The 111,291-nt window shown below is 70.4% G+C and carries 107 protein-coding genes and 1 pseudogene (1 of these 108 running past the window's edge); 58 read left to right on the top strand and 50 right to left on the bottom strand.

All coding sequences use genetic code 11. The annotated features are described in order from the left end of the window. Positions 1–3,139: the 3' portion of a helix-turn-helix transcriptional regulator gene (locus tag O2L52_RS15050; RefSeq protein ID WP_270116471.1), read on the top strand. The gene continues 17 nt to the left of window position 1, outside the view; the window shows 3,139 of its 3,156 coding nt (coding positions 18–3,156); its start codon lies off the left edge, out of view; its stop codon occupies positions 3,137–3,139. A gap of 475 nt (positions 3,140–3,614) precedes the next feature. Further along, entirely contained in the window at positions 3,615–5,153 is a 1,539-nt protein-coding gene (locus tag O2L52_RS15045; protein WP_270116470.1) for a multicopper oxidase family protein, read from the top strand. Between the two features lie 91 nt (positions 5,154–5,244). Here the strand turns inward: O2L52_RS15045 and O2L52_RS15040 are convergent, their stop codons facing one another. The 3 genes from O2L52_RS15040 to larB all read right to left on the bottom strand — a co-directional run bounded on the left by O2L52_RS15040 (position 5,245) and on the right by larB (position 8,213). Then, the gene (locus O2L52_RS15040) at positions 5,245–5,619 is read right to left on the bottom strand and encodes a PH domain-containing protein (RefSeq protein WP_270116468.1); all 375 of its coding nucleotides are present in this window, start codon (positions 5,617–5,619) and stop codon (positions 5,245–5,247) included. Next, positions 5,552–7,231 (bottom strand): nickel pincer cofactor biosynthesis protein LarC, encoded by a 1,680-nt coding sequence (gene larC, locus O2L52_RS15035; protein ID WP_270116467.1) that lies wholly within the window; start codon positions 7,229–7,231, stop codon positions 5,552–5,554. The genes O2L52_RS15040 and larC overlap by 68 nt, the downstream gene beginning before the upstream one ends. A 127-nt stretch (positions 7,232–7,358) precedes the next feature. Further along, on the bottom strand, positions 7,359–8,213 hold the full coding sequence (gene larB, locus O2L52_RS15030) for a nickel pincer cofactor biosynthesis protein LarB (RefSeq protein WP_270116465.1): 855 nt from the start codon (positions 8,211–8,213) through the stop codon (positions 7,359–7,361). 356 nt (positions 8,214–8,569) lie between these two features. Here larB and O2L52_RS15025 point away from each other — a divergent pair, with 356 nt between their 5' ends. From O2L52_RS15025 to O2L52_RS15015, 3 genes are all read left to right on the top strand, one after another. Continuing rightward, entirely contained in the window at positions 8,570–9,301 is a 732-nt protein-coding gene (locus O2L52_RS15025; RefSeq protein ID WP_270116463.1) for a glycerophosphodiester phosphodiesterase, read from the top strand. A 114-nt stretch (positions 9,302–9,415) separates the two neighbouring features. Then, the gene (locus O2L52_RS15020; RefSeq protein ID WP_270116462.1) at positions 9,416–9,817 is read left to right on the top strand and encodes an ATP-binding protein; all 402 of its coding nucleotides are present in this window, start codon (positions 9,416–9,418) and stop codon (positions 9,815–9,817) included. 67 nt (positions 9,818–9,884) lie between these two features. Next, positions 9,885–11,216, top strand: coding sequence for a glycosyltransferase 87 family protein (locus O2L52_RS15015; protein WP_270116461.1), 1,332 nt, complete (start codon positions 9,885–9,887; stop codon positions 11,214–11,216). Between the two features lie 172 nt (positions 11,217–11,388). On the opposite strand, the gene dnaB is transcribed toward O2L52_RS15015, so the two are convergent. Next, a complete protein-coding gene (gene dnaB, locus O2L52_RS15010) occupies positions 11,389–12,864 on the bottom strand; it encodes a replicative DNA helicase (protein ID WP_270116459.1) in 1,476 nt (491 codons plus the stop codon). A 300-nt stretch (positions 12,865–13,164) separates the two neighbouring features. Here dnaB and O2L52_RS15005 point away from each other — a divergent pair, with 300 nt between their 5' ends. Further along, entirely contained in the window at positions 13,165–13,554 is a 390-nt protein-coding gene (locus O2L52_RS15005; RefSeq protein ID WP_270116458.1) for a hypothetical protein, read from the top strand. Positions 13,555–13,839: 285 nt separating this feature from the next. Here O2L52_RS15005 and rplI read toward each other — a convergent pair whose 3' ends face one another. From rplI to rpsF, 4 genes are read right to left on the bottom strand one after another with little or no spacing between them, the layout of a single operon-like run. Then, the gene (rplI, locus tag O2L52_RS15000) at positions 13,840–14,301 is read right to left on the bottom strand and encodes a 50S ribosomal protein L9 (protein WP_270116457.1); all 462 of its coding nucleotides are present in this window, start codon (positions 14,299–14,301) and stop codon (positions 13,840–13,842) included. Positions 14,302–14,315: 14 nt separating this feature from the next. Next, on the bottom strand, positions 14,316–14,561 hold the full coding sequence (rpsR, locus tag O2L52_RS14995; RefSeq protein WP_270116456.1) for a 30S ribosomal protein S18: 246 nt from the start codon (positions 14,559–14,561) through the stop codon (positions 14,316–14,318). A 54-nt stretch (positions 14,562–14,615) separates the two neighbouring features. Next, complete coding sequence (locus tag O2L52_RS14990) at positions 14,616–15,125, bottom strand: single-stranded DNA-binding protein (RefSeq protein WP_270116454.1); 510 nt, start codon at positions 15,123–15,125, stop codon at positions 14,616–14,618. 39 nt (positions 15,126–15,164) lie between these two features. Beyond that, complete coding sequence (gene rpsF, locus O2L52_RS14985) at positions 15,165–15,455, bottom strand: 30S ribosomal protein S6 (protein ID WP_270116453.1); 291 nt, start codon at positions 15,453–15,455, stop codon at positions 15,165–15,167. Between the two features lie 284 nt (positions 15,456–15,739). On the opposite strand from rpsF, the gene O2L52_RS14980 reads away from it, so the two are divergent. From O2L52_RS14980 to O2L52_RS14965, 4 genes are all read left to right on the top strand, one after another. Then, complete coding sequence (locus O2L52_RS14980) at positions 15,740–17,401, top strand: fumarate hydratase (RefSeq protein ID WP_270116452.1); 1,662 nt, start codon at positions 15,740–15,742, stop codon at positions 17,399–17,401. A gap of 6 nt (positions 17,402–17,407) precedes the next feature. Continuing rightward, positions 17,408–18,358, top strand: a complete 951-nt coding sequence (locus O2L52_RS14975) for a hypothetical protein (protein ID WP_270116451.1) — start codon at positions 17,408–17,410, stop codon at positions 18,356–18,358. Between the two features lie 196 nt (positions 18,359–18,554). Next, positions 18,555–18,959, top strand: a complete 405-nt coding sequence (locus O2L52_RS14970; protein WP_270116450.1) for a hypothetical protein — start codon at positions 18,555–18,557, stop codon at positions 18,957–18,959. Positions 18,960–19,247: 288 nt separating this feature from the next. After that, positions 19,248–20,039, top strand: a complete 792-nt coding sequence (locus O2L52_RS14965; RefSeq protein ID WP_270116449.1) for an MHYT domain-containing protein — start codon at positions 19,248–19,250, stop codon at positions 20,037–20,039. 107 nt (positions 20,040–20,146) lie between these two features. Here the strand turns inward: O2L52_RS14965 and O2L52_RS14960 are convergent, their stop codons facing one another. The 4 genes from O2L52_RS14960 to O2L52_RS14945 all read right to left on the bottom strand — a co-directional run bounded on the left by O2L52_RS14960 (position 20,147) and on the right by O2L52_RS14945 (position 23,990). Beyond that, on the bottom strand, positions 20,147–21,322 hold the full coding sequence (locus O2L52_RS14960) for a glycosyl hydrolase family 18 protein (protein WP_270116447.1): 1,176 nt from the start codon (positions 21,320–21,322) through the stop codon (positions 20,147–20,149). A 192-nt stretch (positions 21,323–21,514) separates the two neighbouring features. Beyond that, a complete protein-coding gene (locus O2L52_RS14955) occupies positions 21,515–21,838 on the bottom strand; it encodes an ArsR/SmtB family transcription factor (RefSeq protein WP_373897038.1) in 324 nt (107 codons plus the stop codon). Between the two features lie 62 nt (positions 21,839–21,900). Further along, a complete protein-coding gene (locus O2L52_RS14950; protein WP_270116445.1) occupies positions 21,901–22,554 on the bottom strand; it encodes an SRPBCC family protein in 654 nt (217 codons plus the stop codon). A gap of 71 nt (positions 22,555–22,625) precedes the next feature. Beyond that, positions 22,626–23,990 carry a cystathionine beta-synthase gene (locus O2L52_RS14945; protein WP_270116444.1) on the bottom strand — a complete coding sequence of 455 codons (1,365 nt, stop codon included), beginning with the start codon at positions 23,988–23,990 and terminating at the stop codon, positions 22,626–22,628. Positions 23,991–24,167: 177 nt separating this feature from the next. Between O2L52_RS14945 and gndA the strand changes: the two genes are divergently transcribed. From gndA to O2L52_RS14930, 3 genes are all read left to right on the top strand, one after another. Next, complete coding sequence (gndA, locus tag O2L52_RS14940; protein WP_270116443.1) at positions 24,168–25,598, top strand: NADP-dependent phosphogluconate dehydrogenase; 1,431 nt, start codon at positions 24,168–24,170, stop codon at positions 25,596–25,598. Between the two features lie 196 nt (positions 25,599–25,794). Then, the gene (locus O2L52_RS14935; protein ID WP_270116442.1) at positions 25,795–26,589 is read left to right on the top strand and encodes an alpha/beta fold hydrolase; all 795 of its coding nucleotides are present in this window, start codon (positions 25,795–25,797) and stop codon (positions 26,587–26,589) included. 61 nt (positions 26,590–26,650) lie between these two features. Next, positions 26,651–27,283, top strand: coding sequence for a TetR/AcrR family transcriptional regulator (locus tag O2L52_RS14930; protein WP_270116440.1), 633 nt, complete (start codon positions 26,651–26,653; stop codon positions 27,281–27,283). Here O2L52_RS14930 and O2L52_RS14925 read toward each other — a convergent pair. The 3 genes from O2L52_RS14925 to O2L52_RS14915 are packed head-to-tail and all read right to left on the bottom strand — an operon-like array spanning position 27,280 to position 28,894. Continuing rightward, positions 27,280–27,798, bottom strand: coding sequence for an NUDIX domain-containing protein (locus tag O2L52_RS14925; protein WP_270116439.1), 519 nt, complete (start codon positions 27,796–27,798; stop codon positions 27,280–27,282). The genes O2L52_RS14930 and O2L52_RS14925 overlap by 4 nt on opposite strands. An 11-nt stretch (positions 27,799–27,809) precedes the next feature. Further along, positions 27,810–28,328, bottom strand: coding sequence for an NUDIX hydrolase (locus O2L52_RS14920; RefSeq protein ID WP_270116438.1), 519 nt, complete (start codon positions 28,326–28,328; stop codon positions 27,810–27,812). Continuing rightward, positions 28,325–28,894, bottom strand: a complete 570-nt coding sequence (locus O2L52_RS14915; RefSeq protein ID WP_270116437.1) for an NUDIX hydrolase — start codon at positions 28,892–28,894, stop codon at positions 28,325–28,327. The genes O2L52_RS14920 and O2L52_RS14915 overlap by 4 nt, the downstream gene beginning before the upstream one ends. Positions 28,895–29,057: 163 nt before the next feature. On the opposite strand from O2L52_RS14915, the gene O2L52_RS14910 reads away from it, so the two are divergent. Beyond that, complete coding sequence (locus tag O2L52_RS14910; RefSeq protein WP_270116436.1) at positions 29,058–29,417, top strand: YybH family protein; 360 nt, start codon at positions 29,058–29,060, stop codon at positions 29,415–29,417. Positions 29,418–29,476: 59 nt separating this feature from the next. Here the strand turns inward: O2L52_RS14910 and O2L52_RS14905 are convergent, their stop codons facing one another. Together O2L52_RS14905 and O2L52_RS14900 are read right to left on the bottom strand one after the other, a co-directional pair. Then, the gene (locus tag O2L52_RS14905) at positions 29,477–29,896 is read right to left on the bottom strand and encodes a DUF6220 domain-containing protein (RefSeq protein ID WP_270116435.1); all 420 of its coding nucleotides are present in this window, start codon (positions 29,894–29,896) and stop codon (positions 29,477–29,479) included. Next, on the bottom strand, positions 29,889–30,890 hold the full coding sequence (locus O2L52_RS14900; RefSeq protein ID WP_270116434.1) for a carboxymuconolactone decarboxylase family protein: 1,002 nt from the start codon (positions 30,888–30,890) through the stop codon (positions 29,889–29,891). The genes O2L52_RS14905 and O2L52_RS14900 overlap by 8 nt, the downstream gene beginning before the upstream one ends. A 220-nt stretch (positions 30,891–31,110) precedes the next feature. Here O2L52_RS14900 and O2L52_RS14895 point away from each other — a divergent pair, with 220 nt between their 5' ends. Further along, a complete protein-coding gene (locus tag O2L52_RS14895; protein WP_270116433.1) occupies positions 31,111–32,265 on the top strand; it encodes a sensor histidine kinase in 1,155 nt (384 codons plus the stop codon). Then, positions 32,262–32,924 carry a response regulator gene (locus O2L52_RS14890; RefSeq protein WP_270116432.1) on the top strand — a complete coding sequence of 221 codons (663 nt, stop codon included), beginning with the start codon at positions 32,262–32,264 and terminating at the stop codon, positions 32,922–32,924. The genes O2L52_RS14895 and O2L52_RS14890 overlap by 4 nt, the downstream gene beginning before the upstream one ends. Before the next feature lie 105 nt (positions 32,925–33,029). Here the strand turns inward: O2L52_RS14890 and O2L52_RS14885 are convergent, their stop codons facing one another. The 5 genes from O2L52_RS14885 to O2L52_RS14865 all read right to left on the bottom strand — a co-directional run bounded on the left by O2L52_RS14885 (position 33,030) and on the right by O2L52_RS14865 (position 36,539). Continuing rightward, positions 33,030–33,956 (bottom strand): YihY/virulence factor BrkB family protein, encoded by a 927-nt coding sequence (locus O2L52_RS14885; protein WP_270116431.1) that lies wholly within the window; start codon positions 33,954–33,956, stop codon positions 33,030–33,032. Positions 33,957–34,033: 77 nt separating this feature from the next. Continuing rightward, the gene (locus O2L52_RS14880) at positions 34,034–34,447 is read right to left on the bottom strand and encodes a DUF7144 family membrane protein (RefSeq protein ID WP_270116430.1); all 414 of its coding nucleotides are present in this window, start codon (positions 34,445–34,447) and stop codon (positions 34,034–34,036) included. Between the two features lie 144 nt (positions 34,448–34,591). Beyond that, complete coding sequence (locus O2L52_RS14875) at positions 34,592–35,191, bottom strand: anthranilate synthase component II (RefSeq protein ID WP_270116429.1); 600 nt, start codon at positions 35,189–35,191, stop codon at positions 34,592–34,594. A gap of 36 nt (positions 35,192–35,227) precedes the next feature. Further along, positions 35,228–35,455: a hypothetical protein gene (locus tag O2L52_RS14870; protein WP_270116427.1), complete on the bottom strand. Its 228-nt coding sequence runs from the start codon at positions 35,453–35,455 to the stop codon at positions 35,228–35,230. A gap of 61 nt (positions 35,456–35,516) precedes the next feature. Next, positions 35,517–36,539 carry a class E sortase gene (locus O2L52_RS14865; protein WP_270116425.1) on the bottom strand — a complete coding sequence of 341 codons (1,023 nt, stop codon included), beginning with the start codon at positions 36,537–36,539 and terminating at the stop codon, positions 35,517–35,519. Positions 36,540–36,828: 289 nt separating this feature from the next. Here O2L52_RS14865 and O2L52_RS14860 point away from each other — a divergent pair, with 289 nt between their 5' ends. Next, a complete protein-coding gene (locus tag O2L52_RS14860) occupies positions 36,829–37,092 on the top strand; it encodes a cell division protein CrgA (protein ID WP_270116424.1) in 264 nt (87 codons plus the stop codon). Positions 37,093–37,319: 227 nt separating this feature from the next. Here O2L52_RS14860 and O2L52_RS14855 read toward each other — a convergent pair whose 3' ends face one another. Both O2L52_RS14855 and O2L52_RS14850 read right to left on the bottom strand, forming a co-directional pair. Further along, positions 37,320–38,477 carry a thiolase family protein gene (locus O2L52_RS14855; protein ID WP_270116423.1) on the bottom strand — a complete coding sequence of 386 codons (1,158 nt, stop codon included), beginning with the start codon at positions 38,475–38,477 and terminating at the stop codon, positions 37,320–37,322. Further along, positions 38,470–38,988: a YbhB/YbcL family Raf kinase inhibitor-like protein gene (locus tag O2L52_RS14850; RefSeq protein ID WP_270116422.1), complete on the bottom strand. Its 519-nt coding sequence runs from the start codon at positions 38,986–38,988 to the stop codon at positions 38,470–38,472. Before O2L52_RS14850 ends, O2L52_RS14855 begins: the two co-directional genes overlap by 8 nt. Before the next feature lie 353 nt (positions 38,989–39,341). Here O2L52_RS14850 and O2L52_RS14845 point away from each other — a divergent pair, with 353 nt between their 5' ends. After that, on the top strand, positions 39,342–40,463 hold the full coding sequence (locus O2L52_RS14845; RefSeq protein WP_270116667.1) for an aminotransferase-like domain-containing protein: 1,122 nt from the start codon (positions 39,342–39,344) through the stop codon (positions 40,461–40,463). Between the two features lie 360 nt (positions 40,464–40,823). On the opposite strand, the gene O2L52_RS14840 is transcribed toward O2L52_RS14845, so the two are convergent. Continuing rightward, entirely contained in the window at positions 40,824–41,144 is a 321-nt protein-coding gene (locus O2L52_RS14840; protein ID WP_270116421.1) for a hypothetical protein, read from the bottom strand. 158 nt (positions 41,145–41,302) lie between these two features. On the opposite strand from O2L52_RS14840, the gene O2L52_RS14835 reads away from it, so the two are divergent. Both O2L52_RS14835 and O2L52_RS14830 read left to right on the top strand, forming a co-directional pair. Beyond that, a complete protein-coding gene (locus O2L52_RS14835) occupies positions 41,303–41,815 on the top strand; it encodes a peptidylprolyl isomerase (protein WP_270116419.1) in 513 nt (170 codons plus the stop codon). Positions 41,816–41,824: 9 nt separating this feature from the next. Next, positions 41,825–42,760 carry a rhomboid family intramembrane serine protease gene (locus O2L52_RS14830; RefSeq protein ID WP_270116418.1) on the top strand — a complete coding sequence of 312 codons (936 nt, stop codon included), beginning with the start codon at positions 41,825–41,827 and terminating at the stop codon, positions 42,758–42,760. 334 nt (positions 42,761–43,094) lie between these two features. On the opposite strand, the gene mobA is transcribed toward O2L52_RS14830, so the two are convergent. Together mobA and O2L52_RS14820 are read right to left on the bottom strand one after the other, a co-directional pair. Then, positions 43,095–43,724: a molybdenum cofactor guanylyltransferase gene (gene mobA / locus O2L52_RS14825; RefSeq protein ID WP_270116417.1), complete on the bottom strand. Its 630-nt coding sequence runs from the start codon at positions 43,722–43,724 to the stop codon at positions 43,095–43,097. 486 nt (positions 43,725–44,210) lie between these two features. Then, positions 44,211–45,218, bottom strand: a complete 1,008-nt coding sequence (locus tag O2L52_RS14820) for a DUF4192 domain-containing protein (RefSeq protein WP_270116416.1) — start codon at positions 45,216–45,218, stop codon at positions 44,211–44,213. A 302-nt stretch (positions 45,219–45,520) separates the two neighbouring features. On the opposite strand from O2L52_RS14820, the gene dnaE reads away from it, so the two are divergent. The 4 genes from dnaE to O2L52_RS14800 all read left to right on the top strand — a co-directional run bounded on the left by dnaE (position 45,521) and on the right by O2L52_RS14800 (position 52,542). Further along, entirely contained in the window at positions 45,521–49,063 is a 3,543-nt protein-coding gene (gene dnaE / locus O2L52_RS14815) for a DNA polymerase III subunit alpha (protein WP_270116415.1), read from the top strand. A gap of 101 nt (positions 49,064–49,164) precedes the next feature. After that, on the top strand, positions 49,165–50,838 hold the full coding sequence (locus O2L52_RS14810) for a DUF262 domain-containing protein (RefSeq protein WP_270116665.1): 1,674 nt from the start codon (positions 49,165–49,167) through the stop codon (positions 50,836–50,838). After that, on the top strand, positions 50,801–52,126 hold the full coding sequence (locus tag O2L52_RS14805; RefSeq protein WP_270116414.1) for a type II toxin-antitoxin system HipA family toxin: 1,326 nt from the start codon (positions 50,801–50,803) through the stop codon (positions 52,124–52,126). Before O2L52_RS14810 ends, O2L52_RS14805 begins: the two co-directional genes overlap by 38 nt. Next, the gene (locus O2L52_RS14800) at positions 52,123–52,542 is read left to right on the top strand and encodes a hypothetical protein (RefSeq protein WP_270116413.1); all 420 of its coding nucleotides are present in this window, start codon (positions 52,123–52,125) and stop codon (positions 52,540–52,542) included. Before O2L52_RS14805 ends, O2L52_RS14800 begins: the two co-directional genes overlap by 4 nt. Positions 52,543–52,570: 28 nt before the next feature. Here the strand turns inward: O2L52_RS14800 and O2L52_RS14795 are convergent, their stop codons facing one another. Further along, positions 52,571–53,428 carry an oxidoreductase gene (locus O2L52_RS14795; RefSeq protein WP_270116412.1) on the bottom strand — a complete coding sequence of 286 codons (858 nt, stop codon included), beginning with the start codon at positions 53,426–53,428 and terminating at the stop codon, positions 52,571–52,573. Positions 53,429–53,533: 105 nt separating this feature from the next. Between O2L52_RS14795 and O2L52_RS14790 the strand changes: the two genes are divergently transcribed. Next, on the top strand, positions 53,534–54,409 hold the full coding sequence (locus O2L52_RS14790) for a LysR family transcriptional regulator (protein ID WP_270116411.1): 876 nt from the start codon (positions 53,534–53,536) through the stop codon (positions 54,407–54,409). Between the two features lie 96 nt (positions 54,410–54,505). After that, a complete protein-coding gene (locus tag O2L52_RS14785; protein WP_270116409.1) occupies positions 54,506–54,976 on the top strand; it encodes a carboxymuconolactone decarboxylase family protein in 471 nt (156 codons plus the stop codon). A 155-nt stretch (positions 54,977–55,131) separates the two neighbouring features. On the opposite strand, the gene O2L52_RS14780 is transcribed toward O2L52_RS14785, so the two are convergent. After that, positions 55,132–55,479, bottom strand: coding sequence for a DoxX family protein (locus tag O2L52_RS14780; RefSeq protein WP_270116408.1), 348 nt, complete (start codon positions 55,477–55,479; stop codon positions 55,132–55,134). Positions 55,480–55,969: 490 nt separating this feature from the next. On the opposite strand from O2L52_RS14780, the gene O2L52_RS14775 reads away from it, so the two are divergent. Continuing rightward, the gene (locus tag O2L52_RS14775) at positions 55,970–56,824 is read left to right on the top strand and encodes a formylglycine-generating enzyme family protein (RefSeq protein ID WP_270116407.1); all 855 of its coding nucleotides are present in this window, start codon (positions 55,970–55,972) and stop codon (positions 56,822–56,824) included. A 325-nt stretch (positions 56,825–57,149) separates the two neighbouring features. Here the strand turns inward: O2L52_RS14775 and O2L52_RS14770 are convergent, their stop codons facing one another. Further along, positions 57,150–58,724: a carboxylesterase/lipase family protein gene (locus O2L52_RS14770; protein WP_270116406.1), complete on the bottom strand. Its 1,575-nt coding sequence runs from the start codon at positions 58,722–58,724 to the stop codon at positions 57,150–57,152. Positions 58,725–58,880: 156 nt separating this feature from the next. Here O2L52_RS14770 and O2L52_RS14765 point away from each other — a divergent pair, with 156 nt between their 5' ends. Next, positions 58,881–59,453 carry a TetR/AcrR family transcriptional regulator gene (locus O2L52_RS14765; RefSeq protein WP_270116404.1) on the top strand — a complete coding sequence of 191 codons (573 nt, stop codon included), beginning with the start codon at positions 58,881–58,883 and terminating at the stop codon, positions 59,451–59,453. A gap of 73 nt (positions 59,454–59,526) precedes the next feature. Here the strand turns inward: O2L52_RS14765 and O2L52_RS14760 are convergent, their stop codons facing one another. Continuing rightward, positions 59,527–60,192, bottom strand: coding sequence for a DUF998 domain-containing protein (locus tag O2L52_RS14760; RefSeq protein ID WP_270116403.1), 666 nt, complete (start codon positions 60,190–60,192; stop codon positions 59,527–59,529). 239 nt (positions 60,193–60,431) lie between these two features. Between O2L52_RS14760 and O2L52_RS14755 the strand changes: the two genes are divergently transcribed. Genes O2L52_RS14755 through O2L52_RS14735 form a run of 5 tightly spaced genes read left to right on the top strand, consistent with a single transcriptional unit; the run spans position 60,432 to position 62,673 of the window. Continuing rightward, complete coding sequence (locus tag O2L52_RS14755; RefSeq protein ID WP_270116402.1) at positions 60,432–60,860, top strand: YbaB/EbfC family nucleoid-associated protein; 429 nt, start codon at positions 60,432–60,434, stop codon at positions 60,858–60,860. Beyond that, a complete protein-coding gene (locus tag O2L52_RS14750; RefSeq protein ID WP_270116400.1) occupies positions 60,860–61,189 on the top strand; it encodes a hypothetical protein in 330 nt (109 codons plus the stop codon). Before O2L52_RS14755 ends, O2L52_RS14750 begins: the two co-directional genes overlap by 1 nt. Further along, the gene (locus tag O2L52_RS14745) at positions 61,189–61,683 is read left to right on the top strand and encodes a WXG100-like domain-containing protein (RefSeq protein ID WP_270116398.1); all 495 of its coding nucleotides are present in this window, start codon (positions 61,189–61,191) and stop codon (positions 61,681–61,683) included. The genes O2L52_RS14750 and O2L52_RS14745 overlap by 1 nt, the downstream gene beginning before the upstream one ends. A 13-nt stretch (positions 61,684–61,696) precedes the next feature. Continuing rightward, on the top strand, positions 61,697–62,224 hold the full coding sequence (locus O2L52_RS14740) for an EndoU domain-containing protein (protein WP_270116397.1): 528 nt from the start codon (positions 61,697–61,699) through the stop codon (positions 62,222–62,224). Beyond that, positions 62,221–62,673: a hypothetical protein gene (locus tag O2L52_RS14735; RefSeq protein ID WP_270116396.1), complete on the top strand. Its 453-nt coding sequence runs from the start codon at positions 62,221–62,223 to the stop codon at positions 62,671–62,673. The genes O2L52_RS14740 and O2L52_RS14735 overlap by 4 nt, the downstream gene beginning before the upstream one ends. Positions 62,674–62,752: 79 nt before the next feature. On the opposite strand, the gene O2L52_RS14730 is transcribed toward O2L52_RS14735, so the two are convergent. Continuing rightward, positions 62,753–63,046, bottom strand: coding sequence for a cupin domain-containing protein (locus tag O2L52_RS14730; protein ID WP_270116395.1), 294 nt, complete (start codon positions 63,044–63,046; stop codon positions 62,753–62,755). A gap of 152 nt (positions 63,047–63,198) precedes the next feature. On the opposite strand from O2L52_RS14730, the gene O2L52_RS14725 reads away from it, so the two are divergent. Then, complete coding sequence (locus O2L52_RS14725; protein WP_270116394.1) at positions 63,199–64,452, top strand: hypothetical protein; 1,254 nt, start codon at positions 63,199–63,201, stop codon at positions 64,450–64,452. Between the two features lie 14 nt (positions 64,453–64,466). Here the strand turns inward: O2L52_RS14725 and O2L52_RS14720 are convergent, their stop codons facing one another. Then, on the bottom strand, positions 64,467–65,042 hold the full coding sequence (locus O2L52_RS14720) for a TetR/AcrR family transcriptional regulator (protein ID WP_270116393.1): 576 nt from the start codon (positions 65,040–65,042) through the stop codon (positions 64,467–64,469). A gap of 104 nt (positions 65,043–65,146) precedes the next feature. Here O2L52_RS14720 and O2L52_RS14715 point away from each other — a divergent pair, with 104 nt between their 5' ends. The 3 genes from O2L52_RS14715 (at position 65,147) to O2L52_RS14705 (ending at position 67,231) form a co-directional block, all read left to right on the top strand. Beyond that, the gene (locus O2L52_RS14715) at positions 65,147–66,067 is read left to right on the top strand and encodes an SDR family oxidoreductase (RefSeq protein ID WP_270116391.1); all 921 of its coding nucleotides are present in this window, start codon (positions 65,147–65,149) and stop codon (positions 66,065–66,067) included. A gap of 379 nt (positions 66,068–66,446) precedes the next feature. Then, positions 66,447–66,806, top strand: coding sequence for an RNHCP domain-containing protein (locus O2L52_RS14710; RefSeq protein WP_270116390.1), 360 nt, complete (start codon positions 66,447–66,449; stop codon positions 66,804–66,806). 11 nt (positions 66,807–66,817) lie between these two features. Beyond that, on the top strand, positions 66,818–67,231 hold the full coding sequence (locus O2L52_RS14705; RefSeq protein ID WP_270116389.1) for an RNHCP domain-containing protein: 414 nt from the start codon (positions 66,818–66,820) through the stop codon (positions 67,229–67,231). Positions 67,232–67,302: 71 nt separating this feature from the next. Here the strand turns inward: O2L52_RS14705 and O2L52_RS14700 are convergent, their stop codons facing one another. The 5 genes from O2L52_RS14700 to O2L52_RS14680 all read right to left on the bottom strand — a co-directional run bounded on the left by O2L52_RS14700 (position 67,303) and on the right by O2L52_RS14680 (position 73,065). Beyond that, positions 67,303–68,007, bottom strand: coding sequence for an ECF transporter S component (locus O2L52_RS14700; protein ID WP_270116388.1), 705 nt, complete (start codon positions 68,005–68,007; stop codon positions 67,303–67,305). 181 nt (positions 68,008–68,188) lie between these two features. Further along, on the bottom strand, positions 68,189–69,871 hold the full coding sequence (locus O2L52_RS14695; protein WP_270116387.1) for an ABC transporter ATP-binding protein: 1,683 nt from the start codon (positions 69,869–69,871) through the stop codon (positions 68,189–68,191). Then, positions 69,868–70,992 carry a CbiQ family ECF transporter T component gene (locus tag O2L52_RS14690; protein ID WP_270116386.1) on the bottom strand — a complete coding sequence of 375 codons (1,125 nt, stop codon included), beginning with the start codon at positions 70,990–70,992 and terminating at the stop codon, positions 69,868–69,870. Before O2L52_RS14690 ends, O2L52_RS14695 begins: the two co-directional genes overlap by 4 nt. Positions 70,993–71,006: 14 nt before the next feature. Then, positions 71,007–71,483, bottom strand: coding sequence for a hypothetical protein (locus O2L52_RS14685; RefSeq protein WP_270116385.1), 477 nt, complete (start codon positions 71,481–71,483; stop codon positions 71,007–71,009). A gap of 262 nt (positions 71,484–71,745) precedes the next feature. Further along, positions 71,746–73,065 (bottom strand): prenyltransferase/squalene oxidase repeat-containing protein, encoded by a 1,320-nt coding sequence (locus tag O2L52_RS14680; RefSeq protein WP_270116384.1) that lies wholly within the window; start codon positions 73,063–73,065, stop codon positions 71,746–71,748. A 400-nt stretch (positions 73,066–73,465) separates the two neighbouring features. On the opposite strand from O2L52_RS14680, the gene O2L52_RS14675 reads away from it, so the two are divergent. Further along, positions 73,466–74,101, top strand: coding sequence for a TetR/AcrR family transcriptional regulator (locus O2L52_RS14675; protein WP_270116383.1), 636 nt, complete (start codon positions 73,466–73,468; stop codon positions 74,099–74,101). On the opposite strand, the pseudogene O2L52_RS14670 reads toward O2L52_RS14675, so the two are convergent. The 5 genes and pseudogenes from O2L52_RS14670 to O2L52_RS14650 all read right to left on the bottom strand — a co-directional run. Beyond that, positions 74,029–75,240, bottom strand: a pseudogene (locus O2L52_RS14670) (MinD/ParA family ATP-binding protein); the annotation flags it as partial. The gene O2L52_RS14675 and the pseudogene O2L52_RS14670 sit on opposite strands and share 73 nt — an antisense overlap. Before the next feature lie 590 nt (positions 75,241–75,830). Then, positions 75,831–77,030 carry a UvrD-helicase domain-containing protein gene (locus tag O2L52_RS14665; protein ID WP_270116381.1) on the bottom strand — a complete coding sequence of 400 codons (1,200 nt, stop codon included), beginning with the start codon at positions 77,028–77,030 and terminating at the stop codon, positions 75,831–75,833. Between the two features lie 365 nt (positions 77,031–77,395). After that, positions 77,396–77,641, bottom strand: a complete 246-nt coding sequence (locus O2L52_RS14660) for a MoaD/ThiS family protein (protein ID WP_270116380.1) — start codon at positions 77,639–77,641, stop codon at positions 77,396–77,398. After that, the gene (gene moaA / locus O2L52_RS14655; protein WP_270116379.1) at positions 77,638–78,678 is read right to left on the bottom strand and encodes a GTP 3',8-cyclase MoaA; all 1,041 of its coding nucleotides are present in this window, start codon (positions 78,676–78,678) and stop codon (positions 77,638–77,640) included. Before moaA ends, O2L52_RS14660 begins: the two co-directional genes overlap by 4 nt. 17 nt (positions 78,679–78,695) lie before the next feature. After that, positions 78,696–79,607, bottom strand: coding sequence for a fructosamine kinase family protein (locus O2L52_RS14650; RefSeq protein ID WP_270116378.1), 912 nt, complete (start codon positions 79,605–79,607; stop codon positions 78,696–78,698). An 81-nt stretch (positions 79,608–79,688) separates the two neighbouring features. Between O2L52_RS14650 and O2L52_RS14645 the strand changes: the two genes are divergently transcribed. Next, positions 79,689–80,882 carry a sulfotransferase family protein gene (locus tag O2L52_RS14645; RefSeq protein ID WP_270116377.1) on the top strand — a complete coding sequence of 398 codons (1,194 nt, stop codon included), beginning with the start codon at positions 79,689–79,691 and terminating at the stop codon, positions 80,880–80,882. Between the two features lie 207 nt (positions 80,883–81,089). Here the strand turns inward: O2L52_RS14645 and serC are convergent, their stop codons facing one another. Continuing rightward, positions 81,090–82,205, bottom strand: coding sequence for a phosphoserine transaminase (gene serC / locus O2L52_RS14640; RefSeq protein ID WP_270116376.1), 1,116 nt, complete (start codon positions 82,203–82,205; stop codon positions 81,090–81,092). Between the two features lie 635 nt (positions 82,206–82,840). On the opposite strand from serC, the gene O2L52_RS14635 reads away from it, so the two are divergent. Next, positions 82,841–83,377: a hypothetical protein gene (locus O2L52_RS14635; protein WP_270116375.1), complete on the top strand. Its 537-nt coding sequence runs from the start codon at positions 82,841–82,843 to the stop codon at positions 83,375–83,377. 166 nt (positions 83,378–83,543) lie between these two features. On the opposite strand, the gene O2L52_RS14630 is transcribed toward O2L52_RS14635, so the two are convergent. After that, on the bottom strand, positions 83,544–85,571 hold the full coding sequence (locus O2L52_RS14630) for a PIG-L family deacetylase (RefSeq protein ID WP_270116374.1): 2,028 nt from the start codon (positions 85,569–85,571) through the stop codon (positions 83,544–83,546). 174 nt (positions 85,572–85,745) lie between these two features. Continuing rightward, entirely contained in the window at positions 85,746–86,834 is a 1,089-nt protein-coding gene (locus O2L52_RS14625; protein WP_270116372.1) for a citrate synthase 2, read from the bottom strand. 356 nt (positions 86,835–87,190) lie between these two features. On the opposite strand from O2L52_RS14625, the gene O2L52_RS14620 reads away from it, so the two are divergent. The 9 genes from O2L52_RS14620 to ddaH all read left to right on the top strand — a co-directional run bounded on the left by O2L52_RS14620 (position 87,191) and on the right by ddaH (position 95,586). Continuing rightward, on the top strand, positions 87,191–88,087 hold the full coding sequence (locus O2L52_RS14620; RefSeq protein WP_270116371.1) for an aldose 1-epimerase family protein: 897 nt from the start codon (positions 87,191–87,193) through the stop codon (positions 88,085–88,087). 254 nt (positions 88,088–88,341) lie between these two features. Then, positions 88,342–89,487: a septum site-determining protein Ssd gene (gene ssd / locus O2L52_RS14615; protein WP_270116369.1), complete on the top strand. Its 1,146-nt coding sequence runs from the start codon at positions 88,342–88,344 to the stop codon at positions 89,485–89,487. After that, complete coding sequence (locus O2L52_RS14610) at positions 89,484–90,656, top strand: TadA family conjugal transfer-associated ATPase (RefSeq protein WP_270116368.1); 1,173 nt, start codon at positions 89,484–89,486, stop codon at positions 90,654–90,656. The genes ssd and O2L52_RS14610 overlap by 4 nt, the downstream gene beginning before the upstream one ends. Positions 90,657–91,319: 663 nt before the next feature. Next, positions 91,320–92,000, top strand: a complete 681-nt coding sequence (locus tag O2L52_RS14605) for a type II secretion system F family protein (RefSeq protein ID WP_270116367.1) — start codon at positions 91,320–91,322, stop codon at positions 91,998–92,000. Next, entirely contained in the window at positions 92,000–92,599 is a 600-nt protein-coding gene (locus O2L52_RS14600; protein ID WP_270116366.1) for a type II secretion system F family protein, read from the top strand. The genes O2L52_RS14605 and O2L52_RS14600 overlap by 1 nt, the downstream gene beginning before the upstream one ends. A gap of 640 nt (positions 92,600–93,239) precedes the next feature. Continuing rightward, positions 93,240–93,434 (top strand): DUF4244 domain-containing protein, encoded by a 195-nt coding sequence (locus O2L52_RS25485; RefSeq protein WP_270116364.1) that lies wholly within the window; start codon positions 93,240–93,242, stop codon positions 93,432–93,434. A gap of 47 nt (positions 93,435–93,481) precedes the next feature. Continuing rightward, on the top strand, positions 93,482–93,799 hold the full coding sequence (locus tag O2L52_RS14590) for a TadE family type IV pilus minor pilin (RefSeq protein WP_270116363.1): 318 nt from the start codon (positions 93,482–93,484) through the stop codon (positions 93,797–93,799). Continuing rightward, positions 93,796–94,728, top strand: a complete 933-nt coding sequence (locus O2L52_RS25480) for an Rv3654c family TadE-like protein (protein ID WP_344471506.1) — start codon at positions 93,796–93,798, stop codon at positions 94,726–94,728. Before O2L52_RS14590 ends, O2L52_RS25480 begins: the two co-directional genes overlap by 4 nt. A gap of 9 nt (positions 94,729–94,737) precedes the next feature. Beyond that, on the top strand, positions 94,738–95,586 hold the full coding sequence (gene ddaH / locus O2L52_RS14585; protein ID WP_270116361.1) for a dimethylargininase: 849 nt from the start codon (positions 94,738–94,740) through the stop codon (positions 95,584–95,586). Positions 95,587–95,750: 164 nt separating this feature from the next. On the opposite strand, the gene O2L52_RS14580 is transcribed toward ddaH, so the two are convergent. Both O2L52_RS14580 and O2L52_RS14575 read right to left on the bottom strand, forming a co-directional pair. Further along, the gene (locus tag O2L52_RS14580; protein WP_270116359.1) at positions 95,751–96,590 is read right to left on the bottom strand and encodes a hypothetical protein; all 840 of its coding nucleotides are present in this window, start codon (positions 96,588–96,590) and stop codon (positions 95,751–95,753) included. Between the two features lie 230 nt (positions 96,591–96,820). Then, complete coding sequence (locus tag O2L52_RS14575; RefSeq protein WP_270116358.1) at positions 96,821–97,447, bottom strand: hypothetical protein; 627 nt, start codon at positions 97,445–97,447, stop codon at positions 96,821–96,823. Positions 97,448–97,637: 190 nt separating this feature from the next. Here O2L52_RS14575 and O2L52_RS14570 point away from each other — a divergent pair, with 190 nt between their 5' ends. From O2L52_RS14570 to pstB, 8 genes are all read left to right on the top strand, one after another. Further along, positions 97,638–98,801 (top strand): thiamine pyrophosphate-dependent dehydrogenase E1 component subunit alpha, encoded by a 1,164-nt coding sequence (locus O2L52_RS14570; RefSeq protein WP_270116357.1) that lies wholly within the window; start codon positions 97,638–97,640, stop codon positions 98,799–98,801. Further along, positions 98,798–99,772 carry an alpha-ketoacid dehydrogenase subunit beta gene (locus tag O2L52_RS14565; RefSeq protein ID WP_270116356.1) on the top strand — a complete coding sequence of 325 codons (975 nt, stop codon included), beginning with the start codon at positions 98,798–98,800 and terminating at the stop codon, positions 99,770–99,772. The genes O2L52_RS14570 and O2L52_RS14565 overlap by 4 nt, the downstream gene beginning before the upstream one ends. Positions 99,773–99,782: 10 nt before the next feature. Beyond that, a complete protein-coding gene (locus tag O2L52_RS14560) occupies positions 99,783–101,105 on the top strand; it encodes a dihydrolipoamide acetyltransferase family protein (RefSeq protein ID WP_270116355.1) in 1,323 nt (440 codons plus the stop codon). 433 nt (positions 101,106–101,538) lie between these two features. Further along, entirely contained in the window at positions 101,539–103,050 is a 1,512-nt protein-coding gene (locus O2L52_RS14555) for a hypothetical protein (protein WP_270116353.1), read from the top strand. Between the two features lie 194 nt (positions 103,051–103,244). Beyond that, entirely contained in the window at positions 103,245–105,098 is a 1,854-nt protein-coding gene (locus tag O2L52_RS14550) for an NHL domain-containing thioredoxin family protein (protein WP_270116351.1), read from the top strand. A gap of 137 nt (positions 105,099–105,235) precedes the next feature. Next, entirely contained in the window at positions 105,236–105,424 is a 189-nt protein-coding gene (locus O2L52_RS14545) for a hypothetical protein (RefSeq protein ID WP_270116350.1), read from the top strand. 202 nt (positions 105,425–105,626) lie between these two features. Next, entirely contained in the window at positions 105,627–106,478 is an 852-nt protein-coding gene (locus O2L52_RS14540) for a DUF6042 family protein (protein ID WP_270116349.1), read from the top strand. 175 nt (positions 106,479–106,653) lie between these two features. Then, a complete protein-coding gene (pstB, locus tag O2L52_RS14535; protein WP_373897005.1) occupies positions 106,654–107,514 on the top strand; it encodes a phosphate ABC transporter ATP-binding protein PstB in 861 nt (286 codons plus the stop codon). A 146-nt stretch (positions 107,515–107,660) separates the two neighbouring features. Here the strand turns inward: pstB and O2L52_RS14530 are convergent, their stop codons facing one another. Continuing rightward, a complete protein-coding gene (locus O2L52_RS14530; RefSeq protein WP_270116347.1) occupies positions 107,661–108,650 on the bottom strand; it encodes a hypothetical protein in 990 nt (329 codons plus the stop codon). Between the two features lie 188 nt (positions 108,651–108,838). Beyond that, positions 108,839–110,284, bottom strand: a complete 1,446-nt coding sequence (locus O2L52_RS14525) for an aldehyde dehydrogenase family protein (RefSeq protein WP_344471491.1) — start codon at positions 110,282–110,284, stop codon at positions 108,839–108,841. A 191-nt stretch (positions 110,285–110,475) separates the two neighbouring features. On the opposite strand from O2L52_RS14525, the gene O2L52_RS14520 reads away from it, so the two are divergent. Continuing rightward, a complete protein-coding gene (locus O2L52_RS14520; protein WP_270116345.1) occupies positions 110,476–111,189 on the top strand; it encodes a superantigen-like protein SSL4 in 714 nt (237 codons plus the stop codon). Positions 111,190–111,291: the final 102 nt, after the last annotated feature.

The following is a 111,291-nucleotide window of genomic DNA, read 5'->3' as shown; positions in this document are numbered from 1 at the left end:
CGACCTCCCCCTGTTCGCCCGCGACGCCGAACTCGCCTCGCTCCGCGAGACGCTCGACGCCGCCCGCGGCGGGCGCCCGGCGACGGTCCTCGTCTCAGGCGACGCGGGGGTCGGGAAGACCCGGCTCCTCCACGAATTCACCGACAACGCCGGTGACGGTGTCCTCACCGTCACCGGCCACTGCCTCGACACCGCCGACTCCGCCCTCCCCTACCTCCCCTTCGCCGAGATCGTCGGCGCCCTCGCGCGCGACAACCCCGACCTCGCCAAGAACCACCCCGGCCTCAGCCCCCTCCTCCCCGGCCACCCCACCCCCGCCGAAGGCGACCTCGGCCGCCTCGGCCTCTTCGAGGCCTTCCACGCCGCCCTCGCCGACCTCTCCGCCGCGCAGCCGCTCGTCCTCACCCTCGAAGACCTCCACTGGGCCGACCGTTCCAGCCGCGACCTCCTCGCCTTCCTCACCTCCCGCCTCACCGGGCAGCGCGTCCTCATCCTCGGCACCTACCGGGCCGACGCCGTCCACCGCGGCCACCCCCTCCGGCCCCTCCTCGCCGAACTCGTGCGCCTCCCCGCCGTGCAGCGCCTCCACCTCGACCCGTTCGACGCCCAGCACGCCGCCGACTTCGTGCGCGAACTCAACACCGGGCTCGACGAAGAGACCGTCTCCAAGATCGCCGCCGCCTCCGAGGGCAACGCGTTCCTCGCCGAAGAGCTGGCCGCCGCCGAGACCCACACCGTCACCTTCGAACTCGCCGAAGTACTCCTCGCGCGCCTCGAACGCCTCCCCGAGGCGGCCAAGCAGGTCGTCCAGCTTGCCTCCGTCATGGGCCGCCGCTTCACCTACCGGCGCCTGAACGCCGCCGCCTGGTCGATGCTCGACGAGAACGGCCTCCGCCACGAACGCGAACTCGACCAGGCCCTGCGCGCCGCGATCTCCCACGGCATCATCGTCCAGAAGAGCCCGGACACGTACGCCTTCCGCCACGCCCTCCTCGGTGAGGCCGTCTACACCGACCTCCTTCCGGGCGAACGCATCCGCTACCACCAGAAGATCGCCGAATCCCTCGCCGAGGACCACGGCAAGGGCGCCGAGGCCGAGCTCGCCCACCACGCCCACGAATCCGGCGACCTCCCCTGCGCCCTCGCCGCCTCCGTGCGCGCCGCAGACGAAGCCGTCGAACTCGCCGCCCCCGCCGAAGCCCTCCTCCACCTCGAGCGCGCGCTCACCCTCTTCGGCAAGGTCCCCGCCGAGAAGCGCCCCGAAGGCCTCACCGAACTGCGCCTCACCGTCCGCGCCGCCTCCAACGCCGAGGCCTCGGGCGAGATCAAACGTGCCCAGTCGTACTCGGCCGCCGCAGTGCGCCTCGCCGACGCCTCCGGCGACCGCCTCCAAGGCGCCTACACCCGCCGCAAGTACGCCAAGCACCTCCTCTCCATCGAGGGCGGCGAGCAGGAGGCCCACCGGGTCGCCTGGGAGGCATGGCAACTGGTCAAGGACGACGAGCCGCACACCATCAAGGCCTGGGCCCAGGCCGTCGTCGCGCGCACCGTCTACCACAGCCGCAAGTACGACGAGGCCGCCGAATGGTGCGCCCGCGCCATCGCCACCGCCGACGCGGTCACCGCGGCCGGTACCGCCGACGACGAAGAGGGCCACCTCGCCGCCAAGGCCGACGCGATCCTCACCCTCAGCATCGGCGCGTTCCGCCGCGGCGGCCAGACCCTCGCCGAGACCGTCGTCCGCAACGACGAGGCCCGCGCCCTCGTCCTCGGCAAGTGCTGGCACGAGGTCGAACTGCGCGCCCACTTCAACAACGGCCTCGTCATGGTCGAGGCCGCCCGCATCGCCGAGGCTCTCACCCACTTCAACCGCGGCATGGACCTCGCCCGCAGCACCGGCGACAAGTGGAGCGGCTATGGCCTCGAGACCGCCGTGCGCCAGGTCATCTCCAACTACATGATCGGCCGCTGGGACGAGGTCGACGTGAACGGCGAGATGGCCTCCAGCGTCCTGCCCGGCGTCGTCCTCACCCGCCTCGCCGCCGCAGTGCTCCTCGTCGACGTCGCCCGCGGCCGCTTCGACGCCGCCGACCGCCGCCTCGACTACCTCGCCGACCGCTGGCAGCTCGACGGGCAGGTGCTCGCTTTGGCGTCGCTGTGCGGCGTCGAGCTCGACCGCTGGCGCGGCCGCCCCGCGGACGCGCTGCGCCGCGCCGAGCGCGCGACCGAGCGGATGACCCGCATGCGCGGCTACTACCTCGCGGGCGTCTCGGTGTGCGCCGCGGGCGTCGGCGCGGCCGCCGACCTGGCCCAGCGGCTGCGCCGCGAGGGTGACGCGACGGGCGCGAAGGACGCCGTCTCGGCGGGGGAGCGACTGGCCGAGCGGGCCCGGTTCTTCAACGAGCACGGCCGCCCGCTGTCCGGCACGCTCGGCCCGGAGGGCCTGGCGTGGGTCGCCCAGCTCGACGCCGAGGAGTCGCGCCTCTACGGCGACGGCGACCCGGCCCTGTGGCGCGCGGCGGCCGCCGCGTTCGACTACCGCAACACCGTCACCGGTGAAGGCACCGAATCGGCTGCGGCGCCATCGAAGCCAGCGTCGGACGCCGTCGACTTCGCGGTGAACCTGGACGAGCAGGCGCGGCTGGAGCTCGCACTGCGCGACCCGGTCGCCTCAGAAGCCTTGGCGCTGTTCGAAGCCGGAGCCGACGGCGCCGTGCCGGAGGACCGGACCTGGGCCGAGCCGTACCGCCAGGCGCTTGCGCACTGGCGGCTCGTGGAGGCGCTGCTGGCAGTGCCGGGAACCGAGGCGCGGGCGGAGGCCCTCGCGGTGCTCACCGAGGCGAAGGCGACCGCGCTGCGTCTGGGCGCGGCCCCGCTGGCGCAGGAGCTGTGCGCGCTCGCGGCGCGCGCGGGCCTGGACGCGGCGGTCCCGACGACGACGCCGCTCACCCCGCGCGAGCTCGCCGTACTGCGCCAGGTGGCGCGCGGGCTCACGAACCGGCAGATCGGTGCGGAGCTGTACATCTCGGAGAAGACCGTGAGCGTGCACCTCTCGCGCGCGATGGCGAAGCTCGAAGTCGCCGGCCGCGCCGCCGCGGTGAACGCCGCCCACCTCCGCGGCTACCTCACCGAGGAGTAACGCGCCGGGCACGCCCGGCTTCGCTGCTCCTGCGATTGTCTTCACCCGCAACCGCTTTCGCCTGCGGCACTTGCCGCAGTGGCGTGGCGCTCGGCGCTGCGCGCATACGGGCGGCGTTCGAGGCAGGAGCGCGAGGACCAGCTCGCGAATCGGCGCTGCGCGCGCATACGGGCGGTCCCGGGTACCCACCCGATCCCACCTTCACCACTACCAGTGAAAAGGCCAGGCTCCCAGACGGGTGCGACGGCTTGCTGGGAGTACGCGGTCGCGAGGTTCGAACAACGGTGGTCATTGCCGGCAAAACGGGCGCATACGGGCCGGCGGGTTCACGCGAAAGAGGGAGCGGAAGCGAGCGCCGCTCGCCCGCACCGCTACTCCAGGTTGACGCCGGCCCCGCGCGTAGTCCCCGGGTGGTACGCGGATTGCCTTCCTCTGCCCGATGTATCGCGCAGGCCGCCGCACGAACATTGCAGCCATGAAGCGGCGTAAAGCACTGAAGTGGACCCTCATCGGCGTCGGGGGCGGTGTCGGGGCGGTCGTGCTCGGCGGAGCCGGCACCCTCGGATACTTCTGGAACAAGTCCAGGCTCGAGACCGTCGGCCAGGTCGACTTCGACACCCCCCTGGCCGTCCCCCCGCTCGCCGAGTCGACCCGCGACGCCGCGGGCGCGCGGGTCTTCAACCTCGAGATCCAGCCCGGCACGGTCGCCTTCAAGGACGGCCGCGAGACCGAGACCTGGGGCGTCAACGGCCCCTTCCTCGGCCCCACCATCCGCGCCAAGCGCGGCGAGGAGGTCGCCTTCGCCGTGCACAACGGCCTCGACGAGGGCACCTCGATCCACTGGCACGGCATGCACCTGCCCGCGGTCATGGACGGCGGCCCGCACCAGGAGGTCGAACCCGACGGCGTCTGGGCTCCCCAGTGGACGATGGACCAGCCCGCCGCGACCCTCTGGTACCACCCGCACCCCCACGGCCGCACCGGCAAGCACGTCTACCGCGGCCTAGCCGGGATGTTCATCGTCGACGACGACGAGTCCGAAGGCCTCAACCTGCCGTCCGAGTACGGCGTGGACGACGTGCCGATGATCGTCCAGGACCGCAAGTTCAACGGCGACAACCAGTTCGACGACAAGTCCTCGTTCATGAGCATGCAGGGCGTCCTCGGCGACGAGATCATGGTCAACGGCACCATCGGCCCCTACTTCGACGTCACGACCCGCCTCGTGCGCCTGCGCCTGCTCAACGGCTCCGTCTCGCGCCTCTACAACTTCGGCTTCGGCGACGACCGCCCCTTCGCGCTCATCGCCACCGACGGCGGCCTCCTCCCGACCGCCTGGGAGACCCGCAGCATCCAGCTCTCACCGGGCGAGCGCGCCGAGATCGTCGTCGCCTTCGAACCCGGCGAGACGATCGCGCTCCGCTCCAACCCGGCCGACGAAGGGTACGAGGGCCCGCTCGCGCGCTTCAACGGCGGCGACGACCTGCTCGACATCTGCGAGTTCCGCGCCGCCGAGACCCTCGCCGACACCACCGAGATCCCCGAGACCATGGGCGCCGCACCCGACCTCGCCGAAGCCGAGGTCGCCGCCGAGCGCTCGTTCTCCCTCTCGGGCTTCAACCAGATCAACGGCGAGTCCATGGACCCGATGCGCATCGACTTCGCCGTCCGCGAAGGGACCGTCGAGGTCTGGGAGGTCCAGAACGCGGACGGCTTCATGCACAACTTCCACGTCCACGACGTCCAGTACCAGGTCCTCACCGTCGACGGCCGCGAGCCGCCCCCGCGCCTGCGCGGCTGGAAGGACACCGTGCAGCTGCTGCCGCAGGTCAAGTACCGGCTGGCGATGCGCTTCGAGGACTACACCGACCCGAACCTGCCGTACATGTACCACTGCCACATCCTCGCCCACGAGGACTCGGGAATGATGGGCCAGTTCGTGGTCCTCGGCGAAGGCGAGGAGATCGGCACCGTCCCCCCCAGCGCGTCCGCGTCCTCCCACGGCGGGCACTAGTCCCCTCCGGGCCACCAGGGCCCGGGGACGACAGTGGCGCCGGACCGGTCTCCGTAGGCACCACGTGAACCGGTCCGGCGCCGCACTGTCGCTAAAGAATGCAGTTCGCGATGTGCTTGGCGATCGCGGGCAGGTCCACGTTCTCCTTGAACTCGAACCGCACCTTGCCGAGCCCGCTGAACCACAGGTCGAGCTCGCCGTCGTTGTCCATCAGGCCGTCGGTCTCGACCGAGTATGCCTGGATCTTGTTGAAGGGCAAGGAGGCGTAGTCCTTCTTGCGGCCGGTGATGCCCTGCACGTTCACGGCGATGACGCGCTTGTTCGTGAAGACCACGAAGTCGCGCACGCCCTCGAAGGCCAGGGCGACCTCTTCACCGTCGGCCAGCAGGGGCTGGACCTCATCGCGGAAGCCGGGGTCGTCGGTGAGCTGGAGCTTGAAAACCGAGCCGTTCTCGAAATCGATCATGCGGGCAGGATATCGGTAAGGCCCCAGCGCCGCTGTCCGGCCGATACGCCTCGGCCGCAAGCGCAGTGGCCTGCGCGATCACCACTTTGAGCGGACGCGACAAAGCGGTCGCCGCGGCGGCCGCGTCCTCGTACTCGACCGAGGCGTTCACGACCTCGCCGTGCTCCAGCGCGAGCTTGACGCCGATCGCGTGACCGTCCACATCGACATGGGTGTACTGCCGCTCGAGCGCGTACTTCTCGATCTCGTAGGAGCGCATGCCGATCGTGGTGGTGTGCCGGACCAGCGCCGAACGCACGGCCGTGATCACCTCGGGGCGGCACAGCACGTGGACCGTGTGCGCCGGGCGGCCCTTCTTCATGAGGATCGGCGTCAACCAGGCATCCGACGCCCCGGCGGCGAGCAGCGCCGCGAGCGCGGCGGGCCACAACCGCGGATCAAGATCGTCCACATTGGTCTCGATGACGACGGGCTTCGCGGAGGGGACGGCGGCATTCTGGTGTTCCTGCGCCGCAGCCGGCGCGTCCTCGCGGGCATGGGAGTTGTGGCCGGGTTGCCTGGTCGGGGACTCGCGCCCGGGTGCTGATGCGGTTTGGTCGTGGTCGTGGTCGTGGTCGTGGTCGTGGTCGTGGTCGTGCGCGTCGCCGTCCTCGGCGGGCGAGGTGTGCCCGTGAGCAGGAGCGCTGTACCCGTGACCGTGTGCCGCAGGCGATCCGCGTTCAGCGGATGGGACGCTGTGGGAGTGGCCGTGGTGCGCCGCGGGGGACGCATGCTCATGCGTCGCGCCGTCGTGCACGCGCGCACCGGTCGCACCGTGGCCGTGGACGGCTTCGTGGTCGTGCCCATTGCCGGTGCGATGCACATGCGCCGTACCGGTTCTGCGAGCCGGCGCGACCTCGCGGCCGATGACGAGCCGCAGGAGGTTCGCGCGCTCCTTCGGGTCGCGGCCGCCCGCACCCACGCCGATCCGTTCGACGATCATCTCCGGCATCGAGCCGTAATCCGAAGCGGCGGCAGCGATGATCGCCGCGCCCGTCGGCGTGCACGCCTCGTACGGCACGGCGCCGACAACCGGCGCGGCCGCGTCCGCGAGCACCCGCAGCACCGCCGGGGCGGGCAGCGGGATGGACCCGTGCGAGCCGCGCGTCGTACCTCCGCCAACGGTCACCGTCGAAGCGGTCACTCGCTCGATGCCCAAGGCCGCCAAGCCCGCCGCGGCGCCCACGATGTCCGCGATCGAGTCGAGCGCGCCCACCTCGTGGAAGTGCACGTCCTCCTCGTCGATCCCGTGCGCGGCGGCTTCCGCCGCCGCCAGCCGCGCGAAGGCCCCCAGCGCCAGCTTCCGGGCCGCATCGTCCAGTGCCGCGCCTTCGAGCATGGTCCGGATCGACCGCCAGCGCCGGTCGGTCGCGACCTCGGGGGCCTCGACGTCGACCTTCGTGCCGACCAGTCCGTGCCGTGTCACCCGGTTGGCGCGCAACCGGATCGGCTCGGTCCCGAGCGCGTCCACAGCTTCCTGCATCACTGCCAAGTCAACCCCGGCGTCGACCAGCGCCCCCAGGAACATGTCGCCGCTGGCGCCGGCCGAGCAGTCCAGCCACGCGACCGCCACGGGGCGGCCTCCCTGGTGCGCCTTCACTGTCCCGCCTTCGACAGTGCTGCCTTCGACAGTGCTGTTTGCAACAGTGCTGCCTCAGACAATGCTGCGTTCAAGCGTGCCGACTCCATGAGTGCCCCGTTCACGATGCCGCCTTCATGCCGAGCATCCGCGCGGCGGCCATCGCCGCGCCGAAACCGTTGTCGATGTTGACCACGGTGACCCCCGGCGAGCAGGAGTTCAGCATGGTCAAGAGCGGCGCGAGGCCGCCGAACGCGGCCCCGTACCCGACCGAGGTCGGCACCGCGACCACCGGCGCGGCGACCAGGCCCGCCACGACCGAGGGCAGGGCGCCGTCCATGCCCGCCACCACGATCACGCAGGCGGCTTCGCGCAGCTCGCCGACCTTGTCGAGGAGCCGGTGCAGCCCGGCGACGCCCACGTCGGCGACCAGCCGCGTGTCGATCCCGTTGGCGCGGGCCACGATCTGGGCCTCGCGCGCCACCGGCAGGTCCGAGGTTCCGGCGCACACCACCGCGAGCAGGCCGGTCTCGGCATCGGGGAAGTCGCCGACCGCGCACACCCCGCTCTCGACCAGCACGTCCGCACCGAAGGCCTCCCGCACCGCCGCACTGCACGCGTCGTCGCAGCGGGTCGCGACCGCCACCCGGCCGGGGTGCGCCTCGCGCAGTGCGGCGAGCGCGCCGACGACCTGCTCGGGCGTCTTCCCCGCCGCGTACACGGCCTCGGCCGTCCCGGTCCGGGCCGGACGGTCGGTGTCGATCTTGGCCCAGCCCAGGTCGCGGTATCCCTCTCCGGCGGCGCCGAACGCCGGCGCGGCGGCGGGCCCGTCGGGGGACGCTTGCGGCGCCGAAGAGTCCGCCTGGCCGGGCGCCTGCGGAGCCGAAGACTCCGGCCGCGCGGCGGACGCCCGCGGAGCCGCGGATTCCTGCCGGCCGGACGCTTGCGTGGCCGTGGGTTCTGGGTCGTGTCGCACGCGTCCATCCTCCCTCCCCCGCCGCACCAGCCGCCACCGGAACGGGGCCCGTCCCAGCGGCGCGGATCCGCGCTGACGGCCGCGCGCCAACCGCTTCAGGCCGACTATCGAAGCGCCCCGCCGCTCCGCCGGACGCCCGACCGCGCCGTACCGCCCTGCGCTAACCGCTTCGCGCCGACCACCGAAGCGCCCGTCAGTCGGCCGTCCCGTGCCGCCTCGCGCCGACCTCTCCGTGGCGCGCTCCGCGATGCCCCGCCGCCACCGGATCCTGCCGGGCCGGGGACGTTCATCACCGCTTCCCTGGACGCACACCGCGAACCGGGCGCGGCGTCGGGCCCCTCGTCTATCGTCAAGGGGTGTCCCAGCCGCTGATCGCCGCCCACCGAGGCGCGAACGAGTTCCTTCCGGAGCATTCGCTCGCCGCGTTCCGGCAGGCGATCGTCGAGGGCGCCGACGGGTTCGAGTTCGACATCCGCCTCACCGCCGACGGCCAGCTCGTGCTCCACCACGACCGCACCGTCAAACGCACCTCCGGCGCCAAGGGCGCCGTGGCGGATCTCACCCTTGCGCAGCTTCGGGAACTGAACTTCGCCCACCTGTTCCCCGACTGCGCCGGCAACCCCGAGGCCGAGCGGATCCCGACCCTCGAGGACCTCTTCGGCCTCGTCGTCGACTCGGGCAAAGACCTCAAACTGTTCATCGAGACCAAGCACCCCTCCAAGTTCGGGCCCCGTCTCGAGATGCGCCTGTGGGAGACGCTGCGGCGATGGCCCGGACTCGACGCCACCGTCATGTCCTTCTCCCGCGCGGCGCTGAAGACCTGGCGCGGCCTGGACTCGGACACACCGCTCGTCTGGATCTTCGAGTACCCGTTCCGCCGCCCGCCCGAAGGCGTCCAGGTGCTCAGTTCGCGGGTCGACTACCTCGACGCGACCCCCGAATTCGTCGAACGCAGCCACGAATCGGGGTACCAGGTGTACACCTGGACCGTCAACGACGCCGACACCGCCCACCGCATGGCGGGACTCGAGGTCGACGTCATGTTCACGGACCGCCCGGCCGCGATCAGGCAGACCCTGGCGGGCTGAATCGCCCCTGCCCGACGGACCCGGCGTCCGCCGGTAATGCTGGCGTCATGCGGAGCTAACAGGTAGGTTGCTGTATAGCCTCCCCACGGCACCGGAGGAAGGAAGGGGACCGCGATGCCCGCTGCGATACCGGCACCAGAGCGGCTGCGCGTCCCCCACCAGTCCGGGGCGGCCAGCCAGGTCCGCCGGTGGCTGCGCGAATCGCTCCCCGATCTGCCCGACGAGGTCCGCGACGACCTCCTCGTGTGCGCGACCGAACTCGTCTCCAACGCCGTCCGGCACGCCCGCCCGCTTCCGGGCGGGGACGTGTGCGTGACCTTCGAGCTCGGCCCGTCCGACGTCGAGGTCCGCGTGGTCGACGGCGGCTCTCGCACCCACCCGCACGTGTGCGCGGTCAACCTCGACTCGGCCCACGGCCGCGGCATGTTCATCGTCTCCAAGCTCTCCGCCGACTGGGGCGCCCGCTCCCTCGGCGACGGCACCCAGGAGGTCTGGGCCCGCATCCCGTTGCGTTGACCCGCTCGAGGTCGCCTCACCCGGATTGACCGGACAGGCCCTCGCCCCGCCCCCGTACGCTGTCCGGGTGTCCAACCGCCCGCTCTTCATCGACCTCGCCTTCTACGGCCTGGCCGCGCTCTTCGCGGGCGCCACCGCGCTGTGGACGACCCTCGACTCGCACGCCCAGTGGGGCGCGGTCGCCTTCGGCGGGTACCTGCCCGCGGCGATCTGCGCCGCGATCCTGCTGGCCCAGCCCGGGCCGGTGTGGCGCCGCCGGGCGTTCATCACCGTCGGCGCGGCCCTCGCCGTCACCGCGATCCCGTTGCTGTTCATGGCGATCGACCGCGCCGCGGGCGTCAGCGGACGCGCTCAGGAAGAGGTCCTCGTCGTCGAGGCCTCCGGCGTGCGCCTGCTCGACACCGGCAGTCCTTACCTGCACGCCGACGTGATCAGCGCTCTCCCCGATCCGCTCCTGGGGTACAACCCGTACCAGCCCGGCATGGCCCTCTTCGGCATCCCCGCCGCGCTCTTCGGCCAGCACTGGTGGACCGACGCGCGCATCTACTTCCTGCTCGCCGCCGCCGCTTGCGCGATCGGGGCGGTCCGGCTCCTGCGCGGCGGCCCCGGCAGCTCGCCCGACCCCACGGGCGCGGGCAAGGGCCCCCTGCTGCGCGCCGTCCAGGCCACGTTCGTGTTCCCCGTGTGCGCCTTGACGTTCGCCACCGGCGGCGACGACATGCCCGTGGTCGCCCTCATGGTCCTCGCGCTCGCCTTCGCCCACCGCGAACGCCCGCTCGCCGCAGGCCTGGCGGTCGGCGCCGCCGCCGCGCTCAAGCTCTTCGCGTGGCCCGCCGCCGTCGTGATCGCGTTCCTGATGCTGCGCGGCCGCGACACCCGGGCCACGGATCTGAGGCGCTACCTCGCCGGGTTCGCCGTGCCCGTCGCGGTGACGATGCTGCCGGTCCTGGCCGTGGACGCCCGCGGGTTCTTCGACAATGTGGTCGCGTTCGGCCTCGGGCACGGCGTGGTCACCTCGCCCGCGCAGTCGCCGCTGCCGGGATTCCTTGTCGCCCAGTACGTTCCGGGCGGCGACCTCATCGCCCCGGCGCTGCTCGGACTCGCCGCACTCGTGATCGCGGGGCTGCTGTGGACGCGCCCGCCGGTGACGGCCGCGTCGGCCGCGCTGTGGTGCGCGGCGGGGCTCTCCGCGGCGTTCCTGCTGATGCCGTCCACGCGCTTCGGGTACCTGCTGTACCCGGTGGTGCTGCTCGGCTGGTGGCTGCCGCTGCGCGATGCGGTGGCGGGCACCGTGACCGGGACCCTGTTCCAGGGCTTGGCGCAGGACGACGAGGTGGTCGACGAGCTGGAGGAGGAGACCGGCCTCGGCCCGTCCATCGCGGTCGAATGGTGGCGCTGACGAGCGGTGGTGTTGACCGAGCGGCGCCGCACCCGTTCGGGTGACAGATCAGCTCGACGGCCCGGTTTTTGTCGTACCCCCGCGGCATTGTGGGAGCTACGGTCCCCTCTGGGAGGGTGGGGGTTGGGGATGGCCTTTGCTCTAACCGTTGGTTACGCGGGGCCGGACCCGGTCAGACCGCCATGTCGACGAAGCGCGAGAGGTGGAGCTGGGCCGCGACGGTGATCGTGTCCGTCGCGCCGTTGCGGTGCTTGGCGACGATGAAGTCCGCTTCGCCCGCGCGCGGCGACTCCTTGTCGTAGTAGTCCTCGCGGTGCAGCAGGATCACGACGTCCGCGTCCTGCTCCAGCGAACCGGACTCGCGGAGGTCGGAGAGCTGCGGGCGCTTGTCGGTGCGCTGCTCGGGTCCGCGGTTGAGCTGCGCGACCGCGATCACCGGGCACTGCACCTCCTTGGCGAGGAGCTTGAGGCCACGGCTGATCTCCGAGACCTCCTGCTGGCGCGACTCGGTCTTCTTCGGCGAGGTCATCAGCTGGAGGTAGTCGACCACGATGAGTTTGAGGTCGTGGCGCTGCTTGAGCCGCCGGGCCTTGGCCCGGATCTCCATCATCGTCATCGAGGCCGTGTCGTCCACGAACAGGGGCGCTTCGGAGATGTCGCCCATGCGCTTGGCCAGGCGCGTCCAGTCGTCGTCGCTCAGGTCGCCCGAGCGCAGGACGTGCATCGGCACCCGCGTCTCGGCGCTCAGGAGGCGCATGACGATCTCGAGCTTGCTCATTTCGAGGCTGAACAGGGCCGCGGCGTGCCGGTGGTGGAGGGACGCGTGCCGCATGAAGTCCATTGCGGCCGTTGACTTGCCGGCGCCGGGGCGGCCGGCGACGATGATGAGCTGGCCGGCCTGCAGGCCCGAGAGGAGCCGGTCGAGGTCGGCGAAGCCGGTCGGGATGCCGGTCATGAGGCCCTGGCTCGCGCCGATCGCCTCGATCTCGTCCATCGCGGGCTGGAGGAGGTCGGAGAGGACCGCGAAGTCCTCGCTCTGGCGGTTGTCGGTGACCTCGTAGACGGCCTGCTGGGCGAGGTCGACGAGGTCGTCGATGTCGCGCCCGCCCTGGCCGCCGCCGTAGCCGTACTGGACGACCTTCGTGCCGGCCTCGATGAGCCGCCGCAGGATCGCCTTCTCCTTGACGATCTTCGCGTAGTACCCGGCGTTCGCGGCCGTGGGCACGGCGTTGAGCAGGTCGTGGAGGTACGGGCCGCCGCCGATCTTGGCGAGGTCGCCGGTGTCGGCGAGGGCGGCGGCGATCGTGACGGCGTCGGCGGGCTCGCCGTTGCCGAACTTGTCGATGATCGCGTCGAAGACCATGCCGTGCTTGGGCTGGTAGAAGTCGCCCGGGCCGAGCACCTCGATGACGTCGGCGATCGCGTCCTTGCTCATGAGCATGCCGCCGAGGACGGACATTTCGGCCTGGTGGTCCTGGGGCGGGGTGCGCTCGTAGGCGCGGTTGCCGCCGCCTCCGCCACCACCTCCGCTGCCGCTGAACGGATCCTCGGGCGGAGTGTCGAAATAGGAGCTGCTGGAGCCGTTCGCTCCCCGCGAGTAGACGCCTTCCGCCGACACGTCGGTCATGCCGTCCACCCCCTCGGTCACCGTGCGTTCATGGTGAATGTACCGCTTGCATATGACAGATCGCGGCGTCAACGACGCTATGTCGCGCCGGGCACGGTTGCAAACGGGGCTGTGGACAACCCTGTGGACAAAGCTGTGGATAACCTGTGGATAACCGCGTCCGGCCTGTGGACAACCTGTGGACAGTTACGTGAACGGGGCTCGAATCGCGGCGTTCACCTGTGGGGACGTTGTCCACCGCCTGTGGATGGAGATTCGTTCGTGCCAACTTGCGGCTAAGGTGAGGGGCGACCCCGGCACGGATCAGAGGAGCGAGACCCCATGAACGCCCCCCGGCAACCCGAGCGCAGGCCCCGGCTCGACCCCGACGGCGACGACCGCCCGGGGGAGCGGGCGTTCACGCCGACGTTGCTCGTGACGCTCGCCTGGTATGCGGTGCCGATCGCGGTGTACCTGGCGTGGGTGCTGTGGCAGCCGCCGGTGGACGCGACGTGCGCGGCGGCAGGGTGCACGGTGGGCGGGCGGCTCTCGGCGGCAATCGCGGGCGGCTGGGCGTGGACGCTCTCGGCGCTCACGGCGAGCCTGCTCGTGGCGGTGCTCCTGCGGCTCCCGCGCGCGGGCTGGCGCGCCGGCGTGGCCGGCTCGGCGGCGGCGATCCTCGGCGCGGGCCTGGTGACGGTGGTGCTGCGAACGGCCGGCTGGGTGATCTGAGCGCGCTCGCATGGCCGGCTCGGCCGCCGGCCGCGGGGCCGTACCGGGTGCCCCGGGATACCCGCCCATTCCCACCTTCACCACTACCAGTGAAAAGGACACCCTCCCACACGGCTGCGACGCCATCAGGCGGGTTGCGAGGCCAAGGGCGGCAAGGACTTCGAACACCGGCGGGCAAAACCGGTCAAATGCGGCGAATACCGCGGGTCGGATTCATGCGAAGGAGTGAACGGACACGAGAAAGGCCCGCGACCGGAACGGTCGCGGGCCTGTCGCTTTCGCGTCCTACTTCTTGCGGCGCTTGGCCGGCGTGACCTGAAGCTTGAACTTCGCGGTCACCTCCGGGTGCAGCTTGACCGACACGTCGTAGGTGCCGACCGACTTGATCGAGGCGGGCAGCTCGACGCGGCGGCGGTCGATCTTCGGACCCCCGGCCTCGTCGACGGCCTTCACCACGTCGACCGCGGAGATCGAGCCGAAGAGCCGGTCCCCGTCGCCCGTGCGGGCGACGATGTGGGCGTCGGTTTTCTTCAGCTGCTCGGCCACGGCGCGAGCCTGGTCGAGGTCGTGGATCTGGCGGGCCGCACGGGCGCGCTGGATCGAGTCGACTTCCTTCTGACCGCCCTTGGTCCAGGCGATCGCCAGGCCCTGCGGCAGGAGGTAGTTGCGGCCGTAGCCGTTCTTCACCTCGACCACATCGCCGGCCGAACCGAGGTTGGGCACCTCATGAGTCAGGATGATCTTCATGTTGCGCTCCTTCCTTAGCGGGTCTGGCTGGTGTACGGAAGCAGAGCCATTTCGCGGGCGTTCTTGACGGCCGCGGCGATCTGGCGCTGCTGCTGGGTGGTCACGCCGGTCACCCGGCGGGCACGGATCTTGCCGCGGTCGGAGATGAACTTCCGAAGCAGCGCCGTGTCCTTGTAGTCGATGTACTCGATACCCTCTTTGTCAATCGGGTTCGGCTTCTTCTTCGGCTTCCGCAGGGGAGCCGATTTCGGGTTGGCCATGTGTCGTCTTGCCTCTTACTCGAGATCGTTACCGGACTGCCGAGGCAGTGCCGGTTAGAACGGCGGGTCCTCGTCGAAGCCTCCACCGCCGGCGGAAGCGCCGGCAGGGGCGGCAGAGGCCCAAGGGTCGTCAGGTGCGGAGCCGCCACCGGTGTTGCCGCCGCCCCCGAAGGAACGACCGCCGCCACCGCCGGAGCCTGCGCCCGACTTGTTGAGCTTCGCTGTGGAAAAACGCAGCGCGGGGCCGACTTCCTCGACGTCCAGCTCGTACACAGTGCGCTTCTCGCCCTCGCGGGTCTCGTAGCTGCGCTGCTTGAGCCTGCCCTGCACGATCACGCGGGTACCGCGCGACAGGGACTCGGCGACGTTCTCGGCGTACTGGCGCCACACACTGCAGGTGAGGAACAGGGCCTCACCGTCTTTCCACGCGTTCGACTCTTTGTCGAACGTGCGCGGGGTCGATGCGATTCGGAACTTCGCGACGGCGGCACCGGACGGCGTGTAACGCAGTTCGGGGTCGTCGACGAGGTTGCCGATAACCGTGATGACTGTCTCTCCTGCCATGACCTCTTCTCCCTAAGGTCTCGCAGTTACAGGGTCGGGTTACCGAAGCTCCGGTCGCAGCACCTTGGCGCGCAGCACCGACTCGTTGAGTCGCAGCTGACGGTCCATCTCAGCGACGGGACCGGGCTCGGACTGCAGGTCGATGACGGCGTAGACGCCCTCGTTGCTCTTGTTGATCTCGTAGGCGAGACGGCGCCGACCCCAGACGTCGATCTTGTCGACGGTTCCCCCGGCGTCCTTGACGCCCTTCAGGAACTTGTCCAGTGTCGGGCTGACCTGGGCTTCCTCGATGTTCGGTTCGAGGATCACCATGAGTTCGTAATGCCGCAAGATAGCTCCACCCCCTTTGGTCTAAAACGGCTGCGGTCTCTCCGCAGCAGGAGGAATCACTTGCGCGTGCCGCGCCTTCCCGGAGACCGGTCCGGTACGGACAACCGGGCAATCGTACCTGCTTACAGGCAGTGCGCCTGCAGCGCGCCGCCTGGATGTGACGCTACCGGCCGGGTACGACATTCGAGGCCCCGACACCGCCCACGCCGCGCCCGGCGCGGCCGGCGCCGACTGAGCTTCGCCTCACACACGGTCCGGACACCGTGCGCGCTAAGTTGGAAGGCGTGACATCGGAGTTCCGCTATACCGACCTGCTTCCCGTCGGCCCCGACACCACCGAGTACCGCCTGCTCACCAAGGACGGGGTGAACACGGTCGAGGCCGCCGGACGGCGGTTCCTGACCGTGGAGCCCGAAGTCCTGACGCAGCTCGCGACCGAGGCCGTCAAGGACATCTCCCACTACCTGCGCCCGGCGCACCTCTCGCAGCTGCGCTCCATCCTCGACGACCCCGAGGCCAGCGGCAACGACCGGTTCGTCGCGATGGACCTGCTCAAGAACGCCAACATCGCGTCCGGCATGGTCCTGCCGATGTGCCAGGACACCGGCACCGCCATCGTTATGGGCAAGCGCGGCCGCCACGTCCTCACCGACGGCCGCGACGCCGAGCACCTCTCCCGCGGCGTCTGGCAGGCCTACCACGACCTCAACCTGCGGTACTCCCAGATGGCGCCGCTGACCATGTGGGACGAGAAGAACACCGGCTCGAACCTGCCCGCGCAGATCGAGCTGTACGCCGAAGGCGACGACGCGTACAAGTTCCAGTTCATCGCCAAGGGCGGCGGCAGCGCCAACAAGTCGTTCCTGTTCCAGGAGACCAAGGCGATCCTCAACCCCGACGCGATGATGCGGTTCCTCGAGGAGAAGCTGCGGGCCATCGGCACCGCCGCGTGCCCGCCGTACCACCTGGCGATCGTCATCGGCGGCACCAGCGCCGAGTTCGCGGTCAAGACTGCGAAGTACGCGTCCACGAAGTACCTCGACACGATGCCCACCCAAGGTTCGCCGCTCGGCCACGGCTTCCGCGACGTCGAACTCGAGCAGCAGGTCCTCGAGCTGACCCGCCAGTTCGGCATCGGCGCCCAGTTCGGCGGCAAGTACTTCTGCCACGACGTGCGCGTCATCCGCCTCCCGCGCCACGGCGCCTCCCTGCCGGTGGCGCTCAGCGTCTCCTGCTCGGCGGACCGCCAGGCCATGGCCAAGATCACCGCCGAGGGCGTGTTCCTGGAGCAGCTGGAGACCGACCCGAGCCGGTACGTGCCGGACGTGCAGGAGGACGACCTCGCCGAGGACGTCGTGCGCATCGACCTGAACCGGCCGATGGCCGAGATCCGCGCGGAGCTCTCCAAGCACCCGGTGAAGACCCGCGTCTCGCTCACCGGCACGCTCGTCGTCGCCCGCGACATCGCCCACGCCAAGATCAAGGAGCGCCTCGACGCCGGCGAGCCCATGCCGCAGTACCTGCGCGACCACGCGGTCTACTACGCCGGCCCGGCCAAGACCCCCGAGGGCTACGCCTCGGGTTCCTTCGGCCCCACAACCGCCGGGCGCATGGACACCTACGTCGAGCAGTTCCAGGCCGCGGGCGGCTCGTTCGTCATGCTGGCCAAGGGCAACCGCTCCGACCAGGTCACGAACGCCTGCAAGGCGCACGGCGGCTTCTACCTCGGCTCCATCGGCGGCCCGGCCGCCAAGCTCGCCCAGGACAACATCAAGTCGATGGAGGTCCTGGAATACCCCGAGCTGGGCATGGAGGCGGTCTGGAAGATCGAGGTCGAGGACTTCCCGGCGTTCATCGTCGTGGACGACAAGGGCAACGACTTCTACGCCGAGACCCGCAAGCCCGTGCTCACCGTCGGCCGCAGACCCAGGCTGACGGTCTCCTAGGGTCCGATGGGCGCCTCACCCCCCGTGGATCCCGCGATTCTCAGAGCGCACGCCGACAACCTGGACCTCCTGGGCCACAGGCTCGAATCGGTCGGCTACGTGAGCGCCGAGGCGGTCGTGCCCGGCGGCGTGTTCGGCGACCTGTGCGCCCCGATCGCGATGCTCATCGGCGAGAAGCAGCGCGACCAGGACCAGCTGACCGCGCGCTTTCACGACAACCTGGAGCTGGCGGTGCTCAACCTGCACCGCATGGCCGACGGAAAACGGAACGGGAACCCTGACCGCAGGCCCGACTTCTGGGCGTCCGCCGGTCGCGGGAGCGGCGATCAGCCCGCCGGATCGCGGCCCGGCCGGGCAGGCGACTTCGGCGGCCTGATCGCGAAGTTCCGGAAGCGGACCTGGCTCCACGCCCGGCTCGCCGTCCGCGGCGACGGCGGCGCCGTCGCCGTGCGGACCCGCGGGGCCCTGCTCGAGGCGACGTCGCCGGCCGCTCCGCTCACGGTGCTCGCCGGCCGGCTCGACGTGGACCACCGTGCGGCTGCCGCCGCCGCCCGGCGCTGGGCGGCGATGTCGGCAGAGCTGCGGGAGATCGCCTCCGACCTGGAATGGTGCCTGGAGTCCGACCTCGCCGGGTGGCAGGGCGCCGACCATCTCGCCTACCAGGAGCTGATGGCGCACAACGTCCACGGCATCTACGCGGTCGCCGCGACCGCGGCGATGCTGGGCCACTCGGTCGAGGGCGTCGCGGGCGCGGCCACCGCGACGCGCGAAGCGGTGGTCGGCCTCGTCGACCGGCAGGCGGTCGCCATCGCGGCGATAGCCTTCGGAGGGCCTGCGGACCACCAGGTCCGCGCCCTGCTGGGGATCGCGTTCGGGATCAGCGTGCTCGCCCTCGGGTACGTGCGGGACCTCGCGCGGAGCCTCGCGGCGTTCCGGAAGCTGATGGGCGTCCGGTAGCGCCCGCGTCCTGCGTCGGGGCCCGTGCGCTCCACCGGTATGACACCGCACCCCCGGGAATCTGCGCGGCTCGTCCCCACCGCTCGAACCCTCGCCGACGCTGCGCCGAGCGGAATAGAGCCGGGCTCACCTACGATCTCCTTGAGGACCGGGCCCGCAGCGGCCCGCCCTCGCCTCGTTCCGTGAAAGGCTCCGCATGAAGCTCCGCTCCTCACTCTGGATCGCCCCGATCGTCATACCCGTGGGTGTGCTGGCCGTCCTGCCGCTTCCGCTTGTGGACTCGGACCTGAGCTACACCTCCCCGGGTCTCTGGCTCGCGGCGGCAGTCGCCTCCGGCGTGCTCGTCCTCGCCGCCATCGGTGTCGTCTTGTGGTATCCGGGGATGGATCTGCAGGAGGAGCGGTTCCTCGTGCGTGGCAAGTACGGATGGGGCCTGCGGCAGACGCTCGGGGCGGGCGAGCGTTGGGTGATCGCGGGCGACCAGCTGTGCCTCCAGCGGAAGGACGGCTCGCTCGTGAAGTTGCGCGTCGGCCGATGGGCGGTCAACCGGCGCGACTGGGCCGAGCTGGAGCAGACCCTTCCGATGGTCGACCGGTACTGACTGCACTTGTCCGCGCAGGCGCCCGCCTCGAACGACTCCGCCCGTGGTCCGAACGGCCGGTCTTCATTGGCTGTACGGAGCGTCCCTCGGCGCGGGCCGGCGGCCAGTGGCTGGTTTTGTCCATTTTTGACGGTTGTGAAGCGGCTGCGGGAACGATCCCATCCGGCCTCAAAATTACAGATGAGCGACATTTCAGAGATTTCGCGAGGCCACTGAGGACGCCGCGGTCCGGTTACGATTCGCTGAGTCGTACTGGTCAGTACGCCGCCCTTCACCTCTGGAATCCCCATGATCGAGCACTTCTCATACGGGTACCTCACGCTGCCCATCGCGTTCCTGGTGTCCATGACCGGATCGGCCCTCGGCCTGCTCATGGCCAGGCACGCCCGCCGCCACGAGCGGCCCGGACGCCGTGCGCTCTGGCTCGCCGTGGCCGCGTTCGCCATCGGCGGCACCGGCATCTGGGTCATGCACTTCGTCGCGATGCTCGGCTTCACCGTCGAGGAAGCCGAACTGCGGTACGACCCCGCGCTCACCGCGCTGAGCGCCCTCGTCGCCGTCGCCGTTGTCGCCTGCGGCCTCCTGGTGATCGGCCTGGGCCGGTATTCGACCCTGAAGCTCGCCGTCGCCGGCCTCTTCACCGGTGCGGGCGTCGCCGCCATGCACTACCTGGGGATGGCCGCCGTCAGCACCGACGTCCTGCTCACCCACCGGCCCGGGTACGTGGCCGCGGCCGTCGCGATCGCCGTCGTCGCCGCCACGACCGCGCTCTGGCTCTCATGGCGCGTCGAGCGCGCCGCTTCGATCTGGATCGCCGCGTTCGTGATGGCCCTGGCCGTCAACCTCATGCACTACACGGCCATGTTCGGCATCGCGACCGCCGGGGACTCGGCCGCGCAGGCCCACGGCGTCCACTCGATGGACCTCGTCTTCCCGATGGCGACGCTGACCGCCATCGCGATGCTGATCCTCGTCTACACCGTCGTCATCGTCCCCACCGACGCCGAGATGCGCACCGAGGCGCGCATGACCTCCCTGGAAGGCCAACTGCGCCAGCCGACCGGCACCATCGGCCGCTGACCCTCGACGACGCCGCGACGAAATGAACCGGCCCCGCTCGATGAGCGGGGCCGGTTCGCTGATCTGGCAGTGCCGTTGCAAGGCAGTGCCGCCAGCCCGCAGTGCTTTTAACCGACCGTGTTCGCGAAGTGGTAGTTGTTGGTGGCGTCCCAGTTGATCGACCAGGTCATCGCGCCGCCGATGCCCGGGTAGGCCTGGTCGGGGACGAAGTCGCCGCAGCCCTGGCGGGTCTCGAGGCAGCGGATGGCATCGTTGACCATCGTCGGATTGACGTAGCCCGATCCGGCGGCGCTCGGCACGGCCGGGAGGCCGAGGCCCACCTGGCTCGGGTCGAGTCCGGCCTTCAGCTGGATGCAGGCGAGGCCGGTGAGGAAGTCGATGTCGCCCTGGGCGTACACCTGGCCGTCGCAGCCGAGCATCGAGCCCGAGTTGTAGTACTGCATGTTGACGATCGTCAGGATGTCCTTGGTGTTGATCGCAAGCTGCGCGTAGCTGCCCTGAGCGGACTGGAAGTCGATCGTCTGCGGCGCCATGGTGTAGGTGAAGCCCGGCTTCGAGGCGCTGATGGAGCGCAGCGCGGTCTCCATCGGCCCGGGGTTGATGCCGTGCTCGAGGTCGATGTCGACGCCGTTGAACCCGTACTCGTTCATGAGCCCGACGATCGAGCTCGCGAAGGCCGCCGCAGTGGTGGCGTTGTTCACGGTGACGGTGCCCCGCTCGCCGCCCACCGAGATGATGACGTCCCGGCCCTGGGCCTTGATCGTGGTGATGTCGGCCTTGAACTCGGCCTCGGTGTACCCGGCATTGGTGAGGCTCGAGTCGAGCGCGAAGTCGACCTGGCCCGGCGTCGTGGTGGACTCGGCGAAGGCCACGGCGATGATGTCGTACGAGGCGGGGACCTCGCCCAGCTCCATGACGCCCGAGCCGTTGTCGAAGTTGTGCCAGTACCCGGTGAGCAGGTTGTCGCCCTGGCCTGGACCGCCGGTGGGCTGCTCCGTGGGCTCGCCGGTGGTGGGCGGGGTGGTCGGTTCGCCGCCGTCGCAGGCGCCGAGGTCCTGCCAGACGCCCCATTGGCCGGTGGTGCCGGGGGTTTCGCCGGTCGTCCACCACTTGGCGCGGTATTCGCGCCCCGCGTGGCTGACCTGGTCGCCGCCGACGTAGACCGCGCTGGACTGCCAGGCCGCGCCGGTGCAGGCGACCTGCGCGGAGGCGGTGTTCGCGAGTGCCATCGGCACGGCGACGGCGGCACTGGCCACGGCGAGGGCGGTGGCGGCAACGATCATTGCTCTTCGATTGCGTCGCAAGGGACCTCCAAATATAAAGATTCCTAAATATATGCTCCTCATCGTGTCCGGGCGCGGCCCGCTTGTCAAGACGGACGGGGCAGAAAAAATCCGACTCGCCCGGTTTGCGAGGGCTCTTGGCAAGGCCCGCAACCGAATGAGTCGGATACTTTCCTATTTGGATTTCGGCCGTTATGCGGCCCCGCGGCGGCGCTCGCGGGCGGGCCGGTCGGCGAGGCGGCGTTCGCGCTTCCCGCGCGCCAGCTCCGTCTCGAGGGCGTCGAGCGGGCCGGCGAAGCCGTCCGCGAACCGCTCGAGCCAGGCCCGGACGACCGCGAGGCCGTCCAGGTCGGCGCCGTAGAACCGCCTGGTGCCCTCGGCCCGCACGGTCACGAGCCCGGCCTCGCGCAGCACCTTCAAGTGCTGCGAGACCGCCGGCTGCGAGATGCCGAATGCGGCTCCGATGATGTCGGCGACCGCTCCGGCCGGGCGCTCGCCCTCGCCGAGGAGCTCCATGATCCGGCGGCGCACCGGGTCGCCGAGGGCGTCGAACGCGGCCTCGGCCGATCCGCCGTCGCTCACGCTTCCGGCTGCTGCGGCGGCACCGTGTAGAACGCGACGACCGCGTCGACGGCGGCCTTCGCCTCGTCCGGGTCGTCGCCGTCGGCGATCGCGGCCGCGCCCCAGGCGTCGCCGAGGCGGCGCGCGTACTCGGCGCCTTCAGGCCCGGTCATCCACTGCTCCCACTCCTCGGGGTCCAGCGACGCGTCGGTCTCGAGGTAGTAGCCGAAGCTGTGCAGGAGCCCGTCCCAGCCGATGCCGACCGCGCCGGGCCCGTACTGGGCCCACATCGCGGGGTCGACCGGCGCCTCGTGGACGAGCTCGAGCACCGTGCCGCCGCCGTCCTCGCTGAGGCGCACCTCGAGCCAGGACATGCCGCCGCCGAACTCCCACGTGACGGCGAGCAGCTCGGGGGCGTCGCAGCGCTCGATCGAGCCGCCGGCCTGCGCCTCGAACTGGTATCGACCGCCCACCTCGAGGTCGCCGCTGACCGGCTGGAACCAGCGCGGGAGCCGTTCGGGACTGGTGAGCGCGTCCCAGACGTCGGCCCGGGTGGCGCGGTAGGCGCGCTTGGCGACGAGGACCTTCGTCGCGGCGCCGTTCCGCTCGCCGGTGCGGATCTCGCGGGCCACCATGCCGGCCGACGCGATCGGGTCTTTGGGATCGGACATGCCGCCTCCTAATATAAGTTGGAACTTATACTAGGAGGGCGCGGCAGGGTCCGTCAACGAAACCGGAAAAATCAGTGCTCGACGTAACTGAGCAGGTCCTGCCGGGTCAGCACGCCGACCGGCTTGCCCTCGGCGAACACCATGAGCGCGTCCCGGTCCTGCAGGGCCGCCACGGCCCGCTCCACCTGCTCGCCCGAGCCGATCGTCGGCAGCGACTCGCCGATGTGCCGCTCGAGCGGGTCGTGCAGCGTCGCCCGCCCCGAGAACAGCGCGTCCATCAGATCCCGCTCGGCCACCGCCCCGGCCACCTCGCCGCTGGTCACCGGCGGCTCCGCCTTGAGCACCGGCATCTGGCTGACCCCGAACTGGCGCATGATGTCGATCGCCTCGCGCACCGTGTCCTGCGGGTGCACATGGACGAGCTCGGGGATCTCCCCGCCCTTGCTCGCCAGCACCTCGCCCACCGTGGTCTCGCCCGAGCCGCCCATGAAGCCGTACTCGGTCATCCACGAGTCGTTGAAGATCTTCGAGAGGTACCCGCGCCCGCCGTCCGGCAGGATCACCACGATCACGTCGTCCGGGCCCGCGTCCCGGGCGACCGCGAGCGCGCCCACCACGGCCATGCCCGCCGAGCCCCCCACGAGGAGGCCCTCCTCGCGGGCCAGGCGCCGGGTCATCGCGAACGACTCCGCGTCGGTGACCTCCACGATCCGGTCGGCCAGCTCCCGGTCGTAGTTGGCGGGCCAGAAGTCCTCGCCCACGCCCTCGACCAGGTACGGCCGCCCGGTGCCGCCCGAGTACACCGAGCCCTCCGGGTCGGCGCCCACAACCTGCACCTTCCCGCCCGAGACCTCCTTGAGGTACTTGCCGATCCCGGTGATCGTGCCGCCCGTGCCGACGCCGGCGACGAGGTGCGTGATCTTCCCTTCCGTCTGCTTCCACAGCTCAGGGCCGGTCTGGTGGTAGTGCGAGGCCGGGTTCGCCGGGTTCGAGTACTGGTCGGGCTTCCATGCCCCCTCGATCTCATTGATCAGCCGGTCGGAGACCTTGTAGTAGGACCGGGGGTCCTCCGGGTCGACCGCGGTCGGGCACACCACGACCTCCGCGCCGTACGCCTTGAGCACGTTCCGCTTGTCCTCGGAGACCTTGTCCGGGCACACGAACACGCACTTGTAGCCGCGCTGCTGCGCCACCATCGCCAGACCGACGCCGGTGTTCCCGCTGGTCGGCTCCACGATCGTGCCGCCGGGCTGCAAGGCGCCGGAGGCCTCGGCCTCGTCGATCATGCGCTGGGCGATGCGGTCCTTGATGGACCCGCCGGGGTTCAGGTACTCGACCTTCGCGAGCACGGTCGCGGCGGCGCCGTCGGTGACGGCGCCCAGCCGCACCAGCGGGGTGTTGCCGATGAGGTCGAGGACCGATTCGTAGTACTGCATCCTCACAGCCTAGGGCTATCGCGTGTGCGAGCGGGACGGTGCGCGGGCCGTGTCGGGCGGCGCGGCCGCACCCGCGTCCCGATGCGTGGATACGATCGGCGGTGGGACCGCCTCCGCCGGGCCGCTCGGCGAGAATCAGGGCGCACACCTCTGACGCAACGTAGGGAGACACAAGGCATGAGCACCGCCGACATCGGCGTGGTCGGGCTGGCCGTCATGGGCTCCAACCTCGCCCGGAACTTCGCCCGCCACGGATTCACCGTCGCCGTCTACAACCGCACGCACGCCAAGACCACTGAGCTGATCGAGGCCCACGGCGATGAAGGCGACTTCGTCCCCTCCGAAGCGCTCGAAGACTTCGTGGCCTCCCTCAAGCGCCCCCGCAAGGCCATGATCATGGTCCAGGCGGGCAACGCGACCGACGCCGTCATCGACCAGCTCGCCGCGCTCATGGAGCCCGGCGACATGATCATCGACGGCGGCAACGCCCACTTCGAGAACACCCGCCGCCGCGAAGCGGCCCTGCGCGAGAAGGGCCTCCACTTCGTCGGCACCGGCGTCTCCGGCGGCGAAGAGGGCGCGCTCCTCGGCCCGGCGATCATGCCGGGCGGCTCCGAGGAGTCCTACGAGTCCCTCGGCCCGATCCTCGAAGCCATCTCCGCCAAGGCCCCCGACGGCACCCCGTGCTGCTCGCGCCTCGGCCCCGACGGCGCCGGGCACTTCGTCAAGATGGTGCACAACGGCATCGAGTACTCCGACATGCAGCTCATCGGCGAGGCCTACGACCTCCTGCGCCGCGGCGTCGGCATCGAGCCGGCCGACCTCGCCAAGACGTTCTCCGAATGGAACGCCGGCGAGCTCGACTCCTACCTCATCGAGGTCACCGCCGAGGTCCTCGGCCACGTCGACGCCGCCACGGGCAAGCCGCTCGTCGACGTCATCGTCGACCAGGCCGGCCAGAAGGGCACCGGACGCTGGACCGTCCAGATCGCCCTCGACCTGGGCGTCCCGGTCACCGGCATCGCCGAGGCCACCTTCGCCCGCGCGCTCTCCAGCGGCACCAAGCAGCGCGAAGGCGCCGTCGACGTCCTCACCGGCCCCACCGCCAAAGTGGACTTCCCGGCCGACTTCGTCGAAGACGTCCGCCAGGCGCTCTACGCCTCCAAGATCGTCGCGTACGCGCAGGGCTTCGACCAGATCGCCGCCGCCAGCGCCGAATACGACTGGGGCATCGACCTCGGCTCGTGCTCGGCCCTGTGGCGCGCGGGCTGCATCATCCGGGCGCGCTTCCTCGACCGGATCACCGAGGCGTGGCGCTCGAACCCGGAGCTGCCGACGCTGCTGGCGGCGCCGGAGTTCACGAAGATCGTGACGGACGCGCAGGACGCGTGGCGGCGGGTCGTCTCGACGGCCGCGCTGGCGGGCATTCCGACGCCGGGCTTCTCGTCGGCGCTGGCGTACTACGACGGGCTGCGTTCGCGCCGCCTGCCGGCGGCGCTGATCCAGGGGCAGCGGGACTTCTTCGGGGCGCACACGTACAAGCGGGTGGACCGTGAGGGCACGTTCCACACGGACTGGTCCGGGGACCGCTCGGAGATCCAGCTGTAGGTTCGTTTGCTGACGGCGCCGCCCCTGCTCGCTTGAGCGGGGGCGGCGCCGTTTCGCGTGCCGCCGTAAGGGCAAGGGCATGGACGACGGTCACTTTTACACTCTTGGGTTTCCTTTTTCGGCGGGCCGGTGTAATCTCGAATTACACCAAGCGGTTTCCTTAAGAAACCACTAAGTATCCTCGAAAGGTCTCGTCATGCCGAGCATCACCGTCGCCGCAGCCCAGGTCGCCTACCGCGTCGTCCCCTCCACCTCGGGTTCCGCGCAACGCCTCGTCCTCGTCCACGGCACCGGCTCGGGCGGCGCCGAGTTCGTCTGGGGCCAGCTCCTCGACCACTTCGCCGCCACCCACACCCTCGTCCTCCCCGAACTCTCCGGGACCCTCGCGACCACCGACGACGGCGCCCCGCTCTCCGTCGAGACCCTGGCCCGCCAGGTCATCGCCGTCATCGAAGCCGAACGCGCCGAAGGCGAGACGGTCGACCTCGTCGGCTTCTCCCTCGGCGGCGCGATCGTCGCGGCCGCGGCCGCGCTGCGCCCCGACCTCATCAACCGGCTGGTCAGCATGGCCTCGTTCGCCCGCTCCGACCACGGCGGATTCCAGCAGGCGGTGCGCCTGTGGCAGTCCCTCGCCGACGACACCGAGCGGTTCGGCCAGATGGCGGCCACCCTCGCGTTCAGCCCCACCTTCCTCGGGAGCATCGACGCCCCGACCCTCGGTTTCATCAACGCCGGGATGGTCCCCGACGAGGGCACCCTGCGCCACATCGACCTCGACCTGCGGCTCGACATCCGCGACCTGCTGCCCCGTATCACCGCCCCGACCCTGGTCGTGGGTAACGCGAAGGACGCGCTCGTCCCGGTCGACCTCACCCGCGAGGTCGCCCAGGGCATCGCCGGCAGCGCCTACGTCGAGCTCGACAGCGGCCACGTGACCTTCGCCGAGCAGCCCGAACGCGCGCTCAAGGAGGTGTCGGCGTTCCTCGCGTGAACCGCCGGTGTCCCAGGTCAATAGAGTGTGTCCCACACCGAGCGCCAGCGAAGGGGACCACATGACCGCGGACACCGGCCGCACCGGTCGACCCGACAAGCGGCGCGCCATCGTGCGCGCCGCCAACTTCGTGTTCGGCAGGGACGGTTTCACCCGGGCCACCGTGGACGCCATCGCCCGCGAGGCCGGGGTCTCCAAGAAGACCATCTACAACCACTTCGCCGACAAAGAGGCCCTGTTCCTGACCGGCGCGCTCGAGGCGTCGCGGGAGCTCTCGGAGGAGATCACGGCCCTCGCCGACCGGCACCTGCACAAGATCGTGGACCTGGAGGCCGAGCTCATCGACTTCGGCGTCGACCGGACCCGGGCGGTGCTCGGCAGGGACGACCACGCCGCGATCGCTCGGACGATCCGCGCCGAGGTCACCCACCTGCCGAAGGAGATCCTCGACGCGTGGATGGAGACCGGGCCGCTGCACTCCCGGCGCGTGGTCGCCGAGCACTTCCGGGCCCTGAAAGCCAAGGGGCTGCTGGTCTTCGACGACGCCGAGAAGGCCTCCGCGCACTACACGCTGCTCACGTTCACGCCCGTGGCAGAGCGGACCTTCTTCGGGGCGCTCCCGTTCGAGGAGCGGGAACTGGTCGAGACGACCACCGAGGGCGTGCGGATGTTCCTGCGGCTCTACGGGGCCTAGTGGCCCCAGCGGGGGCTGTGCGTGCCGCCGAGCTCGACCGGCTCGGCCGGGACGTCGCCGTCGCGCAGGCGCTTGACGAGCGCGACGGTGCGGTCGGGCAGGATCGTCCCGTCGGCCGCCCCGCACTGGTCGATCGGCAGCCACGCGAAGTCGAACTTCTGCTCGTACGCGTCCCCGCCCGTCACGCGCGGCGCGAACCGCTCCGTGCGGTAGAAGAAGTACCAGTTCTTCTGCACCAGCAAGCGCCCCTTCGGGAACGCCGTGAACACCCCGAACGCCACCGGCCCGACCAGCGCCTCGGGGTCGATCACGCACCCGGTCTCCTCGCCCGCCTCCCGGACGGCCGCCGCGCGCAGGTCCTCGCCCGCCTCGACGCCGCCGCCGGGGGTGATCCAGCGCGTGATGCCGTCCAGGCACTGGTCGCCGCCCATGTGCAGGACCGTGTCGTGCTGGTCGAGGAAGATCACGCGGGCGGCGATGCGGAAGACCGCGCCGGTCTCGGACTCGATGCTCACTTCGGGCTCCTTCACGTCGCGCCCAGCCGGCGGCCGATGGTCTCGAGCTCGACGGGTTCGGCGGGCACGTCGCCGCCGATGAGCCGCTTGACGAGGTGCAGGAGCGGCTCGACCTGCTCGAAGCCGTCAGTGGTCAGGAAGTCGTCCACCGGGATCCAGTTGAACTCGAGGTCCTGCTCGTACGCGTCGCCGCCGGTCACCTTCGGCTCGAACCGCTCGACGCGGACCAGGAAGAAGTGGTTCTCCTGCGTGAACGTGCTGCCCGGGCCGGTCTTGCGGTAGTGCTGGCGGGCTACCGGGCCGATCAGGTCCGCCGGGGCCACCCGCAGGCCGGTCTCCTCGTAGAGCTCGCGCGCCGCCGCGTCCCGCATCGACTCGCCCGGGTCGATGCCGCCGCCGGGGAGGATCCAGCGGGCGGGGCGGTCCGGGGTCGCGTATCCGCCGATGAAGAGGACGCAGTCCTGTTCATCCACGATGATCCCCCGGGCTCCCCGCCGGTCGATTCGGATGGGTTCGTTCGTCGCGCTCACCGGTCAAGTATGGGGCCACGCTCCGTAGCCGTCCACCCTCTATCGGGATCCCACGTCCAAGCGCCCCATGGAATCTCCACGGGCGCAACGGGAACCGCACCGGCCAGGAGTCCCTTGAGCAGGACCGCGACCGGCGCCGGGAACACCAGCCCGTCCGCCGCCGCCAGCTCCTCGGCGCCGAGCCACCGCGCCGCCGTGAACTCCGCCGCCTCGATGTCCTCGAGCCCGTCGCGCACCGGCGCGAAATGCGGCACCCGCAGGAAGAAGAACGAGTCCCGCGAGTGGATCACCAGCTCCGGGCTGTCCGACCAGTCGCCCTCGGTCTCGGCCACCACCGGCCCGAGCGCGCCCGGGTCGATCCGCAGCCCGGTCTCCTCGAACACCTCACGCGCCGCACCCTCGGCGAGCGACTCGCCCGCCTCGAGTCCGCCGCCCGGCGTCACGTAGTACTCGACCCCCGGGCCCATGTAGTCGCGGCTGTAGAACAGCAGCACCTGGTCGTCCTCGTCCACGAGCAGCACCCGCGCGCACCGCCGCCGCACCACCTTGCCATCAGGGGCCTCCATGCCCCCGAGTATCCGGACCGCCCGCGCACCGCGTCCAGTCCCGCCCCGGCCCGAACCGCCCGCTGTGACAGGAATCGCGGCGCCAATCGGCGAAAGACCCTCACATAGACGCGGCGGATCTGATCGGCTCGGAGGAACCCGCCGAAACGAGAAAGGACCACCCATGGCAGCAGACGGCAAGCAGGCCAAGGAACCCGAACACGTCACCCGCCTCGTCGCCGAGCGGCTCAACGCCGGCGACATCGACGGCATCGCCGAACTCTACGAGGACGACGCCGTCATCGCCTTCCCGCCCGGCCAGACCACCACCGGCATCGACGCGATCAAAGCGCTCTACGCCGGCATCGCCGAACAGGGCGGGAAGTTCCCCACCGACGAGGAGCAGCTCCCCACCGTCCACTACGGCGGCCTCGCACTGACCTCCACCATCAGCGCCGACGGCAAGGGCACCCGCACCCAGGTGCTGCGCCGCCAGGAAGACGGCACCTGGAAGCGGATCATCGACCGCCCCGAAGTGCGGTAAGCGAACACGGAAAGGCCCGCGGCGGGGTGTCGCCGCGGGCCCGGTTCCCCGGTTCCGCCTCAAGCAGCAGCAGGCGCGACCTCGGCCCCGACCGGCCTGCGGTCCGCGATCAGCTGCTTCGCCAACCGCCCCGAAGCCTCCGCCAGACCCATGATCATCAGCGCGTTGATCGCATGGAACCCGAAGATGATCTGCCCCGGCGTCGTCCCCGCCACGCTCACCAGCGCGATCAGCGACTGCAGCACCACCAGGCCGAACACGCCCGCCGCCAGCCCGACCAGCTTCCCGCCCGACCGCGCCAGCGCCGCGAACAGGATCCCCAGCAGCGCCACCACCGCGATGACCCGGCCGTTCATGATGTGCAGCGAGAACGACTCGTCCGGCGAGCCGGTCCCGATCGCCCCGTACCCGGCCAGGAAGAACTGGATCCCGATCAGCACGTGCAGGAGCACCACCCACACCCGGTAGAACCTAAGCATTGACACTCCTCGTCTCGATCTCGTCCTGGAGGGCGTCGACGCCCGTCATCACCCCGTAGGCCAGCAGGTGCACTACGCAGTGATCCGAGTGCTTCTCACCCCGCCACGCCCCCACATGGGCCTCGTTCACCGCGGCCGGTGTCAGCGCCGCCGCCACCGCCAGCCGCGCCCCCAGGGCGGCGCCGGGCTCCAGCCCGTCACCGCCCACCAGCTCCGGAAGGCTCGTCCCCACCGCATCGCCGCGCACCCCGATCGTCCGCGCCACCGCCTCGGCCGCGTCACCGCCGAGCAGCCCCGGACCCGCAGCGGCGTACGCCCGCAGCGTCCCGTACGCCAGCCCCACCGGCGACCCCGCCGCCCACTCCGGCTCCCGCACCCGCAGGCCCCGCGCCCAACCCGGCCGCTCCTCCAGCAGCGCCAGACTCGTACCCGGCTCCAGGTCCGCCATGACCGCCGCCCGCAGCGTCCGCGACGCCACCGACCGGCCCAGCTTCGTCGCCGTCACCGGATGCGGCGACTCGTTGTGCGCCAGCACCTGCACCAGCCGCGTGATGAACTCGAACACCAGCGCCGTCCCGATGAACCGCGGCGCGGCCGACGCCTTGAACGGCCCCTCCGGGCCCGGCTCCAGCGCCCACGCCGCCAGCGGCGCCCACGCCTTCGGCGGGTTCCCCGCGCGCAGCCCCTCGGCCAGCGCCGACTCGCCCAGCGCGTGCAGCAGCACCGCATGCGCGTCAGTGCAGAACCGGCAGCCGTTGCGCACCGCGATCGCGGTCGCCACGACCTCCTTCGCCAGCCGCTCCTCAGGGCCGCCGACCATCAGCGACTCCCGCAGCAGCGACCACATCGCCGCCAGCAGCTCCGGTGCGGGCGAGAGCATCTGGAACGGCGCGCCGACCGCGCCCAGCTCCCGCTTCGCCTGCGAGTACACCTCGGCGACCAGCCCGTCCGCCTGTCTGGCGTCGACCGGTGCCACATATCTGATCTGGGGCATGGGGGTCCTCCTCGATTCGCTTCGCGCCGAACCGTTCTCACCTCCGGCGCGTCATGCCTCCAGACTCCCCGCCGCACGCCCCCGCCGCGTCGTCCCTGCGCTGGCTTTCCGCCCCGCGACGAGCGCCGCATTCGCGGCCCCCGCGTACACCCTGCGCGGTACGCGGCGCCTGCACTTCGGGCCGATGCCGAGGTGACGGCCCCGACCTAGGATTGGGGCCATGTCCATTCCCCCCGGAAACCGCCTCAACGGGCTGCGGCTCGACCTGGTCGTGGCCGCGGTCCTGCTCTCCGACACGCTCGTCTCGGGCGCGGCCGTCGCCGTCGGGGACGGCCTCGCCTGGTACGGCTGGCCGCTGCTCGCCGCCGGGCCCTTGGTGTTCCCGCTGTGGCGCCGCTACCCGCGCGCGGTCCTGCTCGTCACCGTCGGCGCCCTGGTCGCGGTCGGGCACCTGCACGTCGGCCCGCTCGCGGCGATCCCGGCGCTGGTGGCGATCGCGGTCTCGATGTACCGGGGGCACCGCAGGCTCACCGTGAGCCTGGTCCTGCTCGTCTCGGTCGCCACGATGCTCGGGAACTGGACCGCTGCGGGCTTCCAGTTCACGGGCGCGGTGATGGAGCAGTCGATGCTCGTCATCGGCTGGCTCCACGTCGCCCTCATCTCGGGCGAGTCGCGCCGCCAGCGCGACGCGTACATGGCGGAGGCCGAGCACACCCGGGAGGAGGCGGTCAAGCGCAAGGCCGCCGACGAGCGGGTGCGCATCGCCCGCGAGCTGCACGACTCGCTGACCCACTCGATCTCGGTGATCCGGGTCCAGGCCGGGGTGGCGCTGCACTTGGCGCGCAAGCGCGGCGAGGAGCCGGCGCCGGCGCTCGTCGCGGTCGAGGAGGCCGCGAAGGACGCGACGCGGGAGCTGCGCGAGACCCTCACGATGCTCCGCGACGACGAGGGCCACCGGCTCTCCCGCGTGACGCCCCTCGCCGACCGGTACCGGGGCCTGGGCTTCGCGATCGACGTCGATTGCGAGGTCGACGAGACCGTGGTGCTCGACGAGGAGGTCGACCACGCCGCCTACCGGATCGTGCAGGAGGCCTTGACGAACGCGGTGCGGCACTCGGACGGCGACCGGGTGCGGGTGCGCGTGCGCCGCAACGAGGACGCGCTGGTGGTCGAGGTCGCCGACAACGGCCGGGCGCGCGGCTTCACGCCCGGGCGCGGGCTCACCGGCATGCGCGAACGCGCGGACGCCCTCGGCGGGACCCTCGACGTGGGCCCCGGCGAGTTCGGGTTCACCGTCACCGCTTGCCTGCCGATGCCGAGCACGGAGCCGCTGATCCCGGTCCAGGCCGGCGCCGAGCCGGGGGGCCTGCGGTGATCCGGGTGCTGCTGGCCGACGACCAGCCGCTCATGCGCGGCGGCTTCCGGGCCCTCATCGACGCCGAGGACGACATGACCGTCGTGGCCGAGGCCGCCGACGGCCCGACCGCGGTGCGTCTCGCGGGCGAGTACCGGCCCGATGTGGCCCTGTTCGACGTCGAGATGCCGGGCGGCGACGGCATCAGCGCGGTGAAGGCGATCGCCGCGGACGAGCGGCTCGCCTCGCTGCGGGTCGTCATGCTCACCAACTACTCGTTCGACGCGTACGTGTTCGACGCGCTGCGCGCCGGCGCCGCCGGGTACCTCGTCAAGGACACCGAGCCCGAAGAGCTGCTGCGCTGCGTGCGGGCCGCGGCGGCGGGGGAGACGCTCCTGTCGCCGCAGATCGCGGCGAAGCTCGTCGCGGAGTACGTGGCGCACCCGCCGTCGCGGCTCGCCGGGCAGGTCGAGGGGCTCACCTCGCGCGAGACCGAGATCGTCGCGCTCGTCGCGCGCGGCCTCACGAACGGCGAGATCGCCGAGCGCCTGTTCATCAGCCCGGCCACGGCGAAGACCCACGTGCACCGCGCTATGATGAAACTCGCCGTCCGCGACCGGGCGGGCCTGGTCGTCTTCGCCTACGAGTCGGGCCTGGTGCAGCCCAAGGGAACCGCCTGACCGCTTGCCCGCGGTCGCGAAGTGCCGACTTCCGACCACACGCGCCCAACGCCTAATCCTTTGGGAATTCGGCGGTCTAGGCCGGGTCGGTCACGCGCGGGTCGCTCAAGACTTGTCGCCGTCCGCATCGGCAGTGGTCTCGGCGTCGGCATCGTTCCCGGCCCCGCCTGCGGCGGCGCTCGGTTCGCCCGCCTCGCCGGCGGCCGTTCCCGCGGTGTCCGTCTCCGGCTCGGCCGTCGCGTTGTACTCCGCGCCGAACAGCAACGCCGCGTTGGTGATCCACAGCCACACCAGGAACACGATCACGCCGCCGAGGGCGCCGTACGTCTTGTCGTAACTCCCGAAGTTGGCCGCGTACAGCCCGAACGCGACCGAGGCCGCGATCCACAGCACCACCGCCAGCGCCGCGCCGGGCGCGCGCCGCCGGAAGGTCGCGCGCTTCGCGGGGGCGAGCCAGTACAGCATCGCCACGATCACCATGACCAGCACGATCACCGCTGGCCACTTCACCCAGGTCCACACCGTGACCGCGGCCGAGTCGGCGTTGACTGCCTCGCCGATCGCGCGCGCCACGGAACCGCCTGTCGCGGCGACGAGGCCGGTCACCGCCGCCAGCGCGCCCACCACGACGGTGAGCACGATCCGCACGATGAGGACCGTCCACCACTTGCGGGTCTCGTCGGTTCCGTTGACCGCGTTGAGGGCCCGCGAGAACGCCGCCACGTAGTTCGACGCCGCCCACAGGGCGGCGGCCAGGCCGAACAAGGCGAGGAGTCCCGCGGCGGCGGGGTTCATCTGGAGCCGCGCCACCGCGTCCTCGATGATCTGGAAGCCTTCGCCCGGGGCGAGGGAGGCGACGCCGTCCATGAGTGCGGCGGTCGCGTCCTCGTCGAGCATGCCGATGACCGACGCGCCCACGAGTATCGCGGGGAACAGCGACATCACCGAGTAGTACGTGAGTGCCGCGGCGGTGTCGCCGCGGCTGCCGCCGGCATACTGCTTGGCGGCCTTGACCAATGATCGGGCGCCCATGACTCCACCGTGCCAGGCTTCGCGCGGGGGCGGGCCGGTTCTCGCGAACTCGGCACGCCGCTTCGGGATCCGCCTGCTCAAGTAGTGGTGCGGGTGCGAGTGGCGAGGCCCCAGATGACGAACACGTCCAGTGCGATCACGATCGAAGTCCACAGTGGGTACTGGGGGGCGAGCAGGACCTGGTTGACCGCCGAGACCGCCGCGACGACCATCGCGGGCACCGGATGCGCGCCCCACGACCCGAAACGGCGCCAGACGCCGAGCTGGCCGAGCCCGAACACGATGGCCGCCAAGCCGATCGCGAGGTTCACCCAGCCCCAGCCGGTGTTGTCGCCCCGGTACCAGTAGCCGCCGCCGGTGAAGACGAACACGTCGCCGCCCGCGACCGCGTACCCGATAGCGACCTGCCAGGCGCCCATGAGCAGCAGCAGGACCCCCGCGAGCACAGAGCCGCCCGCGCTGCGGCGAGGCAGCCAGTCCTCTCGAGTCATACGGGTTCCCCTGGGGCGGCGGTCGGCACCGTCGGCGCCGCTTGCGCACACAGCTTAGGCGACGCGGCGACCCGTTCGCGGCTTCCACGCTCACCCCGGGCCGCACGGCGGACCCGCCGCGATCGCGCGGCCGCGCTCCGGCGCCTAGTCGCCGGCCGGCCCTTCCAAGCGGCGCAGCCAGTTGCCGAGCAGCGCGCTGCCGTCCTCGGTGAGGATCGACTCGGGGTGGAACTGGACGCCCTCGACGTCGACGGACCGGTGGCGCAGCCCCATGACCGTGCCGTCGTCGCTGTGAGCGGTCACCGCGAGCGGGTCGCGCACGCTCGACGGCTCGACCGCGAGCGAGTGATACCTGGTGGCGGTGAACGGGTTCGCGAGGCCGGCGAACACGCCTTCGCCGTCGTGGCGGATCGGCGAGGTCTCGCCGTGCCGCAGCTCGGCCGCGCGCGTCACCTCGGCGCCCCAGTGCTCGGCGATCACCTGGTGCCCCAGGCACACGCCGAGGACGGGCACCTCGCCGGCGAACCGGTCGAGCAGGTCGTGGCCGAGCCGGGCCTCGTCGGGGCGGCCTGGGCCGGGCGAGAGGAGCACGCCGGCGGGGCGCAGCTTCACGAGCTCGTCCACATCGGTCCGGTCGGAGCGGCGCACCTCCACCCGGGCGCCCAGCGCCCGCAGGTAGGAGACGATGGTGTGGACGAACGAGTCGCGGAAGTCGACGACCAGCACGCTACCCGTCACGGTCATGCATCACCGCCCCCACCAGTGCGTTCGATCCTTGTACTACTCCCCGTCCGGGGACTCCGCGGTCAGCCAGTCCGAGGGGTCGAACCCGGTCCCCGGGCAGTCCACCCCGGGCGTGCAGGTCTGGTCCTCGGCGGGCGCGCCGGTCTCGCCGTTCTCGACGTTCACGCCGCCGGCCGGGTCGACGTTGCTCCACGGCATGAGCGGGCGCACCGCCGGGAACACCACGAACCACAGGAGCGCGACCGTGCCCACCGTCAAAGCCACCGAGCCGATCAGTTTACCCGGCAGGCCCCCGGGGAGCTTCCTCCAGATCCACGAGTACACGTCAGGCCTCCGGGTCGATCGCCGCATCGGGCAGATCGCCCGCGGGGTCGCGCTCGATGGTGTCCACCAGCTGCGAGTAGACGACGTAGCGCTCGTAGTTGTCCCACCGCGGGTGGCAGGTGAACAGGGTCAGCCAGTAGTCCTCGTCGCCGGGCTCGGAGCCGGGCTCGCCCGGGACCGGCGCGGTGATGTCGATTTCGGTCTCGTTGACGACCTCGTGCGACTGCACCTCGTAGATGTAGAAGTTCTCCTTCGTCTCGATGACGACCTTGTCCCCCGGTTCGAGGGAGCGGATCTCGGAGAAGATCGCGGGCACGTTGTGGCCGGCGAGGGTGAAGTTGCCCTGCTCGCCGGGGAACGCGCCGTCGAGGAAGCGGCCGGGCGCGTACTCGATGTCGGCCGGCTCGGTGCCCTCGACGAGGGTCCAGGACTCGGCGCGGACGTCGGGCGCCCACATGCGCGCGAACGCGTCGCCGAGCTCGGGCACGGGCGCGCCGTCCACGCCCTCTTCGCCTTCGGGTGCGCCCTCCCAGATGTTCTCGAGGTCGCCCGAGAGCGTCTCCTGCTCGTTGTTGATCTCCTGGGAGACGCCGAAGACCTCGTAGCCGGCGTACAGCAGGACGATCGCGCCGAGGGTGATGAGCGTTTCGCCGAGGCCGCGCACGGTCGTCCGCAGGCCGCCGTCGCTGCGGTGGCGCTTCACGGAGCGCTTCTTGCGGGCCTCGCTGTCGGCGCCGGGCGGGGCGGGCGTCTCGTCAGGGGGGATGACGGGGAGGATCGCGGTGCCGTCGGGCTCGGGCACGAGGGGCGCGTGCTGGGCCTTCTTCGCGAGGCCGGGCGGGCGGAGTGCGGTGGTGCGGTCGGGGTCTGCGGCGGTGGGGGCGGGAGGCGGGACGGGAACGCTGGCGCGGCCCGGGCTCGGCGGGGCGCCCGCTGCCGGTCCCGGCGACGGCCGCCGGGTCGGCGGAGGCTCGTTCGCGAAGGGGGACCAGTCCTGATCGCTCACCTGGAACGTCGCCTCCATAGTGCCGGTGTTCTCTTCGTAGGGGATCTCGTAACCATAACGCGCGAGGCAATCCTAGGGTTGTGCCGCGAACCCGAATATCAACCGAACGGGCAGGTCTGCGCGGGGCCTGTGCGAACGGGTGCCGACGGGCGCGCCGTGCGACCGCTGCGGTGCGGTGCAGGCGCTTCGCGCCCCTGACCGGGCTCCCGGCTCCCGGGGTGTGAGCTACGCGATCCCGCGCGGACGGCGCGTCACCGGCGGACGGTACCCTGGACGCCGGACATGTCCCTCAGTTGGAGAGTCGTCGATGCCGAAGTCACGTGTGCGCAAGAAGAAGGTCTACTCGAGCTCCGGCGCGGGTACGAGTTCGACCTCGGGCGAGAGCTACGAGCCGAGCCCGATGTGGGTGCCGATCACCGCTGTCGCCCTCATCGTCATCGGCATCGGCTGGCTGACCCTGTTCTACCTCTCGGGCATGGAGTTCCCGGTCGGCGCCTGGGGCTACTGGAACCTCGCGGTCGGCTTCTCCTGCATGGTGGCCGCCCTGCTCGTCCTCTCGAAGTGGCGCTGACCCGCACCGTTCGCTGAGGCGGACCGTTCGCCTCACGTCCGAACGGCGGAGGCGAGGCCCCCTCGCCTCTTGTTCGAACCCTTCGTCGCCGAACAGGGTCGGACCCCCGGCGTATGGTTACGCCAGGGGTCCCTAAGGACGGATTTATCAGGATATTTCCTGATACGACCCGATTATCTGCTGTAGCGGGACCCGTCGTCCGCGAGTCTGCCTCGCAGCCGACGGCTTCACAGGAGCTCGAACACGGTCGCGTTCGCCATGCCGCCGCCCTCGCACATCACCTGGAGCCCCCGCCGGGAGCCGGTGTCGCGCATGTAGTGCAGCATCGTCGCGGCCAGTCGCGCCCCCGAAGCGCCCAGGGGGTGCCCGAGCGCGATCGCGCCGCCCCGCGGGTTCAACCGTTCCTCGTCCGCGCCCGTCTCCGCCAGCCACGCCAGGGGAATCGCGGCGAACGCCTCGTTCACCTCGAACACGTCGATCTCGTCCAGGTCCAGGCCCGCGCGCTTCAGGATCTTCGCGGTCGCCGGAATCGGCCCGTCCAGCATGAGCACCGGATCCGATCCGACCGCACACGCCGCCGCGATCCGCGCCAGCGGCCGCACTCCGAGCCGCCGCGCATGCTCGTCAGTGGTGATCACCAGCGCCGCGGCCCCGTCCGAGATCTGCGAGGCCGAACCCGCCGTCACCGAGCCGTCGGTCCGGAACACCGGCTTCAACCCGGCGAGCTTCGCGATGCTCGTGTCCCGCCGGATGCCCTCGTCGACCGAGACGTCCCCGATGGGCGCGATCTCGCCCGCGAACAGGCCGCCGTCGCTCGCGGCCGCGGCCTTCTCGTGGCTGGCGAGCGCGAACGCGTCCATCGCCTCCCGCCCGATCCCGTACTTCTCGGCCACCAGTTCGGCGGCCAGGCCCTGGTTGAACAGCACCGGGGCCTCCGAGTCCACATGCGCCGCATAGCGTTCGCGCACCACCGGGCCGTACGGCAGGCCCGCGCCGGAGCCGACGCTCGACCCCATCGGGACGCGGGTCATCGACTCGACCCCGCCCGCCACGACGACGTCGGCGTGCCCGGCGAGGACGGCCGCGGCCGCGAACGCGACCGCCTGCTGGCTCGAACCGCACTGGCGGTCCACGGTGGTTCCCGGGATCCGGTCGGGCCAGCCCGCGGCGAGCACGGCGTTGCGGGCGACGTTCCAGGACTGCTCGCCCACCTGCGAGACGCAGCCGAGCACCACGTCGTCGACCGCGTCCGGCCCGAGGCCGGACCGCTCGAGCGCGGCCTGCAACGCGTGGGCGGCGAGGTCGACGGCGTGCACGTCGGCGAGCGCGCCGCCGCGCCGGCCCAGCGGCGTGCGGGCGGCGGCGAGGATGACGGCCTCAGGCATTGCGGTACACCGGTGCGATGACGGCCCGCGCGATCGCGTTGAACGTGAGGTGGAAGGACCCCACCGCCATGGAGGCGCCCGGGTCGACCTCGACCGGGGCCTTCAGGGCGTGCACGGCGAACAGGTAGCGGTGCTCGGGGTCGCCGGGCGGCGGCGCGGCGCCCGCGTAGCCCACGGTCCCCGAGTCGTTGCGCAGCTGCACGGTCCCCGCGGGCGGCGCGGCGGCGGCGCCGGACGCGAGCTCGGTGACGGACGCGTCGAGGCCGAGGAGCATCCAGTGCCACCAGCCCGAGCCGGTGGGCGCGTCCGGGTCGAAGCAGGTGACGGCGAACCCGGCCGTCTCCGCGGGGAAGCCCGACCAGGCCAGGTGCGGGGAGACGTCGCTCCCGGCGACATGCGCGGCGTCGAGCGTGGTCTTGTCGGCCACGTCGTCAGAGACGACGGTGAAGGACGGGAGCGGAGGCAGGAAATCGTAGGGCCAGGGGGCCCGGGTGCGGTCGAGCGACGTCATCGTTCTCCTCAACTTCTCGGCCCGGCCCGCGGCGCCGGCCCTGCCCGCCCGCGCGGGGCGGAGGAGCCGCTTCGCTGGCGGGGCCATGGTTACAACGGCACGGTTGCAACGGAACCGTCAACTACCTCACGGGGCGGCGGGCCCCGCCATTGCACCGTATCGCGCCCCGGCCGCCCGCACGAGCGCACCGCGCGGCCCGCGCCCGCCGTCCGGCCCCGCGGGACCGGCAGTCCGCATCGTGGACGCCGCCCCGGATCGTGGTGCCGCCGCGTCCGCCGGTGTGCCCGAACCTGACCCGCCGTGCCGCCCGGTGAGCTGCGGCGCGGTGGCTCATATGCCGCTCGACGTCCACCCTGCGGGCCGCTTACGCTGGTGTCATGCCGAACACCGACGTCATCTCTTTCTCCCGGGGCGCCCCGTCGCTCGACATCGTCGACACCGAAGGCCTCAAGGCCGCCGCCGTGGCCGCGCTCGAAGCCGATCCGGCCGGGGTCACCGGCTACGGCACGTCCGTGGGCTACGGCCCGCTGCGCGAGTGGATCGCCGCCAAGCACGGCGTCACCCCCGCGAACGTGCTGGTCACGAACGGTTCGATGCAGGCCGACGCGTTCCTGTTCGACGAGCTCGTCAAGCCCGACTCGCCGGTGATCGTCGAGCGCCCCACCTACGACCGCACCCTTCTCGGCCTGCGCAACCGCCGCGGCGAGCTGCACCCGGTGCGCCTCCAGGCCGACGGCCTCGACGTCGACGAGCTCGAGGGCCTCCTCAAGGGCGGCGTGCGCCCGACCCTCGCGCACATCATCCCCAACTTCCAGAACCCGGCGGGCGTGACGCTCTCGGGCGAGAAGCGCACGCGGCTGCTCCAGCTCGCGAACGAGTACGAGTTCACGATCTTCGAGGACGACCCGTACTACGACATCCGCTTCCGCGGCGAGCAGTACCCGACGATGCTCGAGCAGGACGCCACGGGCCGTGTCGTGTACGCGTGCTCGTTCTCCAAGACCGTCTGCCCGGGCCTGCGCACCGGCTACCTGGTCGGTCCGGCCGACATCATCGCCAAGATCGCCGGCGCCGCCACCAACACCTACATCGCGCCGAACATGTTCGCGCAGGCCACGATCTACCAGTTCGCGGCCTCCGGGGCGCTGGACCGCTCGATCGCGACGGTCAAGGCCGCGCTCGAGGAGCGCGTCGACCAGCTCTCCGCGTCGCTGCGCGCGCACCTGCCGGGCGCCGAGTTCATCGTCCCCGACGGCGGCTACTTCCTGTGGGTGGACCTCGGCGAGGGCGTCGACTGCGCGAAGGTCGCGGCCGCTGCCGCGGACGAGGGCGTCCAGGTCGTCAAGGGCACCGACTTCGTGCTCGAGGGCGGCCAGAGCTGCCTGCGCCTGGCGTACTCGGCCGTGAAGGCCGACCGGATCGACGAAGGCGTGCGCCGCCTCGCGCGGGCCGTCGAGGTCTCGAAGGGCCTGTAGGCGCACGCTCCGTGAGCGATCACGGACGTAACGTCGACAATGGATGGCGGTTATGCGCCATGGCGTATAACCGCCACCGCGCCGCCCTTCCCAGAACGGATGCGGGGAGCGAAGATCGGTGCGTGACCGCGGTTCGCCGCGGTGCGGTCGTTATCCCGCCCCCATTGACGCCGGATCGGTGGACTCACCCACTCCCCCCGAGGTGAGACACCGGTCCGGCGTTTTTTCGCCGGACGCGAGTCCGCCCACGCGACTCCGCTCCAATACGACCCGCCCCGAATGACTCCACCCCTATACGACTCCGGGAGTCCGCGTCGCCGCGAACCCCCGGACTCTCTCTGCCCCCCTTGGGCACCGCCGTCAGCGTGTGACGCTGTCGACGAGCTCCTCAGTGAGCGCCCGGTCGTCGAGCTCGGAGTCGTCAAGGAGTTCGTCCGCGAGGAGCGCCTCCCCGATCGACTCGGTCCGCTGCCGGTACCACAGGTAAGCGGCGGCCCCCCCGAGCGCGAGACCCGCGCCGATCGCCCCCACGACCCACGGCCACTTCCGGGCCGGCGGCTTCCTGAGGCCCACCTTCGTCAGGACGACGTTGACCCTTGGCGCAGCGGCCTCCTTCGTTCCCCTGGCCGCTGCGAAACCCGCCTCTTTCAGCGAGTTCACGCCCTGCGTGAAATGGTCCACGGCCTCCTTGGTCGGAGTCGTGGCATGTCGGCTAAAGCCCATGGTGAATGCCTCCTCTAAGTGCCTGTAACCCTCATCGTGCCCCGGCGTGTGACACCCGTCGAGGGAAACGGGGGAGAAAGTTGGACGAACCTCGGCGGTCTGGCACCATAGACGCCATGACGAAGGCGACGCTCAAGACCAACGCAGGCGACATCACGATCGAGCTGCTCGACAACCACGCGCCCAAGACCGTGGCGAACTTCGTGGGTCTGGCCGAAGGCACCAAGGAGTACAAGGACCCGGAGACCGGCCAGCCGGGCTCGGGCCCGTACTACGACGGTGTCATCTTCCACCGGATCATCGACGGCTTCATGATCCAGGGCGGCGACCCGACCGGCACCGGCCGCGGCGGCCCCGGCTACCAGTTCGCGGACGAGTTCCACCCCGACCTGCACTTCGGCGAGCCCTACCTGCTCGCCATGGCGAACGCCGGGCCCGGCACCAACGGCTCGCAGTTCTTCATCACGCTGGGCCCGACCCCGCACCTGAACTTCCGCCACACCATCTTCGGCAAGGTCGTCGACGAGGACTCCAAGTCGGTCGTGGACCGCATCGGCAAGGTCGCGACCGGCGCCATGGACCGCCCGGTCAACGACGTCGTCATCGAGTCCGTCGTCATCGAGAAGTAACGACCCTCGATGAGCGACGAGCAGTCGGCCCCCACCTGCTATCGCCACCGGAACCGCCAGACGTACCTGCGGTGCGTCCGCTGCGACAAACCGATCTGCGCCGACTGCCGCATCGACGCTCCCGTCGGGTTCCAATGCCCTGACTGCGTGGCCGCCGGCCGCCGGACGATGCGCCAGACGCGCAACTCGTTCGGCGGCGGCGCCCGAGCGGGCACCACCGGGACCGTGACCAAGGTGCTCATCGGCGCCAACGTAGTCGCATTCATCCTTACTGTGCTCTCGGCCGGCGTTGGAGCCATCGTGTCTCCGGGCGCAACCGAGATGCATCTGGCGTTCGCTGAAATCGGCCTCGGGTTCAGCCAATTCGGTGCGCCCGTCCCCGAAATACCGGTCTCGCTCTTCGGCGTCGACTTCATTTCGCCGACGGTCTCCGCCGGCGGCTACTACCGCATGGTCACCGCCATGTTCCTGCACTTCGGCATCATCCACCTGCTGTTCAACATGGTGGTGCTGTGGATGCTCGGCCGAGTCCTCGAACGCGATCTCGGCCCAGCGCGGTACCTCACGGCCTATATGCTGTCCGGCCTGGCCGGATCAGTCGCGGTCTACCTGTTCTCGTTTGGCACGACCACCGCCGGCGCCTCAGGCGCCGTGTACGGCCTGTTCGGACTGATGATCATGGTCAACCGCAAACTTCGACGTGACAATCAGGGCATTTACGTTCTGCTGGGACTCAATCTCGTCATGACGGTCATGTTCCAGTTCAGCTTCGCGGGGCACGTGGGCGGTCTAATCGGCGGCTTGATCTGCGGCGCGATCCTGACGTTCACGCCGCGCAAGCAACGCGCCCTGCACTGGGTCGGCTTCGCGCTGTTCCTGGTGGTGCTGGCCGCGATCACGTTCTTCCAGACCGGCGTGCTCGACAACCAGTACGACATCGTCTGACCCGGACCGCCGCCCACGGCGGTCCGAGGCGAGTTCCCACCTTCGAGATCGAAACGCCGCCCGCGGCGTTATCGCCGCCCGAGCGCTCTGCGCTCGGGCTTTCTCGCTCGCTGATCCCGAACGGAGTCGGCCCTCGTATTAGCCTCCGGGGGCCCCTCCCCCCCGCCCCCACCTCCCTCGCCCACCCACCCTGTCGTAGTCGTGTGCACGGTGTTGAGGGCCGTCGCTTCGGAGCGACTGGCCGACGGTCGTCGTTGACCGTCCTCGCGGCGCCGGTTCCGGCTGCCGCGCCGGCTGGCGCGTTCGGGTCGGTGCCTGTCGGTGCGTGCCGCCGCTATTTGAGGTCGGCGGCCCAGGTTCGGGCCTGGGCGAGGTCGTCCGGTGTGTCGCAGTCGAACCAAGGGGGCGGACTCGCGTCCTCCCAGGTGACGGTCTCGATTTCGATGTCCGAGAACAAGAGCCTCGCCGGGGCTCCCGGTTCGACCTCGGCCGCGTTGCGGCGGACGAGGTCGGTGGGCCACAGGCCGCACAGCCACTGCCTTCGCCCCGCGTTGTCGCAGAAGATCGCTCCGCGCTTGCGGTCGTCACCGTCCGGGCCGGGCCCGCTCGCGTGCTGGTGGAGCAGACGCAGTGCCTCGGTGGTGAGGAAAGGCAGGTCGCCGCCGAGGATCGCCACCCGGTCGCAGTCGTCCGGCACTTCCGCCAGACCGGCCTGCACCGACCGGGCCGGGCCGGAACCCGGCGGATCCTCCAAGACCTGGAGCACCCCCTCCGGGAGGGGCTCGGCGTCGGCGGGCCGCGCGCCCACGACCACCCGGGCCACTGCGCCCTCGGTGGCCGCGAGCATGCGGTCCAGGATCGTCGAACCGCCGACGACCAGCTCGCTCTTGGCGCACCCGGCGAATCGCCGGGCCTTGCCGCCGATGAGGATGATCGCGGCGAAGCCGCCCAGGTGCTCAACCATGTCCCCAGAGTAGCGATCACTCCGCGGTAGCGGGGTGCTGCTGTGCGGTCACCTGCGTTGGGTTTCTTGCGGACTCTGTTGGTCATGGATTGTTGTTCCCCCTCTTTGGGTTCAATGGGACCGGTGGGTTAGAAGTGCGTGGGTGCGTGGGTGCGTGGGTGCGTGGGTGCGTGGGTGCGTGGGTGCGTGGGTGCGTGGGTGCGTGGGTTCGCGGTTCGCGGTTCGCGGGTGGACTGTCGGCCGGTTGGCGGTTGGCGGTTCGGGGTGCCACCGCCGAACCGCCTTGCGACTCGTGCGGACCGCCGATGAGCCGCGTCTTCGCCGTCCTCGCCGACGTGAGCCATGCTCGACGTCGTGCGGCACTTCCCGCAACGGCGCAGAACGCGTCCGCGAGTGGACGAAGCTCGCGCCCCTCGCTGAGACCGGCGGCGCCTGCTTGCCGCCGCCGCTCCGGCCCGCCGACTTCGCCCTCTAGGGGCTTCGTGTTCAAGGTGCGTCCGCCGGGCAGGTCGGCCCGTCATTGACCTCTGCTTCCTCCCGGTCGCCGCAGCCGATCCTCGACAGCGCCCCCGGCGGGATGCCCGCCTGCAGGGCGGCCATGAGCATCTGCGCGAGCCGGTAGTGCGGGCTCGCCCGCAAAGCGAGTTCGAAGGCCTCCAAGGCGAGCACCCCGTTGCCGAAGCGGTAGGCGGCGAAGCCCGCCACCGTGGCGGCCGGGGCCACCAGGTCGTCCTCCAGATGGCGGGTCACCCAGAGCCACAGATCGACCCGGTTGCCCTCGAACCGCCCCGAGTTGATGCGCCGCAGCGCGTAATCGCGGATGTCCAGGTCGCCCAAGGCCAGGCCCACCGCGGCGATCGCCTCCGGTTCGGGGAGGAGCTTCGCGTCCATCCAGTGGTCGATCGCCTGGAGGTCGAGGTCCCGCTGCGCGACCCAGTCGAGTTCGGCGTCCGCCATGAGCGCCGCCAGGACCGCCCGCGCCACCGCCGCGCGCCGGCCCGCCGGGGCCGGGGCGAGTTGGGCGGCGATCGCGCTCCGGTCGGGCGCCGCGTAACCGCCCGCGACCGCCACCTCGCAGGAGGCCGCCGAGGTCTCCGGGAGCGGCAGGCCTCCGGTCGGACAGCAGGCGTTCCCGCAGATGAGACTGAACCAGCGGCCCCCGTCGACCCGCAGCTGGTCGATCGGTTTCATACCGGCGGCGACGAGCCGGGTCGCCGCGCGTTCGGCCACCGCTTGGGCGAGCTCGGCCTCGCCGTAGACGATGACCACTGAGCCGTTGCATTCATTGAGGCTCAACTGGGCGGTGAGGTCTTGCAGGTGCTCCAGATGGTCGGCCGAGCCCGGGAGGTCAACCCGGAAGGTGCACTGGAGTTCGCCGTCGATGAGCCCCACGATCACGAGGCTGTGGTCGGGATGGAATCCCAGGAGTAGCGGGACTGTCGTCAGTAGATCGGTGGGGCCGTTGAGGCTGATTCTCGCTTGTGTCTGATGCATGTATCAACTGTCCGTTAGCTGCCAAGAACTGGCAAGGATTCTTTTTTCTCCTGTGGATAACCGAAACGACCCTGTGGATTGTTTGGCCGTTTTTGCGTCGCGTGGTAACGGCGTGTCGCGGCGCTTCCGGAAGGGGTCGCGAAGGGCTGAGAGGGAGGGCATTCCGGGTGCGGAGTCCGCGCGGTCGCCCAATGCCGAGCGATAGGGTGGAAGGTCTGAACCGGGCCGCCCGCGCCGGTGCCCAAGGCAGCCGCGCAGGGGCCCGCAGCGGGCGAAACCACAGGTCAAAGCGGGAGCGAAGCGTGTCGAACCAGTACGTCCACCTGCATGTGCACACCGAGTACTCGATGCTCGACGGGGCTGCGAAACTCAAACCCCTGTTCGCAGAGGCGGAGCGGCTGGGCCAGCCCGCGATCGCGATGACCGACCACGGCAACATGTACGGCGGCTACGCCTTCTATCAGCAGGCGAAGAAGACCGGCGTGAAGCCGATCATCGGCATCGAGGCCTACATTGCGCCGCAGGACCGCTTCCACAAGAAGCCCGTGTTCTGGGGCGAGCCGTCCCAGCGCGGCGACGACCTCTCCGGTGGCGGCTCCTACACGCACATGACGATGGTCGCCAAGAACTCCACCGGCCTGCGGAACCTGTTCCGCATGTCGAGCCTCGCCTCCTTCGAGGGCTACTACTACAAGCCCCGCATGGACCGCGAGCTCATCGCCCAGAACTCCGAGGGCATCATCGCGACCACTGGCTGCCCCTCCGGCGAGGTGCAGACCCGTTTCCGCCTCGGCCAGACCAAGGAGGCCTACCAAGCCGCCTCCGACTACCGGGACATCTTCGGGGCCGAGAACTTCTTCCTCGAGATCATGGACCACAACAACCAGATCGACGTGCGCGTCAAGGACGAGCTGTACGAGCTGGGCCGCAAGATGAACATCAAGCCGCTGGTCACGAACGACTCCCACTTCGTGACCGAGGAACAGAAGTCCACGCACGCGGCCCTGCTGTGCGTCCAGTCGGGCACCACTCTGGACGACCCGAAGCGGTTCAAATTCGACGGCGAGGGCTACTTCCTGCGCTCGGCCGAGCAGATGTACGGCATCAAGACCGACGACCTGTGGCAGGAGGGCTGCGCGAACACGCTCCTCGTCGCCGAGATGGTCGAGTCCTACGACGAGATCTTCGCCGTCCAGGACCGGATGCCCGTCATCGACGTCCCCGAGGGCCACGACCAGGGATCCTGGCTGCGCCAGCTCGTCATGGAAGGCCTCACGGGCCGCTTCCCCGGCCAGGAGGTCCCCGCCGACTACCTCGCGCGCGCCGACCTCGAGCTGAACGTCATCATCAACGCCGGCTACCCCTCGTACTTCCTCGTCGTCGCCGACCTCATCAGCCACGCCCGCTCCATCGGCATCTACGTCGGCCCCGGCCGCGGTTCCGCCGCCGGCTCGCTCGTCGCGTACGCCATGAAGATCACCAACATCGACCCGATCGAGCACGGCCTCCTGTTCGAGCGGTTCCTGAACCCCGAGCGCGTCTCGATGCCCGACATCGACATCGACTTCGACGACCGCCGCCGCGGCGAGATGATCACCTACGCGACCGACAAGTACGGCAAGGAGTTCGTCGCCCAGGTCATCACCTTCGGCACGATCAAGACCAAGGCCGCGATCAAGGACGCCGCCCGCGTCCACCACGGCCAGCCGGGCTTCTCCATCGCCGAGCGCATCACCAAGGCCCTCCCGCCGCCCGTCGCGGCCCAGGACATCCCGCTCTCGGGCATCGTCGACTCCAGCCACCCGCGGTACAAGGAGGCCGGCGAGGTCCGGGCCCTCATCGAGAACGACAACGACGTCCGCCAGATCTTCGACACCGCGCTCGGCCTCGAGGGCCTGATCCGCAACGCCGGCGTCCACGCCTGCGCGGTCATCCTCTCCTCGCAGCCGCTCATCGACTGCATCCCCATGTGGGCCAGGCCGGACGGCTCGATCATCACCGGCTGGGACTACCCGTCCTGCGAGGACATCGGCCTCCTGAAGATGGACTTCCTGGGCCTGCGCAACCTCACCGTCATCGGCGACGCCATCGAGGCGATCAAGCTCAACCGGGGCGTCGAGATCGACCTCGACACGCTCGCCACGGACGACCCGAAGGCCTACGAGCTGCTGGCCCGCGGCGACAGCCTCGGCGTGTTCCAGCTCGACGGCGGGGCCATGCGCGAGCTCCTCAAGCGCATGCAGCCCACCGAGTTCAACGACATCATCGCCGTCAACGCCCTGTACCGGCCCGGCCCGATGGCAGCGAACTCGCACAACAACTACGCCGACCGCAAGAACAAGCGCCAGGAAGTCGTCCCGCTCCACCCCGAACTCGGGGAGGCCCTCGAGGAGATCCTCTCCGAGACGTACGGCCTGATCGTCTACCAGGAGCAGATCATGCGCATCGCCCAGAAGCTGGCGGGCTTCACGATGGGCCAGGCGGACATGCTGCGCAAGGCCATGGGCAAGAAGAAGATCGACGTCCTGGAGAAGATGTACGCCGACTACGAGGCCGGCATGCTCGGCAACGGCTACTCGAAGGACTCGATCAAGACCCTGTGGGACATCATGCTGCCCTTCGCCGGGTACGCGTTCAACAAGTCGCACGCCGCCGGCTACGCCCTCGTCGGGTACTGGACCGCCTACCTGAAGGCCAACTACCCGGCCGAGTACATGTCCGCGCTGCTCACCTCCGTGGGCGACTCCAAGGACAAGGCCGCGATCTACCTCTCCGAATGCCGCCGCATGGGCATCACCGTCATGCCGCCTGATGTCAACGAGTCCCGGCACATGTTCCACCCGGTCGGCAAGGACATCCGCTACGGCATGGGCGCGGTCCGCAACGTCGGCGCGAACGTCGTCGCCGGCATCATCGAGGCCCGCGAGGAGAAGGGCGCCTACGCCGACTTCAAGGACTTCCTGCAGAAGGTCCCCGCGCCGGTCTGCAACAAGCGCACCGTCGAGTCGCTCATCAAGGCCGGCGCGTTCGATTCGCTCGGGCACGCCCGCCGCGGCCTCGCCGAGGTGCACGAGAAGGCGATCGACGCGATGGTCTCCATCAAGAAGGAGGAGGCCCGCGGCCAGTTCGACCTGTTCGGCGGCATGATGGAGGACACGACCGAGACCCTCGGCGTCGACCTCACCATCTCGGACGACGAGTGGGACCGCCGCGACAAGCTCGCCTTCGAGCGCGAGATGCTCGGCCTGTACGTCTCCGACCACCCGCTCAACGGGTTCGAGCGGCTGCTCTCGTCCAATGCGGACCGACCGGTCGCGGCGCTCCACGGCGAGGAGATCGCCGACGGCGCGAACGTGCGCGTCGCGGGCATCCTCCAGAACGTCGCCAAGCGCGTCACCAAGCAGGGCAAGCTGTGGGCCTCGGCCACCCTGGAGGACCTGGCCGGCTCCATCGAGGTCCGGTTCTTCCCCAACACGTACGAGCTCGTCTCGGATTCACTCGCGGACGACCTCGTGTGCTGCGTCAAGGGCAAGCTCGACCGCCGCGACGGCACCGCCCAGCTCATCGCCCAGGACCTCGCCGTCCTCGACACGTCGCGGGGGCCGGAGTCGAATTCGGCGCCGGTCACGCTCGCGCTGCGGGCTGCCGCGGTGAACCCCGACCTCATCGAAAAGCTCTCCGACACGTTCAAGACCCACCGCGGCGAAGCCCAAGTGCGCGTCCAGCTCGCGAACGGGCCGAAGACGACGCTGCTCGCCCTCGGCGACCAGTGGCGCGTGCGGCCCTCGGTCGAGCTCTCGGCCGACCTCAAGGCGATCCTCGGCGTCGGCGCCCTCGTCGGGTAATTGCCGGGGTCCTCTGCGTTCCTGCTGACACGCAGGGGAGTACTAGACTGTCTACTACGTCCGTGCAGGGCGTGGAACGGAAGGAAACGCCCGTGTCGGAAATGAGCCTAGAGACCCAACCGAGCGCTGGCACGATCGGGTTGGATGACCTGGTTGCAGATACCTGGGCAGGGAGGATACGAATCCCTCATTTCCAGCGTGACTTTCGATGGGGCTCCAAAGACGTCGTTCGTTTGCTTGACAGCATTGATCGTGGCTACCCCATCGGAAACCTGCTTCTATGGGAGCGGCAGAGCCCAAAGGCAGTTTTGACACTCGGGGCGCTTACTATCAATGCCCCCAGATCCGAAAAGGGTCTTTGGGTTGTTGACGGGCAACAGCGAATTATTAGCCTAGCCAATGTTCTGCATCGAGATGGCGCCTCGGATTCGCGCTTCGAGATCTATTACGATTTGCAGGAACGTAAATTTGTACAGAGCCCTAGAGTTGTATCTCCACATCTCATTCGGGTGCCAACACTCTTTGATATCGAATCACTCATTGACTGGTTTCACGCTAAGGGCCCTGATTTCGATCGCGAATATCTAACGACGGCCACACGGGTAGCAAAAAGACTTCGCGAGTACAAAATTCCGGCCTATTTTGTTCGCGTTGATGATAAGGACATTCTAACGGATATCTTCGATAGAATGAATAATTACGGGAAGCGACTACGACGTTCTGAGGTTTTCGAGGCCCTATATTCAGGGCCTGAAAACGCGGTTGATGACCATCTGACAATACCTCGTATCGTATCTAAGATCGACGCTGCCACGGGATTTGGTCAAATTCCAGAAAGGACGGTACTCGCATCAATCCTCGTTCGACGCGGCAGTGATCCAACCCGAGATATTCACAGTGAGTTCGCGGGTAATGATCTCGGGAGCACGGGAACGCGATCTAGTAATGATTTCCCTGGAGAGGATCGAGACACGGCGTATGAGGAAGGGGCGGCTGCTCTACACAGAGCCGTTGAATTCCTGCAGCAGCACGCGTCCGTGCCTCATGCGGCGTTCCTTTCATACGAGGCCTTGCTTGTAGTTCTTACTCGATTCTTCGCTTTCTTTCCTTCTCCTAGCGCGAATAGTCTCCGCTTGCTGCGTCGCTGGTACTGGCGCACCACGGCCGCGGGGCCGGTGGTGTTCCGGGGCAGTTTTAGCCAAATGGCTCGCGCATTGCCGAGCAGAATTAGTCGCGGCAGTGAGCAAGGGTCTGTCCAGGCACTTCTTCGTGTGATTGGAAACGAAGATCGGTATCCGCTTGACTTCCCAAGTCAGTTCCGGACCAATCACGCTTCGTCTAAGGCAATGCTGTGCTCGTGGTGGGACCGTGGACCAAGATCCTTCGAAAGTAGCGAAGCCTTTGAAATTCACGACCTGGCTGCCATTATTGGAGAAAAGACCACAGCGCGTCCGGCTGTTCAGAGAATTTATCCACAGTCTTCCGCTGAGGATTTGTATCTAAGTCCAGCAAATTTCTTGTTGCTCCCCTCTACCGAGGAACCAGCGCCAATTTCGGCTGCGATTGAGCTTGCTACTGATCCGATTCTGCTGGAGTCCCACTTGATTGAGCGAGGAGCGTATCGGCAGCTGGTGGATGTGGGCCCTAGGTCATTCCTTCACGAGCGAAACCGTCTGCTGGAGGAGTGGTTTCGTTCCTTCTTGAGCCGTGCCACCGAATGGGGATTCGAAGACACCGTTGATATTCAATCAATGGATTTCGATGGCGAGGAGTAGGGAAACATTGTCTCAACGTGTTGTGGGTTCTTATGCGGTTTTGCTGCACGGATCTCAGATTGGGCGTATCCATCACAGCGGTGACTTCTCCGAGTTTGAGTTCACTGCCCAGTACTTGCAGAACCCGAACCGTCCCGTGCTCGGTCTTTGGTTCGAGGAACATCTCAACGAGTCCTGTGCGTCAGCGCTGCTTCTTCCGCCGTGGTTTTCCAATCTGCTCCCGGAAGGGCCCTTGCGACAGTGGATCGCAGAAGACAGAGGCGTCTCAGCTGAGCGAGAAATGGAGCTTCTAGCGCAGGTAGGTCATGACCTTCCGGGGGCCGTTCAAGTTGTTGCGGCTGAGGAAGTGGAGACATCGTCAAACATCGAGGCGATTTCCGTTATGCGCCCGGTCTCTCCAGCTCCCGGGGTTGAATCCGCTTGGCGGTTCTCTCTTGCCGGGGTGGCATTGAAATTTTCGATGCTTGAAGTCAGCGATCGATTGACTATTCCGGCAGCTGGTGAGCATGGCGATTGGCTTGTGAAGTTTCCGGACTATCGTTATCCGAACGCGCCAGTGAACGAGTTTCTTATGATGCGAATGGCGGGAGAAATCGGAATCGACACTCCGGAAGTGAGGCTGATTCACCGCGACGAGCTCCCCAGGCAACTTCCTAAGCGGATGTGGCCGGGGTCGGAGCAGTTCGCGTACGCGGTTCGAAGGTTTGACCGTAAACCGGATCGCTCACGAAGGATGGTTCACGTTGAAGATTTCGCTCAAGTCTTGAACAGATGGACTGAACCGACTCGTCATACTCAAGACAAATATCGAAGTAAATTTGAGACCGTTGCGGGAATCGCCTATCGTGGGCGAGATCTGAATTCGCTAGCAGAGACTGTTCGTCGCATTTCCTTCAACGCAGTTATCGGAAACGGAGACGCACACCTTAAGAACTGGGCACTCATATATCCTGATGGGCGGAATCCAAAGCTTTCTCCCGTTTACGACCTTGTATCGACGATCGCATACCAGCCGCCCGATGAAGTCCCAGATTTTGGTCTTAAGCTTGCGGGTAGTAAAAGGTTCGATCAAATTCGCGCTGACTCGTTCGTGCGCCTGCAGCGTACGCTGCAAGATCGATTTGGGGCCATTAATTTGGATCTAAGTCAGATCGCTAGAGACACTGCTAGTCGAGTGAGTTTGGCTTGGACGGAGGTCCAGGAACAGTATTCGGAACTGGCGGAGCTCTCACCGAAGATCGACACTTGGATCGAAGATGCCAGCGCAAGACTGGCTACAGCGGCATGACTTTCGATGAGCCCGGCGCAGTAAACGCTTCGGCGGCGCCCCTCGGTCACGAAATCGGCGCGGCCTCGCCCCTCCGCCGCAAGGCCGCCGCGCTCCGCTTCCTCACCGAGATCGCCGCCTGGGCCGCCATCGGCATGGCCTTCGCCCAGATCTCCATACCCCTCGCGATCGCCGTCGTGCTCGCCTCGATCGCCCTCCCCACGGTTTACGCCACACCCGGCGACAAACCGCAGGCCATGGTCCCCGTGCCCGGCTGGGTGACCGTCGCGATCCTTGCCGCGACCATGGCCGGCGGCGTCGCCGCCGCCTGGATCGCCTGGCCCTGGTGGGGCGCCGCCGCATTGAGCGCGTTGACGATCGCGAGCCTCATCGCGGAACTCCCGCGCTGGCGCTGGCTGTTCGGCGTCCGCCGGTAATGCCGGCATCACCGGCGGACGCCGAAAGCTAAGCGTCGAAGTCGGTGCCGCGGGAGACGTGCTCCCACGCCGCGAGCTCCTCGGTCTGGGACTTCAGCTCCGCACCGATCGCATCGGCCGCGTCGTTGCCCAGTACCAGCCGCAGCGGGACCTGCTCGGCCGCAAAGGCCTCGAGGACTGCGGCGGCGGCCTTCGCCGGATCGCCCGGCTCCTTGCCGTTCGAGTCCGGGAACGCGGTCCTGAAGGGCCCCACGGTCCCCTCGTACGCCTCGAGCGGCGCCGAGACCGACTGCGAGCCGCCGGTCAGGCCGGTCCGGAACGCGCCCGGTTCGACGACGAGCACGTCGATGCCGTGCGGCGCGACCTCCGCGACGAGCGCCTCGCTCAGTCCTTCCAGCGCGTGCTTCGTGGCCGAGTAGGCGCCCACGCCGGGGAACGACATGCGCCCGCCCATGCTGCTGAACTGCACGATCGCGCCGCTGCCCTGGGCGCGCATGTGCGGCAGGACGGCCCGGACCAGGTCGGCGGGGCCGAAGAAGTGCAGGTCCATGAGGGAGCGGAGTTCGGCGTCGGTGGTCTCCTCGACCGCGCCGATGTGCCCGCGCCCGGCATTGTTGACCAGGACGTCGATGCGGCCGTACCAGAGCACGGCCTCGGCCACGACCGCCTTGATCTGCGCGGGGTCGGTGACGTCGAGCGCCACGGGGATCGCCCGGCCCGGGTGGGCGGCGGCCAGGTCGTCCAAGGTCTCGGGCTTGCGGGCGGTGGCGATCACGGTGTCGCCGGCCGCGAGGGCGGCTTCGGCGATGGCGCGGCCGAAGCCTGAGGAGGTGCCGGTGATCAGCCAGACGCGGCCTTCGGCGGTGCGAGTGGGGTTGTCGTTCATGGTGTTCCTTCCATTGCGGTGTGCGGTTCCTTTATCCCCCTTGATGAACGGGTGCGTCCAATACCGGAATCGGAAGACGTCATAAACGCTGTTTATGATCGCTGGATGGAGTTGCGGCAGCTGCGGTACATGACGGCGATTGCCGAGTACGGGAACCTCGGGCGGGCGGCGAAGGCGCTGTACGTGAGCCAGCCCGCGCTCTCGTACGCGCTCAAGCAGTTCGAGACCGAGCTGGGTCTGCGGATCTTCGACAGGACTCCGGCGGGCGTCGTCCCGACAGCAGCCGGACGCGAGGTGCTGGACGCGGCCGCCGAAGCGGTCGCGGCGGCCGATCGAGTTGCGGCAGTGGCGGATCGGCACCGTCACGGACAGCTGCTCCGAGTCGGCTTCGAGGCGAGCGGCGCCGGCGAGCTGACCACGCGGGCCCGCGCCGAATTCGCACGCCGCCGCCCGAATGTGCGCGTCGGGCCCAAGCGGTTCGACTGGGGCGGTGAGGCGGCGGCGCTGCGGGAAGGCCAGGTCGACGTTGCTTTCGTCTGGCTCCCAGCCGATCTCACCGGCTGCCGGAGCATCGTGGTCCACACCGAGCCGCGCGTCGTGGGCCTCCCCGTCGGGCACCGGCTCGCCGCGCGCGAGGGCGTGAGCGTGGTCGAGACCAACGGCGAACCGCTCATGTGGACGGACAAGGCGCCTCGGCCGTGGGTCGACTGGTGGGCCGTCAACCCGCGCCCGGACGGCTCGGAGCCCCTGTGGGGACCGCAGAACGACAACGTCGAGGAGATGCTCGAGCAGGTCGCCGCGGGCGCCGCGATCTGCTTCGCGCCGCAGAGCATGGCCGCCTACTACGCCCGGCCCGACCTGGTGTGGGTGCCGCTCACCGATGCCGAGCCGCTGCGGGTCGCCCTGGCCTGGCGCGGGAACGACGACTCGCCGCTCGTGCGCGGGTTCGTCGAGGTCGTTCGCGAACTCGCCTCCATGTGACGCGCGACTCATCCCTTTCGTGGGACCCGGCGGTCACACTCCCGGCCCGGCTTTCGTCCTTGTGGTGTAACCGCCCAACCCGAAAGGAACACCGCGATGAGCACCTACCCCCGCATCGAGAACCCCGTCCAGCACCTCCCCGTCATCGGCGAGATCGCCGCGGCCGTCAACCGCGTGAACGAGGAAGGCGTGCTGCCGAAGACCCTCGTCAACCTCGTCGGCCTGCGCGTCGGCCAGCTCGTGGGCAGCTCCTATTTCACCGCCCGCCAGCTCGGCGACTCCGAGGACACCCTCGAGCGTCTCGGCGCCGTAGCCACCTGGCGCACCTCGCCGTTCTTCACCGAGGCAGAGCGGGCCGCACTCGCCATCACCGAGGCCGTGCACACCCCCAACCCGACCGGCGAGCGCGTCAGCGACGAGCTGTTCGACGAAGCCGCGAAGCACTTCAGCGACAAGGAACTCACCGTCCTCACGGCCGTGCTCGGCCAGATCGGGTACTTCATTCCGCTGGCGCTGATCGGCAACCCGAAGGTCGGCGTCTCCTTCGCAGAGCAGTGGCAGAAGTAGGTCACACGGGAACGGGCCCGCGCTCGGCGCGGGCCCGATCGGCTAGGGGTCGGCGGTGCTGCAGCGCCGAGAGTGTGCGCGGCGATGCCGTCGCAGGTGAGAGCGATCGCGGCGGTCTCGCTGCGGCGCAGAGAGGAGGCAGGTCGGCCGGAGGTTCAGGCCAGGGCCCCGAGGATGAGCGCGGCGGCGGCCGGGATCAGGTACAGGACCGGGTAGAGGACCGTGGCGTACGAGCGGGCCCGCAGCACGGTGACGATCGCGCCGAGGAAATAGAGGATGATGCCGACGGCGGCGGCCACGCCGATGAACGGGACGAACAGGCCGACGATGAGGCCGAGCGCACCGGCGGCCTTGGCGAGGCCGAGCCAGGGCCACCACGACTGCGGCACGCCGTAGCTCTGCAGGGGCTCGACCACGAAGGCGGCCTTGGTGAGGATCGAGTAGGCCGAGAAGCCCACCCAGAGCGCGGCGGCGATGGTGACGATGATGTGGGCGATGGTCATGGGAGTGCTCCGGTTCGGTTCGCGGTGACGCTGACATCCGGTTGAACCGCGGCACGGAGCGAACGTGACAGCGAATCCCGTCAAGTGGCCCGGATCACGGAGGCTGCTCGCCGGATACTGGCCGCCGGCCGCCGGCTCAGCGCGGGAACCACAGGAGGGAGGACCGGCCAGTCGCCGGCCCGTGCGGGCAAGAGCCCTGGTCAGGGCCGAGCCGTCCGCGGGCGTGGGGAAGCCGCAGGCACGAGTGGCCCGCCAGCGTCGGGAAGCCGGAGGCCGAGTGCAACCTCGATGGCGCGCTTGGCTTCGCTGATGCCGGATGCATTGCGGTCGAGTAGACCGGGCCGCGCTCGAGGATCGCGGCGAGGCTCTAACGGCGGTGATGCTGAGAACTGCGGCCCTGAAGGGCGAAACCGCAGCTCTGCCACCGAAACAGCTGCACATCAGCCCTCGCCCGAGTGCGGCTCCCGCGCGAGGCGCTTAGGATTCGGCGATGCAGATGATCGAGGCCGGGACCGTGACCATCACCGATCGGCGCACTGAGCGGAGCTGGACGGTGGAGATCGCACCGTTCCTGCTGTCGCCCTTGCAGGTCACGCGCCGCGCGATCGGTGAGGCGTTCGGCATCGAGATCACCGGGGCCGAGAACGGCGACGACCTGCTTCCCGCGACGAGCACGTCCTGGTTCGACGCCGTCCGGTTCTGCAACCGGCTCTCCGAGCAGGAGGGCCTGCGACCTGCCTACGCGATCACCGGCGAGGAGTCGGCGATCGAAGCCGAAGCGGGCGGAGCACCCCGAGCGAGCAGCGCCGAAACGGGCCAGGTCAACGGAGCGGACATCGCCGAAGCCGATCGAGTGCCCGGAGCCGACATCGCCGAAGCAGACACGGCCAAATCCGGCGGGAGCAATGCGAGCAGTGCCGAGCTGGGGTGGAGCAGGACAAGCGCGGGCTCCGGGAGCGAGGCGGTCGTGTGGGACCGCACCGCTGACGGGTACCGGCTGCCCACCGAAGCCGAGTGGGAGTACGCCTGCCGGGCCGGGACCACCGGCCCCCGCTACGGCGAACTCGACGAGATCGCCTGGTACCGCGGCAATTCCGGCGAGCGCCTGCATCGCGGCGGCGAACTGGCGGCCAACGCCTGGGGCCTGTACGACATGCTCGGCAACGCCTGGGAGTGGTGCTATGACGTCTACGACGCCGAGGTCTACCGGGACTACCGGGTGATCAAGGGCGGCGGCTGGTTCGACGAGCACTGGTCCTGCCGAGCGGGCGTGCGCCGCCGCACCATGCCCACCCTCCGCATCGACGACCTCGGCTTCCGCCTGGCCCGCAACGCGTCGCGCTGAGCTGGCAACGGATGCATCCCGAGGGCCTGCAGAGCCAGTGGGACCGCACGGAACTCCTAGTGCCTTCGTTGACCGACGCCGCCACGGCCGTGTCCACCGGCACCGGAGTCCTCGGTAGGCCTGATCCGAAACCGTCCCCGCGCATCCGCGCGGCCTTGAGCGGTGATGTCGGCGAAGGCCGTCGATGAGCCGGTGACCGCATCGAATCGCTGCGGGCACCGCCCGGCTGTCACTGCGCGACTTGCTCGGTCGCAGCCGGTCCGCCATCCGGAGTATGCGGACGGGCGCGAGGCCATCGGCCTCGCGCCCCGCTACGTCTCGTCGGTCAGGCGTTCAGGGACTTCCAGAACTCCAGGTGGTGCTCGTCGGCGAAGTCGATGGTCCGGGCACCCTCGGGGGTGAGCTGGCGGACGCGGTCGCCGCCGTCGGCCTCGGTCCAGCGGCCGCGGCCGTCGGGGTCACCGGTGCGGGCGAAGGTGCTCCAGGCCTTGACCATCCGGTCCGCCAGGGGTTCGACCTCGGCGCTGCGCTCGGCGAAGATCGTGGTGTCGAACAGGAAGGCTACGTCGACCATGTGGAAGGCGTCCATCTCCCACGAGGGGGCCTGGAAGTCGTTGAAGTACGGGGTGCTGCTGGCCGACATCTCGTAGGCGTAGGTCGGCACCTGCTCGGCGAGCACGTCCACAGTGGCCGAGAGGTTCGCGGCCCAGTAGGCGTCGGTCTGCGCGGCGGCGAGGGCCTTCGCCGGGTTCTCGTAGTCGCTGAGCGGGTACTGGGCGGCGACGGCGTCGGCCTGCCCGGGGAATGCGGCCTCCAGCGCCGGGTAGTACTCGTCAGCGGTCATCACGTGACCGGTAAGGACCTCCATGCCGCCGGTCATGAGCTGGTTCTCGTCGCGGTTGATGCCGGTGAGGACCGGCACGTCGTTCACGGCGCCGGAGGCGATCGCGTCGGCGGTGGCGACGGGCATGACCGGGCCGCCGTCGACCGGCTGGAACTCCTGGACGTTCGCCGTCGCGGCGTTCAGGTCCTCCGGTTTCAGTGCCCGGAGGCAGGCTTCGGCCTCGTCGAGGTCGGTGCACTTGAGCTGTTCGGCCACCGCGATGTCACGGTCCTGGCCTTCCTCTCGTGAAGGCGCCCAAGGGGATGCGCACGGGGCGCTCTGCATGATCGCCTTGTCGAAGAGGCCTTCGGAGGTGGGCGAGGTGAGGTGCGCGCAGACGTCGAAGCCGCCGCCGGACTCGCCGAAGATGGTCACATTGTCGCCGCTACCGCCGAAGGCTTCGGCGTTCTCCCGGACCCAGCGCATCGCGGCCTGCTGGTCTTCGAGCCCGTAGTTGCCGGAGGTGGTCTCGCCGCCTTCGTCGAGGGCGGGGTGGGCGAAGGATCCGAACACGCCCTGCCGGTAGTTGACGGTGACGACCACGGTCTTGCCGTCGGTCACGAGTCGTGAGGGGTCGTACTGCTCGGCGGCGCCGTACGAGTTGCCGCCGCCGTGGAACCAGACCATGACGGGCAGGTCGTCGCGCTTGGAGTCGGGCGAGTAGACGTTGAGGTAGAGGCAGTCCTCGTGGATGCTGGGAATGCCGGGCATGGGGGCCGAACCCTGGGCGCAGGCGTTGCCGAACTCGGTGGCTTCACGAACGCCCTCCCACGGTTCGGCCGGTTCGGGTGAGGCCCAGCGCAACTCGTCGACCGGCGGTGCGGCGTAGGGGACGCCGAGCCAGGAGCGGACGCCCTCGGCGGCGGCGCCCTGCAGCGCGCCGAGCTCGGTGTCGACGAGCGTCGGGGCGGAGGCGGCCGCGTTCGCGGTGGCGGTGCCGAACGCGATGGAGGCGGCGGTGATGCCGACGGCGGCGAGGCTGGCGGCGATGGTCTTGGCGGTCTTGGGGAAAGCCATTGGGGGGCTCGCTTTCGAGTGGTGCGGAACGGGGTTCGTCCGCGTCTGGCAGAACCGTACCAAAAATTTGCGCAAACGTGCAAGGCGATCGCCTAATAATTTTGCGCAAGGCGTTCGCGCTAGGCAAATGTGCAGGTCGCTGCTAGGATCGGCGCCATGGGAAACCGGGAAGCGCTCCTCGACGGAGCCAAGCAGTGCCTGCTCGAGAAGGGCTACGACCGCACCACGGTGCGCGACATCGCCACAGCCGCCGGCGTGAGCATGGCCGCGATCGGCTACCACTACGGCTCCCGCGAGGCTCTGCTCCAGCAGGCCCTCTTCTCCTCACTCGAGGACTGGGACGCCGGCCTCCAGGCCCAGCTCGCCAAGCTCGACGAGCCGAAGGGCCCCAAGCGCTTCGAGGCGATCTGGAACCTCCTCATCGACCACGTCAAGCGCAACAGGACGATGTGGATGGCGAGCTTCGAGCTGTTCATGCAGGCCCAGCGCACCCCCGAACTCGCTGAGGTCTACGCCCAGGGCCAACCGGGCGCGACCGCCGCAATGGCCGCCCTCGCCACCGGCGAGCTCGAGGAGACCATCGACGCCGAGACGATCCGCACCGTCGGCTCAGTCCAGATGGCCCTCGTCAGCGGCGTCGTCATGCAATGGATGTCCTACCCCGACAACGCCCCCGGTCCGCAGGAGATCGCCGCGGGCCTCCGAGGACTTGTGGCAACCCTCGACTGATCGCCGCAAGCGCCCGGTGGGTACAGCGAAAGGGGCGAGCCGCCGAAACGACTCGCCCCCTTCCCCTTGCGCGCTAGCGGCTCGAGCGGAGCGTCTGCAGCGAAACCGCAGCGGCCCAGAGCCAAACAGACGCACCGCCGGCGAGCATCAACCGGTAGTCCGTCACCACGATCGCGATCACGGTGAGCACCACGTCCAGCACGACCACGGCATAGCAGGCGGCGCGCCAGGCGCCCTGTCCTTCGCGCCCGAACCGGCGAGCAAACACGAACGCGGCGATCAGCAGCGTGATCCCGGCCCCCGGGGCCGCGAACGCGTGCAGAATGCTGTGCCAGCTCTGCTCGGCCGGCGCGCCGTCCGGCGTCCCGGCCGGGTACCCGAAGGCCGGGTCGGCGACGAACACGCCGCCCCACACCAGCGCGATCCCGTACAGCCCGAACAGCCTCGGACCCCACTTCGCCCCCGGTCCACTGCCGAGCGAACGGTGCAACCCCACCGCGCCGAGCAGGGCCAGGAGCCCGGAGACGATGAAATTCGTGATCTGGATCCAGCCGAGTTCGCTGAGGCTCAACATGCTCAGCGGGTGCACGACCGGATCGAACCCGTCGCGGGTCGCCGCCTGAGCGATCGTGGTGGCGACGAACAGGGGCCCGGCGATCACCCCGCACGCGAGCAGTCCGCGGGTGGTGGCGGACTGCTTCACGCGGGTGACTGAAGGGGCTGAAGTGACTGCATTCATGACGAGGGCTCCTCGGGGTGGTCGTTGGGTTATGCCCATTTAGACGACGCCAAGAAGCCGGATTCATCGGCAGCGGCGGGCATCACAGACCAAACCCGATCCGGCTCAGTCTCCGCAACGTGGCGCTTGGCCGCCCGAGCATCCGCCAGGATTCGTGTACCCCACGATTGGCACCGACTTGTTAGCTTCGATGGGTTCTTCTTTGGTGACCCAGCGCCACAACGACTCCGAGGAGCTACATGAGCACCGAGCCTGACGCATCCGGCATCACCGATGCACTCACCAAGGCACTCCAGGTCGTCCAGGATGGGCAACGCGCACAGGAGGAGGCCGGCAGCCAGACCGTGGAGGTGGAAGTCGCCGAGGGCATGATCCGGGTGGGCGCCACTCTGGCCGGCAAGGTCACGGTGAAGCTCGTCGACCCGCGCTCAGTCCGACTCGGCATCGAGGTCTTGAGCGAGGAGATCACGATCGGCGTCAACGCCGCGCTCGACGCCGCCCGGGAGCAGGCCGGCATGCCCGGCGCGATCGACCTCGACGCGCTCTCGGAGAAGGTCGAGGAGATTCAGCAGCAGTCGGTGCAGCGGCTCAGCTCGTTCATGTCCAGCCTTGCCGACTCGCAGGCGAAGATCGTCCGCGCTGCGGCCGAAGCCAAGGGAGTCGAGTAGTGGGAAACCTGCAGATCGACCCCGATGGCCTCGACCAGGCGGGACAGAGCATCGAAGGCACCGCCGAGAAGTTCTTCGCGGCAGTGGACCGATTCGCCGCCAGCATCGAGGGCGTCTCTGAGGCCTGCGGCAGCGACGAGATCGGCGGCCTCATCGATCAGGCGCACACCGAGGTCTTCGAGTGGGCGAAGGAGTGCTTCCAGGAAGCGGCCCAGTCGATGGCCGACGCCGGGTTCGACGTCCGCGACTTCGCCGCTCAGCATCTTGCCGCCGACGACGAGATCGCGCAGATCTTCACGCAGCTCAGCAGTGAGTTGGGTGGTTCTTGATGGCGATCATGCTTCCCTCGGAGCTGGCGAGCCTGCTCGGGATCCTGGGTTTCGACTGGCCGCAGTCGAACGAGGACAATCTGATGGACTTCGGCCAGGCCTGGATGGACTTCGGCAACGAGCTGTCCGAGATCGCCGGCGAAGCCGGCGGCAACGCCGCCCAGGCCTGGACCGACCAGATCGGCAAGGACATCGACGCCTTCCAGACCTGGTGGGAGAGCGAAGACGGCCCCTCCAAGATCCTCGACACCGGCTCGATCGGGGCGATGATCGCCGGGGTCGGGCTCATCATCTGCTCCGTCATCGTCTTGTGCCTCAAGATCATGGTGATCGTGCAGCTGATCGTGCTCGCGGTACAGATCGCCATCGCGGTTGCACAGGCTGCAGTCACCTTCGGCGCCTCGCTCCTGCAGGTCCCGATCTTCCAGCAGCTTGCCCGCACGGTGGTCAGCAACCTGATTCAGGAAGCCGTCTTCAAACTCCTCGAAGCGTGAAGCGAGCCAGAACATGTCTAAAAAAGGCGGCGGCAAACTCGTCCGTGCAGCATTTCAGTTCCTGAAGAAGGCTCACAAGCGCCCCGGTGGGCGAAACCGGATGTCGGGTGAGCGACTCGATCACCAACAGCGTGGTGGCATCACGTACAGCAAACAGCACAGCAGTCTGACAATGACCGGGTACCACCACCGACCTGGCGGCATCGACCATTACGGTCGACGCACAACGGACGTCGGCGATCGGTGGGACAACGGCGTGTACTCGGGGAAAGTGGAAATCCAGAACCCGAGTCCTCCGCCACCTTGGATCCCGAAGCTCACGACCGACGGGAAGAGCACGTTCTTTCCCGACGACTGGAGTGCTGAGCGCATCGACAACGCGACTTCGGATGCGTTCAAGAACAGCACCTCTCGAAACCCGGCCAAGGGCACTTGGGAGGGCTTCTCGGACGGCGTATGGATCCAGGGGCGCTACGATCCCTCCACCGGCAACATCGGACACGGGTTTCCGTCGGGTAACCAGCAGACTGGGAGACCATGAGCATTCACATCAACGATCAGGGCATCCTTGAGATCCCGGATGAGTATGACGACACGCTCGGAACGTTCCTGTTCCTCGAGATCGGATACGACCCCTACAAGTGCCTGGTCGCGCTCTTTCATGTGGCACAGATCGTGCAGCGCCGTTCCACGCGGCAGGCGGTCGGCGGGGATTCGGTCTCTGTGGAGGTAACGCCAGAGATCGCGGCGATGCAGGACCACTTTGCGCCGTCCCGTAGTAAGAACATTCCGTTCGAGGACTTCAAAGCGGCAGTCGAAGAGCTGTGGGTTGTCATATACCGCGCCAACAGTGAGGACCGCCCAAGCCGCGTATTCCGTCCGGATCTCTCCCCTGCCCAGGGAGATCTTGTCCTGTGGGAGCAGACCTTTAAACAACGGCACCCTTACCGGGGCCAGATCGAAGGCATTCCGGCTCACGGGCCGGACTGAACAACGGCCGTACTCGGCTCACCGCCGCCCGGGCGAGCGATTGCCTGTGGCGCGTTGCGCGGTGTGATCTGCTGCAGGGTCAGCCTTCGGGGTAGAAGACGAACAGGCGGCAGCCGGTTGTTGATTGCGGGATGTGGCTGGATCCGGCGGGGCAGCGGATGAAGGAGCCGGGCGGGTAGTCGCGGACGCCGTCGTTGAAGGTGCCGGAGACGACGAACACCTCTTCGGGGCCGGGTTCGTGGACGTCGAGGTTCGGCCAGACGGCACCGGGGGCGATGTCGACGATGTGGCATGAGCTGCCGCCCTTGCCTTCCCACATGCGGCGAAGGCCGATGCCGTCGGTGAGATTGCGGGCGGGCGGCGACCTGGTCAACGCGCTGACCGCCGCTGCCGAAAGGCGCTGACCACGCGTCGAAGCCGTGAGATGGTGCGAAGACACGCCTCGCTAAAGGTGTCGTTCCCGCGCAAATCGCCCAGCGGCCCATACGGTTCGAGTGACCACGCCACTCACCGATGGGACTTGCCTTGAGCGACACCGACCTTCACGGTTCCGACATCAGCAGCTACGAAGAGGTCGAGGAGCAGGAGTCCGGTACACAATGGACTTCAGTGCCGTTCGTCAGCCGCTATACCGCCACCGCTGAAGCCGTGAAGAACGCCGGCAGTGAGGGCGCCCTGAGCACCGGGATGAGCATCGCGGGTGAGATCAAGGGGCTCGGCGCCGATGTGATGGGCGTCCTCACCGATCCCATCGGCACTCTCGTCGGCGCCGGGCTCACCATCGTCCTCGACCTCGTGCAGCCCTTCGATGAGCTGCTCATGATGGTCTCGGGCGACGCCACCGAGATGCAGCGCCAGATCGACGTCCTCGGGCAGGTCGAAGCCGCACTCGGGGCACTCGACGAGGAGATCGCGAGCGCCGCCGACTCCAATGTGACCACATGGGACGGTGAAGCGGCCGCCGCGGCAGGGAACGCCATCGGTGGACTCGCCGCCACTGCGGGATCGATGGGCGAGCGCGCCAAGGACGTCGCCGCGCTCCTCGACTGGGCGCGGATGCTCGCCGAGACGATCTACGAGGTCATCAAGGCGATCCTGACCGAACTCGTCTCGTGGGCGGTCACGCGCGGCGTCGTGGCCCTGGCGACGAGCGTCGCCACTGCGGGCGCTTCGGTCGCCGCGTTCGTGATGGACGCCGTGGTCTCCGCGTCGCGGATGCTCCTCAAGGCCACCAGGAAGTTCCAGTTCGCGTCGCAGATCTTCATGAAGCTCCTGAAGTTCCTGCGCGCCAACCCTGTCGTGAACCGGGCCGCAGGCGAGTACCGGCTCTGGAAGGAGCTCCTCACGGTCGCGGGCACCGCCGTGGTCGACACTGCGAAGGGCGCTGCGGCCGACATCTACGGCCACGTCTCCGATGCGCTCGGCGGCGAAACGGGGACCATGACCTCCCTGGTCGGCGACGCCAGCCGGTGGCAGGTCGACCCCGGTGAACTCGAAGCGGCAGCGGGGGCCCTCGACGATTTGGCCCCGAACGCGGAGGCGATCGCCACTGTCGCAGGCGAAGCGGGCGCTGCCGAGATGACCTGGGGCCTGCCCGGGCTCTTCTTCGCGGAGGCCTATGCGGAAGGCTGCGCGGAGCTGTCGAACCTCACCGACCTGCTCGGCGCGTCCATCGGCCATCACGCCGAAGGTCTGCGCCAATGCGCCGAGACCTACAGCCAGGCCGACGCCGACATCGCCGCCGAGTTCGAGAAGCTCGCGACAGAACTGACGGGCTGACTTCCGATGCGGGCCTAACGGGTTCCGTAGTCGGCGGCGAGGGACTGGAGTTCTTCCAGTGCCTCTCGGATCATGGTGGGCAGGTCCAGTCGGTCCGGTCCTTGGATCCACCGCTCGAAGGCGACCTTGAAGACCGCGATGCCGGTCTCCGCGGCGAGTGCCGCGGCCGAATCGGCGATGCCTCTCGCGCGCAACGTCTCCGTGAGCAGTGCGGCCATGGTCGCCATCTTGATCAGTTCCCGCTCTTGGAGTTCGGGGTTCTCGTCGATGACGGCCTGGCGCTTGCGGGCCTTCTCGCGGCGTTCCTGCAGCACCGCACCCATCGCCGTCAGGGCGGCCTCGACCGCGCCCAGTGCTGAGGCGTCGGCGGGGGCCGAGGCGACGGCCTCGGTGATCCCGGCGTGCAGCTGGCCGGGGAAGCCGAAGAGCACTTCGCGCTTGTCGGCGAAGTGCCGGAAGTAGGTGCGCTCGGTGAGTCCGGCGCGCTCGGCGATCTGCGCCACCGTGGTCTGCTCGAAGCCGCGCTCGCTGTACAGCTCGAGGGCGGCCTCTTCAAGGCGTCCTCGCGCGTTCGGTTCCCATCGGCCCATGGCCACATTCTAGTTGACGACAGTGACTGACATCGGATACGTTGACGTCAGGCACTGACATCAGCCGTTCCCGTCACGGGACGGCCCGTCGCAAGGAGCACCACATGCGCGTATTCGTCACCGGGGCGTCCGGATTCATCGGCTCAGCCGTCGTCCCCGAACTCATCACCGCAGGTCACAGCGTCATCGGCCTGGCCCGGTCCGACGCTTCGGCCCAGAAGCTCGAGGCCGCCGGAGCCGAGGTCGTGCGCGGCGACATCGACGACCTCGACCTCCTCAAGCGCACCGCCGCCGACGCCGACGGCGTCATCCACCTCGCGTTCCAGCACGACAAGGCCTTCTCGGGCCGCTTCGGCGAGGCCGTCGAAGCCGACCGCCGCACCATCGAGGCCTTCGGCGACGCCCTCGCCGGCACCAATCGGCCGTTCCTCCTCGCGTCCGGCGTCATCGAGACGCCCCCGGGCGGTCTCGCGACCGAACGCGACGAGCCCGAACGCTCCGGCCCCGTCGAAGGCGCCGCCGGACGGTTCGACAACGCGCGGCTCGCCATCGCACTCGCCGAACGCGGCGTCCGTTCCTCCGTGCTGCGCCTGCCGGTCGTGCACGGCGAAGGCGACGTCGGGTTCCTCGTGACCCTCATCGAGATCGCCCGCGCCAAAGGCGTCTCCGGGTACATCGGGGACGGGCACAACCGGTGGAGCTCCGCCCACCGGGCCGATGTGGCAGTGCTGTGCAGGCTCGCGATCGAGCAGGCCCCCGCCGGATCGGTCCTGCACGCCGTCGACGACGAAGGCGTGCCCGCCCGCGCCATCGCGGCGGCGATCGGCGGTCGGCTCGGGCTGCCCGTCGTCTCGATCCCCGTTGAGGAGGCGCCGGAGCACTTCGGTTGGCTGGCATCGTTCTTCCAGATGGACCGCGCCGCGTCGAACGCGTTGACGCGCGAACTCCTCGGCTGGAATCCGAAGCAGGCGAAGCTCATCGAAGACCTCGAAAAGGGCCACTACTACGAGTCGCCCGCCGCCTAGCGGTCCGGCTCTCGCAGGCCGGTCGTCCCGCCGCCGGGCGGCCGGTCGCAGACCCGGTCGGCGGCTCGAAAACTCGTTGACAGGCGTTTCGCCGGCACCTACCGTGGTCGGTGGATCCGCAGGTCGCGGTCTGGAGTTCGGGCCGTGAGGCCCTAGAAAGCAGTGTCCATGCCCCGGTGTGCGCCGAGTGCGCCTCCCCGCATCGCGTAAGACCCCGATGAAGCCGCCGCCTTCCTTGTGCGGCAATCGGACGCGATGCCGATGCGTCGCCTCGTCCCCGTGACGCCTGCCCCGCAGGCGCCGGACGCGCGCGCCCACCGGCGGCCGCTCGGCCTCTCTTGCTGTCACTGCAGATTTCCTCCAGCAAGGAGCCTCCGAGGTGTCGAACACCAGCAACACGCTCAAGATCCACACGTTCACCTGCGCATGGTGCGGCCTGACCGTCACCAGGAACGCCGCCGACGACTCGGTGCGCAACCACTGCCCGTCCTGCCTGCACTCGCGGCATGTCACCGACCATGTCGAGGGCGGCCCGAGCGACTGCGAGGGGCGGATGACCCCGATCGCCATCGCCGTGCTGCGGACCGGCGACTGGATGCTCGTCCACCGCTGCGTGCGATGCGACGAGCTCACCTCCAATCCCGTGTGCGCGGACGACAACCAGCTCATGCTCATGCGCATGGCCGTCCGTCCGCTCGCGCAGCCGCCGTTCCCGCTCGAAGCGCTCGGCAGCCTGTAGGAGGTGCGACCATGCCACGACGTACTCGACGGGATGAAGCGCATCACCAGCGCCGCAAAGAGGTCCTGCACGCGGCCGGCGGTCACCGGGCGAACGACTTCCGCTGTGTCGGTTGCCGTCTGACCGTCTCGGTGAGGGCTCCGGGGACCGCGCATCGCAACCACTGCCCGAACTGCCTGGCCAGCCTGCACGTGGACCGCCGCATCCCCGGCGACCGGGATTCGGCGTGCCGCGGGCGGATGGAGGCGGTGGCGATCTTCGCTCGGCAAGACGGCGAGTGGATGATCGTCCACCAGTGCCTCTCGTGCGATGAGCTCAGCACGAACCGCATCGCGGGCGACGACAACGTCCTCGCCTTGATGCAGTTGGCACTGAAGCCGCTCCAGGACACCGAACGCGCGAGCCGCACTTTGCTCGCTCTCTGAGTGCCCTGTTCGGCCGTCACGCGGCGTGGCTCAACGCGCTGCGTGGCGGCCGCTTTTGGGAAAGGAGCGGTTCAGACCCAGTTCGCCCTGCGGGCCGCTCTGCGCATGACGCGCATGAGGAGCGGGCCCGTGAGGAGTACCAGGGCGACCGTTGTGATCGCCCGGCCGATGTCCCAGCCCAGGGAGGTCGCGAGCGAGTAGGCGAGGAGCCGCGACAGGTTCTCGCCGAAGCCGCCGCCCGGCACGTACGCGAGGTTGCCGTGCGTGATCGCGAAGGGCCAGAAGGACAGGTTGAGCAGCAGTCCATAAAGGAGTGATGAGAAGGCGGCGTAGACGGCCAGGATCGCCAGTTCGGTGGTCCGGCCCGTGCCGGTTTCCGGGGTGCGCGGCAGGAGGCCCGCGCCGAGGGCGACGAACGCCGCCGCGAACATCTGGTAGGGCAGCCACGGCCCCACACCGCCCGTGAGCAGCGCGGACGCGAAGAGGCCCGTGCAGCCCAGGATGAACCCGAACCCCGGCCCGAACACTCTGCCCGCCAGGATGAGCAGGAAGAACACGGTTTCGACGCCGGCCGCGCCCGCCCCGAACGGCCGCACTGCCGCGACTACCGCCGAGAGGACCCCGAGCATCGCCACCGCGCGGGCGTCCAAGCCGCCGTCGGTGAGCTGGAGGAGGACCACGGCGGTGACGAGCGGCAGGAGCAGCGCGAACAGCCAAGGACCGGAGCTCGTCTCAGTCAGCGCGCCGCCGGGGGCCGCGAGCAGCGGCCATGACATGGCGACCAGTCCGAACCCGGCCGCGAGCGTGAGGGCTACCGCGGCCTTCCAGCGGACCGCCGGGCGCGGTGCTGCGACCGGCGATTGCGCAGGTCCGGTCGCTTCGTCGCGGGTTGCCGACGGGCTCGAAGCATCGGGTTCCGTCGCCTCGCTGGTCCCGGGCGGGTCCGACGGCCGCGGCTCAGGCTCCGTCGTCATCGCTCGTCCCGCTGTCGGCCGCGCCTTCGCCGCTTCGGCCCAGGGCCTCCGCCACTTCCGCCACCGTCAGCCAGCCCGGCAGGACCTTCTCGACCTGCGGGGCGAACATCGGCGATGCGGCGACGATCTGGCGAGCAGGGCCGTCCGCCACCACCTCGCCATCGGAGAGGATCACGACGCGGCTCGCGAACTCCGCGCAGAACTCCACGTCATGGGTCGACACGACCACGCAGTGACCGGCATCGGCGAGCGTGCCCAGGCGCGCGGCGAGCGCCTCCTTCGCCGGATAGTCCAGGCCGCGGGTCGGCTCGTCGAGCAGCAGCAGCGGCGGTGCGGCCGTGAGGGTCACGGCCAGGGCGAGCGCGAGGCGCTGGCCTTCGGAGAGGTCGCGCGGGTGCGCGTTCTCGTCGATGCCCTCCACCAGGTCGGCGAGGATCTTCGCGCAAGTGCCTGACGGGACGCGGCCGTCCTCGTCGGCGCCCTCGCATTCGGCCGCAACGGTCTCCGCGTACAGGAGGTCGGCTGGCTCGGCCGGGACGAGACCGGCGAGCGTCCGACGGTCGGCGGGCTTGTGCGCCGCAGGATCGGCGCCGCCGATCGCGACCGTGCCGCCCGAGCGCTTCCCGGTCCCTTGCAGCGCCCAGAGCAGACTCGACTTGCCGGAGCCGTTGCGGCCCATGACGGCGATGCGCTCGCAGCGCCCGGCCACGAGGTCGATCCCGTTCACGGCCCGGACCCCGCCGGGGTACTCGACGCGGACACCGCGGGCTTCGAGGAGCGGCGGACCGGCCTCGGTCGGCGCGCTCTTGCGGCGGCCGGGCGCGGCGTCGACGACCGGCGTCGGGCGGTGCCCGGCCAGGGACTCGCGCAGGCCGGCGGCGTGCCGTCTGGCCTCGCGGATCGTCACCGGCGGGCCCGGCCAGCCGGCGAGGCGGCCGAGTTCCACCACAGGCGGGGCGATCGGCGACGCGCCCAGGACCTCGCCCACGGGCCCTGCGGTCACCTTGCCGCCGTTGAGGAGCAGCGCGGAGTCGGCGTACTGGGCGACGCGCTCGAGCCGGTGCTCGGCGAGCAGCACGGTGACGCCGAGGTCGTGCACGAGCCGGTGCAGCGCCGAGAGGACTTCGTCGGCCGCGGTCGGGTCGAGCGCGGAGGTCGGCTCGTCCAGGACGAGCGCGGCAGGCCCGGCGACGAGGGCCGCGCCGATCGCGACCCGTTGGCGCTGGCCGGAGGAGAGGGCGGCGAGGTCGCGGTCGCGCACGTCGGCGAGGCCCAGGAGATCCACGATCTCGGTGACGCGCTTGCGCATCGCCGCCGGGTCGACGCCGAGTTGCTCGGCAGTGTAGGCGAGCTCGCGTTCGACCTCGTCGGTCACGAAGCCCGCCAACGGGTCCTGGCCCACGTAGCCGACGAGGTCGGCCAGGTCGGCGGGCGTCGAGCCGCGGACCTCCCTGCCCGCCACGGTGATCCGGCCGGTCATGGTGCCGCCGGTGAAGTTCGGGACGAGGCCGTTCACCGCCTTGAGGAGCGTCGACTTGCCCGCGCCGGTGGGCCCCACGAGCAGGCAGAACTCGCCCTCGGGGAGGTCGAAGGAGACGCCGTCGAGGACGGGCCTGCCCGTGTAGGTGAAGGTGACGCGGTCGAAGGCGATCCCGCCGGGGTTCATGGTGTTCCTCCTCTTGAGGACGGCGCGAGCAGTGCGGGCGCGGTGGCGAGGAGGATGCCGCCCGCGGCCCACATCGGCAGGTCGGGCACCGCGAGCGGGTTCGTGGCCGGCCACAGCGCGGCCGGCTCAAGGATGCCACTGAGGACGGTCCCGACGACGGCCGCGGCGCCCGAGGCGACGATCGCCCAGTCGCGCCAGCCGAAGCGGTCCGGCCGGTACCGGGTGTGCGGGACCCTCTTGGAGGCGAACGCGATCCCGAAGGCCGATACGGCCGCGCTGCAGGCGACGGTGGTCCAGGCGAGCGGGGCCGGTGTTGCGGCGCTCAGGAGGGCGTACGCGCCGGCGCAGAGTCCGATGAGTCCAATGAGGAGTGCGGCGCTGGTGGCGCGGCGGGCCGGGACGGGGATGCCCGCGGATCGGCCGTACCCGCGCGAGGCCATGGCGGCGGCGAGGGCGAGGGAGCGGTCGAGCGCGTCGTGCAGCACCGGCGAGACGACCGTGCGCATGAGGTTCGCCGGGGTGCGACTCGTGTTGCCGCGCAACGCTCTTGCGCGCCGGACGCGTCCTACGCTCTCGACGAGCTGGGGCGCGACGGAGAGCGCGACGACGACCGCGACGCTCACTTCGTACAGCGCGGCCGGTACCGAGCGGAGGAGGCGTCGGGGGCTCGCGAGGGCGTTCGCCGCGCCGACGCAGACGAGGAGGGTGGCGAGGCGCAGCCCGTCGTAAGCGGCGGCGAGTGCGCCTTCGGCGGTCACATCGCCGCCGAGCCGGAAGCCCGCGGCCCATTCGGGAAGCGTCGCGGAGGGGAGGGAGAAGAGGACGGTGGGGCCGTCGGAGCCGCCGAAGACGATGTAGAACGCCATGCGGACCGCGATCGCACTGAGGCCGATGACGAGGAAGACCCGGTACGCGCCCGACCATGGCTCTGAGCCGCGGCACCAGGTGACGACCAGGCCCGCGACCGCGACGATCAGGAGGAGGAGCCACGGGTTCGCGGTGCGCCCGGCGGCGGTGGCGAGGAGCAGCGCCCAGCCCCACCAGGCCACGGGGTGGGTGGTGTGGCGGGCGGCTTTCAGCGCGGTGCGGGGCCGGATCGTGGTGTCGGCTGGGGTAGGCATGCCGCTGGGCCCGCTCACGCGCGCCGGTCGCGGCGCACGCGCCAGACCACGAGCCCGGCGATGACCGCGAGCGCGGCGACGGCGAACAGCCACGTGTAGGAACGTTCTTCGGGCGCTTCGGCCTCGGCGCCTTCGGTCGCGGCGGCGGCATCGGCGGGCGAGAGGCCGGGTGCGGATCCGTCGCCGAAGGACCAGCCTTCGACATCGCCCGCTTCGGGGCGCGAGTCCGCGCCGCCGACGGGCGAGTACGACCATTCGGCGGCGCCGGGCTCGGCGTGCCAGTACGACCAGTACTCCTTCGCGGGAGGCGCTGCGCCGCAAGTGCTCTCAGGCAGCTCGTCGATCCGGCAGACCATGCCGCGGATCGAGGCCACCTCGGTGACGGAGAACCCGGCCTGCGCGAGCGCGTCCAGACCGTTCGACGGATCGGCGGCACAGCCCGTGGCCGGCTCGGCGGCGTCGGCGGCCGCGAGCGCACCGAAGTCGACCACGACGGTCACCTCAGTGCATCCGGACTCCGCGAAGGCGGGTGAGGTCGGGACCGTGACGGCGAAGAGCGAGGTGAGGAGCGCGGCCGCGAATGTGTGGAGGTGAGCGCGCAGGCAGCGGCCGGCGGGGTGGGGGGGGGGGGGGGGGCGGGGGGGGGGGGGGGGCCCGGGCGGGGCGGTTTGGGGGGGGGGGGGGGGCCGCGGCCCCCCGCGGGGGGGGGGGGGGCCGCCCCCCCCCCGCTGCTCGCTTCGGGACACGTGCCGACTATTGCTTGTCGGTGTCGTCGTCCGCAGTCGGTTCGGCGGACTCGTCGTTCGGTCCGACCGCGCCCTTGCCGGACTCGCCCTTCGGCTCGTCAGCAGGGGTCTCGTCAGCGGCGGGGGCCGCGGCGGCGTCGGCCTTGCTACCGCGACGCGACTTCAGGGCGAAACCGATGATCAGGGCGGCGAGCACCACCACGGCGGCACCGATCACCCAGGGCAGCCACGAGGCCGAACCCTCGTCGTCACCATCGGCGCTGGCCTCGCCAGTGCCCTCGCCAGTGCCCTCGTCACCGGCGTCGGCGCTCTCGCAGCCGGTGCCCGGCACCGAGGCTTCGATGCCCGTGGCGTCCAGGTTCGCGAGGTCCTGGCCCGCGATCGGGACGATCGCCTGCGCAGTGGCGAGCAGACGCGAGACCTCCACGAAGTCCCCGCTCTCGGGGTTCGTGTACATGATCGCGCCCGGCTCTTCGCCGGTGCAGCCGTACTGCAGCGTGATCAGGAACGCGACGGCCCGCTCGGCGGCGTCGACCCGGTCGGCCGCGAGGAACGCCTGCGCGGCCATCGCGGTCGAGTTCGCGTTCTCGCCGAAGCCGTTGTCGAACCCGCCGCTCTCGGCCTGCGCGCCCTCGAGCCATTCGATCGCGGAGGTCAGCGGAGCCGAACCGGGGTCGCCGAGCGTGGCCAGCGCCGAGGCGACCAGGCCGGTGGTGTCGGGGTCGGAGACGCAGTCGTCGCCGCCGTCGACGTCCATGAAGTTGAACCCGCCGTCCGGGCATTGGATGGCGGCGAGGCCGGCCGCGGCCTCGGCACCCGCGGGGGTGTCGGTGCGGGAGAGGCCGAGCACGGCCCAGGCGGTGGACGCGGCGGTGCCGTCGCCGTAGGTGCCGGTCGCGGTCTGCGAGGCGGTGACCTCGGCGGCGAGGCTGATCTCGGCGAAGTTGGCCGGGTCGCCGCCGGCGGTGGCGACGGTGTACATGACCTTGCCGGCGGCGCCGGCGTTCAGGGCGGGCTCGGTCGCGCCGTCGGGCGTGGGGAGCACGTAGGGGGTGAGGACCTCGTTGCTGTTCAGCCATTCGAGGGTGGCCTGCACCTGGTCGCCGCCGACGCGGGCGGCTTCCAGGGCGATGACGGCGTCGAGGGAGGACGAGATGTCCTGGCTGTTCCAGGACGTGCCGTCGGACTGGGCGACGAGCCAGGACGCGGCGGCCTGGGCGGGCTGCGCGAACGGGGCCTCTTGGGCCTCAGCCGGTGCGGCTGAGGCGAAGACGGTGATGGGCACGACCGCGGCGGCGGCCAGCAGTCGTGCGGGCAGGTGGCGCAATTGCCTGACCTTTCCTAGAGCGAGTGGGTCTTCGGGCAGGCGGCGGCGCCGCAAGCGCCTGTAGACCACGACAGGCGTTGACAATTCGGGTGGCGTCGGCGGGCATTCGGGCTCACGCGGGTGGACCGAGCGTAGAGAAGGGTGCTCGGCATTTGTCCGAGTTGACGGACCGCGACTACCGTTGCGGGTCAGCGCCGGCCTTTCACCGGACTTCCCCCGCCTGGCGCCTGTTCAGTTTGGGGTCATTCTCGCGGGTGGATTCGCTGGGTGTCAAGCTGACCGGTCGCGCAGTGCAGCCGTTCACTCGCGCCACGCGAGTGAACTCTCGCCTTCCGGTTATTGACCCGTAGCACCGGGTGTCGATACGGTGCACAACGTGAGCAGAAATAAGAACGCCGATTTGGACAGAGTTCTTCGCGCTGCGACACGGGTCTTCCTGGAGCGCGGGTTCTCCGCCACCTCCATGTCGGACCTCGTCGCGGCGACCGGCATGAACCGCGCCGGGCTCTACGCCGCATTCGGCTCCAAGCACCAGCTCTACATCACGGCACTGGGCCGCTACCGGGAGGACACCGAGCCGGAGCTCCGCTCGATCACCCTTCGCGCCCTCGAGCGCAAGGACGACGAGCGGGTGGACGCGCCGCGGGTCGTGGGCGACCTGCTCGACGTCGTCGCCCGCCATTCGAAGGAAGGCGGCTTCGTCGTGCGCGCCGCGGTGGAGCTGGCCGACGACCCCGCCACGATGCGCCGCGTCCAGGAGGCCTGGACGGAACTCGAACGCGATCTCGCCGCGATCCTGGCACGGGCGGTCGAGCGCGGCGAAATGGACCCCGGGACGAACCCCGACCGGCTGGCCCGCACCGTCCTCGTGTTCGTGCAGGGCGCGCTCGTCCTCGGCCACGCGGACGAGGACGACCACCGCCTCGCCGAAGCGGCGATCGGGCTCGTCGGGCTGCTGGCGGGCTACAAGCCCTCGGCGACCGACGACGAGATCCGCAGCCAGGCCGCCGACGACGCCTTGCTCAACGAGTCGTAGCGGATCGGCTCGCCTGAGTCGAGCAGCTTCTCGTACGGCGCGAGCAGGACCGCCCTCGTCCGGGCCGCGAAGTGCCGCTGCACCGCGGGCAGGTCCACGTCCTTGCGGTGGGCGGGCATCGACACCACCGACACCGCGCCGCGTACCAGGTCGCGGCGACCGGTCTGCTCCAAGTGGTCGAGCATCCGCGCGGCGGTCTCCGCCGAGTCATTGCGGGCCGACATCGTCACCACCAGCTGGTCGGTCGCGTCGATCGCCGCCTGCCAGTTCGCCGCCCGCACGTTGTTGCCGGTGTCGACCACGATGAGCTTGTAGAAGCGCGACACCGCCTCGCGCAGGTCCCCGAACGCCCGCGACGTGAGCATCTCCCCGGCCGTCGCCGACTCGTCGGAGGCCAGCACGTCGAACATCGCGCCGCCCTGGGCCCGCACGTACTGCGAGAGGTCGCCGATGCGGCCGGTCGGGCCGCGGAAGTGGTCGAGGTCCCGGAGCAGGTCGCGGACGGTGCGGACATGGAAGTCCTGCTGGGCGCGCATGCCCAGCGTCCCCTGCGTCTCGTTGTTGTCCCAGGCGAGCACGTATCCGCCGCGGTGGCGGCCGAAGGTCATGGCGAGCATGAGGACCGCGACGGTCTTGCCCGCGCCGCCCTTCGGGTTGACCACGGTGATCTGGCGCAGGCCGCCGAAATTGCGGCGCACGGTGTCGACCGCGCGCTGGCGGGCGCGTTCGCGCGGGCCGGGCGGGAGGGCGATCATGCCGAGGCTGAAGCGGTGGAGCGCCCCGCGCAGGCCGGTCTCGGCGACGGGCGGGCGCGGGGGCACGACCCGGCGGGACGCGAAGTCGTCGGCGGTCACGCCGAGGCGCTCGAGCGCGCCCGCGTGGTCGGGGAACACCGGGACCGGGACGTGGACCGGTGAGGTGGACATGGGCGGCCCGCCGACCTGGTAGTCCGATGAGGACGCCGTGGGCGGGGCGGGCCAGCCGTCGGCGCCGGTGCGGGCCTGCGGCGCCTCGTACTGGGAGGGCGGCGACTCGTAGGTGGGCTGCGCGCCGGGCATCGCGGTCGCGGGCGGCGGCGGCGCGCTCGGCACGTGGTCGCCGCTGCGCGCGTTGCGGATCGGTCCGGGACCGGCGGCGGGCGGCTGGTTCATGACGTCCTCGGGAGCGCTGAGCTGCTCTTGCACTGCCGAAGACGCCTGGTAATGCTCGTGCACTTCCGGAGCCCAGTACTGCTCGTAGACCTTGGGCGGCGCGCTCTGCTCATAGTGAACGCTTGGCGGCGCGCTTTGCTCGTGGTTCGCGCCGGGCGGCGTGCTCTGCTCATGGTCTGCGCCGGGCGGCGTGCTCTGCTCGTGGTTCGCGCCTGGTGGCACGCTTTGCCCATGGTCTGCGCCGGGCGGCGTGCTCTGCTCGTGGTCCGCGCCTGGCGGCGCACTCTGCTCATGGTCCGCGCCTGGCGGCATGCTTTGCCCACGGTCTGCGCCTGGCGGCGCACTCCGCTCATGGTTCACGCCTGGCGGCGCACTCTGCTCATGGTTCGCGCCTGGCGGCGCGAACGGCGACCAACCAGGAGCATCGGGCCGGTGCAGAGGCACAGTGTCCTCTTCGGTGTGCTCCATCGGGGCCTCCCAGTGCGCGCATGCGCTCAGCGTCAGAGTGCGGTTACCCGACTATTGTGGCCCATACGCCCGTCATCGCGTGGGAACTCGGCTCGGCTCCCCCTCGGCCCTTACAGCAGTCGCGGCTGCTCAGGGCCCGAACGGTCCTGGGGGACCATCCCGAATGGACTGAAAAGCCCTTGGTCCACATCGGCCAGCAGGGGCGAGCCCGTGCCCGTGTGGCTCACGTAGGCGAGATCCCGCGTGCGACCGAGCGCGACGTACAGCGCGCGGCGGGCGGCAGCCGTGTTCGGCCAGTCCTCGGCGGTCACCCCGGTGAGGCACACCACCCGGAACTCGCCTTCGGCCGCTTCGGCGACGGACACGCCGTCAGGGCCGATCACGGCGAACTCCTCGGGGGCGACGCCGAGCTCGGCGAGGCGGTCGGTGAGGTCCTCGACGAAGCGCTTCTCGTCGTCGGCGTCGATCGCGAAGTACCGGCCGATCCCGGAGCCTTCGAGCGCGGGGCGCTCGGGCTGCACGAGCCGGCCGGGCACGCGGCTGATCGGCTCGATCACCTGCGACGCGGCGACGAGCACGGCGGCCGGGCTGCGGTGGTTGCGCGAGAGGCGCATGACGTGCGCCTGCGGGAACTGCTCGCCGAAGGCCGCGAACGCGGCGGGCTCGCCGTTGACCAGCGCCGAGTCGGGGTCGCCGGTGGCGGTGATGTCCGCTTCGCTGCCGCGGTGCTCGGTGACCTGGCGGAACAGTCGCATCGGCATGCGCGGGAGGTCGTCGATGAAGACGTGCCCGAGCTCGGGCGGGCTCGCTGCGGCGAAGTCGTCGAACTCGGCGACGGTGATCGAGGCGGCCTCGCGGCCGATGAGCGCGCCCAGTTCGCGGCGGATGCGGGCGGCTCCGGTCCCGGAGGCGGCGAGGACCAGGCACTGGCGGGCGGGCACGCCCAGCTCCTGCACGAGGTAGGCGACGCGGCGGATGAGCAGGTGCGTCTTGCCGGTCCCGGGGGAGGCGTTGATGAGCAGGGGGCCGCGGCCGGCGGAGGCTGCGACGCGCTGCATGGCGTCCAGGGAGTCGAGCAGGCCCGCGCCGACCTCGTCCATGCCCGTGAGCAGGGGCGCGGACTCCAGCCAGGGGTCGGGCGTCCGGGTCGTCAACGCCGGTTCGGGCATCGGCACTGCCTCGCGGACGTACCTGGAGTGGTGGGACCGCTGCGCGCGGCGGCGCCGCTCGGCGGTGGTCCGCATGCCCGCGGAGAGCTCGAACAGCGGGGACGCCACCTGCGGTTGCTTGCGTTCATCAGGACGGCGCACCTATGCATCCTCGCAGACAGACGGCACGTACCCCGAAGCGGCTCCCGCCCCGGCGGGTCGCATCCCCGAATCCGAGACACCCTCGGCTCGCGAGGACCTTCCGCAGGCCCGCGCCTTGGGCCGCGAAGTCTTCTCGCCTAGCGGCGGCCCGAGCCGGGCGCCGCGCGCTCCCGAAGACGACTCGCATTCGCGCACTCCGAGGCCGACGCCGCGAGCCGTCGACTCCGATGCGTGTCGGACCCTTGGCGTACGGTCATGGATAGGGGACCTCCGGGCGGACAAATCCGGAATATCCGCTTTCATATTCAGCGGCTCCGCAGGATCGAGCACCGCGTAGCGCCGAGACCGGTCCATGCGCCTCGGCCTCATCCGCCCGCGAACGGCGGCAGCACCTCCACCGTCACTCCCGCCGGGAGCACGGTCGCGGGGTCCTTCGCGGCGAGGCCGTCAACCAGCAAGGTCGAGGCGGACAGCACCTTGTCGAGCACCGGGCCGTGCCGCTTCGCGAGCACGGCCTGCAACTCGGCGACGTCAGCAGCGGTGACCTGCTCTTCGCCGATCCCCGCGGCCGCTTTCGCGCCCGCGAAGTACCGCACCGTCACCACGCTCACCCTCCGATCGCCGACATCGGGCGGGCCGGCTGCAGGAACGACGGGTCGTCGATCCCGTGGCCGGGCAGCTTGCCCCACATGGCCTCGCGCCAGCGCGCGCCGATCTCGGCGTCCGACGCGCCGTCGCGCAGGAGGCCGCGCAGGTCGGTCTCGCCGCGCGCGAACAGGCAGTTGCGCACCTGGCCGTCGGCGGTGAGGCGGGTGCGGTCGCAGTCGCCGCAGAACGGGCGGGTGACCGAGCCGATGACGCCCACCTTCGCGGGGCCGCCGTCGACCAGCCAGGTCTCGGCCGGGGCCGAGCCGCGGTGGGCCGGGTCGGGGACCAGGTCGAACTCGGCTTTGAGGGCTTCGAGGATCTCGGCGGCGGTGACCATCTCGTCCCGGCGCCACACGCCCGCGGCGTCGAGCGGCATCTGCTCGATGAACCGCAGCTGGTAGCCGTGGGCGACGGCGAAGCGCAGGAGGGCGGGGGCCTCGGCGTCGTTGATGCCCCGCATGAGCACGGTGTTGAGCTTGACGGGGGCGAGGCCGGAGGCGGCGGCGCCTTCGATGCCGCGGAGGGTGGCTTCGAGGCGGTCGCGCTTGGCGAGCTCCTTGAACGTGCCGGGGTCGAGGGTGTCGAGGGAGACGTTGACGCGGTCGAGTCCGGCCGCCACGAGCGGGGCGGCGAGGCGTTCGAGGCCGATCGCGTTGGTGGTCAGGGAGATCTCGGGGCGCGGTTCGAGGGCCGCGGCGGCGGTGACGATGTCGACCAGGCCGGGGCGCAGGAGGGGCTCGCCGCCGGTGAACCGCACCTCGTTGACGCCGAGGTCGCGGACGGCGATGCCGACGAGGCGCGAGACCTCCGCATCGGTGAGCAGCTCGGGTTTGGGCAGCCAGGGGAGCCCGGCCTCGGGCATGCAGTACGTGCAGCGCAGGTTGCACCGGTCGGTGAGGGAGACGCGCAGGTCGGTGGCGGTGCGGCCGTGCCGGTCACGCAGGCCGAGTGCAGGCGACGGCGTGTTCGCGGTCCCCTGGGTCGGAGTCGGTGCTGCCATGCGTCGAGCCTAGTTCGTCAATATGACAGTTTCGTAAAGTGAGACACGTTTCCCATCAAATGGTCGCGGTACGTCCGCCCGAACAGGGTGGTGTGGACCAGCAGCGGGAACAGGTGGTGGAGCGGGGTCCGCTCCTCCCATTCGGCTTCAAGTGCGTGGACCTCGGTGTACCCGGCGATGACGGCGTCGAACATCGGCAGGCCGCCCCACAGGCGCAGGTTCGCCAGGTCGGTCTCGCGGTGGCCGCCGTGCGCGGCCGGGTCGATGAGCCAGGCCCGCTCGGCGCCCCAGTGCACGTTGCCCCACCACAGGTCGCCGTGGGTGCGCGCGGGCGGCTCCTCCGGCCCGGCGAGTGCGGGGAGCTTCGCGGCCAGGGCCTCGATGGCGGTGACATCCGCGGCGTCGAGTGCGCCGTTGTCGCGGGAGGGCTTGAGGTACGGCTCGATGCGCTTGGCGGCGTACCACTCGGCCCAGGTCGCGCCGGCCTCGCCGTTGTCCATGAAGGTCTCGCCGATGTAGCCGTTCCAGGGCGCGCCGAAGCGGTCCGCGCCGGCGCCGTGCATGGCCGCGAGTTCGCGGCCCAGCTGCTCGGCGTGCACGCGGGTCGGCGCGGCCGGCTCGATCCAGGGTTCGACGAGCAGCCGGTCGTCGGCGTAGAGGAGCTCGACGGCGGCGGGCGTGGCCTCGCGCAGCCACCGCAGGCCGTTCGCCTCGGCGGCGAGGTAGTCGGCGGGGGCGTGCTCGGTGAGCTTGGCGAACAGGTGCGAGCCGTCGTCGAACGTGAGGCGCTGCGCGCTCGCCCGGAACGGGCTCGGCTCGGCGAGCGGCTCCGCGAAGTCGTTCGCCCGCACCGGGGTGGTGCGCACCCGCTGGTGCTCGATGAGCTCGGGCAGCAGGCGAAGGCGTTCGAGGTCGGGGGCTTGTTCCACAAAGCCAATGTAGCTGAAGGCGATCGGCGGACCGGGCATGCAAAACTCTTCGTGTTGGAACCCCTTTGCTCTGGAGGCACCATGCGCCGCACTGCCCGCTGGCTCACCGCCGTCAACACCATCAGCGCTCCACGCGTCTCGTCCCAGCGCTCCCGGGTGGACGCCGTGTTCGACCGGATGGTCCACCGCGCCGAGCACCAGGCCGAGGCCGACTCCGGCGTGGCCCGCGAGTTCGTCGACTCCTACCGGTTCCTGATGCGCGAGGTCGCCAAGCAGGACACGCTCTCCGTGGTGGGCTGGCAGGGCTTCATCGACGACCTGACCCGCCGCATGACCAACCACCTGCGGGTCGAGCGGCTCATCACCGAGTACCCCGAGATCGCCCGCGAGCCGATCGAGCGCCCCATCGTGGTCGTCGGCCTCCCGCGCACGGCCACCACCGTCACCCACAAGATCCTCATCCAGCCCGAGGGCAACCGGGCCCCGCTCATGTGGGAGCTCATGAACACCCACCGCGGCGACATCGACCCGAAGCTGCGCGACAAGCTCATCAAGGACGCCCAGACGATGGCGTCCCTCGCGAGCAAGGCCTCCCCGGTGTGGGACCTCATCCACCCGATGAACGCGCTGCAGCCCGAGGAGTGCGTGTTCGCGCTGCCCCACGGGTACCAGTTCATCACCCGCGCGACCATGCCCGCCTACCGCCGCTGGGTCGACGAGCGCGACTACACGGAGGACTACGAGCACCTCAAGCGCGTGCTGCAGGTGCTGCAGTGGCACCAGCCGCGGCGGCGCTGGGTCCTCAAGTCCCCGTTCCACCTGTTCAACCTCGACGTGCTCCTCAAGGTCTTCGGGGACGCCCAGATCGTGTGGATGCACCGCGACCCCTCCACCGTCATGGGCTCCTGGTGCTCCCTTGTGGAGACCGGGCGGGCGCTGCACCACCGCACGTACGACCCCTCGAAGATCGGCCCGGAATGGCTCGACATCTTCGGCAAGGGCGTGTCCAAGGCGCGCGGGGTGCGATCGGCGGCCTCGCGTGAGCGATTCGTCGACGTGCCGTACCACACCTTCACGGCCGACCCCCACGGTCTGATGCCGAAGCTGTTCGCGCAGCTCGGCATGGAGTGGACCGACGCGGAGGAGTCCAACCTCGAGCAGGTCCTGGCCCGCCCGGGCATGCGCCGCAGCCACGAGTACCACCTCTCGCGCTACGGCATCGAGCTCGACGACGTCGAGGAGGCGTTCGGCGACTACGGCCGCCTCGGCTTCTAGCCCTTGCATTGAACGACGCGAGGCCGGTCCGAATCGGACCGGCCTCGCTCTGCTTGAAGCGCCTGCTCAGCGGCGCTCGTTCAGGAAATGTCGTACCCGGACGCTACTTTGGAATCGGTCGGGCGGAGCGCCATGCGGGTGGTGCTCCACCCGACCGGCCGAAGCCTTGCGGCCCAACTGCATACGGGGGTGGTGCTAGCCGAGCTTTTAACCGAGCTTTTCAACCACGAAGTCGATCGCCTCGGTCAGCTTGGCCGTGTCCGAGGGGTCCACGGCCGGGTAGGTCGCGATGCGCAGCTGATTGCGGCCCAGCTTCCGGTACGGCTCGGTGTCGACGATGCCGTTGGCGCGCAGCACCTTCGCGATCTCGGCCGCGTCCACGCCCTCGAAGTCGATCGTGGCGACCACGTTCGAGCGCAGGGCGGGGTCGGTCACGAACGGGTCCGCGAACGAGCGGGCGTCGGCCCAGGAGTAGACGGCCCCGGCCGACTCGGCGCAGCGCTTCGCGGCGGCGTCAAGGCCGCCCGCGGCGTTGAGCGCGTCGACCTGCTCGGCGGCGAGCACGACCGTGGCGACCGCGGGGGTGTTGTACGTCTGGTCCTTGCGCGAGTTGTCGATCGCGGTCTTCAGGTCCAGGAACGCCGGGATGTAGCGGCCGGAGGCGGCGATGCGCTCGGCGCGCTCGATCGCGGCCGGGCTCAGGATCGCGATCCACAGGCCGCCGTCGGAGGCCAGGCCCTTCTGCGGCGCGAAGTAGTAGCAGTCGGTCTCGGTGAGGTCCACCGGGAGGCCGGCCGCGGCCGAGGTCGCGTCGTGGAGCATGAGCGCGCCCTCGTGGGCGACGCGCTTGACGTCCACGGCGACACCGGTGGAGGTCTCGTTGTGCGGGGTCGCGTAGGCGTCGACGCCGTCCTCGAAGGAGAGGTACGCGGCGGTGCCCGGGTCGGCGGTGACGATCGTCGGCTCGCCCAGGTGCGGGGCGATCTTGATGGCCTTGGCGAACTTCGAACCGAACTCGCCGAAGCTGGCGGCCTGCGCGCGGTCTTCGACGAGGCCGAACACGGCGACCTCCCAGAACGCGGTCGCGCCGCCCACTCCCAGGACGACCTCGTAGCCGTCAGGCAGCGAGAAGAACTCGCCCAGGCCGGCGCGGAGGCGCCCGACCTCGGACTTGACCGCCTTCTGGCGGTGCGAGGTGCCCATGACGGACCTGCCCAGACCGGACAGCGCGCTCATCGCATCGGCCGGCACCTTGGAAGGGCCGGAGCCGAAGCGCCCGTCGGCGGGCAGCAGCTCTGCGGGGATGGTGATCGGGTCGGTCACTGTCGGCTCCGTTCTGGTCGGTCCTCACCGAACTCTGGCATCCCGGCCCGCCCGTGGAAAGGGCGTTCCCGGCTGCTGGACTGATCGGCGTGGCAGTCGCGGTCATGCTACGCGCCGCGAGCGCCTCGCCGAGCGCTGCCCCGAGCCTTGTCGCGGTCGTCCCAGAACGTGAGCGCCGTGCTTCTACGGCAGGGCGCGAACGCAATTTCGACCGATAGGCTTGCAAATGTCGGCACCATGCAACCCAACCGCATCACTGGTCGCACGGGGCCGGTGCGATGCCGGTCGGTAAGCGCGATGGAGCCGCGAATGCGCCACTCCCAGAATGGAAAGAGACGCATTCGGGTACTTGCGCGTGGGCGCGATTCGGGCATGATTGCAAGCGGGCCGTCACTTCGGGAGCCTCTCGCACGGGGCGCGCCGGTCGCGATTGCAGTTGCCGAATCGCCGCCATTCTCGCCATGAGCGGATCGCCGCCAGGGAACGGGCGCAATCCTCTGATCGGAAAGGTGCGGAGCATTGAGCGATCATGTCGGCACTGCTATGCCACTGCGGCGATTGACCGTCCTGAACCCTGGGGCCGTCGGCGTCGAGACCGCGGCGGGCCCGCACGTCCGCGATCGGGTCGTGGAGCCGTGAACCCGCGGCACTGGGGGACCGATCGCGCCGACGAGCTGCGGGCGTGCCCGGGGTCGCGGTTCGCGCCCGACCCCGTCGAGCGGTGGCTGCGCGCGATCGAGATCGACGCCCCGGTCGCGGTGGTCTTCCGCTGGCTGTGCCAGATGCGCGTGGCCCCTTACAGCTACGACCTGCTCGACAACCGGGGCCGGCGCAGCCCTCGGCGCCTCACCCCGGGGGTCGAGGAACTGCAGGCCGGGCAGGAGTTCATGACGATCTTCACGCTCGTCGACTACCAGCGGGACGCGTACCTGACGTTGGAGATGACCTCCGAGCGCGGCCTGCGCGCGTTCGGGCCGTTCATCGTCGTCTACGACGTCGAGCCGCTGGCCGGGGGGCGTACGCGTCTGCGGGCGACGCTCCTGGTGGGCGACAAGGCGAAAGACGGGGCGATCGACGCGGCCCGCCGCCGCGTGCTCGCCTGGGGCGACCTGGCCATGATGCGGCGGCAGCTGCTCACCTTCAAAGCGCTCGCCGAAGGCGGCCCGCGCTAGGGAACGGCAGGCCGCTCCGGCTGCGAGGCGCCGATGCAGGCCCGCGTGGAGACCTGGGATTCGCCGCCCGGCTCAGTACTGCGTGGGCGGAGCCGTCGGTCGCGCTCGGCTTCGCAGGCGGACCTGGCGCTTCCGGCGGCGTCGCGCAGTTTGAAAAACCTCGGCTCTAGGCCTGCGTCCAGCCCGCGGGCGGTTCGCCGCCCGGTTCGACCCCGGCCGTCCACAGTTCACCGTCGGAGGCGACGGCCCACAGCCGCAGCGCCCCGTCGGAACCGAACGCCGCCGCAGGGCGCTTCACCACGGTGATGTCGCCGCGCGTCCACGGCCGCGAGAGCAGCCCGAACCGCCCAGGGCCGGCCTCCAGGTCGGGCAGTTCGAGCATGAGCACCGCGGGCGCCCCGGTCCCGTCGTCGCAGGCCACCGCCAGCGCGCCTTCGGGGCCGATCACGAGCGACGGCGGGAGCACGCCGCCTTCGAGCGGCACGCGCACGCCCGTCCAGGTCTCCCGGCGTCCGAAGTGGAGTGCGACGTCGCTGCACCCGGCGACGCGCGAGGCGAGCACGGTCCGCCCGTCCGGCACCTGCACCGCGGTGACGGCGGTGGCGGGCAGGAACGGCAGGTCGTCGGGGCCGGGCAGGTCGAGCATGCGGGCGGTCCAGGCGGTCCCGTCGCCTTCCCAGGCGGCCACGTTGTCGGGGGTGGCTGCGATGATCGTGAAGGCGCCGTCGGCGGCGAGCGCGGCGGGGGCGTCGTGCACGGCCGGCCCGTCGAGCCGGGTCCACGCGGTCCATTCGCCGCCTTCGCGGCGCACCCGCACCGCGAGGCCGCCTTCGGGGTCGCGCACGCAGGCGAGCGCGGTGCGGCCGTCGTCCGCGGCGGCGACCTGGCCCACGATGCGGGCGCCCGGGCCGGTCCCGGCCGGGTTCCCGAGGAGCTGCCACTGGCCGGAGACCAGGTCGTAGCAGTGCACGTCGCGCACGTGGGTGGCCGGATCGTGGGTGTGCTCGGCGCTGATCGCATAGAGCTTCGTGCCGGCCCGGTCGAGCGAGGGGAGCATGGTGTCGGGGCCGCCGAGGTTCTCCCAGCCGTCGTCGCCGAGGACCTGGAGCGTGTTGTCCCGCACGGTGATCGGGCGGATGCGGCCGTCGGTCTCGGCGGCGGCCACCGCCGCGGTGTAGCGCGGGTGGGTGGCGTGCCCGTAGGTGGAGCCCGCGCCGGGCCCGGCGATGAGCCGGTCGCCGCAGCCGCTCGGGAGGCCGCAGTCGGCGCCGTCGTTCCAGGAGTAGGCGTCGAGCGCCCGGCCCTTGGGTTCGAGGTCGGCCGTGCCGAGGTTGCCGGGCCAGCGGCGGTTGTAGTAGCCGCGCCAGGCCTCGGTGCTGCGGGCGCCGCCCCATGCGCGCACGGCCTCCCAGGCGAAGAGCGCGGCGGCGGTGTGGTCGATGTGGTCGGAGTAGCCGGGCTGCTCGGCGCCGAGCCGGTCGCCGCTGATCGGGTCGGGGTCGGGGTCGAGGGTGTTGACCACGGCCGGGCGGTACCGGTCCAGCAGCTCCAGGAGCGTGGCCTGCACCGTGGCGCGGTCCACCGTGGACTCCGCGGTGAGCGGCGAGTCCGTCGGCGGCAGGACCAGGGAGTCGTCGAGCCGGCCCTCCCACAGGGCCAGGAGCCGCGTGAACTCCCCGGTGATGCGCCCGAGGTTCGTCCACAGTGAGCAGAAGACGACGTGCACTTGCGGCTTGTCGCGGAGGACGCAGAGTTCGACGTCCTGACCGGAGTCGAGCGAGGCGAGGTGGCGGTCCCAGGGCGCGTCGGCGTCGCCGAGGGCCAGGAGGGCGTAGGCGCGGCGCAGGCCGTTGTCGCGGGCGGCGGCGTACCCGGCGAAGTCGGCGGGCGCGGCGGCCTCCCAGGAGTTGCGCCCGTCCGCCTCGCCGGCGGTGAGGACGACGGTGCAGAGGCCGGCGCCGTCGTCGAGGACGCGGGCGACGCGGGGGTTGATGAAGTAGAGGCAGTCGTCGGGGTGGGCGACGATCTGCATGTGGACCGGGCCGCTGCGCTCCGGCTCGGGGAAGGCGCTCGCTGTGGCGGCCTCGCGCACCCCCCGGGCGCCCGCGGCGCCGGGGGCGCCCCCGGCCCGCCCGGCGACGCCGCCGACCAGGAGGTCGCGGCGGCGCAGCGGCAGGGGCCGGGGGGAGGGCATGGCGCGTCCCGTTCGGATGGTGCGGGTGTTCGATCGGTCCGGCGGCGGAGGAGCCTCGCCGCGACCGAACGATCGTATCCCGTACGCGCCCATATGAGACGAGTCCTCAGTAGCGTGCACGAAAAAGCGGCCCGCGTCACCTCTCGGGTGGCGCGGGCCGCTTGCGAGCTTCGGCTACTGCCAGCCCTCGACCTCTTCGGGCTTGCGGGGGCCGGGGCCGACGTAGGTCGCGGAGGGGCGCACGATCCGGCCGAGCTTCTTCTGCTCGAGGATGTGGGCGCTCCAGCCGGCCACGCGGGCGCAGGTGAAGATCGGCGTGAACAGCTCGGCGGGGACCTCGGCGAAGTCGAGGAGCACCGCCGACCAGAACTCGACGTTGGTGGCGAGGACGCGGTCGGGCTTGCGGGCCCGCAGCTCGGCCAGTGCGGCCGACTCGAGCGCCTCGGCGACCTCGTAGCGCGGGGCGCCGAGTTCCTTGGCGGCGGCGCGCAGCACGCGGGAGCGGGGGTCCTCGGCGCGGTAGACGCGGTGGCCGAAGCCCATGAGGCGCTCGCCGGAGTCGAGGAGGTTCTTGACGTAGCCCTCCGCGTCGCCGGACTTCTCGACGCCCTCGATCATGTGGAGCACGCGCGAGGGGGCGCCGCCGTGGAGCGGGCCGGAGAGGGCGCCGATGCCGGAGGAGATGGCGGCGGCGGCGTCGGCGCCGGTGGAGGCGACGACGCGGGAGGTGAAGGTGGAGGCGTTCATGCCGTGCTCGGCGGCCGACATCAGGTAGGTGTCGACGGCCTTGACGTGGGCGGGGTCGGGCTCGCCGCGCCAGCGGCGCATGAAGCGCTCGGTGATGGTGCCGGCCTTGTCGATCTCCGACTGGGGCACGGCGGGGCGGCCGGAGCCGCGGGCCGACTGGGCGATGAACGACAGCGTGGTGACCGACACGCGGGCGAGATCGTCCCGGGCGGTCTCGTCGTCGATGTCGAGCAGCGGCTGGAGGCCCCAGTACGGGGCGAGCATGGCGACCGCGGCCTGGGCGTCGACGCGGGTGTCGCCGGAGGAGACGGGCACGGGCACGGGCTCGGCGGCGGGCAGGCCGTTGCCGAACTTGCCGTCGACGAGGAGGCCCCATACGTCGCCGTAGGTGCTCTGGCCGACCAGGTCCTGGATATCGACACCGCGGTAGCGGAGCGATCCACCCTCTTTGTCAGGCTCGGCGATCTCGGTTTCGAAGGCGATGACGCCCTCGAGGCCGGGCTTGAACTCAGACATCGTTGTACTCCTGAGTGTGTTGTCCCTGTGGTTGCCGACCGGGGGCTTCCGGGAGGCGACGGTTCGTAGTTATCTGGAAATGGTGCCTCAATGCGGGGGCCGACGGAAGTGGCCACGGGCCGAGGGTGATCCTCATCGGCGGTACAGGAGGTGCGCAAAATATGAGACAAGCATCGTGAGGGTAGTGGTTTGACCGGTTATGACGGTTTCTTTCGGAGGGTTCCGCTAATGTGTCTTGTTGGTTTCAATGGTTCTCTGCGATCTCGCCCACATCGATACGCGTGCCGCAGGTCATTGGACATGAGCTAACGTCAAAGCACATCCCGCCCACCGATAACGACACGGAGGTACCCCCTATGGCGCTGTCCGGCGAGCAATGGGTGATCGCCTACAACGACCACGAGGCCACCATCGTCGCTGTCGGCGGTGGAGTGCGCTCGTACTCCTACCGCGGCCGACCGATCGTGATGTCCTACGGGGACGAAGAACTCGCGCCCGGCTGGTCGGGCCACATGCTGGCCCCCTGGCCCAACCGGGTGCGCGACGGCAAGTACAGCTACGACGGCACCGACTACCAGCTCCCGGTCAACGAGATCGAGACGAACACCTCGCTCCACGGCTTCGTGGCCTGGGCCGAGTGGAACGCCGTAGACGTCACCGAGACCTCGGTCACCCTCGAATGCCGTCTGCCCGCGCGCCTCGGCTACCCCTGGACCCTGCACCTGCGCACCCGCTGGTCGATCGGGCCCGGCGGCCTGCGCGCCGCGCACACCGTCTCCAACCCCGGGCACAAGACCGCGCCGTTCGGCTTCGGCACCCACTCCTACCTCATCCCCGGCTCGCTCGAGCGGATCGACGAGGCGACCCTGCACGTCCCGGCCGCCAAGAAGCTCAAGCTCGACAAGCAGAGCATCCCGGTCGGCTCCGGCGAAGCGGACTTCGGCGACCCGACGGTCCTCAAGGACCTGGTGATCGACGACTGCTACGGCGAACTCAAGCGCGGCTCCGACGGGAAGGCCGAAGTGCGGCTGGCCGACCCCGTTTCGGGCCAGGCGGTCACGGTGTGGATGGACGAGTCCTTCCCCTGGGTCCACATCTACACGGCGGACGGCCTCGACGGGGAGCGCAAGCGCGGCTCCGTCGCGATCGAGCCGACCACCTGCCCGCCGAACGCCCTCGCCACCGGCGAGGACCTGGTCGAGCTCTCCCCGAGCGAGGCCTGGTTCGGCGTCTGGGGCATTCGCCCCGAATAGGCGAAGCAACGCGAAACGAGGGACCGTCCCGGTCGGGACGGTCCCTCGTCGCGTTCGAGGAACCCTCGCGGACGACACGCCGAGTTATCCACAGGCGACAAGCGAGGCTCGATCACCTTGCGCTCCATCAGTGTCCGAAAAATCCGATAAGCCGGAAGTTATCCACAGTTCAGCAATTGCACCTTGCCGACCCGTCCGAATCCCGGTCATGGTTACTCCAAGGCACGCGAACATCACTGAACGTAGGAGCAACCATGGCCGCGACACTCGACCGCACCACGATCACCGCCGCAGAATCCCTCCTCGTCACCACCGACGACCGCCTCGTCGAAGCCATCGCCCCACTCGCCGCCACCGCCGGCCACCCGCTCCGCCGCATCCGCCACCCCCGCGACGCCGAAGGCCACTGGCAGCGCGCCCCCATCGTCCTCGTCGGCCCCGACCTCGCCCCCGAATGCATCGCCTGCGACTTCCCGCCCCGCGAACCACTCCTCCTGTGCACCACCATGTCCTGGCTCGGCGGCGACACCGACGACACCTCCCTCCTGTGGCCCATGGCCATCCAGATGCAGGCCACCGGCGTCGTCGCCCTCCCCGACGCCGACGACTTCCTCACCAACCTCCTCACCCGCACCGCCCTCGGCGCCGAACCCGCGCCCGTCATCGCCACCGTCGCCGGCCACGGCGGCGCAGGCGCCTCCACCCTCGCCCTCGCCGCCGCCACCGACGCCGCCCACAGCGGCCGCACGACCGTCCTCATCGACCTCGACCACACCGGCGGCGGCATCGACACCGCCGCCGGCCTCGCCGCCCAACCCGGCTGGCGCTGGCCCTCCCTCGCGAACGGCACCGGCCCGCTCGACCCCGAACGCCTTCTCGGCGGCCTCCCCAAGCGCGGCGGCCTCCACCTGGTCGCCCCCGACCCGCGGAACCCCGCCGAAGTGAGCGCCGCCGCCTTCGACCGCGTCCTGCACGCCGCCCGCCTCGCCGCCGACCTCGTCGTCGTCGACCTGCCGCGCACCCGCACCCCCGCCGCCGCATCCGCGGCCGTGGCCGCCCGCTCGATCGCGGTCGCCCTCGGACCCGGCGCCCGCTCCTGGGAGGCCGCCCGCAGCGTCACCGCCGCCTACGGCCTCCACAGCGCCCATCTCGGCGTCGTCCTCCGCGGCGAGGCCCGCCCGAGCCCGGCGGACGGCCCACGCGAAGCCGACTGGCTCGAACCCCCGGTGTGGGGCACCGTCCCCACCGACCGCCGCCTCCCGGTCCTCCTGCGCCAAGGCCGCGTCCCCCGGGGCAGGGTCGGCCGCGGCATCCGCGACCTCACCACCGCACTCAGTGCGCCGCGCTCACGCGGCGAACTCGCCCTCCTCGGCTCCGCCCGGACCGGTGCGACCCGATGAACCTCGAACTCCTCGCCCGAGTCCGCCGCCAGCTCGCCGCCCAGACCCGGCCGGCCGCCGACCGCGGCAGGGCCCGCGGATCGACCAAGGCGGACGTCGTCCGGGCCCTCTGCGCGGCCGGAGCCGCACCGCCCGACCAGACCTCGCTGCTCCAGCTCTCGGCGGCCCTGAGCGACGACCTCATCGGCGCGGGCCCGCTCCAACCGCTGCTCGACGACTCGGAGGTCACCGATGTCGTCGTCAACGGCACCGGCGGCGTCTGGGCCGACCGCGGCGAGGGCCTGCAGCCCGTGAGCATTCGCCTCGGCGGCCCCGACGCGATCCGCGCCCTCGCCTGCCGCCTCGCCACCGCGGCAGGCAGGCGCCTCGACGCGGGAAGCCCGTATGCGGACGTGCGACTGCCCGACGGCACCCGCTTCCACGCCGTCCTCTCGCCGATCGCCACCGCAGGCCCGTACCTGTCGTTCCGCACGCACCGGTCCAAGGCGTTCACGCTCACCCAGCTCGTGGAGGCGGACACGCTCACCGCGGACATGGCGGACCTGCTGCTGCGCATAGTGAAAGCACGCCTGGCGTTTGTAGTCACCGGAGGCACGGGTACCGGAAAGACCACGCTGCTCGCGAGCCTGCTCTCCCAGGCCCCCAAAGAAGAACGCATCGTCATCGTCGAGGACGCCGCCGAACTCGCCCCCGACCACCCGCACACGCTCACCCTCGAATCGCGCCCGGCGAACATCGAGGGCGCGGGCGAGGTCGACCTGGCCGCGCTCGTCCGCCAGTCGCTGCGCATGCGCCCGGACCGCATCGTCGTCGGCGAATGCCGCGGCGCCGAGGTCATCGAGCTCCTCGGCGCCCTCAACACCGGCCACGAGGGCGGCGCCGGAACCCTGCATTGCAACGCCGCCGCCGACGCCCCCGCGAGGCTCGAGGCCCTCGCGCTGCCGCACGGCCTGCCGAGAGAAGGTCTCCACGCCCAGCTGGTGGCGGCCCTGCGAGTCATCATCCACCTGCGACGCAACGGCACCGGCCGCCAAGTGGCAGAAATAGCCCTCATCGAAACCGGCCCCACGAGAACCGAGCCTCTGACGGTCGTGACGGCTTGGACCCGCCACGGCCCAGGCCCGGGAGCAGGCGCCCTCGAACGCCTCCTGAGGGAGCGAGACGCATGAGCCGCAGCCTTACCGAGCCCGCAGCACCGGGACCGATGCCGTCACGCATGAACCACGCGACCGGCACGGCTGAACCGAGTCTGCGCATGCAGCCGAAGCGCCCAAGCCCGATCCGAGCCTCGCGCCCCGAACCTCGATCGTCCGCGCCGACCGCAACTCACGCGCCTTTCGGACCCGGAAGCGCTCGGCCGCATCTGGGATCCACGCTTCTCAGCGTTGCATCAGCCGAACCGAACCAGCCGCACAGACATTGCGGCGCCATCGAGGACAGGCCAATCGGCACTTGCATCGTCTTTGGCCGCGAGCTGCCGCGCCGGCTCGGGCAGCCCGGCAGCCCTTGCAGGGTTCCCGCTCGCATTGGAATCCACTGGGGGTCGGGCCAGCATCCGCGCAGGCGAGTCCACCGCTCGGTGCGTTCAGCCGCCTGCCGCAACACGCACCGACCACTTGAAACGGAGTGCCGCCGATGACCGCCATCGCCACCGTGTCCGCCGACCCGCCTGGGCGTCGCCGTTGCAGCCGGTCGGCTCGCAATCGCCGCCACGGCCGCACCAGGCCGAACCCGAGTCCGGCCGACGCGACCGCCACCACCCGCCCCCCGAGCCGGCGCACCGCCCACCGAACCGACACCACGCGCACCCGAGCTCCGGAAGGAGGCACCGCATGACCGCCATCGCCACTTCCCTGGTCACCCACCGACCGAAGGCCGCCGCGACGATCATTGCGCTGCTCGTCGCGGCCCTCGCGGCCCTGCTCGCCGGGTTGCGCCACGACGGCGGCCTCGGCCCGATCGCAGCCGCCACCGCCGGAGCGGTCGCAGCGATCTACACCGCGGCCGCAGTGACCGCATGGCATCTCGCCTTGCGCCGCAAGCGCCACCGCGAAGCGCGCCGCGCCGCCGCCGACACCGTCGCCTACCTGGCGGCCGACCTCGCCGCCGGCACCGACCCGATCCGCGCCATCGCCGCCGCCGAACCCGAATGGCCCACCGAAGCCGCCTCCACCGCGCGCCGCCTCAGAGCCGCCCTCCGCATCGCCGCCGAACTCGGCGCGCCCGCCGCGGAACTCTGCCGCCGACTCGCCGTGCACCTGCACGACGACGACCACGCCGCCGCCCGCGCCGGAGCGCAGACCGCCTCGATCCGGGCCACCGCCGCGCTCCTCATCGCCCTGCCCGTCGCCGGAGTCGCACTCGGCGAAGTGGCGCTCGGCGTCGAAGCCGTCGCGTTCCTCTTCGGCAGCCCCGCCGGGATCGGCGCGGCCGCGACCGCAATGGGCCTCCAAGCCGCCGGCCTCGCCTGGACCGGCGCGCTCATCAACACCGTCAACCCGAGGAGCTCCTGATGCTGCGCACACTCATCGGCCCCCTCGCGGGCATCGCCACCGCGATCGCCATCGGCGGCATGACCGGCGTCGTCGCGGGCTCCGGCGCCTGGTGGCTCGCCGCCCGCCTCCTCCGTGCCGACCCGGACCGCGCCGAGCGGACCACCGCCGACAAGCTCGCCCCGTCCTGGCCCTGGACCCTCGACCTCCTCGCGGCCTGCATGCGCGCCGGGGCCCCGTTCCCGCAGGCGGCCTTCGCCGTCGCCGAAGCCGACGACCCCGAGATCGGCGACCGCCTGAACCGCTTCGCTGGAGCGATCCACCTGGGGGCCACCGCCGCCGAAGCACTCCCCGAGCTCGGCCGACTGCCCGGCGCCGAACGCCTCGCGCGCCAACTCGACCGGTCCGGCGACTCCGGCGCCGCCATCGCCGCAGGCCTCGAGCAACTGGCCGCCTCGGTCCGATCAGAACTCCGCACCCGAACCGAAGAACGCGCCGGACGCGCCGCAGTGGCCCTCGTCGGGCCCCTGTGCCTGTGCTTCCTGCCCGCATTCGTGATCGCCGGCATCGGCCCAGTGGTGCTCGGCATCGTCACCGAGACCCTGGCCCCCGGCCTCTGACCGCAACGCTCCCGGGCAGCACCGCCCGGCAGCCGCACCACCCCGGGCGCCAACGCCCGGCAACCAAAGAGAGGAAACCGCGATGCACGCGAACACCCACACCACCATGGCCCTCCCGACCCGCCGAGACCGCCGCGCACCAGCACGACCCGATGCCCGTCAGGCCTCCTGCCGCCCCGAAAGCCGCAGGCCCACCGCGTGCGAACCCGGAGGCACCCACCCGCGACTCGCGTGCGGCCGACGCTGCGACGTGCGCCGCCCCGAAAACAGCGCAACCGGGCAACCAAGTCAGCGACAACACCGAGAACCCAAAGCCGCCCAGCCGAAAGCGATCACCCGAACGGCCGCAACCACGCCAACGCGCATCGCCCCTGCGGCCACTGTCAGTCCAGCGAACACCGCACCTACGGCGCCCACCGACACCGCACCTGCGGCGACCACCGTCCGCGAAACGAACACCGCTCCTGCCCCTGCCATCGCCGACTCGACCAACGCAGCCAAGCCTTGGTCGCCAGGCTCCAACCGAAGCCGAGCCCCGATCACCGCAGGCCCGTCGCACCTCACCGACGAACGCCCTCCGACCGTGAAGCGCCGCCCGAGCCCGCACCCGAGGCCCGACGACGAATGGAGCGCAGGCCGAATGCGGCGCACGGCAAAACCGAGCTGGGGCGGAAAATTCGCCTCCAGGCTGCGCGGCGAGAGCGGCATGAGCACCGCCGAATACGCCGTCGGCACCCTTGCCGCCGTGGCCTTCGCCGGAGTCCTGCTGAAAGTGCTCACCTCGGGCCCGGTCCAAAGCGCCCTGTCGGACCTCATCGAACGGGCCCTGTCGTGAAAACGAAACGAGGAGGCAGGCGCAGAGGCGGCTCTGAAAGCGGGTTCGTGACCGCCGAACTGGCGGCGGCCCTGCCCGCCGTGGTCGCAGTGCTGGCACTCGGACTCTGGGCGGTCTCGGCCGTCGGAATGAAGGTCCGGGCGATCGACGCGGCCAACAGCGCGGCGATAGCAGCGGCCAGAGGCGAAGACGCCCAAGCGGTCGCGGCACCGTATCTGCCCGAGGGCGCCGCAGTCACGGTGTCGAGCGACGACGCCGTGGCGAGGGCCGTAGTGACGGCACCGGTCCGCCCGCTGGGCCCGCTGACTCCGCCGATGGAGATCACCGCCGAAGCCGCCGCCCCGATGGAACCCGGCCTCGAATGAGCAAGAGCCGAAGCGAAATCGCCCCAGCCCGGGCCCGATCCGGGAATGCCCTGGCCGCCGGGAAGGAACGCGGATCGGCGACGGTCCTGGCGGCCGGGGTGACAGCGGCGATCCTGGTCTCGGCAATGGCCTTCACCGCAGTCGGTCAGGCCGGCGCCGCCCGACACCGGGCCCAAGGCGCGGCCGACGCCGCCGCGCTGGCCGGTGCCGCGAGGGTGCTCTTCGGTGAGGGCGAGGCATGCGCGGCGGCGCAGGCGATGGTCGAGCGGTCCGAGGCGGAGTTCCAGGGATGCGAGGTGAGCGGATTGGAGGTGACCGTCCACGTGAACGAGACCCGAAGGGCATACCGGCGGCCTTCGGCCCGGCCCGAGCGGTGTCCCGAGCAGGGCCGGTCGCCGTCGAATAGCGGCACCGCTGCAAGCGACGGATCGGCACCGCAACGGTCCCGACTCGACTCGATCGCAGTAGCAACCGGTCCCGGCGGCCCAGGCCAGGCCGCCGGGACCGAGAACACCGAGAACACCGAACGACTACTGGCGTGCAGGAAGGCGGCGGGTGGGCAAGGGGGCGGGGTGGGTGGGGGGGAGGGGGAGGGGCCCCGAAACGGAACGTGGAGCCAGGCCCCGATGGCGCGGCGTGAACCCCCGCCGCCGGAATCGTCTCCAAAGCGAATGGGCCGGAACTCTCCTCGCCGGCGTGTGCCCGCGGCGGATCGGCGACGCGGTCGCCTCCGGTTCAGCGCGGAGCGAGCGCTTCGGATCGCCCGCCGAGCAAGCGATCCGGGGCGCCCGCAACGCGGACGCACCTGGCGCTGTAGCGGCGGCGGCCCCGCCGCTAAAGCGTTTGCTGCGTGCCTGGTGAGGCGTGTTGGTCACACTCCGGTGTGTCCTGGGCCCGCGGGTGGTGGGATGGGGCTTCGGGCTGTCTAAACTCGCGCCATGGAGAAACACCGTTCTTCAATCGCCGCGGCGCCCGCGACCCGGTCGCCCGGCCGCCGCACGTACCTCATGTGCCGCCCCGCCTACTACGCCGTCGAGTACGCCATCAACCCTTGGATGGACACGACCGCCCCCGTCGACGCCACGCTCGCCTGCGCCCAGTGGGAAGCCCTCGTCGACGCCTACACCCTCCTCGGCCACGAGGTCGTCACCATCGAGCCCGAGCCGGGCCTCCCCGACATGGTCTACTCCGCCAACGGGGCCTTCGTCGTCGACGGGATCGCGTACGGCGCGAGCTTCCGCTACCCCGAGCGCCGCCCCGAGGCCGACGCCCACGAGAAGTGGTACCGCACCTCCGGCTGGACCTTCGCCGAGCCCGAGTTCATCAACGAGGGCGAAGGCGACTTCACCTACCTGCCCGGCCGCGAGCTCATCCTCGCCGGCTGGGGCTTCCGCACCGACGCCCGCGCCCACGCCGAGGCCGCCGACGTGTTCGGCCGCCCCGTCGTCTCGCTGCGCCTGGTCGACCCCCGCTACTACCACCTCGACACCGCGCTTGCGCCCCTCGACGACGAGCGCATCGCCTACTACCCCGAGGCCTTCGCCCCCGGCAGCCGCCTGCTGCTGGAGCGGCTCTTCCCCGACGCGGTGATCGCCGATGCCGAGGACGCCGCCGGGTTCGGCCTGAACTTCGTCTCGGACGGCCGCAGCGTCGTGATCAATGCCGAGGCCACCGGTTTCGCCAAGAAGCTGCGCGACGCCGGGTACGAGACCGTCCCGGTCGACCTCTCCGAGCTGAAGAAGGGCGGCGGCTCGGTCAAGTGCTGCACCGCCGAACTGCGGCAGTGACGACCAGGCCGTAGCGCCGAGAACCGACCGAGGGGCCGGTGTGCCAGCAAGCGCTGGTGCACCGGCCCCTCGTTCTTCGGGGGGATCAGGTCGAGAATGCGAGTGGTGTCCTGCCGGCGCCTGCGAGTCGCCCGCACCGCCCGCATCCGGGTCTCAGCGGGGGTTCACGCGGCGGCCATGGTGGTCTCCATGCCAGTCGGCTGGAAGCCCGCCGGTTGGGTCGGCGCGGGGCGGGGGCGGTTCGTGTTGATCGCGGTGTCGCGCACGGGGAGCACGGGGTGGTCGTCGGTCGCGGCCACGGGCGGGAGGAACGTGCGCTCTGGCGCCCGGTGGCGGTGAGCCGGTTCGGCGGCCGTGAGGCGGGGGTGCGGGGCGGGGAACGGGCTCGTCGGGTGGACGGCGCCGGCCGGCATCACCTCGGCCATCGCGGTCCGCGCCAGTGCCGTCCTGACGAGCGAGACGGTGTCCTCGGTGGGGTCCAGCGCGCCCCTGTCGTCGGCCAGGTCGAGGTCGGCGAAGACCGAGGAGCTCGCCAGGCGGTCGGCCGCGGGCCGGGAGTCGGCCATGGGCCGGCGGAAGGCGCGTGCGAGCAGGGCGTCGATGCGCCAGACCCGCTTGGCGTGGGTCGCGGGGAGCCAGAAGTGCCAGCGGTGCGGTTCGGTGGCGCCGGGTCCTTCGAGGACGGTGAAGTTGAGTTCGACGCCGGGTCCGGCCGGGTCGGCCGACCAGCGGAGGTTCTCGATGGCGGCGACGGGTGCGTCGAGGCAGAGGCGGACGCGGCCGAGGAGCCGCGACTGGCGGGTGACGACCATGCGCTCGCCGGTGAGCATCAGGACGTGGTCGCCGCTGCCGAGTCCGTCGGAGCCGACGCAGCGGCTGAGGAGGGAAACCTGGTCGCCGGCGCCGATGTTTCGGCGCAGGAGGGGGACGTGCCGGGTCAGGGCCGTCGAGGTCAGGCCCGCCTCGGCCGAACAGGCGAGCATCGTGCGGGAGAAAAGGTCCATTTGCTTGTACCCCACAGAAATCCGTGTGCGTTCGTCACTGCGACGCGCTCTCGGAAGGAGTAACGGCAATCCGCATATGCAAGTTACGGCTACGAGGTGGCCTTCCACACAACTCACTCCTTCGGGCGAGTGGGGTTCGGTGAGTCGGCTTCATGTCTGGACGCCGGGCGCGGGTCGGATTCGGCATCCGATGCCAGGTCGGGGGCGGGTTCCGGGGCTTCGGAGGCGCGCTACGAGGCGGGTTCGAGCTCGAGTTCGATTTTGATGGAGGACTCGTCGAGTTCGAGGTCCAGGTCGAGTGCGGGCAGCTCGTAGGCGGCACGTTCGCGGTCGCGGTCGCCGCTGTTCCAGTCGTGGCCGTGGTCGCGGTCGTCATCCCGGTCGTCGCCCCAGTGGCCGTCCCGGTGCGGATCGGGATCGGATTCCTCACGGCCGCAGTCCTCTTCGTCCCCGCCGACCGGCACGAGCTGCGGCGGCGCGCTCTCCTCAGGGGCGGGCTCGCCGCGGGGCTCCTCAGGGGGCAGGGCCGCTCCGACCTCGGCGTCCTCGAGTCGCTCGGCCCGGGGCTCGGCCGCGCTGATGCCGATCTGCGGTTCGGGGCCGGGGCCGGCGGGGTCGACGGGCCCCCCGTCGCCGCCCGCGACGCCGATGGGGTCGGGGGTCTCGTCGGCCTCGATGACCACGGTCTGCGGTTCGTAGTCGAGCGGCACGGTGCCGTCGCCGCCGCCGTAGAGGTCCCTCGCGAAGGTCCACCCGATGAGCGAGAAGGACGCCACGGTTCCGGCGCTCACGCCGACCATGGCGAACCAGATGCCCACCGGCCAGCGTCCCCCCTGGTCGCTGCCTCTGCCGCGCACCGCGCGCTCCTTCCCGCCACCCCCGTGCGACGAAACGGCCGTTCAGGACCGATGATGTCGATGGCTCGACTGATCACTACTCTGCGTCAGTCTTCCGCCTCGAATAGTAATGGGGCGGCGGCTATGGCGCGCACCACCCAAGACTTTGGGATGCTTGGATACACCGGAATACGAATATGAGGAGGCATACATGGGCGACACACAGCGTCCTGCCAAGAAGACGGCCAAGAGCCGTCCGAAACCCGCCTCAACGAACGAACCAGCGTTCGTGCAACTGCTGACTCCGGAGGGTCAGCGCGTCAAGCATCCCGACTACGAGCTCGACCTCACCGATGACGAGTACCGCGGCCTCTACCGCGACCTCGTCATCACCCGCGAACTCGACGCCCAGGGCACCGCCCTGCAGCGCCAGGGACAGCTCGGCCTCTGGCCGAGCCTCCTCGGCCAGGAGGCCGCCCAGGTCGGCTCCGGCCGGGCCCTCGCCCCCCAGGACACGGTCTTCCCGGCCTACCGGGAGCTCGGCGTCCAGTGGGCGCGCGGCGTCGACCTCATCTCGTCGTTCGCGCTCTTCCGCGGGACCGACCTCGGCGGACGCGACGTCGCCGCCGACCGCTTCAACATGTACGCGATCGTGATCGCCTCCCAGACCCTCCACGCCGCCGGCTACGCCATGGGCATCGCCATGGACGGCGCGGTCGGCAACGAGGACGGCGAGGCCGTCGTGGTCTACCACGGCGACGGCGCCACCAGCGAAGGCGACTTCAACGAGGCGCTCATCTGGGCCGGGGTGTTCAACTCCCCGCTGGTGCTGTTCTGCCAGAACAACCAGTACGCGATCTCCGAGACGAACGCCCGCCAGTTCCGGCTCCCCCCGTACCGCCGCGCCGAGGGCTTCGGCGTCCCCGGGATCCTCGTGGACGGCAACGACGTCCTCGCGACCTACGCGGTCACGAAGGCCGCCGCCGACCGCGCCCGCCGCGGCGAGGGGCCGAGCCTCGTGGAGGCCTACACCTACCGGATGCAGCCCCACACCACGTCCGACGACGCCACCCGCTACCGCGACGCGGCCGAACTGGACTTCTGGCGCGCGAAGGACCCGATCGTCCGCTACCGCAAGTGGCTGGACGCCGAGGGCCTCGCCGACGAGGCCTACTTCGCCTCCATCGACACCGAGGCGGGCGAACTCGTCCGCGAGCTGCGCGCCCGCGTCATGGCGCTGACCGACCCGGAGGTCGCCGAGATGTTCGACAACGTGTACGCCGAGACGCCGCAGGAGATCACGGCCCAGCGCGCGGAGGCCCTCGAGTTCCAGGCCTCTCTCGATGACGACCACGAGGGGAGCGACGCCCGATGACGACCATGACCATGGTGAAGGCGCTCAACGAGGGCCTGCGCCGCGTGCTCGAGGTCCAGCCGAAGTCGCTCGTCATGGGCGAGGACGTGGGCCGCCTCGGCGGCGTCTTCCGCGTCACCGACGGCCTGCAGAAGGACTTCGGGTCCGAGCGCATCATCGACACCCCGCTCGCCGAGTCCGGCATCATCGGCACCGCGATCGGCCTCGCTATGCGCGGCTACCGCCCGATCTGTGAGATCCAGTTCGACGGCTTCGTCTACCCCGCGTTCGACCAGCTCGTCTCCCAGCTCGCCAAGATCCCGAACCGCTCCGGCGGGCGCGTGCGCCTGCCCGTGGTCGTGCGCATCCCCTACGGCGGCGGCATCGGCGCGATCGAGCACCACTCGGAATCCCCCGAGGCCTACTTCGCGCACACCGCCGGCCTCAAGGTCGTCACCTGCGCGAACCCGAACGACGCCTACTGGATGATCCAGCAGGCCGCCGCCGGCGACGACCCGGTGATTTTCTTCGAGCCCAAGCGCCGCTACCAGGCCAAGGGCGAAGTCGACACCGAGACGTCCGAACTGGACCTCTACCGCGCCCGCACCCTCCGCGAAGGCCGCACCGCGACCCTGATCGCCTACGGCCCCACCGTGGACGTGGCCGCGAACGCCGCCGCCGCGGCCGCCGAAGAGGGCCTGGACCTCGAGGTCATCGACCTGCGCGCGCTCTCCCCGATCGACTGGGACCCGCTGTTCGCCTCCGTCCGCAAGACCGGCCGCGCCGTCGTCGTGCACGAGGCCCCCGGCAACATCGGCGTCGGCGCCGAGGTCGCCGCCCGAGTATCCGAGGAGTGCTTCTACTCCCTGGAGTCCCCCGTCCTGCGGGTGACCGGCTATGACGTCCCTTATCCGGCGAGCCGCCTCGAAGACGACTACCTTCCGAACCTGGACCGGGTGCTCGACGCAGTCGACCGGTCGCTCGAGTACTGAGGAGCGGGACATGGGTCAGAGGATCACGTTCAACCTGCCCGACCTCGGTGAGGGACTCACCGAGGGCGAGGTCGCCGCATGGCTCGTGGAGCCGGGCGGCGAAGTCAAGCTCAACCAGCCGTTCGTGGAGGTCGAGACCGCCAAGGCCCTCGTCGAGGTGCCCAGCCCCTACGACGGGGTGCTCGCCGAGCACCACGCCGCGGCGGGCGAGACCGTCGACGTCGGCAAGCCGCTCGCGAGCTTCGAGGTCGAAGGCGCCGTCACGCCCCCGCCCGAGAAGAAGAAGGACGAGCGCACGCCCAACCTCGTGGGGTACGGCGCGCGCGAAGCCGGCTCGAAGCGGCGCAAGCGCCGCACCGGCGACGCACCCGAGGCGCCCGCAGCCGCGGCACCCGCCCCGGTCGCAACGCCGGCCCCGGCCGCACCCGCTCCTGTCGCCGCGGCGGCCCCCGCCGCCACGTCCGGACCGGTGCTCGCCAAGCCCCCGGTGCGCAAGCTCGCCAAAGACCTCGGCATCGACCTCGCCACCCTCGTCCCCACGGGACCGAACGGCACGGTCTCCAGGGCCGACGTCCAAGCGGCCGTAAGCGCCCCCGCCGCGGCCGCACCCGCGAAGATCACCGCGGCGGCCGAGGACCAGCGCATCCCCATCAAGGGCGTCCGCAAGCTCACAGCGCAGAACATGGTCGCCTCCGCGTTCACCGCGCCGCACGCCACGGTGTTTCTCACCTGCGACGTCACCGGCATGATGGACACCGTCAAGGAGTTCAAGGGCCGCAAGGAGTTCGCCGACGTCAAGGTCACACCGCTCCTGTTCGTGGCCAAGGCGGTCCTCCTGGCCGCCCGCCGCCACCCGATGATCAACGCCCAGTGGGACGAAGCGGCCCAGGAGATCGTCGTCAAACACGACGTCAACCTCGGCATCGCCGCCGCCACCCCGCGCGGCCTGGTCGTCCCGAACGTCAAGGCCGCCCAGGACCTGAGCCTGGTCGAACTCGCCGAGGCCCTCACCGCGCTGGCGCGCACCGCCCGCGAGGGGAAGACCTCGCCCGCCGACATGTCCGGCGGGACCATCTCGATCACCAACGTCGGCGTCTTCGGCATCGACACGGGCACCCCGATCCTACCTCCGGGGGAGTCGGCGATCCTCGTTTTCGGCGCCGTACGGCCGCAGCCGTGGGTGCACGAGGGCGAGATCGCCGTCCGCCAGGTGACCACGCTCGGACTGTCCTTCGACCACCGGCTCATCGACGGGGAACTCGGCTCGCAGTTCCTCGCCGACGTCGGCTCGTTCCTGCAGCACCCTGGGGAAACACTGCTCGCCTGGACGTGATCAAGGGCACCGATGAATCGTTGGCAGATCCCGGCGTTCGGTGTTGTAATTGAGGCACGGAAACAACGAGGAAACATTACTTCGAAGCTTCCGCTCGCTTCAGGCAACTGGGGCCCACGAACTTCATCTCCTCCATTGGTGCGGCGGACAGCGCCGAGTTCCCCGCACCATTGAGACCCTCTCCAGGGGGTTCTCACACCGGCCGGGTGCCGCGTTTGCCATGAGGGGTGGGCAAACCGCTGGCACCCGGCCTTTTCCGTACCCTCCTTTCCCGGGCTCCCGCGGCCGTCCTTTCGCGAGGGCCGCATCCTCCCTGTCGACGCGCGCCCGCTCACTAACCCTGTCGAGTGACTGCGAGCGCCGCTGCGGTACCGTGTGACGCGTCTGGCGTGCCCCCAAGACGCCAGGCCGGAAGCAGCATTGAGGAGCAGCCGTGACCTCCGAGCAAGGCAACCCGCCTGAAAAGGGCGAGGGCAGCGAAGACCAGAACGCCGCCGGGCCGGTCCCCGAGACCGACGCCGCCGCGACCCCCGAGCCGGTGACCCCCGGCGACACCGCGGGCGCCGCACCCGAGAGCCCCGCTGCCGACGAGAGCGCGGCCGAGACCGCGCCCCAGGCCGAGGAGACCGCTCCCGCCGAGACTCCGGCCCCCGCCGCAGAGCCTCCCGCAGCAGAGTCCCCGGCCGCCGAAGCCACTCCGGAACCCGAAGCGCCGCAAGCCGCTCCCGAAGCCCCGGCCGCGCCGGAGGCCCCCGCGGCCCCCTCGATCGATGAAGGCGCCACCCAGGCCGCCCCGACGTCCGCGCTTGCGGACGCCGAGGTCCCGGCCGCCCCCGCCGCCGACGTACCGGCCCCCGCGCCGGAACCCGAGACGCCGCAGGCGGGCCCGTCGCTCGACGACGGCGCCACCCAGTCCGTCCCGGGGTCGATCAGCATCGACATCCCGGCCGCCCCCGCCGCGGACAACCCGCCGCCGCAGGTCGCCCCCTCCGCCCCGGAACCGCCTGCCGCGCAGGCGGCCCCGTCGGCACCCCAGTTCGATGACGACGGCACGCAGATCCTGCGCCTCGGCCCGTCGCAGCCGTCCACTCCCTCGTCGCCGCCCCCTCCGGCCGCGGACCCGTACGAGGAGCGCACGCAGGTGCTGCCGCCCCAGGGCAACTCGGGCTTCAACGCCCCCGCGCCGTACGGCGAGCAGGCCCCGCAGTCGCAGTCGCCCGCTTCGGCATGGCCTTCGCCGCCGCCGAACCCGCTGACCGACCCGAACGCCGCCCAGGCCCCCGCGCCGGCTCCGAACCCGTACCAGCAGCAACAGCAGCAGCCCGGCGCGGTGCCGCCTCCTCCGCCGCCGGCCAACCCGTACGCGCAGCCGCAGTCGGCCTACCAGCCCCCGCCGCCTCCGGCCGCGCCCCAGCCGACGCAGTCTGACGACACGCAGAAGCTCATCATCGGCGCGCACAACCCGTACAGCGAGCCGCCGCCCGCGATGGGCGGGGGCTACGACCCCAACCAGCAGTCGCAGCCGGGTGGCCAGTACTCCCAGCCGGGCATGCCGCCGGGCTCGGTCCCGCCGGGCTACGGCCAGCCGACCCAGGCCGAGCCGGCCAAGAAGAAGCGCTGGCTGGTCCCGGTCCTGGCGATCGTCGGCGTGCTGGTCCTGGCCGGTGCCGCCGTGGCCGTGTGGTTCCTGGTGCTCGCTCCGCCGAAGTTCGAGGAGGGCGGCTGCGTCCGCCACACGAGCGGCGACCAGGCCGAGGCCATCGAGTGCGCCGACGCCGCGGACGGCGAGGACTACGAGATCGTGCAGAAGGTCGGCGACGGCCAGGAATGCGCCGACGCGGGCCGCGAGACCCTCACCGTCGGCGAGGACGTCTACTGCCTGTCCCTCATCGGCGCCCCCGCCGAAGGCGAGGGCGGCGGCGAGCCGACCGAGGAAGCCTCCTAGAACAAAGCACCCGATAGACCGTTAAATCATGATAAATCCGGTCTAAGGGACCCCTGGATCAAAAATATCCCGGGGGTACGACACGAATTGCGGGCCGACGGGGTAACCCCGTCGGCCCGAGTCGTAATGTGAGGCCGGTTCAAATCTGGGCGTCGCGCCAGTCCCGCGAATCCCGATCGAGCTACGCTCGCCCGATGGATCAGGGCACCGCTTCCAGCGCATCGAACACCCCCGCACCGAAGCCGGGCGCCGCGCTCACGAAAGCCCAATCCCGCGTCCGCGCCGCGCCGCTCGTCGGCCGCGGCTGGCTCAACACCGGCGGCAGGAACCTCGACCTCGAAAGCCTCAAAGGCAAGGTTGTGGTGCTCGACTTTTGGACCTTCTGCTGCATCAACTGCCTGCACGTCCTCGACGAGCTCCGTCCGCTCGAGGAGAAGTACGGCGACGCGCTCGTCATCATCGGCGTCCACTCCCCGAAGTTCGAGCACGAGCGCGACCCGCAGGCCCTCGCCGCGGCCGTCGAGCGCTACGGCGTCGAGCACCCCGTCCTCGACGACCCCGACCTCAAGACCTGGGACGCCTACGCCGCCCGCGCCTGGCCCACCCTCGTCGTCCTCGACCCCGAGGGCTACGCCGTGTCCACCATGGCCGGTGAAGGCCACGTCGAAGCGCTCGACGCGATCATCGGCGGCCTCGTGGCGACCCACACCGCACAAGGCACCCTCGACCCCGAAGGCAGCCCGTACGTGGCCGCCCCTCCGGCCGAGACCACGCTCCGCTTCCCCGGCAAGGCGATCGAGCTCCCGGGCGGCGACGTCCTCGTCACCGACTCCGCCCGCCACCGCCTCGTGCGCCTCGGGCCGGACCTCGAGACGGTCGTGGGCGTGATCGGCACCGGGGAGCGCGGCAGTGCTGACGGCGTCGAGCCGCAGTTCAACGAACCGCAGGGCCTCGCGCTCCTGCCCGACAAGGTCGCGGCCGAAGTCGGGTACGACCTCGTCGTCGCCGACACCGTGAACCACCTGCTGCGCGGCGTCCGCCTCGCCGACGGGGCGGTCACCACCGTCGCCGGGACCGGGAAGCAATGGCGGATGGACAACGGCACCACGGCCGCCCGCGAGGCCGACCTCTCCTCCCCGTGGGACCTCGCCTGGTTCGAGGACCAGCTGGTCGTCGCCATGGCGGGCATTCACCAGCTCTGGTACTTCGACCCCGCCAAGGGCACCGCGGGCGTCTACGCCGGCACCACCGTCGAGAGCCTCAAGGACGGTGCGCTCGAGCAGGTCTGGATGGCCCAGCCCTCCGGCCTCGCCGCCACCGCCGACCGGCTCTGGCTCGTCGACTCAGAGACCTCCGCGCTCCGCTACGTCGAGAACGGCGAGATGCACACCGCGGTCGGCCAGGGCCTCTTCGACTTCGGGCACGTCGACGGTCCCGCCGCCGACGCCCTCATGCAGCACCCGCTCGGCCTCGCCGTGCTCCCCGACGGGCGCGTCGCCGTCGCCGACACCTACAACGGCGCACTGCGCGCCTTCGACCCGCAGACCGAGACCGTGTCCACCCTCGCCGCGGACCTCGCCGAGCCCAGCGACGTGATCGTCCTGGACGGCAAAGTGGTCGTGGTCGAGTCGGCCGCCCACCGCCTCACCGTCCCGGACCTCGGCGAGGCCGCCGTCTCCGGGCAGCACCACCGGGTCACCCGCAAGCGCACCAAGGTCGCGCCCGGCGCGCTGCGCCTCGAAGTGCTCTTCGAGCCGGCCGCGGGCCAGAAGCTCGACTACACCTTCGGCTCCCCGATCCAGGTCACCGTCTCGGCCGACCCGCCCCAGCTCCTCGCCGAGGGCGCGGGCAAGGGCGAGGAGCTCGGACGCGGCCTCGTGCTCGCGGACGGCATCGGGCAGGGCGTCCTGCAGGTCGTCGCCCAGGCCGCGACCTGCGACGCCGAGGCCGAGCACCCGGCGTGCCACCTCACCCGCCAGGACTGGGGCGTGCCGGTGGATATCGCCGAGGACGGGGTCTCGACCCTGCGCCTGGTCCTCCGCGCCTGACCCTCAGACGGGTGTGATCTGCTGCCGCAGCACGTATTTCGCCTGCCCGTCGCGTGTCATGAATCCGTGCTTCGCTCATTGCGCATTACGTTGTTCGGACCGCACTCGATGCACGTCCTATCAGGGAGGAAACCGCTGTGACCTTGGCGCCGGTGGAAGAACGCTACTACGAGTACGAGCACTGGCTGGTGCTCAACGCCGCCGATCAGATCGTCACCGTGGGCAAGCTGCTGGAGCAGCAGGTCCGCACCCTCGAGTACCTCACCCCCGAGTACGCCGGCAGCCTCGCCGACTTCGAGCCGGACCTCACCCGCCTGAACGGCTAGGCCGACCGGCGGACACGACGCGCGCGAGGGCCGTCCCGGCGCGGCGCACTCCCGCGGGAGGCGTCGCATTCGGGGACTCAACGGGCACTGAGCAACTCCTGGTACGACGGCGCCGGGACGGCCTCCTGCGCGCCAGTACGCTGAAAGCGAAGTCGCGCCCCAGCCGCGCGGCTGCGTCGCACCTCGCTGATACCGTCGATGGGTGGAATCTTTCGAGAGGCCCTTCGGCGACGAGTCCGGCCCCGTCCAAGCCCCGATGCACCCCGCGTGGATCCGCATCATGCCGTGCAGTATCGAGTTGTTCCGCACTGTCCCCTCTGTGAACCCGTTCCCGGCGAGCTGGTGGGCGGACGCCTTCCCCGAGGACGACATCTGGAACGAACCGGTCTGGTGCGACCCGGGCGACGTGGACGACTGGATCGCCGAGGCCTCCGAGCACCACCTGGGCGCGTCCCAGGAGGTCATCGAGAAGGAGGCCCGCGAGGAGTACGACCGGGCCACCGCCGAACGCAGCGAGCGCATCGACACCTTCACCACCCACTGCCGCCGGGCCGGCCTGCCCGTGCCGCACACCGTGCGCGACCTCCTGGAGTTCCTGCTCGCCCTGGGCCTGTACCGCTCCGAGATGCGCGAAGGCAAGCTGTTCGTCGCGCCGCTGCTGTACATCAACCCGTTCGACGTGCTCGCGTTCGACAAGGTCGAGGCCATCGAGGAGGCCGCCGACCAGCGCGGGGATCTCGAGGAGCTCACTGCGATCGCGATCCGCCGGGTCGGCGGGATCGACTACGAGTTCGACGACGAGGGCCGCTTCACGCTGCCCGGCGGCGCGAAGTCGGCCACCGTGCAGGTGAGCCTGGCGGCGCTCGCCGAGGACGCGGGCGTCCCGGCCCCGGTGGTCCGCGGGATGCTCATGGAGCTCGCCGAGGACGGGGACGTGGCCGGTTCGGTCGACATCGGCCAGGTCGGGGTCGCGGAGGAGTTCACGCTCACCGCTTCGGACGACCTGCTGGGCGGCTACCCGAACGACGAGCTGCTGCCGCCCGAGCACGCCTGATCCGCCTGTTCAGGCTGTTCGGGCGCCCCGTTCGAACGGCGTCTGGACGGTTGCGACCGGGACCGCACTGCATTCACTCCCAGTTCACCTTCACGTTCACCGTTGTGCACCTCCATGGCGTTCCATGAGGGCAGGACACGTTAACGGCGGTTGACATTCGGTGATTGGAGTTCGCGTGACCGTGAACGAGACTGGTATCCGCGCCAAGGCCCCCATTGCGGGCCTGGCCCCGCAGGGCCGCACTGGCACCCCTACGCAGACCGAGACGGTCATCGACATCAAGGGTGTCGACATCCACTACGGGAAGGCGCACGCCGTCCGCGGCGTCTCGCTGCCCGTCGCGCGCAACCAGATCACCGCGATGATCGGCCCGTCGGGCTGCGGCAAGTCCACGGTGCTGCGCTCGATCAACCGCATGAACGACCTCATCCCGGGCGCGAAGGTCTCCGGGAGCATCTCCTTCCACGGCCAGGACATCTACGCCCCCGGCGTCGACCCGATCGCGGTGCGCCGCCACATCGGCATGGTGTTCCAGAAGGCCAACCCGTTCCCGAAGTCGATCTTCGACAACGTCGCGTACGGCCTGCGGATCAACGGCATGAAGGACAACCTGGCCGACCGCGTCGAGCAGGCGCTCCGCGGCGCGGCCCTGTGGGACGAGGTCAAGGACAACCTGAAGAAGAGCGCCCTGGCGCTCTCGGGCGGGCAGCAGCAGCGCCTGTGCATCGCCCGCGCGATCGCCGTGCAGCCGGAGGTCCTGCTCATGGACGAGCCGTGCTCGGCGCTCGACCCGATCGCGACCGCGCGCATCGAGGAGCTCATGAGCGAGCTCGTGCGCGACTACACGATCGTGATCGTCACGCACAACATGCAGCAGGCCGCGCGCGTCTCCGACTCGACGGCGTTCTTCTCGGCCGCGGTGGACGACGCGGGCGAGCGGTACGGCTTCCTCGTCGAGTTCGACGACACGCAGCGCCTGTTCTCGAACCCGTCCGACTCCCGCACCGAGGACTACATCACCGGCCGCTTCGGCTAGAGCGAGGACCTGCGGCGGCGCGATCGAGGGGTTCGCGCCGCCGTTCCCGTGTCAAGGGCACTGTTCGGGACGCTGTTCCGGGCACGGGGTTGCAGTGCACAGCGAAGCGGGGCGGCCGACCGGCCGCCCCGCTGCTGTTCGCTGTTCTAGACGTCGTTGCCGCAGAGGATGCCGTAGGTGCGGCCCTCGCCGTCGATCATCTCCCAGTACCAGTCGGTGCCGCAGGAGGTGCCTTCCGCTTCGGCGTCCTCGTCGCTCATGTCGGCGACGGGCTCGTCGAGCATGATCGTGTCGACGACGGTGTAGAGCGCCAGGTCGGAGGCGCAGTCGACGGACCACCAGCTGGAGGAGTCGTCGAAGCAGTCGCCGACGTCGGGCATGACCGGCAGGTGTTCGGGCTCCTCGGGGTCGGGGTTGCCGATGGCCTTGAGGCAGTAGAGCGAGTCGAGGTTGCCGGGGAGGTAGACGTAGTCGAACTTCGTCCAGGCCTCGCCGAGGACGTTGGTGCCCCAGCCGTCGCCGCACATCTCGTAGACGGGCGCGGTGTCGATGATGCCGCCCTCGTCGTCCACGGCGATGTCGGCGACGTCGTAGGACTGGGCGGTGATCTCCCAGAACGCGGTGGCGTCGGCGCAGTCGACGAGGGGGCCGAGGCCGCTGCCGTCGACCTCGGACTCGTAGGGGAGGCACTGGCCGACTTCGGAGTTCGACTCCTCGTCGGGGGTGGTCGCGTCCGCGTCGGGCGTGTTGTCGTTCTCGGTGGCGGTCTCGGAGGTGCCCTGGCCGCCTTCGGCGGAGTCGTCGCCCTTGTCCTTCTGGAAGTTCATGGTGACGAGCAGGACGGCGCCGAGCACGAGGACGGTGGCGCCGACGACGATGCCGCCGATGAGCCCGAGGTTGCGCTTCGGCGGTTCGGGCGGGAGGGCCGGTCCGCCGTACGGGGCGCCGGGGTCCTGGCCGTACGGAGGCTGCCCGCCACCGCCGCCGTAGGGCGGTTGCTGGGCGCTGGAGCCGTAGGGCGGCTGCTGCGGCTGGCTGCCGTACGGGTTCTGGCCGCCGCTGTAAGGCGACTGGTATCCGTAGCCGGGGGTCTGCGGCCGCTCCGGGGGAGGACCGTAGTTCGGAGGGACAGTCATGTCGCCACGCTATAGGGGCTTGTCAACCGTCGGACGATTCGGGGTCGGCGGCGAGTAAGGAATATCGCAGCTCAGCGGGGTCGCCTGTAGTCGAACGGCCCGGTGCGTCACCGGTGCGAGGTGACGCACCGCTCGGCGGTTTCGGGCCCGGCCGTGGCGGCCGGGGCCCGCTCACCCGAATCAGCGGCCTAAAGAGTGTCCGGAAGGACGAGGACGCGTTCGACCGTGTAGTCGTCCATCGCGGACCTGACGCCTTCGCGTCCCACGCCCGAGGCCTTGACGCCGCCGTAGGGCATCTGGTCGGCCCGGAACGAGGGCACGTCGCCGATGACGACGCCGCCCATGTCGAGGGTGCGGTGGGCGAGCATCGCCTGCGGCAGGCTCTCGGTGAAGACGCCGGCCTGGAGCCCGTAGCGGGAGTCGTTGACGGCGTTGAGGCCGGCTTCGAAGTCGTCGACGCTGGCGAGCACGAGCACGGGACCGAACACCTCTTCGCGCAGCACCTTCGCGTCGGGGCGGACGTTGGCGAGCACGGTGGGCTCGATGAGGGATCCTTCGCGCGGGGTGCCGCCGCAGAGGACCTTCGCGCCTTCGTCGACGGCCTCGTCGATCCACGCCTGGACCCGTTCGGCCGCGTCGGCGTTGATGAGCGGCCCGACCTTGCACGAGGGGTCGTTCGGGTCGCCCGAGGGCAGGGCCTTGACCTGCTCGGTGATGCGGGCGGCCATGTCGGCGTAGGCGGGGGCCTCGATGAACACGCGCTGCACGGCGATGCACGACTGCCCGGCCTGGTAGTTGCCGAACATCGCGATCCGCTCGGCGGCCCAGTCCCGGTTCGGGTAGTCGGCGCAGACGAGGACCGCGGCGTTGCCGCCGAGTTCGAGGGTGACGTGCTTGTCGGGGATGCGGCGCAGGATCTGCTTGCCGACGGGCCCGGAGCCGGTGAAGGAGACGACCGGCAGGCGCGGGTCGTCCACGAGCTGCTCGGCCCGGTGGTTGGGGACCGGGAGGACCGAGAGCATCGCGGGCGGCAGGTCCGTCTCGGAGAACAGGGCGCCGAGGTGGAGCGCGGAGAGCGGGGTGGCGGGGGCGGGTTTGACGATGATGGGGCAGCCGGCGGCGATGGCCGGGGCGACCTTGTGGGCGACGAGGTTCAGCGGGAAGTTGAACGGGGAGATGCCGAGCACGGGTCCGCGCGGGAAGCGCCGGATCAGCGCCATGCGGCCGTCGGCGGCGGGGTCGGTGTCGAGCCGCTGCACGTCGCCGACGAACCGCCGGGCCTCTTCGGCGGCCCACCGGAACGTGGAGACCGCGCGCTTGACCTCGACGCGCGCCCAGGCGATGGGCTTGCCCGATTCGGCCGTGATGAGCTCGGCGCAGGTCTCGGCCTCTTCGTCGAGGCGGCGGCGCACGTGTTCGAGGGCTTCGGCCCGCACGTGGGCGGGCAGGGACGCGCATTCGCGCGCGGCGCCGGAGGCGGCGGCCACGGCGGCTTCCACCTGCCCGGCGGTCGCCCACGAGGTGGCGCCCACTGGGGACTCGTCGTAGGGGTGGGTGACGAAGAACTCCTCCTCGCCGTGCTGCGGACGGCCTGCCACCCAGATAGGCGAAACGGGACGGAGACGTTGCGACATGCGTACAGCCTACGGGTTCGAGCGTGTGCGGCGCTGCCGTTGGGGCCCGCGAATCCGAGCGGACCGCCGCGGGCTGCGAGAACGGAAGGGCCCGAACCGGGTCGGGCACCGCGTGGACCGGGGCTCGCGCAGTGCGCGGACCCCTCGCAACCCGGGTGCGTCCATTTGCCCGCTCAAGGCATGATGAGGACATGAGTGAACAGCAACAAGGTGCGGGGTATCCGCAGCAGCCGACCTCCGGCCAGCCCCAACAGCAGGCGTACTCCCAGGCGCCTTACGCCTCGCCGCAGGCGCAGTACCAGGCCCAGCAGCAGTACGCGGCCTACGCTCCCCCGGCCCCGTCGCTGTTCGACAAGCTCGGCGTGCCGTCCATGCCCGCGATCCTCGGCCTCTCGGGCCTGGCCTCGCTGGTCCTGGCCGGGCTGATCGCCGGCACGAGCTCCGGCGGCTCGGACGAGTTCGGCGACGGCACGGTGCTCTCGGGCTTCGTGCGCGACGAGCTGAGCTCGGGCGTCCTCTCGATCCTCGTGGCCGTCATCGCCCTGTTCGCCTTGACGCTGTTCACCGGTGAGAAGCTGCGGACGCTCTGGAAGACGCTCACCGTGGCCGGTGCCTCGCTGTTCCTGGCGAAGCTCCTGTACACGATCTTGGCGCTGGGCGACGGCGACTCCGCCTCCGACCCGTCGGCCTGGATCGGCACGATCTTCCTCGTCGCCGCGTACGGCCTGTTCACCGCCGGCGCGATCATGGTCCCGGGAACGGCCGCCGCCGCGCAGCCCGCCGGCCCGGCGCCCGCCGCGCCGCAGGGCTACCCGACCGGTCAGCAGCCCGCGGTGCAGCCGCAGGCCCCGCAGGCCGCCCCGGGGACCCAGCAGAACCCGTGGCCGCAGGCCCCGCAGCAGTAACCGCCCGCAGGCAGCAGCAGCGGGGGGGGGGGGGGGGGGGGGGGGGGGCGGCGCGCCGGGGGGGGGGGGGGTGGGGGGGGGGGCGGGGGGGGGGGGGGGGGG

This window comes from Glycomyces algeriensis (assembly GCF_027622855.1).
GTDB classification, from domain to species: Bacteria; Actinomycetota; Actinomycetes; order Mycobacteriales; family Micromonosporaceae; genus Glycomyces; species Glycomyces algeriensis.
Note: the sequence above shows the minus strand (reverse complement) of the source record. Positions and strands in the feature narration are given on the sequence as shown.

What these genes read in the sequence shown, in the direction of transcription:
- O2L52_RS15045 (WP_270116470.1), top strand. Translation starts at nt 3,615, where the DNA reads ATGAAGCGGCGTAAAGCACTGAAGTGGACCCTCATCGGCGTCGGGGGC.
- O2L52_RS15040 (WP_270116468.1), bottom strand. Translation starts at nt 5,619, where the DNA reads ATGATCGATTTCGAGAACGGCTCGGTTTTCAAGCTCCAGCTCACCGAC.
- O2L52_RS15020 (WP_270116462.1), top strand. Translation starts at nt 9,416, where the DNA reads ATGCCCGCTGCGATACCGGCACCAGAGCGGCTGCGCGTCCCCCACCAG.
- O2L52_RS15005 (WP_270116458.1), top strand. Translation starts at nt 13,165, where the DNA reads ATGAACGCCCCCCGGCAACCCGAGCGCAGGCCCCGGCTCGACCCCGAC.
- rplI (WP_270116457.1), bottom strand. Translation starts at nt 14,301, where the DNA reads ATGAAGATCATCCTGACTCATGAGGTGCCCAACCTCGGTTCGGCCGGC.
- rpsR (WP_270116456.1), bottom strand. Translation starts at nt 14,561, where the DNA reads ATGGCCAACCCGAAATCGGCTCCCCTGCGGAAGCCGAAGAAGAAGCCG.
- O2L52_RS14990 (WP_270116454.1), bottom strand. Translation starts at nt 15,125, where the DNA reads ATGGCAGGAGAGACAGTCATCACGGTTATCGGCAACCTCGTCGACGAC.
- O2L52_RS14975 (WP_270116451.1), top strand. Translation starts at nt 17,408, where the DNA reads ATGGGCGCCTCACCCCCCGTGGATCCCGCGATTCTCAGAGCGCACGCC.
- O2L52_RS14970 (WP_270116450.1), top strand. Translation starts at nt 18,555, where the DNA reads ATGAAGCTCCGCTCCTCACTCTGGATCGCCCCGATCGTCATACCCGTG.
- O2L52_RS14965 (WP_270116449.1), top strand. Translation starts at nt 19,248, where the DNA reads ATGATCGAGCACTTCTCATACGGGTACCTCACGCTGCCCATCGCGTTC.
- O2L52_RS14960 (WP_270116447.1), bottom strand. Translation starts at nt 21,322, where the DNA reads ATGATCGTTGCCGCCACCGCCCTCGCCGTGGCCAGTGCCGCCGTCGCC.
- O2L52_RS14955 (WP_373897038.1), bottom strand. Translation starts at nt 21,838, where the DNA reads ATGGAGCTCCTCGGCGAGGGCGAGCGCCCGGCCGGAGCGGTCGCCGAC.
- O2L52_RS14950 (WP_270116445.1), bottom strand. Translation starts at nt 22,554, where the DNA reads ATGTCCGATCCCAAAGACCCGATCGCGTCGGCCGGCATGGTGGCCCGC.
- O2L52_RS14945 (WP_270116444.1), bottom strand. Translation starts at nt 23,990, where the DNA reads ATGCAGTACTACGAATCGGTCCTCGACCTCATCGGCAACACCCCGCTG.
- gndA (WP_270116443.1), top strand. Translation starts at nt 24,168, where the DNA reads ATGAGCACCGCCGACATCGGCGTGGTCGGGCTGGCCGTCATGGGCTCC.
- O2L52_RS14935 (WP_270116442.1), top strand. Translation starts at nt 25,795, where the DNA reads ATGCCGAGCATCACCGTCGCCGCAGCCCAGGTCGCCTACCGCGTCGTC.
- O2L52_RS14930 (WP_270116440.1), top strand. Translation starts at nt 26,651, where the DNA reads ATGACCGCGGACACCGGCCGCACCGGTCGACCCGACAAGCGGCGCGCC.
- O2L52_RS14915 (WP_270116437.1), bottom strand. Translation starts at nt 28,894, where the DNA reads ATGGAGGCCCCTGATGGCAAGGTGGTGCGGCGGCGGTGCGCGCGGGTG.
- O2L52_RS14910 (WP_270116436.1), top strand. Translation starts at nt 29,058, where the DNA reads ATGGCAGCAGACGGCAAGCAGGCCAAGGAACCCGAACACGTCACCCGC.
- O2L52_RS14905 (WP_270116435.1), bottom strand. Translation starts at nt 29,896, where the DNA reads ATGCTTAGGTTCTACCGGGTGTGGGTGGTGCTCCTGCACGTGCTGATC.
- O2L52_RS14900 (WP_270116434.1), bottom strand. Translation starts at nt 30,890, where the DNA reads ATGCCCCAGATCAGATATGTGGCACCGGTCGACGCCAGACAGGCGGAC.
- O2L52_RS14895 (WP_270116433.1), top strand. Translation starts at nt 31,111, where the DNA reads ATGTCCATTCCCCCCGGAAACCGCCTCAACGGGCTGCGGCTCGACCTG.
- O2L52_RS14885 (WP_270116431.1), bottom strand. Translation starts at nt 33,956, where the DNA reads ATGGGCGCCCGATCATTGGTCAAGGCCGCCAAGCAGTATGCCGGCGGC.
- O2L52_RS14880 (WP_270116430.1), bottom strand. Translation starts at nt 34,447, where the DNA reads ATGACTCGAGAGGACTGGCTGCCTCGCCGCAGCGCGGGCGGCTCTGTG.
- O2L52_RS14875 (WP_270116429.1), bottom strand. Translation starts at nt 35,191, where the DNA reads ATGACCGTGACGGGTAGCGTGCTGGTCGTCGACTTCCGCGACTCGTTC.
- O2L52_RS14865 (WP_270116425.1), bottom strand. Translation starts at nt 36,539, where the DNA reads ATGGAGGCGACGTTCCAGGTGAGCGATCAGGACTGGTCCCCCTTCGCG.
- O2L52_RS14860 (WP_270116424.1), top strand. Translation starts at nt 36,829, where the DNA reads ATGCCGAAGTCACGTGTGCGCAAGAAGAAGGTCTACTCGAGCTCCGGC.
- O2L52_RS14855 (WP_270116423.1), bottom strand. Translation starts at nt 38,477, where the DNA reads ATGCCTGAGGCCGTCATCCTCGCCGCCGCCCGCACGCCGCTGGGCCGG.
- O2L52_RS14850 (WP_270116422.1), bottom strand. Translation starts at nt 38,988, where the DNA reads ATGACGTCGCTCGACCGCACCCGGGCCCCCTGGCCCTACGATTTCCTG.
- O2L52_RS14835 (WP_270116419.1), top strand. Translation starts at nt 41,303, where the DNA reads ATGACGAAGGCGACGCTCAAGACCAACGCAGGCGACATCACGATCGAG.
- O2L52_RS14830 (WP_270116418.1), top strand. Translation starts at nt 41,825, where the DNA reads ATGAGCGACGAGCAGTCGGCCCCCACCTGCTATCGCCACCGGAACCGC.
- mobA (WP_270116417.1), bottom strand. Translation starts at nt 43,724, where the DNA reads ATGGTTGAGCACCTGGGCGGCTTCGCCGCGATCATCCTCATCGGCGGC.
- O2L52_RS14820 (WP_270116416.1), bottom strand. Translation starts at nt 45,218, where the DNA reads ATGCATCAGACACAAGCGAGAATCAGCCTCAACGGCCCCACCGATCTA.
- O2L52_RS14810 (WP_270116665.1), top strand. Translation starts at nt 49,165, where the DNA reads ATGAGCCTAGAGACCCAACCGAGCGCTGGCACGATCGGGTTGGATGAC.
- O2L52_RS14800 (WP_270116413.1), top strand. Translation starts at nt 52,123, where the DNA reads ATGACTTTCGATGAGCCCGGCGCAGTAAACGCTTCGGCGGCGCCCCTC.
- O2L52_RS14795 (WP_270116412.1), bottom strand. Translation starts at nt 53,428, where the DNA reads ATGAACGACAACCCCACTCGCACCGCCGAAGGCCGCGTCTGGCTGATC.
- O2L52_RS14790 (WP_270116411.1), top strand. Translation starts at nt 53,534, where the DNA reads ATGGAGTTGCGGCAGCTGCGGTACATGACGGCGATTGCCGAGTACGGG.
- O2L52_RS14785 (WP_270116409.1), top strand. Translation starts at nt 54,506, where the DNA reads ATGAGCACCTACCCCCGCATCGAGAACCCCGTCCAGCACCTCCCCGTC.
- O2L52_RS14780 (WP_270116408.1), bottom strand. Translation starts at nt 55,479, where the DNA reads ATGACCATCGCCCACATCATCGTCACCATCGCCGCCGCGCTCTGGGTG.
- O2L52_RS14775 (WP_270116407.1), top strand. Translation starts at nt 55,970, where the DNA reads ATGCAGATGATCGAGGCCGGGACCGTGACCATCACCGATCGGCGCACT.
- O2L52_RS14770 (WP_270116406.1), bottom strand. Translation starts at nt 58,724, where the DNA reads ATGGCTTTCCCCAAGACCGCCAAGACCATCGCCGCCAGCCTCGCCGCC.
- O2L52_RS14765 (WP_270116404.1), top strand. Translation starts at nt 58,881, where the DNA reads ATGGGAAACCGGGAAGCGCTCCTCGACGGAGCCAAGCAGTGCCTGCTC.
- O2L52_RS14760 (WP_270116403.1), bottom strand. Translation starts at nt 60,192, where the DNA reads ATGAATGCAGTCACTTCAGCCCCTTCAGTCACCCGCGTGAAGCAGTCC.
- O2L52_RS14755 (WP_270116402.1), top strand. Translation starts at nt 60,432, where the DNA reads ATGAGCACCGAGCCTGACGCATCCGGCATCACCGATGCACTCACCAAG.
- O2L52_RS14745 (WP_270116398.1), top strand. Translation starts at nt 61,189, where the DNA reads ATGGCGATCATGCTTCCCTCGGAGCTGGCGAGCCTGCTCGGGATCCTG.
- O2L52_RS14740 (WP_270116397.1), top strand. Translation starts at nt 61,697, where the DNA reads ATGTCTAAAAAAGGCGGCGGCAAACTCGTCCGTGCAGCATTTCAGTTC.
- O2L52_RS14735 (WP_270116396.1), top strand. Translation starts at nt 62,221, where the DNA reads ATGAGCATTCACATCAACGATCAGGGCATCCTTGAGATCCCGGATGAG.
- O2L52_RS14720 (WP_270116393.1), bottom strand. Translation starts at nt 65,042, where the DNA reads ATGGGCCGATGGGAACCGAACGCGCGAGGACGCCTTGAAGAGGCCGCC.
- O2L52_RS14715 (WP_270116391.1), top strand. Translation starts at nt 65,147, where the DNA reads ATGCGCGTATTCGTCACCGGGGCGTCCGGATTCATCGGCTCAGCCGTC.
- O2L52_RS14705 (WP_270116389.1), top strand. Translation starts at nt 66,818, where the DNA reads ATGCCACGACGTACTCGACGGGATGAAGCGCATCACCAGCGCCGCAAA.
- O2L52_RS14700 (WP_270116388.1), bottom strand. Translation starts at nt 68,007, where the DNA reads ATGTCATGGCCGCTGCTCGCGGCCCCCGGCGGCGCGCTGACTGAGACG.
- O2L52_RS14695 (WP_270116387.1), bottom strand. Translation starts at nt 69,871, where the DNA reads ATGAACCCCGGCGGGATCGCCTTCGACCGCGTCACCTTCACCTACACG.
- O2L52_RS14690 (WP_270116386.1), bottom strand. Translation starts at nt 70,992, where the DNA reads ATGCCTACCCCAGCCGACACCACGATCCGGCCCCGCACCGCGCTGAAA.
- moaA (WP_270116379.1), bottom strand. Translation starts at nt 78,678, where the DNA reads ATGGCAGCACCGACTCCGACCCAGGGGACCGCGAACACGCCGTCGCCT.
- O2L52_RS14645 (WP_270116377.1), top strand. Translation starts at nt 79,689, where the DNA reads ATGCGCCGCACTGCCCGCTGGCTCACCGCCGTCAACACCATCAGCGCT.
- O2L52_RS14630 (WP_270116374.1), bottom strand. Translation starts at nt 85,571, where the DNA reads ATGCCCTCCCCCCGGCCCCTGCCGCTGCGCCGCCGCGACCTCCTGGTC.
- O2L52_RS14625 (WP_270116372.1), bottom strand. Translation starts at nt 86,834, where the DNA reads ATGTCTGAGTTCAAGCCCGGCCTCGAGGGCGTCATCGCCTTCGAAACC.
- O2L52_RS14620 (WP_270116371.1), top strand. Translation starts at nt 87,191, where the DNA reads ATGGCGCTGTCCGGCGAGCAATGGGTGATCGCCTACAACGACCACGAG.
- ssd (WP_270116369.1), top strand. Translation starts at nt 88,342, where the DNA reads ATGGCCGCGACACTCGACCGCACCACGATCACCGCCGCAGAATCCCTC.
- O2L52_RS14610 (WP_270116368.1), top strand. Translation starts at nt 89,484, where the DNA reads ATGAACCTCGAACTCCTCGCCCGAGTCCGCCGCCAGCTCGCCGCCCAG.
- O2L52_RS14605 (WP_270116367.1), top strand. Translation starts at nt 91,320, where the DNA reads ATGACCGCCATCGCCACTTCCCTGGTCACCCACCGACCGAAGGCCGCC.
- O2L52_RS14600 (WP_270116366.1), top strand. Translation starts at nt 92,000, where the DNA reads ATGCTGCGCACACTCATCGGCCCCCTCGCGGGCATCGCCACCGCGATC.
- O2L52_RS25485 (WP_270116364.1), top strand. Translation starts at nt 93,240, where the DNA reads ATGCGGCGCACGGCAAAACCGAGCTGGGGCGGAAAATTCGCCTCCAGG.
- O2L52_RS25480 (WP_344471506.1), top strand. Translation starts at nt 93,796, where the DNA reads ATGAGCAAGAGCCGAAGCGAAATCGCCCCAGCCCGGGCCCGATCCGGG.
- ddaH (WP_270116361.1), top strand. Translation starts at nt 94,738, where the DNA reads ATGGAGAAACACCGTTCTTCAATCGCCGCGGCGCCCGCGACCCGGTCG.
- O2L52_RS14580 (WP_270116359.1), bottom strand. Translation starts at nt 96,590, where the DNA reads ATGGACCTTTTCTCCCGCACGATGCTCGCCTGTTCGGCCGAGGCGGGC.
- O2L52_RS14570 (WP_270116357.1), top strand. Translation starts at nt 97,638, where the DNA reads ATGGGCGACACACAGCGTCCTGCCAAGAAGACGGCCAAGAGCCGTCCG.
- O2L52_RS14565 (WP_270116356.1), top strand. Translation starts at nt 98,798, where the DNA reads ATGACGACCATGACCATGGTGAAGGCGCTCAACGAGGGCCTGCGCCGC.
- O2L52_RS14560 (WP_270116355.1), top strand. Translation starts at nt 99,783, where the DNA reads ATGGGTCAGAGGATCACGTTCAACCTGCCCGACCTCGGTGAGGGACTC.
- O2L52_RS14550 (WP_270116351.1), top strand. Translation starts at nt 103,245, where the DNA reads ATGGATCAGGGCACCGCTTCCAGCGCATCGAACACCCCCGCACCGAAG.
- O2L52_RS14530 (WP_270116347.1), bottom strand. Translation starts at nt 108,650, where the DNA reads ATGACTGTCCCTCCGAACTACGGTCCTCCCCCGGAGCGGCCGCAGACC.
- O2L52_RS14525 (WP_344471491.1), bottom strand. Translation starts at nt 110,284, where the DNA reads ATGTCGCAACGTCTCCGTCCCGTTTCGCCTATCTGGGTGGCAGGCCGT.
- O2L52_RS14520 (WP_270116345.1), top strand. Translation starts at nt 110,476, where the DNA reads ATGAGTGAACAGCAACAAGGTGCGGGGTATCCGCAGCAGCCGACCTCC.